Consider the following 113,220-nt stretch of genomic DNA (forward strand, 5'->3'; position numbering starts at 1 on the left):
GCCCGACCTCCTGCGTGGGCCTCTCCAGCACCTGGGCCAGCGTCACCTCGGCCACCGGCTCGTCCACCACCAGCAGGATCGCCTCCAGCGACGCCTTCAACCCAGGCCCCGCCTCCCCAACCCCCGCGACATCCTCGGCACCCGGAACTTCCTCCACCAACGCCGGCACCACGACGACAGGCTCCGCCGCACCACCCCGAGCGCCCTCCACCGAGCCCGGCGCGACCGTGGCCTCCTCAACCCGGACGACCGGCTCCGCCTCACCACCTTGAGCGCCCTCCACCAAGCCCGGCGCGACCAGGTCCTCGCGAGCGGAGACCACCGGCTCCGGGTCCGCCTCGCCGCCCGGAGCGCCCTGCGCCAAGTCCGATGAGACCGAGACCGGAGCATCCGCGGTGTCGGCCGTAAGCTCTGCGCCGGTCTCGGTGTCCGCGGGTTCTCCGGGAGGTTCCGGGGTTTCGGTGGCCGGTTGGGTGTCGTCCTCGTCGGCGGGCAGGCGGGGTGCCGGGGTGGGTGGGGTGGTGGACAGGGCGCCGGGCAGGTTCATCCAGGCGGGCAGGGACGGCTCCGCGGCCCGGCGGGGTGCGGGCGGGGTGTCGTGCTCAGGCATCGGTCTTCTTCTCCGCGGATTCTTCGTAGTCGTCGCCGACCGAGATGTCGCCGTCGTCGGCGCCGGTCCAGGTCACGTGCAGGTCGCCGAGCGGTTCGACCTGGTCGAAGGTCACGGCCGACTCCCGGAACAGCTCCAGCACCGCCAGGAACCTGGCGATCACCTCGAAGGTGCCCTCGCAGTCGGCGACCAGCGCGCGGAAGGTGGCCTTGCGCATCCGCCGCAGGCGCAGCACCAGGATGGCCGCCTGTTCGCGGACGCTGGCGAGCGGCTGGTAGATGTGGCCGACGCTCACGGTCGGCGGCAGCTTGGGGGTGAAGGCCCTGGCCGCGATCCTGGCGAGCTGGTCGGGCCCGATCCCGAGGATCAGCTCGGGCAGCAGGTCGGCGAACTGCGGCTCCATGGGCACGGTCCGCGGGAAGCGCAGCGCCTCCTCCGCCATCTTGCCCGAGAAGATCCTCGCCACCTCCTTGTACGCCTTGTACTGCAGCAGCCGGGCGAACAGGAGGTCACGGGCTTCCAGGAGCGCGAGGTCCTCTTCGTCCTCCACCTCGCCGGTCGGCAGCAGCCGGGCCGCCTTGAGGTCGAGCAGGGTGGCCGCCACGAGGAGGAAGTGGCTGGTCTGGTCGAGGTCCCACTCGGGCCCGCGCGACTTGATGTAGGAGATGAACTCGCCGGTGACCTTCGACAGGGAGACCTCGGTGATGTCCAGCTTGTGCTTGGAGATCAGGCCGAGCAGCAGGTCGAAGGGCCCCTCGAAGACGTCCAGGTGGACCTGGAAGCCGCCTTGCTCCGTGGGGGTCGATGTCACCTGGCCATTGTGGCAGGAGCGGGCCAGCGCGACAGCACTTCGCGGGCGAGCTCCCGGTAGGCGTTGGCGCCGAGCGAGGACGGGTCGAAGGTGGTGATGGGCTCCCCGGCGACGGTGGCGTCGGGGAAGCGGACGGTGCGGTTGATCACCGTGTGGAACACCTTGTCGCCGAACGCCTCCACGACCCGGGCGAGCACCTCGCGGCCGTGCAGGGTACGCGCGTCGTACATGGTGGCGAGCAGGCCCTCTATCTCCAGCTCGTCGTTGAGGCGCTCCTGGACCTTGGCGATGGTGTCCATGAGCAGGGCGACGCCGCGCAGCGCGAAGAACTCGCACTCCAGCGGCACCATGACGCCGTGGGCGCAGGTGAGCGCGTTGACGGTGAGCAGGCCGAGCGACGGCTGGCAGTCGATGAGGCAGACGTCGTAGTGGGGCAGCAGCGGCTTGAGCACGCGGCCGAGCACCTGCTCGCGGGCCACCTCGGTGACGAGCTGGACTTCGGCGGCGGACAGGTCGATGTTGCTGGGCAGCAGGTCGAGGCCCTCGACGCCGGTCTCCAGCAGCACGTCCTCGGCGGAGACGTTGCGGTCCATCAGCAGGTTGTAGACGGTGAGGTCGAGCTGATGGGGGTTGATGCCGAGGCCGACCGAGAGCGCGCCCTGCGGGTCGAAGTCGACGAGCAGGACCTTCAGCCCGTACTCGACAAGCGCGGCGCCCAGGTTGATGGTGGTCGTCGTCTTGCCGACGCCGCCCTTCTGGTTGACCATCGCGACGACGCGGGCGGGCCCGTGGATCTCGCGCGGGGCTGGTTCCGGGAACACGGGGCGCGGCCTTCGGGTGGGGCCCAGGTTCACGCCGGCGGTGGGCGTGGCCGTCTTCGTGTCACCCCAGGGGTTTTCGGGGTTCCCCTGGGTCGATCCGTTGGTCGTCACAGTCACCAGCTCGAACCTCCCTGACGATCCCGAACCGGACCGTCCGGACGGACACTATGGCGTCAGCACTTAACGCGGCAAGGCGGCACGCCGTACTCGCCGCACGTCGCAAAGACTATAGATCACTGGCGGGCACGCGGATGCGCCGCAGCGTAGACCTCGCGGAGCTTGTCGACCGTCACCAGCGTGTAGACCTGGGTGGTGGTCACCGAGGCGTGGCCGAGCAGCTCCTGGACCACCCTAACGTCGGCACCGCCGTCGATGAGGTGGGTTGCGAAGGAATGGCGCAACACGTGGGGGGAAATCCCGGCAAGTCCGGCTCGTTCCGCGGCGGCCTGGAGCACCTCCCAGGCGCCCTGCCGGGTCAGCCGGCCACCCCGGGCGTTCAGGAACAACGCGGGCGTGCCCCGGCCATGGGCCACCAGACCGGGGCGGGCCCGGACGAGGTAGGCGTCGAGGGCTTCGCGGGCATAACGGCCCAGCGGGACCACGCGTGTGCGGCCGCCCTTGCCGCGCAGCCGTACCTGCTCGGCTTCGAGGTCGTCGACGGCCAGGCCGACGGCTTCGGAGATGCGGGCGCCGGTGCCGTACAGGACCTCCAGGAGGGCGCGGTTGCGGAGGGTCAGGGGCGCGCCCTCGGGGCCGGAGGCGGCGAGCAGGCGCTCCACCTCGTCGACGGTGATCGGCTTGGGCAGGCGGCGCAGTTGCCTGGGCGGGCGCACCTGGTGGGCGGGGTCGTGGCCGGTCACGCCCTCGCGCAGGGCGAAGCGGTGCAGGCCGCGCACCGCGGAGACGGCCCGCGCGGCGGAGCTGGCCACGAGGGCGGGGTGCTCGCCGTCGCCCTCGCGCAGCGCGGACAGGAACGCCAGGACGTCGGCCTCGGCCACCTGGTCGAGCTCCAGGCGCCCGCGCGCCTGGAGGTGGTCGACGTAGCGGCGCAGGTCACGCTTGTAGGAGGCGAGCGTGTTGACAGCCAGGCCCCGCTCCACCGCCAGATGGGCGAGGTAGCTGGAGAGCACCGCCTCCACGAAAGCTCACTCCTCAGGTGCGTCGGCGGGCCGCAACAGCCCGAACCCTTCGACCGATGCCGCGTACGCGGCGAGGATACCGGCCACGGCCGGGGAATTGTGGATCATTCCCATGAGCGCTTTCTCGACGGCGTCGGCGAGGGGCACCCATTCGACCGGCATGTCGGTCTCCTCGTGCTTACGCTCGAAGTCGATCTCGGTACGGCGCAGCCCTCTGGCCAGGAAGACCCGGATGCGCTCGTCGGTCATCCCCGGCGAGCTCATCAGGTCGACCAGCGTGTGCCAGGTGTCGGCGGCGTAGCCCGCCTCCTCGGCCAGTTCGCGCGCCGCGGTCGTGACCAGCGGCTCGCCCTCGACGTCGCGGATGCCCGCGGGCAGCTCCCACAGCAGGTGGCGCACCGGATGCCGGTACTGGCGCAGCAGCAGGACCCGGCCCTCCTCGTCGAGCGCGAGGACGGCGACCGAGCCGGGGTGGACGACGTAGTCGCGGTCGGCGACCTCGTCACCGGGCATGCGCACGGAGTCGGTGCGCAGGCCGATCACCCGGCCCTGGAAGTGCTCCTTGGAGGCGACGACGTCCCACTGCTCGGCGGTGTCCCTCACTTGGCGACCCTGGAGGAGACACGGCCGTCGGCGTAGGCCAGCGCGGCGGTGATGAGGCCCTTGAACATCGGGTTGGCGCGGGTCGGGCGGGACTTGAACTCGGGGTGGGCCTGGGTGCCGATGAAGAACGGGTGGGTCTCGACGGGCAGCTCGGTGTACTCGACCAGGCGCCCGTCGGGCGACAGGCCGGAGAAGACCAGGCCGACCTTCTCCAGCCGCTCGCGGTAGGAGTTGTTGACCTCGTAGCGGTGGCGGTGGCGTTCGTCGGCCTTGGCCTTGCCGTAGAGCTGCCTGGCCAGGGTGCCCTCGCCGAGCTTGGCGGTGTAGGCGCCCAGGCGCATGGTGCCGCCCATGTCGCGCTCGCCGGCGACGACGTCCTCCTGGTCGGCCATGGTGGAGATGACCGGGTGCTTGGTGTCGGCGTCGAACTCGGCGGAGTTGGCGTCGTCGACCCCGGCCAGGTTGCGGGCGGCCTCGATGACCATGCCCTGCATGCCGAGACAGATGCCGAGCAGCGGCACCTTGTTCTCGCGGGCGTGCTTGATGGCGCCGATCTTGCCCTCGATGCCGCGTACGCCGAAGCCGCCCGGGATGAGCACGCCGTCCACGCCGTCGAGCTCGCGGGAGGCGCCCTCGTCGGTCTCGCAGTCGTCGGACTTGACCCAGCGGATGTTGACGCGGGCGTCGTTGGCGAAGCCGCCCGCGCGCAGCGCCTCGGTGACCGACAGGTAGGCGTCGGGCAGGTCGATGTACTTGCCGACCAGCGCGATCGTGACCTCCTTGGCCGGGCGGTGCACCCGACGCAGCAGTTGCTCCCACTCCTTCCAGTCCACGTCGCGGAACGGCAGGCCGAGGCGGCGCACGACGTAGGCGTCGAGGCCCTCGGTGTGGAGCACCTTGGGGATGTCGTAGATGGAGGCGGCGTCGACGGCGCTGACGACGGCGTCCTCGTCGACGTCGCACATCAGGCTGATCTTGCGCTTGATGGAGGTCTGCACGGGCCGGTCGGAGCGCAGGACGATCGCGTCGGGCTGGATGCCGATGCTGCGCAGCGCCGCGACGGAGTGCTGGGTCGGCTTGGTCTTCAGCTCGCCCGACGGACCGATGTACGGCAGCAGCGAGACGTGCAGGAAGAAGACGTTGTCGCGGCCGACCTCGTGGCGGATCTGGCGCACCGCCTCCAGGAAGGGCAGCGACTCGATGTCGCCCACGGTGCCGCCGACCTCGGTGATGACCACGTCCACCTCGGGACCGGCCATGCCGCGGATGCGGTCCTTGATCTCGTTGGTGATGTGCGGGATCACCTGGACGGTGTCGCCGAGGTACTCGCCGCGCCGCTCCTTGGCGATGACGTTGGAGTAGACCTGGCCGGTGGTGACGTTGGCGGAGCCGTGCAGGTCGGTGTCGAGGAAGCGCTCGTAGTGGCCGACGTCGAGGTCGGTCTCCGCGCCGTCGTCGGTGACGAAGACCTCGCCGTGCTGGAACGGGTTCATCGTGCCGGGGTCGACGTTGAGGTAGGGGTCGAGCTTCTGCATCGTGACCCGTAGCCCGCGTGCCTTGAGCAGGCGGCCGAGGCTGGAAGCCGTGAGCCCCTTGCCGAGACTGGAGGCGACACCGCCGGTGACGAACAGATGCTTGGTTTGCGATGCGCTGCGCAAAGGGGCTCCCGTGGCTCGAGGTGTGGTCGATGTGTCCACGGGCTCTCAGGATATCAAAGAACGCCCCCGACATGCCCGAACGGCATGACCAAGCGGTAACTTTGGGCCCTATGTCACACGTACGGCGGGCGGCGGGCGCGCTGATTCACCGCGCCTACACGGCCTTGCGCAGAGCCGGGGCGATCAGCCCGTCCAGTCCGGCCGGGTACCGCTTCCGTCACCTGGGCGAAGGCGTGTCGATCGCGTTCCCGCCCGGGGCGATCTTCGGCGAGCAGTGGATCGAGATCGGCGACGGGACGCTCGTCGGCGAGCGGGTCTCGCTGTCGTGCGGCATGGGCCCGGGGGTGGACCTGGGCCCCGGCTCGGTCCTGCGCATCGGCGCGAGCTGCTCGATCGGGCGCGGCAGCCACATCGTGGCGCACCAGTCGATCGACGTCGGCGACCACGTCTTCACCGGCCCGTACGTGTACATCACCGACCAGAACCACGTCTACGACGACCCCGAGGTGCCGATCGGACGGCAGTGGCCGCGCAACAGCCCGGTCTCGATCGGGTCCGGCTCGTGGCTGGGCACCGGCGCGATCATCCTGCCGGGGACCCGGCTGGGGCGGCAGTGCGTGGTGGCGGGCGGCGCGGTGGTGCGGGGCGAGTTCCCCGACCACAGCGTGGTGGCGGGCATCCCGGCCAAGCTGGTGCGCCGCTACGACCCGGCACTGGGCTGGCACGCCCCCGGCACCTCCACGATCACCGCCCTGGACCGCCAGGCCACCGCCTGAACCCCGGCCGAAACCGCCAGACGACCACCTGAAACCCCCGCCGAACCGTCAGGCGCCACGCTGAACCACCGCCGAACCGTCAGGCGCCACGCTGAACCACCGCCGAACCGTCAGGCGCCACGCTGAACCACCGCCGAACCGTCAGGCGACCGCACTTGGACCGCCGCCCCGAACGCCCGTGGGCCGCGCGCCACAGCCATGGAACCCCTTGGACCGGCCATAACCCGGCAAAGGCCGCCTCACGCCCGTCCACGCGGGGGACATACCGGGGCGTGGAGGTCGATCTGCTGCTGCGCCTGGTCGCGGCCGCGGTGCTCGGCGCCGTCATCGGCATCGAGCGGCAGTGGCGGGCCCGGATGGCGGGCCTGCGCACGAACCTGCTCGTCGCCGTGGGCGCGGCCCTGTTCGTGCTGCTCAGCGCGTATGGCTTCGCCGGCGCCACCGCCGACCCCACCAGGGTCGCCGCCCAGATCGTCTCCGGCATCGGCTTCCTCGGCGCGGGCGTGATCCTGCGCGAGGGCTTCAACATCCGCGGCCTCAACACCGCCGCGACCCTGTGGTGCGCGGCGGCGGTCGGCTCGCTGGCCGGCGCGGGCATGTACACGATGGCCACGGCGGGAACGTTCCTGATCGTGGGCGCGAACACGCTCATGCGCCCTCTGGGCCGCTTCCTGGACCGCAGGCGGGCGGCCCGCCGTACCCGCTATCGGTTCGAGGTGCGCTGCTGGGACGACGACCAGGCGCACGTGCGCAAGCTGGTCGTCAACGCGCTGACCCGGCCCGAGCTGCGGCTGCGCAGCCTCCAGGGACAGGAGGCCGACCGGCGCGGGCAGGTGGAGGTGATCGCGATCGTGGACAGCCTGCGCCGCGACGAGAACCTCTTCGAGTCGGCCACCAGCCGCCTGAGCCTGGAGCCCTCGGTGACCTCGGTGTCGTGGACGGTGGAGGACCAGGACGACGACGAGGACGACGACTCCTAGACCGAACAACGTTCTGGGGTTAGCGTCGCGGCATGCGCACCGAACTGGCCGAGCGCTTCGGCGTGGAGTTCCCGTTGTTCGCCTTCAGCCACTGCAGGGACGTCGTGGCCGCGGTCACCAGCGCGGGCGGCTTCGGCGTCCTGGGCGCCATCGCCTACTCCCCCGCCGAGCTGGACACCGAGCTGTCGTGGATCGACGAGCGGGTGGGCGGCCGGCCGTACGGGGTGGACGTGCTCGTCCCCGGCAAGATCGAGGGGCCGCGCATGGACGTCGAGCGGTTCATCCCCGACCGCCACCGCGACTTCGTCGCCCACCTCTTCCGCAAGTACGGCGTGCCCGCCACCTCCGGCAGGGAGATGGGGTCGGCCGACGAGTTCGCGGGCAGGGTGACGGCGGCGGGCGCGACCGGCCTGATCGACGTGGCGCTGAAGCACCCGATCGGACTCATCGCCAGCGCCCTGGGCCCGCCCCCGCCCGAGATGGTGACCAGGGCCCGCGAGCGCGGCGTCCCGGTGGCCGCCCTGGTCGGCACCGTGGAGCACGCGCGCAGGCAGGTGGCGGCGGGCGCGGACGTCATCGTCGCCCAGGGCACCGAGGCCGGCGGGCACACCGGCGAGATCTCCACGATGGTGCTGGTGCCGCAGGTCGTGGACGCGGTGGGCGCGGTCCCGGTGCTGGCGGCGGGCGGCATCGCCGACGGGCGGCAGATGGCCGCCGCGATGGCGCTCGGCGCGCAGGGCGTGTGGTGCGGCTCGGTCTGGCTGACCACCGAGGAGGCCGAGACGGCGCCGGCGGTCAAGCGCAAGATGCTGGCCGCCTCCTCGCTCGACACCGTCCGCTCGCGCTCGCGCACCGGCAAGCCGGCCAGGCAGCTCAAGTCGGCGTGGACCGAGGAGTGGGACGCCGCCCCCGAGAGTCCTGGCCCGCTGGGGATGCCGTTGCAGATGCTGGTGGCCGAGAGCGCGATGGGCAGGATCGGCGCGGCGGCCGAGCGCGGCGATCCGGGCGCGCTGGAGCTGGCCAACTACTTCGTCGGCCAGGTCGTGGGCCAGCTCGACCAGGTCAGGCCGGCCCGCGAGGTCGTCTACGCGATGGTGAGCGAGTTCGCCGACGCCGTGGAGCGGCTGCGCCGCCTGTCAGAGTAGAACGGTGGAGTTCGTCGAGCTGGCCAGGGGCGGCAAGGTGCCCGCACACGTCCAGATCGAGCGCTGGCTGCTGGAGTCGATCGGGCGCGGCGAGGTCGCGCCGGGCGACCGGCTGCCCGGCGAGCGTGAGCTGGCGGCGCGGCTGGGCGTGTCCAGGATGACGTTACGGCAGGCGCTGGCGACGCTGGAGGCACGCGGCGTCCTGGTGCGCACGCAGGGACGCGGCGGCGGGGCGTTCGTGGCCGAGCCCCGGGTCGAGTGCGACCTGACGGGACTGGCCGGGTTCACCGAGCGGATGCGGCGGGCGCACCTCACCGCCGAGGCCAGGCTGCTGCGCGCGCGCACCCGCCGCGCGCCGCCCGAGGTCGCGGCGGCGCTGGAGCTGGAGCCGGGCGCTCCGGTGCACGAGATCGCCCGCGTGCGCTCGGCCGGCGGCTCGCCGGTGGCGCTGGAGCTGTCGTTCTTCCCCGCCGCGATCCTGCCGGGGCTGCTGAAGGAGAACCTCGGCGGCTCCCTGTACGACCTGCTGGCCACCCGCTACGGCCTGGCCCCCGGCCGGGCGGTCGAGCACCTGGACCCGGTCGTGGCCACGCCCGAACAGGCCGCCGAGCTGGAGGTGGCGCCGGGCACGCCGCTCATGCGGATCGAGCGCACCGCGCGCACGGCCGCGGGCGTGCCGGTGGAGCACGCCCGCGACCTGTTCCGTCCCGACCGGGTCCGGCTGACGGTGCGGACCGGCTAGCCGACCGTGCCGGTGACGCGCTCGCCGAACAGCTCGACCTCCACGGCGCTGCCCGGCTCGGCCTCCAGGTAGGCGTAGGCCAGCGAGGCGCCCAGCGTGTAGCCGTACCCGCCGGAGGTGACCCGGCCCTCGATTCGGTCGCCGACCCGCACCGGCTCGTTGCCGAGCACGACCGCGCGCGGGTCGTCCAGCGTGATCCGGCGCAGCCGCCGCGCGGGCGACGGGTCGAGCGCCTCGCGGCCCAGGAACTCCTTGTCCGGCTTGACGCAGAAGCCCAGGCCCGCCTCGTACGGCGTCGTCTCGGGGCCGATGTCGGCGCCCCAGACCCGGTAGCCCTTCTCCAGGCGCAGGCTGTCGATGGCCTTGTAGCCGCAGGCCATCAGGCCGTGGCCCTGGCCGGCGGTCCAGAGGGTGTCCCAGAGCGCCCTGCCGTACTCGGTGGAGCAGTAGAGTTCCCACCCGAACTCGCCCACGAACGTCACCCGCAGCGCCAGCACCGGCACGTCGCCCACGGTCAGCTCGCGCGCGGACATGAACGGCGCGTCCAGCGGGTCCGCGGTGAGCGTCGCCATGATGTCGCGCGCCTTCGGTCCCCACAGGGCGAAGCAGGCGTACTGCCCGGTCACGTCGGCGATGCGCGCCGCCGAGCCGCGCAGCCTGGCCTGTTTGCGCAGCCAGCCGAGGTCGTGGGAGCCGAAGGCGGTGCCGGTGACGATGAGGAAGTCCTCCTCGCCGCGCCGGGTGACGGTGAAGTCGCACTCGACGCCGCCGCGCCGGTTGAGCGCCTGGGTGTAGGTGACCTGGCCGATCTCGCGGGCGACGCGGTTGGCGCACACCCACTCCAGCAGCTCCGCGGCGCCGGGCCCGCTCACCTCGATCTTGGCGAACGAGCTCTCGTCGAACAGCCCGGCCGTGTCGCGGGTGGCGCGGTGCTCGGCCCCGATCGCGGGATGCCAGCCGCGCGCCGCCCATCCCCGCGGCGCGTCGTCCTTCCCGTACGGCTCCGCCGCGTTGGAGGCGTAGTAGTTGACCCGCTCCCACCCCGACTTCTCGCCGAAGACGGCGCCGTGCCCGGCGTGCCAGGCGTAGGCGGGCGAGGTGCGCAGGGGGCGCCCGGCCTGGCGTTCGTGGCCCGGGTAGCGGATGTCGTAGTAGGTCTCGTAGTTCTCCACGACGCGCTTGCGCGTGTAGGAGGGCGAGCGGTACTGCCGGCCGAAGCGGCGCACGTCCATGTGCCACAGGTCCATGGACGGCTCGCCCTCGACGATCCACTCGGCCATGACCATGCCGATGCCGCCGGCCCCGGCGATGCCGTGGGCGCAGAAGCCGGCCGCCACGTAGAAGCCGCCGACCTCCGTCTCGCCCAGGCAGAACTCGTTGTCCGGCGTGAACGCCTCCGGCCCGTTGATCATCTTGCGGATGCCGACGTCGCCCATGGCGGGCACGCGTACGCGGGCGTTGTCGGAGATCTCGGCGAAGCGGTCCCAGTCCTCGGGCAGCAGGCGGCCGTTGAAGTCCTGGGGAACCGGGTCCAGCCAGGGGGCCGAGGTGCGCTCGTAGCCGCCCATGACCAGGCCCTGGACGTCCTGGCGGTAGTAGACGAGCAGGTCGGGGTCGCGCAGCGTGGGCAGTCCCGTGTGCTCGTGGAAGCCCTCCGTCACCACGTACTGGTGCGACATCGGGATGATCGGGACGCGGACCCCGGCCATCCGGCCGATCTCCGGGGCGAACATGCCGCCGCAGTTCACCACGACCTCGCACTCGACGTCGCCCTTGTCGGTGCGGACCCGGCGCACCCGGCCGCGTTCCACGTCGATGCCGAGCACGCGGGTGTGGGTGCGGATCCTGGCGCCGCCCTCGCGGGCCAGGCCGGCCAGGGCGTAGCAGAGCTGGGAGGGGTCGATCTGGCCGTCGGTCGGCAGGTACGCGGCGCCGAGCACGCCCTGCGGGTCCATGAGGGGGAACAGCTCGGCCGCCTCGGCGACCGAGATCTCCTCCAGTGGCAGGCCGTACGTGCGGGCCCAGCCGATCTGGCGGCGGATCTCCTCCATGCGCTCGGGGGTGGTGGCCAGCTTGATGCCGCCGCACTCGGTCCAGACGTCGAGCTTGCGGTAGAGCTCGACCGAGTACTGGTTCATGCGGGTCAGGGTGGGATCGGCGCGGAGCTGGCCGACGAGTCCCGCGGAGTGGAAGGTGGAGCCGCTGGTCAGTTCGTCGCGGTCGAGGAGCAGGACGTCACGTTCGCCGAGTTCGGTCAGGTGGTAGGCCACGCTGGCGCCGCCGACGCCGCCGCCGATGATCACGATCCGGGCCGAGTCGCTCATGCCCGCGACGCTAACCGCGCGAAAGTAAAAGGTCTAGACCGTTTTCTTCTCGATCGGGCGCGTGTCGCGGGCGGGTGAGGCACGATCGAAGCCGGGGGGCACGGTGCTAGCATCGCCGGTCAATCTTGACGAGGAGAGCGCCCATGGATGAGGTTCTCGACCGCATTCCCCTGCTGGCGGGCCTGCCGCGTACCGTCGAGGAACTGCCGGGAGGGCTCACCAACCGCAACTACAAGGTGAGCGTGCCGGGCGCGCAGTACGTGGTCAGGGTGCCGGCCAGCGAGGGCGGGCTGCTGGGCATCGACAGGGACGCCGAGCACGCCAACTCGATCGCGGCCGAGCGGGCGGGGGTCGGGGCGCCGGTCCACGCCTATCTGCGCGAGCTCGGGGTGCTGGTGGTGGGGTACCTGCCGGGGCGCACGTTCACCGAAGCGGACCTGCGGGACTCGGCGAACCTGCCGCGGGTGGCCGAGGCGTGCCGCCTGCTGCACGCGGGGCCGCGCTTCTCCCGGGACTTCGACATGTTCGAGATCCAGCAGGGCTATTTAGCGATCGTCCAATCCCGAAATTTCCGCCTCCCTGCGAAATATCGGGATTTCGAGCCTCAGGTGGCGCGGATCAGGGAGGCGTTGAAGGTCCAGGACGAGGGGACCGTCCCCTGCAACAACGACCTCCTGCCCGGCAACTTCATCGACGACGGCCGGCGCCTGTGGCTGATCGACTACGAGTACTCGGGCAACAACGACGCCTGCTTCGAGCTGGGCAACATCTGGAGCGAGTCCGACCTGTCGCTGGACCATCTTGAGGAGCTCGTCACCGCCTACTACGGCCGCCACCTGCGCAACCGCATCGCGCGGGCGCGCCTGCTCGGCCTCATGTCCAAGTACGGCTGGACGCTCTGGGCAGCCATCCAGGACGGCGCCAACGAGTCCATCGACTTCGACTTCTGGTCCTGGGGCATGGAGAAGTACGAGCGGGCGGTGGCCGAGTTCACCGGCCCCGCCCTTCCCGCGCTGCTCGACGAGGCCACCCGGCCGGACTGACACCGGCCGTCGGCGGGCTAGGTTGGTGACATGTTCGCCACGCTCACCGGCCTGGGTCTGTCGACGGCCGCCGGGCTCAACGCCTACATCCCGCTGCTGGTCGTCGGGGTGCTGGCCAACTTCACCGACGCCGTGAAGCTGCCCGACGGCTACGCGTGGCTGTCGAACTGGGGCGTGCTGGCGGTCCTCGCCGTCCTGCTGCTGGCCGAGGTGGTGCTCGACAAGATCCCGGCCGTGGACAGCGTCAACGACATGATCCAGACCGCGGTGCGACCGGCGTCGGGCGGCGTGGTGTTCAGCGCCACCTCGGCCGCCGCCGAACTCGACAACTCCACCTGGCTCACCGAGAACCCGTGGATCAGCTGGGTGCTCGGCATCCTGGTGGCGCTGGCCGTACACGCGCTGAAGGCCACCGCCCGCCCGGTCGTCAACGTCGGCACCGGCGGGGTCGGCGCGCCCGTCATGAGCACCGTCGAGGACGCCGGCTCGCTCGGCGTCAGCCTCGTGGCGATCTTCATCCCGGTGCTGGTGATCGTCCTGCTGCTCGCGCTGGCCGTGCTCGCGTGGTGGGTGATCAGACGGGTACGGCGGCGCCGCAACCGCTCCTCACCCGGCTAGCCAGCCGAGCACCAGAGCGACGAACTCCTCCGGGCGCTCCTCGTGCAGACGGTGACTGGCGCCCTCCCAGACAACGACCTTCGAGTCCGGGTGCTTGAGCAGCCCCTCCTCCCACGCCGCCTGACCGGGGTCGAACCGCAGCGACAGCACCGGGCAGGTCCTGCGGGCGAGGTAGGCGTCGGAGGCGGGCCGTACGCCGATCGAGTCGGGCAGGACGAACATCGCCTCGAACGCCTGGGCCAGCACGTGCGGCGCCATCCCGTACAGGCGGCGCCGGTGCCAGCGGCGGATCACGGCCGGGGTGCGCCGGTTGGTGCACCAGCGGTCGATCTCGACGGCCGCCTCGTGCGCGTGCTCCGAGCGCAGGGCCGCGATCGTGCCGGGGAACATCCCGGCCACCTCGGGGGCGACGCCGTACCCCGGATCGACCGCGACCAGCCGCTCGACCAGGCCGGGATGCTCAACGGCGAGGATGGAGACGACCTGGCCGCCCATCGAGTGGCCGATCGCGACGACCCTCGGGACGCCGAGCGTGCCCAGCAGCGCGGCGAGGTCCTCGGCCATGCGGCGCGGGGTGTTGTCCTCGGCGGGGACCGAGGAGTAGCCGTGGCCGCGCAGGTCCACGGCGATCACCCGACGTTCGGCGGCCAGGGCGTCGAGGTGCCAGGACCACTGGTGTGAGTCGGCGCCCCACCCGTGGACCAGCAGCAGCGGGGCAGCCTCTCCGCCGCCGTCGTCGGTGTAGAAGAGCCGGACGTCCCCGGTGACCTGCGCGTACGGCATGCCTCTCCCTTACCTCGTCCGCCGACTCAGCCGTGGCGTGCTGGGCTCGTCTTCCGGCTCATCTTCGGGCTCATCTCTGGCCCAGGCCGTCGCGCAGGGCCGCACAGGCCTGCTCGGAGGCGGACTTGGCGGCCGGGAGGAAGGCGTCCAAGCCGAAGAAGCCGTGGAACATGCCCTCGAACCGCAGCGTCCGCGCCGCACCGCCGGCGGCGCGCAGCTTGCCGGCGTACGCCTCGCCCTCGTCGCGCAGTGGGTCGTGCTCGGCGGTGATCACCAGCGCGGGCGGCAGCCCGTGGGTGTCGGCCCTGATGGGCGAGCAGTACGGCTCGCCGCGCCGGGCGGGGTCCGGCTGGTAGTTGTCCCAGTACCACCGCATGTGCGCATTGGTCAGGAAATATCCCTCGCCGTTCTCCTGGTGGGACGGCGTGTCCATCGCCGCGTCGGTCACCGGATACACCAGCAACTGAAAGCTGATCGGCGGCGAGCCTCCCGCGTCCCGCGCCTTGAGGCAGGTGACCGCGGCCAGGTTCCCGCCCGCGCTGTCCCCGGCCACCGCCAGCCGCCCGGCGTCCCCGCCCAGCTCGGCCGCGTGCTCATAGGCCCACATCGTGGCCGCGTAGGCGTCCTCGGCGGCGGCCGGATAGGGATGCTCGGGCGCCAGCCGGTAGTCCACCGACACCACGACCGCGTTCGCGCCCGCGCAGAGCGTGCGGCAGACGCCGTCGTGGGTGTCGAGCGTGCAGAGCGTGAAGCCGCCGCCGTGGAAGTACACGACCACCGGATGCGGCCCCTCCCCCTCGGGCCGGTAGACCCGCACGGGAATCTCGCCCGCCATCCGATCCTCCACCCCGCCCACCGGGTACGGCTCCGCCGCCATGGGCGGCGCCTGCGCCAGGATCCGCCTGGCCTCGGCGGCGTCCAGCACCTCGGTGCCGATCTTCGGAAAGACATCGGTCAGCACGTCGATGACCAACCGCGTGCCCTCGTCAACGGCCACGCCGTACCTCCTCATCCTTCGTCAGACCCACGCGCAACCGCGCCTGAGCTCCATATCGGACCACCCTGTGCCCGTGACGGACGCTCCCTGGCACCGCGACGCCCACGTCAGGCCCCCGGTGGCGCGGCCGGGCCAGGCTCGGGAGCGTTGGCGGCAGGTGGCGGAGGAGACGCGGGAGGGGCGGTGGCGGGGGGCCGGGCCAGCAGGGCGGTCTCGCCCGCGGTCCAGCCGCCGTCCACCGCGAGTTCGGCGCCCGTGATGTAGGAGGCGGCGTCCGAGAGCAGGAACGCCACGGCCTCGGCCACCTCCTCGGGCGCGCCCCACCGCCCGGCCGCCGCCAGCGGGAAGCCGCCTTCCTCCAGCGTTCCCCCGAACGGCTCGGTCATCGGCGTGACGATCATCCCGGGATGTACGGAGTTGACCCGGATCCGGGCCGACGAGAACTCCAATGCCGCGATCTTGGTCAGTCCGCGCACGCCCCACTTGGAAGCGCCGTACCCGGCGGCGCCGGGCAGCGCGAACAGGCCCGCCGCCGACGACAGGTTGACGATCGCGCCGCCGCCCGCGGCCCGCAGGGGCCCGGCCGCCGCGCGCAGGCCGAGGAAGACGCCGGTCAGGTTGACCTTCAGCACCCGCTCGAAGTCGGCCGCGGTCGTCCGCTCGATCGGCTGGGCGGAGACGATCCCGGCGTTGTTCACCAGGCCGTGGAAGGGGCCGACCTCGTCCATGACGCGGGCCCAGTCGTCCTCGCTGGTGACGTCGTGGGGCAAGAAGCGGGCGCCGATCTCCTTGGCGGCAGCCGTACCCTCCTCCAGGAGGACGTCGGTGAGGACGACGCCCGCGCCCGCGGCGGCGCATCGGCGGGCGGCCGCGGCGCCCAGGCCGCGCGCTCCCCCGGTGATGACGACGACCTTCCCGTCGAGCATGCGCGGCTCCTCAGGCTGCCCGGGACAATGGACGCACTGAACCACAGGGCCGCGTACACAATCAAGAGCTTGCTCGGTTACCGGATTCGCGGCGGCTGGAACTACGGTGACACCGTCCCACGTTGGGGAAAGCGACAGAACGCGATCAGGCTGAGCCTCATGCCGGCCGATTCGGCGGACTATGCTCAGTGCACGGGAGGTGCCTCCGATCGAAACGATCTTCGCGATTCTGCTGGTCGTCTTCCTGCTGTTCCTGGTGCTCGGCGGGGTGGCGATCTTTTTCATGGTCAAGCTGGGCAAGAAGGCGGCCAAGTCCGCCAAGAAGGCGACGACCCGGCTCAGCGCCCACGTCAACGCGATGGGCACCGGCGAGGCGGCCGAGATCGAACGCCTCCGCCTCGACCTGCGCCGCGAGGTCGCGCTGACCCGCCAGGCCATCGACCAGGCCCACCAGTCGGGCTGGGGCCTGGGCGACCTGCCCCACCTGATGGCCGAACTGGCCAAGCAGGCCGAGGTCCAGGACCAGCAACTGGGCATCTACGCTCAGCAGTTGCGCATCTCCTCGGTCGTCGACCACGTCACGGCCGACCGGCTGCGCGAGCACCAGGCCAAGCTCACGGCCATGTGCGCCCGCATCCGCGCCGACCTCATGCGCACCCAGGTCCAGCACGCCTCGGGCGGCATCGACGACCTCTCCAGCCGCACCGACCTGGAGATCGAGGCCCGCCGCCCGGCCCCCTTCTCCGACCCGCTGGACGAGATCGACGACCTCTACCGCAAGACCATCCAGAACCGCCAAGAGCCCATCTGAATTAACTCTGTGTGACATCATGAAGTCGTCGCGTAAGGGCCTCAGAGGAGGTGGACTGTGACCACCGCACTCCCCGAGTGGTTCTATCCGGGCCCCCGGGACGGCTGGACCGCCGACATGCTCGATCACCTCCCCCCCGACGCGCCCAAGCACGTCGAGCTGATCGATGGGTCACTCGTCATGATGTCGCCGCAGACCAGATTTCACATGCTTGTCCTCCGCCTGCTGGAGCAGCGGTTCCAGCTCCCCGAGCATTTGGCCGTGGCCCGGGAGATGACCGTCACCCTGGGCATCAGGCAACGCCCGGAGCCCGACATCCTGCTGGTCAGCAGGGCCGCCATGATGAGCGTGACAACCTCCTTCAAGCCGGAGGATGTTCACCTGATCGTGGAGGTCGTCTCCAAGGAGTCCGAGGAGCGGGACCGGACCACCAAGCCGAGCAAGTATGCCGACGCCGGAATCAAGTTCTTCTGGCGCATCGAGGATGAAGACGGCGTCGCGGTCGCTTACACCTTCGAGCTCGAACCGGCCATGAAGGCATATGTCCCCACGGGCATCCATCGCGGCGTGCTGCGTACCAGCATCGGCTTCGACGTCGAGATTGATCTCGACTACGGCAAGCTCATCTGAGACTGCGTGTGATCGTCAACGCGAAACAGGTGCCGGAATGGCCGGACGTCGGAGGTCGATTCTGGCTTGTGCCCCTGCCCGCAGGTTGACGTCCGCGGCGAGGTCGTGGCAGTGGGTGAGTAGTGACAGGGCTTGGTCCGGCGCTGCCGGGCCAGGCTTCGGCGGCGGGCCGCTCGTCGTGACCGATCGCCTCCTCGGTCCGCGCCGTCACGTTTTTGGGCGTTGACGAAACTTCCTTACATGCTATTGATAGATCGAGTCGGAAAGTTTCAATCGCAGCGCTGCACCGCCGGCCCTCACCTCACCCCCCAAGGAGGACGCGCATGGTGCGCAGCACGCCCACTGACCCCATCGACTTACTCGGCCCGGTCCAAGGCGAAGTCTCGTGGTTCTGCTGCGGGAACGCCTGGGGCCCCTGCAGCTCCACCGGCAAGGGTGCCTGCGGCACCTGCAACTCCGGGAGCCTGCAGCACGCCTGGCCCAACACCTCCGACGCCTGCTGGAACATCACCCGCCCCGACCGCTGCGGCGACGCCCTGTCCCGCCGGACCTGCGGGTTCCGCCACCGGACCACGTCCCTGTGCGGCGGCGCCAGCGTCGTCACCTCCATCGCCGACTGCGGCCCGCAGACCGACCTGTTCTGTGGTGAGCGAAGCTGCTGCGGCGCCACCTGCGCCAGCAACCGGCTGATCGACCTCACCCCGGCCGCCTACTCCAGGATCGCCAGCCTGTCCACGGGCCTGCGCCCGTGCGAGATCTCGACGGCCTGAGGGGAGCTGAGGATGACCACGCGCAGGCAGATGCTCAGATCCGCGCTCCTCGGCGGCGGCGCCACGGTCGTGGCCGCCACCGCGATGGGCTCGCTCGGCCCCGAGGCGGCCTTCGCCGCCGCCCCGGACCAGCCGGAACCCGGAATCCCCGACCCCGAGTTCGCCGAAGGCCGCATCCGCGCCATCAAGGACAACACGCTCATGGTCCTCGGCTCGAACATGGTCTTCCACCAGATCAGGATCGTCGACGGCACGAGTCTGTGGAAGCTCGGCCCGGTCGGCTTCGACCAGGCCAAACCCGGCGACGGCCTGTACGCCAGAGGCGTCCGCATGCCCGACGGCATGCTCGCCGCCGAATCGGTGTGGCTCAACATCGTCAACATCAAGGGCCACGTCAGGAACATCACCAACGAGAAGGTCCACCTCGACCACAACGGCAAGGACGTGCTCTGCCACGTCGTGCCCGGAAGGTCCGTGGCCGTCCACTCCGACGCCCCGCCGACGGCCGACCTGTCGCTCCTGCGTGTCGGCCAGCACGTCCAGATCCTGGGCGCCTGGCGGCCCGACACCAACGAAGTCGACATCGCCACCGTCTTCTCCCCGCACTAGGAGCGTGTGATGCAAGGGATCGCCGCGCTGCAGCCCTACGTGATCGCCGCCTTCCTCGCCTGGGCGGCCCTGATGAAACTGCTCAGCCGACGGATGCGGTCGCAGGCCGGCCGGACGGCGCTGGCCCGGCTGTTCGGCCCGGCGCGCGCGGTCCCTCTGCTCCGTCTGGTGGCGGTGGCCGAGCTCGCGGTGGCGGGCGTCCTGCTCGCGCCGCCGTCCTCCCCCTGGGAGGGTACGGCCGCCGCCGCCCTGTCCACCGGCTTCCTCGCCTACCTCGCCTACTCCGCGATCGCCGTGCCCGACTCGTCCTGCGGCTGCCTGGGCGCCCACGGCCGGCGGATCGAGTGGCGCACGTTCGCCCGCGCCGGGCTCCTGCTGGCCATGAGCGCGCTGGCGGTGACGGCCGGGCCGTACCCGATCGAACCGGTCGCGCTCGTGATCGCCGCCGCCGAGGCCCTCGCCCTGCTGGCCCTCTCCCCCGAACTCGACCGCCACTGGCTCACGCCGTCGAAGCAGCTTCTGGTACGGCTGACGCGTCCGCTGGCCGTACGCGAGCCGGGGCTGATCCCGCTGGAGACCTCACTGCGCCTCCTCTACCGCAGCCCCGCCTACTGCACGGCCGCCGCCCAGTTGTCCTCGGACATCCAGGACTTCTGGGATGAGGGCGGGCTGCGGTTCGCGAGTTATGCGGCGCGTGGCCGTACCGCGGTCTTCTCCATCCCCCTGTACGGCGGCGCCCCCGCGGACGTGCGCGTCGCCCTCGTCGAGGAGCCGGCGCTCCACTAACCACAGCCCGGGTGGTGTGATGGACGGGTGGACGTCAAGCACCCGATCTTCGCCCGCCTCTACATCCGGCTGAGCCACGCCATGGAGCGCGGCGGCATGCGCGAGAACCGCCGCGCGCTGCTCGCCCCGCTCCGCGGCCGTGTGCTGGAGATCGGCGCGGGCAACGGCATGAACTTCCGCCACTACCCGCGCGAGGTCACCCACGTCCTCGCCGTCGAACCCGAGCCCCGCCTGCGCGCCGCCGCCCGGCAGGCGGCCGCGCGGGCGCCGGTGCCCGTCGAGGTGGTCGCCGGGCTGGCCGAGCGGCTGCCGGCGGCGGACGGGGAGTTCGACGGGGTGGTGTCCTGCCTGGTTCTGTGCTCGGTGCACGACCAGGCCGCGGCGCTGCGCGAGGTGCGCCGCGTGCTGGCGCCCGGGGGTCAGTTCCGGTTCCTGGAGCACGTACGCGCCGACACCGCCGGCATCCAGCGCGCCCAGCGGGTCATCGACGCGACCGTGGGCCCGCGGCTGCTCGGCGGCTGCCACTGCGGGCGGGACACGGTCGCGGCCGTGGAACGCGCCGGGTTGCGGGTGGGGCGGCTCGACCGGTTCCTGTTCCCCGGCGGGCGCACGCCGTGGGCGTTCCACGTGATGGGCACCGCCGGCGCCTGAGCGGCCCCGGTTCAGCCCACGCGGGCCTCCCTGCGCAGGAGGGCGGCCAGCTCGTCCGGGTCGGCCTGGATCAGGCCCTTTCCGGCGAACCAGGTGGCCACGTTGCGGGCGTCGCGGTCCAGGAACTCGGGGCCGGTCGGGTGGGCGATCACGTCCACGATTTGGGGCAGGTCGATGATGACCAGGCGGCCCTCGTGGACCAGGATGTTGTAGGGCGACAGGTCGCCGTGGGCCAGGCCCTCGTGCGCCAGCCGTACCATCGCCTCGACGAGCTGCTCCCAGAGACCGGGAAGGTCGTCGGAGACGTTGGCCAGCCGCGGCGCCGCATACCCGTCCGGGGTGCCGATGAACTCCTCCAGCACCTCCGTCCCCACGATCTGCACCGGGTACGGCACCGGCAGCCCCAGCTCGAACAACCTGGTCAGCGCGGCGAACTCAGCACCGGCCCACTGCCCGGCGATCACCTGCTTGCCGAACGCCGTCCGCCCCGCCATGGCCCGCGACATGCGGCTGTCGCGCATCCGCCGTCCCTCCAGGTAGCCGGCGTCGCGGTGGAAGAGCCGGTGCTCGCCCGACCGGTAACGCTTGGCCGCCAGCAGGCACCGGCGGTCGGTGCCGGGCACGCCGCGCGCGATGAGGTGCACGTCGGCCTCCTTGCCGGTCTTGAGCACGCCCAGCTCGGTGTCGACCGCGGCCAGCTCGGTGACCAGCCATTCCGGGTACGGCCGGGGCCCGCGCTCGGTCGGCACGCTCTGGTCCCAGGTGGACCAGCGATCGCCCTCGGGCGGCCCGTCGAGCTCGGCGTCGTCACGGTGATTGTTCTCAAGCCACTCGATGTCGTCGGCGTCGAGGGCGTTCTTGCCACGCTTGCGGTACTGCTTCGGCACGGTGAAAGGCTCCAGAGTGAAGGCCCACCGGCGCGGCGATCAGGTCGGCGGCTGACCGGTGGGGAGGTCTGAGGACGCGGAAAAAGGCACGCGGAAGACATTCGCCATGGTCTCGACCTCCCTCTCTCTCGAAGCTCCGACGAGTATGCCCAGCCCCTCCACCACCCGCAACCCGATTAGCCCTGGCTACGCTGGACCGATGCACCGGTGCCCGCGATGCGGCTGTTTCGAGTACGGCGGCGCCCCCTCCTGCGCCCGCTGCCGTGACCTGCTGGACGCTCTCGTGGAGGACGGGTACCAGGAGTTCCTGACCGAACAGGGCCTGCCCGACGACCCGGACCTCGCCGAGATGATCGTCGGCGAGATCAAGCCTTATCTGTGGCGGGTCGTGGACGGCGCCTTCGACCGCCTGACCTGCCCTGCCTGCGGGAACCGGCGGGGCAGGGGGCCTGCGGGGTGTCCGCCTTGTGATCTGGACGAGGGTTTCCGTTATTCGGCTCGGGAGCCCGATCGTCCTGGGGTGCCGCCCTTGAACGAGCATGCGGTCCGGGTGGGCGCGGCGGTGCTGCGGAACGCGCATCGGCACAGTGATCGGGCGTTGCTCAGTTGGCGTCTCGGGTTTCCGCTGGTGCTGGCGGGTGGGATGTTCACGACCCCGCAGGCGCAGAGCTTGCGCGCCCGCATCAACAAGGGCGCCACCTACGACGACCTGGCCCCATGGGTGGCCACCCAGCTCCCCTGACCGCTTCCCCTCACACCCGTGCCACTTCCCCGCTCATTACCGGGCGCCCGCTCCACTACCCCGGGCGCCCGCTCGCCCTCAACCCGCACAGGCGTTGCCCGCTCGGCCGTCTCAACGGGCGCGAGCCCGTTGCCCGCCGCGCCAAGCCCGTTCCTGAACCTGCACTGGCGTTGCGCGCTCCGCCATCTCAGCGGCCCAAGCCCGTTCTTTGTACATCCCGATGGCGGCCTGGCGCTCGCCTACCCTTGGCCTGTTCCGCAGGGGTCAGGCTCTTCCCCTGCCCGGACGCGAGCATCTTCGCGGTAGTACCCGGTGAACACGTCGTCGGAAGTCGAGGCAGTGAGGGCCCGCCGCATCCACTCCCGCACCGTGGCCTGACGCCGGCAGGAGTCGATGACCTCGTCCTGGAACCGGTCCACCTTCAGCCCCCGATGATCCAGCAGCCAGCGCAACGTCTCCCGCCGCCCCTGCCAGCGCCCCGCGTCCCAGAAGGGGCTGGTGACGGCGTTCTCGATCAGCAGGTACCGCTCCCCCATCAGCAGGTTTTCCAGCCTCGCCCGGTCCGGAGCAGGAAGCCGAGAGCTCAAGTACGAGTAATAGTGGGCGCCACGCTCATCCCTCAACACCAGCAGCGCCTTGGCAACACAAGCTCGAACCTCAGAATCGCCACACGCGATCGCCCAGAGCGTGGCAAGCTCCGGCGACTCCGCGATCTTCTCCAACGAGTACCAGCGCCGAAGATCCCGCGGCCCGACCACCACGGTCTCCAGCCCATGCCGGAACCCCTCCGCCACCTCTTCGTCAAAACAGACAACCATCAACAGCCCACCGTCGGCGGCACCCCGCCCGTCACACTCCCGGGGAAACCGCAGACACACCCTGATCCGCTCCCCGTTGGCCGCCGTGACCTCAACCACCGGAGCTTCCGGAACACCCTCACTCTCAGGGACAAGCCGCGCATCCCGATACCCGGTAGGCAGCCCGCCCTGCGCCACGGACATCAGCTCAAGAACGAGACTGGGGTGCCACCTGACCATCTCCAGCGGCATCTCGTACACCTGCTGTCCGGACATGGCTTGACTCCTCTCGAAGGGTGATCGCCAGATTACGCTGTGTTTACCGTGACCGGTGGGACTATTGATTCTCGATATCGCCGAACCGCCGAGTGTCGTACGTCACACCCGACACCCTGAGCCCCAAGCCAGAACCTAGCAGCGGCGCGTTCCCGCAGCTCAAAGCCACGTTCACGCGCAAGCACCCTTCCCGGAACACCTCACCCGGGCAACCTCCTCGCCCAGAATTCCCCGCGATGGGCGCAGCGCAATATGGCCAGTTTCGGCAACCCAAAACACCCCGACCCGCTCCGCCACCCGGCTGACACGCCAGAACCGCCCGTGAAACCCAACCCTCACGGCCCCACGCCACACCCGAGTCAAACCCGTATGGGACACCCTGTCCACCAGCAGCGGCACCTTCGTAGAGGGCATCCCAACGGCGCCGCCTACGTGACGATGCCCGACGAACCGCAATGTCGTGAAGGACGAGCGCCCACGTCACCGTAGAGCCGAGCCCCTGCGGTTCGGCCAGTGCCGAGCCGCGAGCGCCACCAACCGCCCATCGCCAACCGCCCACTGCCATGCGCACGCGCCAACCAGAGGCCACCGAAAGAGCAGCCGCCAAGCCCAGCCGAACCCCAGCGCCATCACCCACCGGCAACCCCGCGGGGAGCGCGAGGGTTCCCCCTCGCCCGGGGTGTGGGGCAGCGCCCCGCTGTCACAGCCCCGAGCGCCAGCGAGGGACCATGCCCTAACCCCGCACCAGCTAGGGACCGCGCCTACTTGATCCCCGCCTCCCGCATGTCACGCAGTTCCCGCTTGAGTTCTTTGATCTCGTCCCGCAGCCGGGCAGCGACCTCGAACTGCAGGTCGGCCGCCGACTGGTGCATCTGTTCGGTCAGCGACTCGATCAACGACTCCATCTGCGCCCGCGGCATCTCCCCCGCGATCGCCTTGGCATGCTGACCGGCCGACTTGGCCGCGAACCCCGGTACGGGCGCCTTGCCGCGCGACTGCTGGCGGCCACTGCCCATGAGCTGCTCGGTGTCGGCGTCCTCGCGCTGCAACGAGTCGAGGATGTCGGCGATCTTCTTGCGCAGCGGCTGCGGGTCGATGCCGTTGGCCTCGTTGTAGGCGATCTGCTTGGCCCGGCGCCGGTTGGTCTCGTCGATCGCCCGTTCCATCGAGGGCGTGATCTTGTCGGCGTACATGTGGACCTGGCCGGAGACGTTTCGGGCGGCGCGGCCGATGGTCTGGATGAGGGAGGTCTCCGAGCGCAGGAAGCCTTCCTTGTCGGCGTCGAGGATGGCCACCAGCGACACCTCGGGCAGGTCGAGGCCCTCGCGCAGCAGGTTGATGCCGACCAGGACGTCGAACTCGCCGCTGCGCAGCTCGCGCAGCAACTCGATCCGGCGCAGCGTGTCAACCTCGCTGTGCAGGTAGCGCACCCGGATGCCCAGCTCCAGCAGGTAGTCGGTGAGGTCCTCCGACATCTTCTTGGTGAGCGTGGTGACCAGGACGCGCTCGTCGCGGTCGGCCCGCTCGCGGATCTCGTGGACCAGGTCGTCGATCTGGCCCTTGGTGGGCTTGACCACGACCTCGGGGTCGACCAGGCCGGTCGGGCGGATGACCTGCTCGACGACGTCGCCCTTGACCCGGCCCAGCTCGTAGGAGCCGGGCGTGGCCGACAGGTAGACGGTCTGGCCGATGCGCTCCAGGAACTCCTCCCACTTCAGGGGGCGGTTGTCCAGCGCGGACGGCAGGCGGAAGCCGTGGTCGACCAGGGTGCGCTTGCGGGAGGCGTCGCCCTCGTACATGGCGCCGATCTGCGGGACGGTCTGGTGGGACTCGTCCAGGACCAGCAGGAAGTCCTCGGGGAAGTAGTCGAGCAGGGTGTTGGGGGCGCTGCCCGCCTCGCGGCCGTCCATGTGGCGCGAGTAGTTCTCGATGCCGGAGCAGGTGCCGATCTGGCGCATCATCTCGATGTCGTAGGTGGTGCGCATGCGCAGGCGCTGCGCCTCCAGCAGCTTGCCCTGGCGCTCCAGCTCCTCCAGCCGGCCCGTGAGCTCGGCCTCGATCCCGGCGACGGCCTTGGCCATGCGCTCCTCGCCGGCGACGTAGTGGGAGGCGGGAAAGATGTAGAGCTCGTCGTCCTCGGTGATGACCTCGCCGGTCAGCGGGTGCATCGTGGCGAGCTTCTCGACCTCGTCGCCGAACATCTCGATGCGTACGGCCAGCTCCTCGTACTTCGGGATGATCTCGATGGTGTCGCCCCTGACCCGGAACGTGCCACGGGTGAAGGCCAGGTCGTTGCGCGTGTACTGCATGTCGACCAGGCGGCGCAGGAGCTGGTCGCGCTCGACCTCCATGCCGACCTTGAGCCTGGCCATGCGGTCGACGTACTCCTGCGGCGTGCCCAGGCCGTAGATGCACGAGACGGAGGCGACCACGACGGTGTCGCGGCGGGTCAGCAGCGAGTTGGTCGCCGAGTGGCGCAGCCGTTCGACCTCGTCGTTGATCGAGGAGTCCTTCTCGATGTAGGTGTCGCTCTGCGGGACGTACGCCTCGGGCTGGTAGTAGTCGTAGTAGGAGACGAAGTACTCCACCGCGTTGTTGGGCAGCATCTCGCGCAGCTCGTTCGCGAACTGCGCGGCCAGGGTCTTGTTGGGCTGCATGACCAGCGTGGGCCGCTGGAGGCGCTCGATGAGCCAGGCGATCGTGGCGGTCTTGCCGGTGCCCGTGGCGCCCAGCAGCACGTTGTCCTTCTCACCGGCCGTGACGCGGCGCTCCAGCTCGGCGATGGCCGTGGGCTGGTCGCCCGAGGGAGTCATCTCGGTGATCACCTCGAAGGGCGCCACCTTGCGCTGCAAATCTGTGACCGGTCGCATGCTGCCACTGTAGGCAACGGGACCGACAGTTCATGCCGTGCGCTCGCCGATGCGCGGGAACGGTGTCGTGGAGAAGACGACCTCGACCGGCACCTCGAAGTAGGCGGCGATGCGCAGCGCCAGGAACAGGCTGGGGCTGTACTCCCCCCGCTCCAGGTAGCCGACCGTCTGGTAGTGGACGCCGAGCGCGTCCGCCAGTTGCCTGCGGGTGACGCCGCGCTCGGCCCGCAGCAGGGCGATGCGGTTGTAGACGATCTCGCTCATCGCCGCCTATCTTCTCAGCTCACGCGCTGCATCGCCCGCTCGCGGCGCTCCTGCACCACCGAGCCGGACTCGCGCTTGGCCATCCGGCGCAGGATGGGCGGCGCCAGCAGCAGCCCGGCGACCGCCCAAAGGACGAGCACGCCGGTGGTCTCGAAGTGCCGCCAGGACTGGCCGATCTCCACGGCGGCGGCCGCGTCGGGCAGGAAGGCCGAGCGCATGCCGAGGCCGAGCCAGTACAGCGGGAAGATCTGGCTGATCACCTGGAGCCACTCGGGCATGGAGGTGATCGGGTAGAAGATGCCCGAGGTCGAGGTGAGGGCGCCGATGGACAGCATCGAGACGCCCGCGGCGGTCTGCGGGTTGGTGGCCAGCGAGCCGATCACGGCGCCCAGGGGCAGCGTGGCCAACAGCCCGAGCGCGATCACCCAGGCGAACATGAGCCAGCCGCCGGGCCCCGCGCCGATCAGCGAGGGCACCAGGATCAGCCCGGCCACCAGCACGATCGCGAGCGTGACCAGCCCGGTCGTCGAGGTGCTGATGATCCTGCCGATGAGGTAGCCGGTCATGCCGTGCGGCACCGCCTTGGCGCGCAGCAGCGTGCCGTCCTCGCGTTCGATCGCCAGCGTGCCGACGGTGCCGACCAGGCCGCCCACGGTGACGAGCAGGGCGAGCATGCTGGGCATCGTGGCTGCGGCCAGCGAGAGGCTGGTGCCGGGCAGCGTGACGTCGCGCTGGAAGTACAGGACGACGACGAACGCCACCGCGACGAAGGCGTTGAAGTACATGTCGGTGGAGCTGGTCAGGCTGTGGCGGAACTCGATCCAGCCCCGGGCGAGGCCGAGCTTGACCGCGTGGGTGGTGGCGTTCACCGTTCCTCCTGCCGCACGATGGCCATGTAGGTGTCCTCCAGGGTGGCCCGCCGTACCTCGAGGTCCTCGATCGCGTCGCCGTACTGCGCGAACAGGCCCTGCACGAAGCGGGTGGCGTCGTCGGTGGCGTGCACGAACAGCTCGCCGTCGCGGCTCCAGCGCACCTGGGCGTCGCGCGAGACGCTCCTGGCGAGCTGGTCGGGGCTGCCGTCGGCGACGATGCGGCCGCCCGACAGGATGAGGATGCGGTCGGCGAGCTTCTCGGCCTCGTCGAGGTCGTGGGTGGTCAGCAGGATCGTGGTGGAGTCCAGGTCGGACAGCCGGTGCACCAGGTCGTGGAAGTCGCGCCTGGCCTGCGGGTCGAAGCCCGCGGTCGGCTCGTCGAGGAAGAGCAGCTCGGGCCGGCCGACGATGCCGATCGCGACGTCGAGCCTGCGCCGCTGCCCGCCGGACAGGCGGTTGACGCGCTTGTCGGCGTGCTCGCCGAGCCCGACCGCGTCGATGAGCTCGTCCGTGGGGTACGGCACGCGAAACGGCTCGTAGTACCGCCCGAGATGCCGCAGCAGTTCCCTGACCCGCCACCGCCCGTGGTCGCGCCACGACTGGAGCACGACGCCGAGCCTGGCCCGCCACGCCTCCCCGCCCTGCGCCGGGTCCTGGCCGAGCACGCTCACCTGCCCGGCCGAGCGCCCGCGGAACCCTTCGAGGATCTCGATCGTGGTCGTCTTTCCAGCCCCGTTGGGGCCGAGCAGGGCGATCACCTCTCCGGCCCGCACGGTGAAGCCGACGTCGTTCAGCACCTCGCGCGGGCCGTAGCTCATCCGCAGGCCGCTGACCTCGATGACGGCGCCGTCGCGGGTGGGCTCCGCGTCCAGCGGGAGCTCGCTCAGAGCCTCCATCATCCCTCCCGATAGTAGGACTACTACATTGATAGCACACCTACTACACGACGCAATACATCTGTGACAACACATTGCAAGCGAACAGTAAGTCTCACCCGATACGGTCAAGAGCGGCCTGAACAGGAAAAGAGAGGTGCGATGTCACGACCCAGAGAGGCCCTGATCCAGGCAGGCCAGGGGATAGCCCAGGCGGTGGTTCAAGGCGGCGACCTACGGCAGGCGGTCGGCCAGGCGGTGGACCAGGCCGGGCAGCAACTCGCCGCCCAAGCTCCTGGGTTCGCGCTCAACCCGCACGACTTCGCGGCCGCCCGTGACGGCGGCGTCTCGACGGGCACCGTCATCGAGGCCAGGAGTGCCTCGCTCAACGAAGCCGGCGAGATCGTCAACCGCAGCTTCAGCGAGAACGGCATGCACGTCATCTCCCCGGTCGTGATCCCCAAGGGGACGACGGCGAAGGTGGTCGTGCCGCTCGGCATCCTCGTGGTGCTCGGCCTCATCGGCGCGCTCGGCGGCATCATCCCGAACACCGAGCTGTTCTTCGGCCCCCACTACTGGCTCGTGCTGGTGCTGGCCGCGGTGTTCCTGTGGTGGCGGCGCAGCGTCGTCATGGTGCCCGAGGGCTGCAAGGCGCTCATCACCAAGTTCGGCAAGCTGGTGCAGATCGCCGACCCCGGCCGGGTGACGCTGTTCAACCCGTGGAAGCGGGTCAGCTACATCGTCAACACCACCCGCGAGTACCCCTTCAACGCCCCGATCAGCGAGGCGCCGACGCAGCAGGGCGTCAAGGCGAGCGTCGACCTGTTCCTGCAGTTCAGGATCGAGAACCCGGCGGAGTTCATCTTCGTGCTCGGCTCGGTCAGCGGCTTCCAGTCCAAGCTGCAGAACTCCGTCAGCGAGGTCACGCGTTCCCTCATCTACGCCCAGCGCGCCGAGGACATCTACGACCTGGTGGGCGAGAGCACCCAGGGCATCCTGGAGAGCCTCAACCAGCAGTTCCTGCCCGCGGTACGGCTGACCGACGTGAACATCACCCACGCCGAGCCCTCCAGCCAGGAGTACCGCATGGACCTCGCGGCTCCCGAGATGGTCCGGGTTGCCAAGGAGGCCTACACCTACGAGTACGAGCTCCAGCTCCGCAAGGAGCAGAACGAGGGCGACCTGATCAAGGAGCTGGCCGGGCTGCAGGAGACGCTCAGCGCCATCCAGGCCGAGATCGCCGCCTACCAGGCCAGGATGGACACCGCCCTGGAGCGGGCCACCCACCAGGCCACCGCGCAGGCCAGGCAGCGCCTGGTCGAGGCGGAGTCCACGGCCAACGCCAACGCCGCCCTCCTGGAGGCCCAGGCGCTCGACATCAGGGCGCTGAGCGCCGCCGAGGCGCCGGAGATCCTCGACTACCGCTTCCAGCAGGACCTGCTGGCCAAGCTGGAGTCCGTGGCCGCGAAGCTGCCCCAGGTGGTGCAGGTCGGCGAGGAGACCGACATCGACTTCCTCGCGCTGGCCCAGCAGCTCGTCGGCGGCAAGGGGGCGGCGCTGTTCTCGCCCGAGGACATGTCCGCCATCCGGGGCAGGCTCGCCGAGATCGGGCAGCGGGTGGCCGGCCGCGAGGCCGAGATCGCCACGCTGCTGAAGAAGGTCGCCCAGCCTGCCGACGGCGGCGACCTGCCGGAGATCGCGCCGGACCCGCCCGTGGACGCGGACAAGACCGTGGAACGGCCGCTGCCTGCCGTACACAAGGAGGGTGAGCTCTGATGGCGCGCGAGTTCTCGAAGATCAAGGAGTCACTGGCCTCCTGGTCGGACATCAGGCAGTTGCTGCGCGGCGGCGAGCAGGGCCAGCTCGTGCCGGTCGTGATCCCCAAGGACCGGCGCGGCTTCGCGTGGATGTCCCTGGTGTTCCTGGCCGTCTACTTCGCCGGGGTGGCGGTCTTCTCCGGCGCGATGTACGCGGCGCTGGCCGCCGTGGCCCTCGTGGTGTTCGCGGCCGTGTGGATGTGGCGCAAGGCGATCATCGAGATCGAGGAGGGCACGACCGGGGTCCGCAGCAGGTGGGGCGCGATCACCGGGACGCTGCCGCCCGGCCGCCACTACCTCTGGCTGCCGTGGGATCGCGTGGACGCCGTCGTCGACACCTCCACCGAGATCCCCTACTCGGCGCCGATCGTGGCCTGCCCGACGGCCGAGAACGTGCCGCTGAAGTCCATCGAGTTCTTCCTGAAGTTCCGCATCGTCGACCCGGTCGCCTTCGTGCGCACCATCGGCGCGGGCAACTTCGACCTCGTGCTGTCCAGCGCCGTCCAGGACGCCATCCGCCAGCGCAGCCGCCGCGTCAACACCGAGCGCGCCTACGACCTGCGCGGCTCCGACGTCGGCGACATGCAGGACGCGCTCAACCGCCAGCTCGGCAGGTACGGCGTGCGCATCACCGGCGCCAACATCCCCGACGTCCAGTTGCCCGACCAGTACCAGCAGCACCTGGCCACGCGGGAGAAGGTCGCCAAGGAGCTGTCGGCCTACGAGCGCGAGTGGGAGCTGACGCGCAAGCGCCGTATCGACACGCTGCTCATGGAGATCGAGCGCTCCAAGAAGACCCGCGACGCCCGCGTCGTCGAGGTCAAGGCCGCCCACAACAAGGCGCGCAAGGACGTCGCCCGCATGCTGGAGGAGCAGGAGACCGAGGCGCAGCGCGTGCGCTGGGAGATCGAGGCGCGCGGCAGGGCCGAGCTCACCGCCGCGGAGAACGAGGCCAAGGCGCTGCGCAGGCTGGCGGAGTCCTACCGCGACAACCGCGCCGTCCTGCAATATGAGCTGGCGCGCCGCCGTCTCGACGTCGGTGCCAAACTGGCCGAGAGCGCACCTCAGCCCCTTGTGGTGCGTACGGCCGGCGGCCAGAACGACCCGATGTCCACCCTGCTGCTCGCCCAGCTACTCCCCCGGCTCTCCGGCTCCCACGGAAACGGGTCAGGCACTACCTCTTAGGAGAACCCCATGGTGTTCCGCAAGTTGAAGGCCGCGTTCGGCGCCGGTGTCGAGGTCGACACGGTCCTGAGCAGCGCCACCGTCCGCCCGGGCGAGATGCTCCGCGGCGACGTGCACTTCAAGAGCAGCGGCTCCGACTACAAGGTCGAGGGCATCCACATCGAGTTCACCGCCGTGGTCGAGATCGAGAGCGGCGACAGCGAGTACCGCTCGACCTACAGCTTCCTGCGCCAGCAGGTGTCGGGGCCGTTCCAGCTCGCGGCGGGGACCTCGCACAGCCACCCGTTCGAGATCCCGGTGCCGTGGGAGACCCCGATCAGCGCGATCGGCGGCCACGCGCTGCCCGGCATGCGGCTGGGCGTGCAGACCGAGCTCGCGCTGGCGGGCGCGCTGGACAAGGGCGACCTCGACCCGCTGTTCGTCACCCCGCTGCCGGCCCAGGAGCACATCATCACGGCCCTGGACCGGCTGGGCTTCGGCTTCAAGAAGGCCGACCTGGAGCGTGGCACGCTGTACGGCTCGACGATGCCGTTCTTCCAGGAGATCGAGTACTACGCCGGCGGCCAGTGGCGCCGGCACTTCAACGAGCTGGAGCTGACCTTCATCGCGGGCCCGTCCCAGATGGACGTCATCCTGGAGGCCGACAACCGGGGCGGCTTCCTCAGCTCGGGCGGCGACACCTACAACCGCTTCACCGTCCGCTACGGCGACCACCCCGGCGCCGCCGAGCAGGCGCTCCAGCAGGGCCTTGAGGCGATGGCCCGCCGCAGGGGCTGGTTCTAGAACGCTCCCGCCGCCTGGCTCACGGCCCGAACACCCCGGGCCGGACGAGGTACATCCTCTTGAGCCAGGCGGCGTAGCGCGGCCCGGACTCGGCACGGTAGTCGTGGCGCCGGTAGACCCGGAACACCGCCGCCTTCAGCCGCCGGACCCGCCAGTCGAGGTTGGAGGGCCAGCCGGTCATCGTGTAGCCGCGGTAGGCCAGCAGCCTGAGCTTCATCCCCCGCGCCGCCTCGGCGGCGAACTTGGCCGAGGTCGTGTGGTCGGTGTGGTCGCCGTGCCGGTCCGGCGGGTTGGGGTCGAGCGTGCGCAGCACCGTCGGGCGGTAGCGCTGGTAGAGCGCGCGCAGCGTGGCGAGCACGTCCTCCCTGCGTACGCACGGGTGCGGGCACGGTCCGGTGAACCTGCGCACGCAGGCTCCCCTGTCCCACATCCTGGCCAGCGCGTCGTGCCCGCCGTCGGCCCGTGGGTCTCCGCCGTCGGGCAGCCCGGCGAAGACGAGCCGGATCCTCGGGCCGGCGACCAGCGTGTCGACCCGCACCGGGAGCCTGCCCAGGTTCAGCACCCGCGAGCGCCAGACGTTGCGCACCCCGGCGAGGTAGGCGTAGGCGGCCCTGATGCCCTCCTGCCGGTCGCGCACGTAGGCGGCGGGGTCGCGGTCGTCCTCCACCCCGGTCGGGCCCTCGCCCGCCGTAAGGAAGATCGTCGTGGTGACCCGGCCGCCGGCCACCGCGCCGAACAGGTCGGGGCTCATGAACAGCAGGTCGTCGTCGGCGTGCGCGACGACCTGGACGAAGCGGTCGGCCCGCTCGGCCGCCACCACCTGACCCATCGTCCACGGCAGCACCGGGCAGACCGTGGACACGGCCAGCACCAGAGCCCCCAGGACGGCCCCCGCCGCCTTGACCCACTTCATCCCCGTTTGTAACCCCCGTAACCAGCGTACGGGCAGGTCAGAGTTGTACCTCCTCACTCGGGCTGATTCCCGTCTCCTCCCCAGGTACGGGATCATGCTCTGGTGGTCGCATGACCGGCTCGTTACCATGCGTGGGGGAACTGACTGATCGTTGCGGATGCGGGGCGAGACGATGAGGCGGGTCGGCGCGGCGCTGAGGCGGATCGCCCCATGGGCGGCGCAGAACGCCGACGGCGCGATCGCGCTCGGCCTGGCGATCACCGTGGGCGTCCTGGGCATCATGCCGGACGAGCTGTTCGGCGAAAACGGCCAGCAGATCCAGGACCAGCTCGTCAGCGCCGCGACGCTGGTCATCCTCGCGCTGGTCGCCACCGCCCTGCTGCGCGACCGGCTGCGCCAGGCCCCCGTCGAGGCGACCATCACTTCCGGCGCCCTGTCCGAGCTGCCCCTGCGCCTGGCCCGTCTTGAGCAGATCGAGACCCTGGTCACCGGCACCCGCCGCGCCCTGGACGAGCTCCAGCTGGTCAGGGTCCTGGCCAGCCCGCTGGAGATCGCCCAGGCCCACGCCGACGCGCGTACCGGAACCACGCGGTGGAGCTTCAAGGGCGGGACCGGAACGTTCCTGCGCGCCGTCACGCTGCCCGAGTGCGTGGCGGCGGCGCGCAAGGACAAGCGCCACCTGACCGTCCGCATCGAGATCATCGACCCGACCGACGGCGAGGTCTGCGAGGCGTACGCCCACTACCGCCGCTCGCTGGCCGACGCCCCGGACGCCACCGGCGAGACGTGGACCACCGACCGGGTCAGGAAGGAGTCCTACGCCACGGTCCTGGCCGCGTTCTGGCACCGCCAGCGCTACGGCCTGCTCGACATCGGCGTGGGCCTGTCCGCCACCATGACCACCTTCCGCTGGGACCTGTCCGCCAGCCGGGTGATCATGACCATCGAGGACCCGAACCGCGCGATGACCGCGCTGGCCGGCACCTTCTACTACGAGAGCTGCGACACCGAGCTCCGGCTGAGCCTGGAGCAGGCGAAGCGGGTCCCGCTGGAGTCCTACAAGCGGGTGCCGCTGAGCGACGAGCCCACGGTCGAGGAGGTCCAGGAACTCTTCCGCGGGATCGATCTGCCCCTGCCCAGGACGTACAACGACCACGACGTCGTCGACATCGCCCGCAAGGCCTTGCGGGCCAAGGATCCGTATGAGCTACCGCAGCGCACATGAGGGACTCACCGCGGCGCGCGCCCGCGCATGGGTGAGCACCGCCCTCCGGGGGGACTTCCACGGTGTGCACCATCCCCTGGGATTCGTCTGCCTGCCGCTCGAACGCGCCGGCGGCGACGGCGTCTGCCTGCACCTGTGGTCGCGCCGCCTGCCCGGCACGGGCAGCACCACCTCCCAGATCCACTGCCACAGCTGGGACCTGGTCAGCCACGTCCTGTACGGCCAGGTGCGCAACGTCCACGCCGTCGTCACCGACGCGCCCGCCGCCGAGGCCACCCACCGGGTGTTCGAGGTGGTCAGCGGCGACGACGGCGACCGCATCTCGCCCACGCCGCGCACCGTGCGCCACTCGACCGGGCTGGTGGAGGTGTTCGGTGCCGGTGACACCTACACGCTGCCCGCCGACAGCTTCCACTCCAGCGTCGTGCCCGAGGGCGGCGAGGCGGCCACGATCGCGCTCGGCACCGGCCGCAGCGGCAGCCGCGACCTGTCGCTGGGCCCGCTCGGCGCGCCGGGCCACCACGTCGCCCGCCGCCCGCTCGACGACGGGGAGCGGGCGCTCGCCCTGCAACTGGTCCTGACTCACCTTGGGGGTCCGTGATGGATCTGGAGCGTGCGCGCGAACTGGCCGTGGAGGCCGCGCGGGCGGCCGGCCGGCTGCTCTCGGCCGGTACGGCGGAGGCGTTCGGCGTGCACGCCAAGGGCCCGGCCGGGGACGTCGTCACCGATCTCGACCTGGCCTCGGAGAAGGTGCTGGTCGAGCGCATCCTGACCGCCTACCCCGGCCACGCGGTGATCGCCGAGGAGTCCGGCCTGCGGGGCGCGGCGGGGGCGGAGTGGACCTGGCTGGTCGACCCGCTCGACGGCACCAACAACGTGGCCATCGGCCTGCCCGCCTACGTGGTGGGGCTGGCGTTGTGCCACGCCGGCCGTCCCGTGCTCGGGGTCGTGCACGACCCCGTGACCCGCCAGACATGGTCGGCCATCCGCGGTCACGGGGCACTGTCCCCCTCAGGTGTACGGCTCTCGCCCCCCGCCCGCCCGCTCCCCCACGGTCCGCTGCTGGCCTGGACCCAGGGATACACGGTGACCCGCGACGACCCGACCGTCCTGGCCCTGAAGGCCACCCTGGACTTGCACGCCAGGCGCGTCCTGCAACTGTGGGCGCCGTTGCTGTCCTGGGTGATGCTGGCCAGGGGGGACATCGACGGCATGGTCGGCTACCGCGCCGAGTCCGTCGATTTGCCGGCGGGGGCACTGATCGCCCAGGAGGCGGGGATGGAGATCCGGACACTGGACGGGTCACCCTTCGACGAGAACGTCAACGGCGCCGCCGAGGACCGCAGCTTCGTGGCCGCCCACCCCGACACCCTCCCCACCCTCCTCCCCCTCCTCACCCCCCACGCAGCCAACCCCACCCGAAGGTAACCCCCGACAGCCCCAACCTCCGACGGGGCCAACCTCCGCACGGAGCCAAGCCCACACGGGGTCACACCCTCGCGGGGTCACGCCCAGACGGAGGTAACCTCCGACGGAGCCAACCCCGGGACGGAGCGAGCCCCACACGGAGGCAACCTCATGCGGAGGCAACCTCACACGGAGTCTGCGCCGCACGGAGGCGACCTCCGACGGAGCCAACCCCGGGACGGTGCGAGCCCCACGCGGGTAGCCGCACGTGGGCACCACCTCACGCACGCGGGCACCACCTCACGCACGCGGGCACCACCTCACGCACGCGGGCACCACCTCACGCACGCGGGCACCACCTCACGCACGCGGGCACCCGCGCCCGGGCGCCCCACTCGGCGGCCCCGCGCACCAGGGCAATCCATGCGGAGCCAGGCTCACACGGAGGCAACCTCACACGGAGGCGACCTCACACGGAGGCGACCTCACACGGGGGTGGCCTCGCACGGGGTTGGGCGGGTTAGCCGGTGATGCTGGGGTGGCCGTTTTCTACGTGGCCCATCAGGCGGCGGCGGTAGGACGGGTCGTCCTCGCAGGTGATCTCCAGGTCGTACCAGCCGTGCGAGCCCTCCAGCGGCCACACCACCTGCCGGTACTGCCCCGGCCGCAGCGGCACCGCCTGCTCCTTACCGCCATACGCCAGCGCCCGTACCCGCAGCTTCACCCGAGCCTCACCCAGGTTGGTGATCTCGACGCGCAGCCGCCGCGGGTCGATGTCGATCACCGCGCGTGCCTCCACCCGTCCGGCCGCACCGGACAACGTTCCGGCGAACTCGCGGCGGAAGCCGTTCGGGCCCGTCACCGCGAGGTGGTAGGCATCGCCCACCGGCACCCGCCGCGTGCTCACGCCCTGCACGTCGAAGTGCTGCGGCAGGTCGAACTCCCCCTTGTAGGGGTAGAGCGTCATGTGCATGCTCGCCGCACCGGTGTTGGCGAGCGTCAGCTCCAGCTCCTTGCCGAGCGCCCGCGCCCAGGCGTTCGGCTGGTACGGCAGCGCCCGCGCCGGCTTGGTCCCCGGCTCCTGCTCCGGCATCGACTGGTCGGCCGGCGGCGCCGGCCGCCACCGGCCGCTGAAGGCCGGGACCGGAGCCGGGTTCGCGGGGGCGGGCGGCTGGGCCGTACCGGAGAAGTCGAAGGCGGAGGTGAGGTCGCCGGCGACCGTGCGGCGCCAGGGGGTGATGTCGGGGAAGCGCACGCCCAGCCAGGTCTCCAGGAAGCGGCAGGTCGAGCTGTGGTCGAAGATCTGGGAGGCGACGTGGCCGCCGGCGGTCCACGGCGAGACGATCGTCATCGGGACGCGGATGCCGAGGCCGATGGGCTTGCCGTCGTACCAGTCGGAGGTCTGGTCGGCGGGCGGCAGCGGCGGCGGGACGTGGTCGAAGAAGCCGTCGTTCTCGTCGTAGGTGATGAACAGCGCGGTCGAGTTCCACGTCTCGGGGTGGGAGGCGATCGCGTCGAGGATGTCGTAGGTGATGCGGGCGCTCTGCAGCGGCGAGGAGGCGCTCGGGTGCTCGGAGTCGGCGGCCGAGGGCACGATGTAGCTGACCTCGGGCAGGGTTCCGGCCTCGACGTCGACGCGGAAGGACGCCGCCAGTTGCTTGGACGGCACGCGGCGCAGGCCCCGCTCGAACAGCTCGCGCTCCTGCGGGTCGAGCTTGGCCACGCCCTCCTCCAGGCGGGCCAGAAGCTGCCGGCGCCTGGGCTCGGCGGCGCCGCGTACCTGGCCGTAGAAGGAGTCCATGCTCTTGAAGTCGCCCTGGAGCGCCTTGCGGGCGATCTGCCGGAAGCGGGCGAAGAACTCCAGGTTGTTGTCCTGGTAGTTGTCCCACTCGTGGTAGACCTTCCAGCTCCGCCCGGCGGTCTGGAGGATCTCGCCGGCGTTGGCCCAGTCGTAGCCCTTGTGGGTGTCCTCGCTGTAGGCGGCGTTGTCGATGGCCCGCTTGGTGGTGCCGGGCTCGTAGCCGGTGTGGCCGGAGACGTGGTAGTTGCGGTTCGGGCTGGTCGAGGAGAGCACGGAGCAGTGGTAGTTGTCGCAGATGGTGAAGGTGTCGGCCAGCTCGTACTGCAGCGGGATGTCCGCGCGGCGGTGGAACGTCATCGTGGCCGGGCTCTTGGCCGGGATCCAGCCGTCGTGCCAGCCCTTGGCGGCGGCGCGCTGGCCGTCGCTCCAGCCGTGGGCCAGCGCGCCGATCCACTGCAGGTCCTTGCCGACCAGGTCGGCGGCCTCGCGTACCGGGAAGGGGAGCACGCTCGCGGCGCCGTTCGGCTGCTCGAAGACGGGCCTGCCGTTCTTGAGCGTGACCGCGTTGCGGTCGGCGAAGCCGCGCACCCCGCGCATGCTGCCGAAGTAGTGGTCGAACGAGCGGTTCTCCTGCATGAGGAAAACCACGTGCTTGATGGCCGACAGGCCGCCCTGCGGGACGGGCATGGCCAGGGCCCGGTGCACGGAGGGAGGAAGCAGCGAGCCGGCCGCGAGGCCGGCGCCGAGGGCGAAAAGGCCCCGGCGGGAGGGTGCTAGAGACATGGCGCAGAGCGTGCCAAAGGTAGAAAACTATCCCATTACCGGCAAATGGCGATCAGACCAACATAATCACACCGCGCCCAGCGCCCAGACCGCCGCCACCAGGGCGGTGACCGCCAGGACCGCGCCGGTGAGCACGAAGCGGCGCATCGGCACCTTCACGCCGTGGCGGCTGCACGACTCGAACCACAGCAGGGTCGCCAGCGACGCCCACGGGGTGATGACGGGGCCGACGTTCGTGCCGATCAGCACGGCCAGCAGCTGGTCGTGGTCCGCGACCTCCTCCAGCGCCTGGTAGGCGGGCAGGTTGTTGATGGCGTTGGACAGGCCCGCGCCCACGGCGGCGGTGCGGTACGGGTCGTCGCCGTCGCCGATCATCCAGGTCATCACGTCGCCCAGGCCGTGCAGGCTCAGCGCGGGGACGACCAGGAACAGCCCGGTGACGAAGATGAGCAACTGCCAGGGGATCAGGCTCCAGGTCAGGCGCTTGCGGTCGCGCAGGAAGAAGGCCACCACGACGACCAGCGCGGCGATCGTGGCGGCGATGTGGACCTCCTGGTCGAGCAGGAGCGCGCCGATGAACAGCACGCAGGCCGCCGACGCCGACCAGAACAGCACGGTGTCGGCGATCGGTTCCAGCGCGGGCGGGACGTAGCGGGCCTCGCCGCGCCGGCCCGCGCGCCAGAAGAACAGCCAAAGGAACGCCATCGTCACCACGATCGCGGCCACCTGCGGCGCCCACATGCGGCCGGCGAACTCCCGGTTGGACATCTGCAGGGCGTTCATGCCCAGCAGATTCGTCAGGTTGGAGACCGGCAGCAGGAGGCTCGCGGTGTTGGCCAGCCAGATCGTGGTCATCGCCAGGGGCAGCGCGGCGATGCCGGCGCGGGCGGCCAGGGCGAGCATGACCGGGGTGAGGAGGACCGCCGTGGTGTCCAAGTTCAGAAATATCGTGACAAAGGAGGCGAAAGCCGTACACAGGAAGAAAAGGGCGAGGTAGCTACCGCGGCCGAGCACCGCCATCCTGGCCGCGATCGCGTCGAAGACCTGCGCCTCCTTGGTCAGCTCCGCCAGCACGATCACGCCGACCAGGAACAGCAGCAACGGGGCGATCTCGTCGAACCGCTCGACCGCGACGTTCAGCGGCAGCCACCCCGTGGCCACGAAGGCCACTCCCAGCGCGAGCAGCCCGATCCTGACCCAGTCGAGCGCGGACAGTCGCCTCCACACCCGACGATGATCGCACACCACCTCCAAATCGCCGATCCCACGCGGGATACTGGGCAGATGGCGCGTGACGGAAGGCCCACGGACATCTTCGTCAGCTACTCCCCCGCCGACACGGCGTGGGCCACCTGGATCGCCTGGCAACTGGAGGCGGCCGGATATCGGACCATGATCCAGGACTGGGACTTCGTGCCCGGCACCAACTTCATCGACTTCATGGACCGGGGCGTCAGCGAGGCCCAGCTCGTCGTGGCGGTGCTCTCGCGCAACTACCTGACCTCGCGCTACGGCCGCATGGAGTGGCAGGCCGCGCTGCGCGCCGACCCGGACAACCCCTCCAACAAGCTCGTCACCATCCGGCTGGAGGACGTCCAGCTCGAAGGGCTGCTGTCCACGATCACCTGGGTGGACCTGCTCGGCGTGACCGATCCGGGGCTGGCCAGGGCACTGCTGCTCGGCCGGGTACGCGCCGCGCTGGCCGGCCGCGCCAAACCGGAACTCGCGCCCGCCTTCCCCGACGGCGCCGGCGAGCCCGCCCCCGCGCCCACGCTTCCGGAACCCGGCGCCCGCTCACGCGCCCGTCGCACGCCCGTGACCGCGCCCGGCTTCCCGCCCCAGGCGGAGGCGGCCCGCTCGCGCGAGTCGGTCAGCGTGCTGCACATCGGCGGACCGCGCTTCGGCCGGGCGCTGCCGGAGCCGGGCGAGCCGTTCACGCCCGAGGACATGCAGGCCAGGATCTGGGCCGACCTGACCGGCCTGTACGACCAGGGCATGCCGCGTCCCGACCTGATGGTCGTCAGCGGCAACCTCACCGAGTCCGGCAGCCTCGGCCAGTTCGGCCAGGCCACCCGCTTCCTCACCGACCTGCGTCACCTCGTCGGGCTCGAACCGCACCGGCTGGCCGTGGTTCCCGGACCGCGCGATGTCACCAAGGCCGCCGCGAGCGCGTACTTCCTGACCTGCGAGGCCGACGACGTCAGCCCGCAGCCGCCGTACTGGCCGAAGTGGCGGCACTTCGCGGGGCTGTTCGCCGAGGTCTTCCAGGGGCTCGACGACCGGGTCTTCGACGGCGGCCAGCCGTGGTCGCTGTTCGAGATCCCCGACCTGAAGGTGGTGCTCGCCGGCTTCAACTCCACGATGGCGATGAGCCACCTGGAGCGCGACGCGTACGCGCTGCTCGGCGAGGGTCAGGCGGCCTGGTTCGCCGAACGGCTGCGCCCCTACGAGGAGCGCGGCTGGCTGCGGCTCGGCGTGATCGGCCATCCGGTGCGGGAGCTCAGCGACGCCGCCACCTACGAACGCCTGCTCGCCCACCGGGTCAACCTCCTCCTGGACGGCCCGGAGCTGCGGCCCGGCCGCCACCGCGTACTGGAGCTGACCCGCGAGGGCCTGCGCGCCTGGACGCCCGACGACGGCCGGCCCGAGCGCGAGAAGCGCCCCTGGCGCTCGGCCCAGGAGACCTTCCGCACCTCCCAGAGCGCCCCGCCCACGCCGGGACCCGTCCCCGACGCCGAACCGGAACCGGCTCCGCCCGCCCCCCGCCCCGTCGACCTGCTGCTCGACCGGCTCACCGAGGTCTGCGAGGCCAGGCACGAGCGGGCCAGGATCCGCCGCTTCCCCGACCATCTGGTCGTCACCTACCCCGAGGACGGGTTCGTGCGCCAGTCCATGGTCGGCGCGCACGCCGGCACGCCCACGGCCGAGGACGCCGAGCGCTTCGCCCGCCAGGCACACGCCTCCGGCCTGCAGGCCGAGCTCGTCTACCAGGGCCCGCCCCCGGAACGTTCCCTGCGCGAGGACCTCATGCGCCGCGGCGTACGCCTGCGCAGCTTCACCGAGTTCCAGGGCCTGCTCGACCTGTCCGGCTACGTCGCCGAGCAGACCGCGAGGCTGGCCGGCGACCGCCGCTACCCGCCCGATCTGTACGTGCCGCAGCGCTACCGTGCCCTCGACCGCCCTGGCAGGGTCGAGCAGGGGCTGACCGACGAGCTGATGCGCCAGCTCTCCGCCGACCACGGCCGTTTCCTGCTGCTGCTCGGCGAGTTCGGGCACGGCAAGACGTTCGCGCTGCGGGAGCTGGCCCGGCGCATCCCGGCCGAGCTGCCCCACCTGACGCCGATCTTCATCGAGCTGCGGGCCCTGGACAAGGCGCACTCGGTCGACGCGCTCGTCGCCGCGCACCTGGCCAACCACCGCGAGGAGGTCATCGACCTCAAGGCGTTCCGCTACCTGCTCGGCCAGGGGCGCATCGTGCTGCTGTTCGACGGGTTCGACGAGCTGGTGACCCGGCTGACCTACGACCGGGCGGCCGACCACCTGTCCACGTTGCTGGCGGCGGCGGTGGACAAGGCGAAGATCGTGGTGGCCAGCCGTACGCAACATTTCAAGTCGCAGAGCCAGGTGCTGACCACGCTCGGCGAGCGCGTGGGGGTGCTGCCGCAGCGCCGGGTGTTCGCCGTGGAGGACTTCACCCACGCCCAGATCCGCGCGTACCTGGAGAACCGGTTCACCGACGGCGACGAGGCCGTGGCCCGCATGTCGCTCATGGAGGGCATCAAGGACCTGATCGACCTCGCGCAGAACCCGCGCATGCTCAGCTTCATCGCCGACCTCGACGCCGACCGGCTGCGTACGGTGGCCACGACCCGCCACACGATCAGCCCGGCGCTGCTGTACGAGGAGATCCTCAGCTCGTGGCTGCGTTTCGAGGAGCAGCGCACCAGCATCCCCGGCTCGGCCGGCATGCTCAGCGTGGACGAGCTGTGGCGGGCCGTCACCGCGCTGGCCCTGCGGCTGTGGGACACCGGCGAGGCCTTCCTCGGCCTGGCCGAGCTGACCGAGCTCGCCGAGACCCTCAGCGACCTGGCCGACGGGCAGCTCACCGGGCCGCAGACCGCGCACGCCGTGGGCACGGGCAGCCTGATGGTCCGCACCGACGAGGGCATGTTCGGCTTCATCCACGCCTCGGTGATGGAGTGGCTGATCGCCCGGCACATCGCCGCCGGGCACTGGGAGGCGCTGTCGCGGCGGCCGCTGTCGGCGCTGACCGTGGAGTTCCTGTGCGACCTGGCCGACTCCGCGGCGCTGCGCGCCTGGCTGGCCGAGCCGCCCGCCGACGACGTGACCACCGCCAACGCCATCAAGATCAGCACCCGGCTGCGCACGCCCGCCCAGGCCGACCTGCGCGGCGCGGACCTGCGCGGCGAGGACCTGTCCGGCCGTGACCTGACCGGCGTCGACCTCACCGGCGCCGACCTGACCGGCGCCACCCTCGCCGGCACGAACCTGTCGCGGGCCAGGCTCACCTCGGCCAAGCTGGCCGGGGCCAAGCTCGACGGCGCCCGGCTGACCGGCGCCGACCTGTCCGGGGCGGACCTGTCCGGGGCCCGCCTGGCCAGGGCCGACCTCAGCGACGTGGCCGCCGAGGGCACCCGCTGGCACCGTGCCGCGCTGATCAACGTGACCGGCACCCTGCCACCGGCGCGGGAGCTCCACGGCGCCGCCGTCGTGCCGGGGCAGCCGGTCGAGGTGCACCTCGCGCCGGCCGGGATCGGCGTGCCGTACGGCTTCCACTTCCAGACCACGCGCCTGCCCGAGCCCGTCGCCTACAGCCCCGACGGCTCCACGCTGGCGATCGGCAACCAGGACGGCGGCGTGCTGCTGTGCGTGGACGGCCGGCCCGTGCGCACGCTCCAGGAGCACACCGGCCGCGTGTACGCCGTCACCTTCGCCGGCGACCTGCTGGCCACGGGCGCCAGCGACGGCCAGGTGCTGCTCTGGGACGCGCTCACCGGCGAACTGCGCCACCGCCTGCCCGGCCACCCCGACGGGGTCTGGCCGCTGCGGCTCAGCCCGGACGGCGGGCTGGTCGTGGCGGGCGACGCCGACGGCATCGTGCACGTGTGGGACACCGCCACCGCCAGCCTCGTCCACGACCTGGCCGGCCATGAGGCGCCGGTGTTCACCGCCGCGTTCGCCGGCGACGCGCTCGTGACCGGCGACGCCGCGGGCGTGGTGCGGGTGTGGGACGTCGCGGCCGGCCGCCTGACCGGCACCCTCGACGGGCACCGCGGCGCCGTCTACCGCGTCGTGGCCGGCGGGCGCTGGGTGGCCACCGGCGACGAGGCCGGCACCGTCCGCGTCTGGAACGCCGCCACCTGGGCCCTGGAGCAGACCCTCACCGGGCACGCCAGGAGCGTCTACTGCGTGGCCTTCTCCCCCGGCGGCAACCTGCTGGCCAGCGGGGACACCGCGGGAGCCGTACGGTTGTGGGACCCGGCCACCGGCACCTCGCACGGCGTCCACACCAGCCACTCCGCCTCCGTCTACCAGGTCGCCTTCTCCCCCGACGGGCACACCGTGGCCACCGGTGACGCCAACGGCGCCGTGCGGCTGCAGGACGTGGGCGGCGGGCGCCGTACCGAGCTGAGCGGCCACCGCAGCTCGGTGTGGCCCTTCGCGTTCCGCCCCGACGGCGAGCAACTGGCCACCAGCAGCAACGACGGCACCGTCCGGCTGTGGGAGCCGGCGAGCGGCCGCTGCCAGCAGGTGCTGCGCGGCCACGGCAGGCGCATCTCCTCGGCCAGGTTCAGCGCCGACGGCTCCATGCTGGCCACCAGCGGCAACGACGGCATCGTCCGCATCTGGGAGCCGCGCACCGGGCGGCGGCTGCGCGAGCTGACCGGCAGCGCCGATCGGCTGATCTCCGCCACGTTCGCCCCGTCGGGGCCGCTGCTGGCCACCTCCAGCAACGACGGCGGCGTGCACTTCTGGAACGGCGCCACCGGCGACTACGAGCGCGAGCTCAACGCCGAGACCGACCACGTGTGGGCCGAGGCGTTCAGCCCCGACGGCTCGCTGCTGGCCACGGCCAACGACGACGACAGCGTCCGCGTCTGGTACCGCCCCACCGCACGCCTGCTCAGCAACCTCGCCGACCACCGCGGCCGGGTCCGCTCGATCGCCTTCAGCCCCGACGGCCGCTACGTGGCCACCGGCTGCGACGACCGGCTGGTGCGCATCTGGCATGTCGAGTCCGGTGGCCGCGTGGCCACCCTCGAAGGCCACACCGACCGCGTCCACTCCGTCGTCTTCTCCCCGAGCGGCCGGCACCTGGCCAGCGCCAGCAACGACGGCAAGGCCATGATGTGGGAGCTGCGGCCAGGCCAGCCCTGGCAGCCGCGCCTGATGCACACCCTCACCAGGAAGACCGGCCGCCTCTGGAGCGTCGCCTTCTCCCACGACGGCTTCCGGCTGGCCACCGGCGGCGACGATCCCGCCGTCCACATCTGGGACACGGCCTCCGGCCGTCTCCTCCACACACTGTACGGCCACGCCCGCCGCGTCTGGTCGGTCGCCTTCAGCCCGTCGGAGGACCTCCTGGCCAGCGCGGGAGACGACGGCATCGTGATCCTGTGGGCCGGAACCGAACGCCGGGCGACACTGCTGGCCCTGCCGGAGGGATGGGCGGCGCTGGCGCCCGACGGCAGGTACAAGCTGGAGGGACAGGTCGGCGGCCAGTTCTGGCACGTGGTGGGCATGTCGAGATTCGACCTCGGCGAGCTGGACGTGCACCTGCCGGGCGTCAGGCAGATCCCGCTGGAGGCCGACATCTGAACCCGCCAGATGGCGCTCGCGGGCCGGCGGGCTCGTCATCGCCGACCACGTCGCGCAGGGCCGGAAGCGCCCCACATCACGCTCCTCGTGGCCCGCCCCTCGGCCGCCGTCGGCGCGGTCCCCGCCCTCTACTTCGTCCACGGCGGCGGCATGATGTTCGGCGACCACCGCCTGGGCCTGCCCCCCTCACCTGCGCCGGCCGCACCGCCATCCGTGACCCAGGGATCATCCGGTGGCAGGTGTGACCGCAGCCGCTCGTCGAACCCGTCCTCCACGTCCCGGTACGACCGGTACTCCGGTCCGATGAGTGGCGCGACTCGGCAGAGATCAGGTCGGAATCCGGGACTCTAAGGATCTGAGCCGGTCCCCCCTGGTCCTCGCCGCCTCCGACTACGCCGATCTCATCCAGCGCATCAAGCGGTCCAGCCTCTGACTACCCACGGCCCGCGCGCCGCCGCAGTTCCTCCCAAGCCTCATCCACCCGCTCACCCAGCTCCTCCAGCGACCCCTCGTTGGGAACCACCAGGTCGGCGATGGCGAGCCGGGCCTCGCGGGAGGACTGCGCGGCGATGCGGGCCTTGGCGTCCCGCTCCGGCATGCCCCGGTGCTCGGCCAGGCGGCGGATACGCGTGTCGTCGGCCGCGTCCACCACGATGACCACGTCGTACATGGGAGCCAGGTTGTTCTCGGCCAGCAACGGCACGTCGTACACGACGATGGCGTCGGCGGCGGCCTGGTTCTGGAGGGTGGCCACGCGTTCGCCCACCAGCGGGTGGACGATGGCGTTGAGGGTGGCGAGCTGGTCGGCGTCGGAGAAGACGACGGCGCCGAGCCTCTCGCGGTCGAGGGTGCCGTCCGGGCGGAGGATCTCGTGGCCGAAGGCGGCCACCACGCGGGCCAGGCCCTCGGTGCCGGGCTCCACCACCTCGCGGGCGATCTTGTCGGCGTCGATCACCACGGCGCCCTTGGCGGCCAGCCGCTTGGACACTTCGCTTTTACCGGAGCCGATCCCGCCGGTGAGTCCCACCTTCAGCACGTGATCAGCGTACCGAGCCCGGACGGCGCAGGTGCACCAGCGTCAGGTGGTCGTCCATCCGCTCGCGGTGCGTCTCCCGGTAGCCGAGCCGGTGGTACAGGCGCAGGCTCATCGACAGGTGCCCCGTGAACAGGTCGAAGGCCGTCGCCTCCGCCACCTGTTCATGCAGGGCGGTCAGCAGCGCGGTGCCCAGCCCCTCGCCCTGGCGGTCGGGGGCGATGACGAGCCGCCCGACCAGGCACGTGGTGCCGGACAGCTGGCCGCGCACGGCGCCGACGATGCGGGCGCCGTCAACGGCCTTGAGGACGGTCGCGCCCTCCACCGCCTTGCGCACCTGCTCGGCCGACTCCACCAGCGGCGCGATGAACGGGTCGCCGTAGAGCTGGGCCTCGGTGACGTAGGCCGCACGCTGAAGCGTGAGGATCTCCCCGGCGTCGGCCGCGACTGCCCGCTCTATCAGCACCCGCTCACTTTACTCATCCCGTGCGGGCGTGTCCCTGCCTCGTTGTGACAGTACGGCTGCCGCCGCCCCCACCCCCAGCGCGAGCGCGGCCAGCCCCCACCCGAGCCCCTTGCGGTCCAGCCCGAACAGCGCGTCCACCGAGAACCTCCCCGGCCCGTGCACGGCCAGCGCCGTGGCCCCGATCCCCAGCAGCATCGGGTACTCGAAGCCCCCGTCCTGCGCCCACAGCCCCTTGGGCAGGTGGACGGAGACGGTGGCGTTCGTCATCACGGAGATGAGCCCGGCGCAGGAGAGCGGGGTGGCCGCGCCGAGCGCGATCCCGGCGCCCGACCCGAACTCCCCGAGCCCGGCGGCCAGCGCCATGAGCCTGCCGTGGGGGTAGCCGAGCGCGGTCATCATCTCGCCGGTCCTGTCGGGCCCGCCGCCGCCGAACCAGCCGAACAGCTTCTGCGCGCCGTGCCCCATGAGCAGAAGCCCCGCGGGCACCCGCAGCAGCAGCACCCCGACATCATCCGCATGATCCTTCATGCAGAGATATATACCCACTTAGTGGCTAATGTCCGATGTCGTCGGCCATCGTGTACGCGCCGTTGCGCAGCCGTTCGATCAGACCCAGCGTCCACTGCGCCCCGCTGTCGGCCGTGTGGACCCACATCCCGAGCACCTCGCCCACGGCGCCCCAATCCTCCGGAGCCGCCCCGGGCGTCCACTCCTTGGTCACCGCGTCCCGCCACTCCTCCAGCCCCTGAACCCGCCGCAGCAGCAGTTCGACCGCCTCGGCCCTGGACAGGTCCTCGATGAAGCCGACGCCCGCGGTGATCACGTCGAGCCGCTGGTCGTGGCGGGTGAGCGCGTCCCGCAGCAACGAAAAGTACTCCTGCTCACCGACCGGCGTGATCTCGTACTCGGTACGCGGCGGCCCGCCCGCGGTGCTCGGCGCGACGTCGTGGGCCAGCATTCGCCCCTGGGCCGCCATCTGCTTGAGCCCGTGGTAGATGGAGCCGGGTTTCATCCCCGCCCACTCATGGGCACCCCAGGACTCAAGGTCGCTACGCACCTGGTAGCCGTGGGCCCGGCCGCGCCGGCGTACCGCACCCAGGATCAGCAGGCGTGTAGCTGACATCGTCCACCCTTCGTCGCCCTCACCCGAGCCTACGCGCGACAGGAGCACAAAAGGGCGGCCACCACCAGCACGTACTTGTCGCGGGCCATCCTTCGGACAGGGTACGGCGGGCCGTAAGCTGGGCGCATGCCCACGACGCAGGTTTCCCGGCTGGTCCGAGCCCCGCGGTCGGCCGTCTACCAGGCACTTCTCGACCCGGGCGCGATCGCGGCGTGGCGGGTGCCCGAGGGGATGAGCAGCCACGTGCACACGTTCGAGGCCCGCGAGGGCGGGTATTTCCGGGTGTCCCTGACGTACCACTCAAGCGATGAGGAGGGGAAGTCCGGCGGCAACACCGACACCTACCACGGGCGCTTCGTCCAGTTGGTGCCGGATGAGCGGGTGGTGGAGGTCGTCGAGTTCGAGTCGGCCGATCCGGCGATGGGCGGCGAGATGACGATGACCACGACGCTGGCCGACGCCGACGGCGGCACCGAGGTCGTCATCCTGCACGAGGGCCTGCCCGAGGCCGTCTCGCCGGCCGCCAACGAGACCGGCACCCGCATGGCGCTCGACAACCTGGCCAGACTTCTCGAAAGCCGCTGAAAGGGCCGTCCTAGAGCGGACGGCCCTGGCGGCGGGTCAGCCGACGGCCTTCTGCAACTGGGCCTTCGTCATCTTGGAACGGCCCTTGATGTTGCGCCGCTTGGCCTCGGCGTAGAGCTGGTCGCGGGTGCGGCCGCCGGCGCCGGAGTGCGAGCGCAGCCCGCCACGCCGCCCGGAGGAGATGTCCTGCGTGGAGGTACGGCTGGCCGTCTTCGCCTCACCCGAGCGCGCCCGCTCCTTGTTCACCGTGCGAGCCGCGATCTCCTTGGCACGCTTGTCGCTCGTGCCGCGCTTCTTGGCGCTGTCCTTGATGTGCTCGTACTGCCGTTCCCGTTTCGGGCTGGATCCCCGAGGCATTTTGTCATCCTTTCGCAAGGGCCGATTCCGGCCCTGCTCCTTGAGTTCTCCCAGGTCACCCCTGCCCGCGTATCCCCCGCAATCACCTCATCGTCCGACAAAAAGCGCCAGACCCCCTGCGACGCAGGCGTTGTACGGCCACGCCGGCCGCCACCCCGCACGCCGCCACCAGGCACACCCGCAGCACCCGGCGCCCCTTCCGGCCACGCTCCCCGCTCGCGGCGCCGGTGAGGCTGCCCGCGATGACGGTGGCGGTCTGGCGGTCGGCCTGCCTGTCCAGGTCGTGGTCGTTCATGGTCCCCTTTTCCCTCGGTCGGGCGGTCCTCATGCCTCGCGGTAGGCGCGCACGAAGGCCTCGTACACCTCGCACGGCAGGGCGGCGCGGCCCTGCGGGTGGACGTTGCGTAAGAACGCGGTCACCTGGGCCCGCGAGAAGTCCAGGCCGCGGCGGCGCAGGTAGTCCAGCAGCGCGCCGGTGTCGATGACCGGGCTGCCGAAGCCGGCGAAGACCAGTTCGCCGCCGTAGAAGGGCGCCGGGGCGCGTTCGCGTAGCTGGGCGAACTCCGCGCGCGAGATGCGGCCGTCGCCGTCGCCGTCGGTCAGCCCGATGAGGAACTCGACGTCCGACCTGGTGACCGGCTGTGCCATGAGGCCGAGCCCGAGCAGGATCTCGTCCGCGGACAGGAGTCCGTCGCGATCGCTGTCGAACAGGTCGAAGACATCCCGGTCCGCCCAGACGGCTGCTGGCGCTCTCTGCGCGCCGTACAACATGGAAGATCGCCTCCTCGTCGGAATGTTCACCAACTACCCGACAAAGAGGGAAAAATCCACAAATTAGGGTCGATGTCCGTTTGACGACACGGCCACCCAGGCCCGTTCGAGGGTGTCGTGGACGTTCAGCCGGTCCAGGACCCCGGTGATCCGCAGCACCCGGACCGGCATCGGCTGGACGGCCGCCAGGTGCACCGGACTGCCTTGGCCCTCACCCAGGAGGTGGGCGCTCAGCAGGACCTTCAGGCCGCTGCTGTCCAGGAACGTCATTCCGGCCAGGTCGAGCACCACCGGCACCCCTGGCCTGCGCGCCTGCTCGATCGCCGTCGCCAGCCCGGCGGAGTTGGTGGCGTCGACCTCGCCGGCGACACGGATCAGCGTGACGCCGCGCGCATGCTCACAACTGACGTCGAGACCGCTCACGGCAGCAGCTTAACCCCGACGACCTTTTCCGGAAAGAGAGTTCCCCAATCGTTGAAGTTACGGTCAGGGGCCGTAAGGATGGGATTATGGGTAGCTCTGATGATCGCTCGTCGTGGACCTTCCTGACCCACCACGCGCGGGTGCTGCTGGAGATCGCCCGTGACCCGGACGCCCGGCTGCGCGAGATCGCGCTCACGATCGGCATCACGGAGCGTGCGGTGCAGGGCATCGTGACCGACCTGGAGCACGCCGGATATCTCACCCGCGACCGGGTCGGACGCCGCAACCGCTACGAGCTCAACCTCGACCGGGGCTTCCGCTACCCGACCGAGGCACACGCGCCGGTGCGCGCCCTGATCGAACTGTTCGTCCGAGAGGCCCCCACCGGCGACTCCTGACCCCTGCTCCCCGCCTGACCCCGCCCTGCCGAGGTTTGAGGACCCCGTTTCTCGGTAGCGAAGGTGGAGTCCGGCGGGGAGGAGCGTAGATGAGACGTCCCGGGTTCGACCCCCCGCCGGACGATCCAGCGTTACCCACGGTCCGCGCCCCCGCGAGGCGCTCCAGCCGCCCCAGCCATGGCGATGGCGCCTTGCTGGTGACTCGGCTTCGGCGCGGCCCGCGCTCTACAGCGATCTTTCGAGACCCGACCGAGCCTGTGGTCATAAGGAGCCGAGCCCATGAGAATCGCCATGATCTCCGAGCACGCCGACCCGCTGGCCGCCATCGGCGGCGTCGACGCCGGCGGCCAGAACGTCCACGTCGCCGCCCTGTCCTCGGCCCTGGCCGCGCGCGGGCACACGGTGGTCGTCCACACCCGTCGCACCTCCCCCGGCCAGCCGGAACAGGCGCCGATGGGGCCCGGAGTCACCGTGGACTACATCCCGGCCGGGCCTGCCGCGCCGGTGCCCAAGGACGGGCTGGTGCCGTACATGCCGGACTTCGCGCGGATCCTGCGCGAACGCTGGCGGCGCGAGCGGCCGGACGTGGTCCACGCCCATTTCTGGATGAGCGGGCAGGCGGCGCTCGCCGCCGCGCGCGACGTCCCCGTCGTGCTCACCTACCACGCGCTCGGCACCGTCAAGCGGCGCTGGCAGGGCGCGGCCGACACCAGCCCGCCGCACCGCGTCGGCACCGAGCGCACGATCGGCCGCCGCGCCGACGCGATCGTGGCCACCTGCGGTGACGAGGTGCGCGAGCTCGCCGCCATGGGCGTGCCGCCGGAGCGGGTTTCGGTCGTGCCGTGCGGCGTGGATCTCGACCGTTTCCGTCCCGCGCCGCCCGATCCCGTCCAGGTCAGCCGCTGGTGGTACGGCCCGCGTACCGGCGGCCGGATCCTCTGCCTGGCCCGGCTGGTGCCGCGCAAGGGCGTTGACACCGTCATCCAGGCGCTCCGCCGGCTGCCCGGCGCGCAGTTGCTCGTCGCGGGCGGCGACCCCGGCGACGGCGAACTGGCCCGGCTGCGCGCGCTGACCGCCATGCACGGCCTGGCCGGACGGGTCCGGCTCGTCGGCAGCGTGGCCAGGCCCGACGTGCCGGCCCTGATGCGCTCGGCCGACGTCGTGGTGACGGTGCCGTGGTACGAGCCGTTCGGGATCGTCGCGATCGAGGCGATGGCCTGCGGCGTGCCCGTGGTGGCCTCGGCCGTCGGCGGGCACCTGGACACGGTCGCGGGCTGGGGCGTGCTGGTGCCGCCACGACGTCCCCGCGCGCTGGCCAGGGCGCTGGGCGAACTGCTGGACTCCCCCGAGCGGCGCGAGGAGCTCGGCCAGGCCGGGGCCCGCCGGGCCCGCCGCCGGTACGGCTGGGCGCGCGTCGCCGAGCGTACCGAGGCCGTCTACACCCAGGTGATCAGCGGGCGGACGGTCCGGCTCGAGGCGTCCGGGTGCTAGCGGCGCCGTTTTTCGGGTAGGCGCGGGAGCGTGCGTCACAGCAGCCCGGAGGAACCGGGCATCACCCGGCGGCGGCGGGGGCGGGGGTTCAGCTATCACCACCCCGACGGCCGCCTCGTGCGCGACCGCCGTACGCTGGCCAGGATCCGCGCCCTGGCCATCCCGCCCGCCTGGCGCGAGGTGTGGATCTGCCGCGACGAGGGACACCTGCAGGCGGTGGGCACCGACGCGGCGGGCCGGCGCCAGTACCGCTACCACGACCGGTGGCGGGAGGAGCAGGACCGGCTCAAGTTCGACCGGGTGACCGAGATGGCCGGGCGGCTGCCCGCCTTCCGCCGCCGCGTACTCCGGCATCTGGGGCAGGACGGGCTGCCCCGCGAGCGGGTGCTGGCCGCCGGCGCGCGCATGCTGGACCTAGGGCTGTTCAGGGCGGGCGGCGCCGAGTACGACTCCTTCGGCCTGACCACGCTCAGGACCGAGCACGTCACCTGCACCGGCGACGGCGTCGTGTGCAGGTTCCCGGCCAAGGGCGGCAAGCCGCAGGAGACCGAGATCCGCGACCCGCACGTGCGCGAGGTGGTCACCGCGCTGCTGCGCACCGGCCACGACGGCGAGCTGCTGCGCTTTCGCAACGGCTCCGGCTGGAAGGACGTGCGCACCGAGGATCTCAACGGCTACCTGCGCGAGCTGCTCGACTGCGAGGTGTCGGCCAAGGACTTCCGCACCTGGCACGCCACCGTCCTGGCCGCCGAGGGGCTGGCCCGTACCCGCCGCCCCCGCGGCAGGCTGGGGCGGCGGCGCGCCGTGAAGCGCGTGGTCGAGCAGGTGGCCGGCCGCCTCGGCAACACCCCGGCGGTCGCCCTGTCCTCCTACATCGACCCGCGCGTCGTCAACGCCTACGAACGCGGCAGGACCGTGCCGCTCGACGGCGACCTGGAGCAGCAGGTCATCGAGCTGGTCCAGCGCACACGGCGTACCGCTCAGGCGGAGTAGGTCATGACGGCCACGCCGCTGTCCAGGATCTGGTGCGCGGTCAGCTTGTAGCGGCGGGCCTGGGCCCCGCTGCGCCCCGCGAACAGCGGCACGCCCGCGCCGGCGGTGACCGGGCTGACCTTGACCACGATCTCGTCGATCTCGTCGTAGAGCACGCCGGCCAGCTCCGCGCCGCCGACCAGCCAGATGCCGCCGCCGTCCGCGGCCTTCAGCTTCCTGACCCGCTCCACGGGGTCGCTCGCGACCACCTCGACGTCCGGGGCGGGCGCCGCGCCGAGCGTGCGGGAGAAGACCAGGTGCCGCAGATGCGGGTAGGCGTCGGTGACGCCCAGGTCAAGACCGATCTGGTACGAGCGCCGCCCCTCCAGCACCGTGTCGAAACGGGTACCCGGGTCCGTGACGCCGAGCGCCTGACGGGCGCCCACCGGCAGCGTCTCCGGGTAGTTCGCGACGACGAACTCGACGTAGTCCTGCCCGATGGCGAACAGCCCGTTCGACGGGTCGGCGTCGGAGGTCTCGGCGATGTAGCCGTCCAGGGTGGCGGCCACGAAATAGGTCAGCTTGCGCATATGGGTCGTTCCTTAGATCTGTTGTGAGCTGCAGACCCTACCGGATGCCCACCCAAAGGGACGAAACGGGCAAACAAGTCAGGCCCCGCACCGTGAGGTGCGGGGCCTGACCGGTTACGTGCTTGCCGAGCTGTTAGCTCTGGCCGCCCGCGAGCTTCTCGCGCAGCGCGGCGAGAGCCTCGTCGGAGGCCAGGGCGCCGCTGGCCGGAGCCGACGAAGAAGAGGACGAGGAGGAGCTGGCCGGAGCCGGCGTCTCACCGCTGTAGGACGAGGGAGCGGCCTCGCCGGCCTCCGCCTCGGCCTTGCGGGCCTCTTCGATCTGCTTCTTGTGGGCCTCGAAGCGGGTCTGGGCCTCGGCGTACTGCCGCTCCCACTCCTCGCGCTGGCGGTCGAAGCCCTCGAGCCACTCACCCGTCTCGGGGTCGAAGCCCTCGGGGTAGATGTAGTTGCCCTGGTCGTCGTAGGTGGCGGCCATGCCGTAGAGGGTCGGGTCGAACTCGACCTCGGTGCCGACACCCTCGTTGGCCTGCTTCAGCGACAGGCTGATGCGACGGCGGTCGAGGTCGATGTCGATGATCTTGACGAAGATCTCGTCGCCGACCTGGACGACCTGCTCCGGGATCTCCACGTGGCGCTCGGCCAGCTCGGAGATGTGGACCAGGCCCTCGATGCCCTCCTCGACCCGGACGAACGCGCCGAACGGCACCAGCTTGGTGACCCGGCCGGGGACGACCTGGCCGATCTGGTGGGTGCGGGCGAACTGCTGCCACGGGTCTTCCTGCGTCGCCTTGAGCGAGAGGCTGACGCGCTCGCGCTCCATGTCGACGTCGAGGACCTCGACCGTGACCTCCTGGCCGACCTCGACAACCTCGGACGGGTGGTCGATGTGCTTCCAGGACAGCTCCGACACGTGGACGAGGCCGTCGACGCCACCCAGGTCCACGAAGGCACCGAAGTTGACGATCGAGGACACGACGCCCTTGCGGACCTGGCCCTTCTGGAGGGTGTTGAGGAACGTCTGGCGGACCTCGGACTGCGTCTGCTCAAGCCAGGCGCGGCGCGACAGAACCACGTTGTTGCGGTTCTTGTCGAGCTCGATGATCTTCGCCTCGAGCTCGCGGCCGACGTAGGGCTGGAGGTCGCGGACCCGGCGCATCTCGACCAGGGAGGCCGGGAGGAAGCCACGGAGGCCGATGTCGAGGATGAGACCACCCTTGACGACCTCGATGACGGTGCCGGTGACGATGCCGTCCTCGTCCTTGATCTTCTCGATCGTGCCCCAGGCGCGCTCGTACTGCGCACGCTTCTTGGACAGGATCAGGCGACCCTCCTTGTCCTCCTTCTGGAGAACCAGGGCCTCTACGTGTTCGCCGACTTCCACGACGTCCGCGGGGTCGACATCGTGCTTGATCGAGAGCTCGCGCGAGGGGATGACACCCTCGGTCTTGTAGCCGATGTCGAGAAGAACCTCGTCTCGATCGACCTTGACGACGGTGCCCTCGACGATGTCGCCGTCGTTGAAGTACTTGATGGTCTCGTCGATCGCTGCGAGGAAGGCTTCCTCGGACCCGATGTCGTTGACCGCTACCTGCGGGGTGCTCGAGGTGGCCTCAGTGCTGGACGTCATGTGTGGAATTGCTCCGAACGCGGACAGATATCGATGTGGCGGCGCGCGGCAGGCCCTCTTCCGCATCAAGCCGAGGATTACGACATCGACGTGACCGAGCGCGAGCCCGCTCCGTCTGAGGCGCGCGCGAGCCCACAGCGCAGCGATCAGCATATGAGACCTAGCCGCGAGGGTCAATCCGAGAGAGCGATGACCTTCAAGGAACTCTCGCCGCTAGTAGGCGTTGACCTGGTCTCTCCGCTTCGGGGCGATATTACCCTGAAGCTTCTTCGGCACGGAGACGCGCTCGGGGTCACCGTCGGAGACGAAGCGCCATCCTGGGTGCTTCTGCAGCCATTCCAGCCAGTACTGCGAGCACCACTTACGGCATTCGCCCCGCTTGCCGTTGCTCTGGATCCGCTGGACGGCCCCGGGATCGTACCCCTTGGCGAAGGGCGACAGCGACGGCTCGGCCCCGGCCAGGAAGACCGCGTCGAAGTCGTAGCGCGTGCCGCCCCACTCCCCCTCGCGGGCGGCCTTCTTCTTGTGCGGCATGCTCCCGAACGGCAGCGCCATCGTCTTGGACGGCGGCACGCCGAGCTTCTTCAGCATCCGCTCCAGGCGGGCGATCTGCTCGCGCACCTTCTTGGTGCCCATGGCCCGCAGGTTGGGGTGCGCCCAGGTGTGGTTGGCCACCTCGAAGCCCTGCCGGTGCAGCCACTGCACCGCCGTGGCCTGCTGTTCGTGCTTCTGCAGTCCGAACGGGTAGTGATTGACCCAGAAGGTCGCGACAGGCCGGAAGGACGGGAACTTGCGGGCGACGTCGTAGATGATCGCGACGGCGGTGTTCCTGGCGGGCCGTCCCTGGTCGTCGAGGGCGAAGTGGCTCGAGTGGCCGTCGTCGAAGGTCAGCACGACGGGGAACTTGCCGGCCGGGACCTGGATCCGCCCGGCGGCGAACTCCGCGGCGGTGATCGGCACGTACCCCTGCTTGGCCAGCTTCTCCAGCTCCTGCCGTAGCTGGTCGGGGGTGCGGTCGATGGAGGCCATCCGCTTCTTGACGATGCGGTGGTACATGATGATCGGCACCAGCCCGGCCTCGTTGGCCTTCACCTGCTTGGCGAACTCGGGGGTGGCGACCACGGGCGGCGGCTGGCTCGCGGTGGGCACCGGGGCGGGCTGCGACGCCTGCGCGGACGGCTGCCCCGAGGAGGGCACAGGTTGCCCAGAGGGTTGCCCAGAGGGTTGCCCGGAGGGTTGCCCGGAGGGCTTCGGCTGGATCTGCCCCACCTTGACCGCCTCCGGCGGCACTTCGGCACCCGGATCGTCGCCCGGCATGATCATCAACGCGACGACCGCGACGAGGATGACCGCGACGTTCGCCGCACCGATGACACGCGTGGATGACAGTGAGGGCCGCACAGAACTCCCGTACCCGGTCGGGGAATGGCAAAGGTCCAGCGTAGTCCAGAAGCCCTTCCCACAAGGCCCACGGCACACCGTGTCCAGGCATGTCACACATCACACTGCAACATCACCCATGTCCGGAAATCACCCCCACAGTCCCCTCTGAACCGAGTCCCAAAACGCCAAGCCACATGCCCGGGACCGCGCCCAGCCCCCCGGGTCCCCCCGACCCCACCCCTGGGCGCGCACCCCGCTAGCGATCGCAGGTTGGCACCCAGCCTTGGGGCTGCGCCCACGCCCGCGCTGGTAGCGACGCCCCCACACGCGACTGCGGCGAGCCGCATGCCCGGGTCGGCGCCCAGCCCCGGTCACCTCGCCCCTGGCTCTGGTTGTGCCCGAAAGCTGCCGGGGTTACGACCCCTCCACCCGAGCGCCAACCGGAAGCCCTGGGGCACTTCCAGGGTTACCGGGGGTCGCGGGTTCTGGCGAGGTGGGTCTCCGGAGGCGGAGCCGTACCCGGAGAAAAGGAGCGACGGCGGGCGCAGGGGCCCGCCGTCGAGGTCGCGCAGGTGGGTCAGTGGCCCGCGTCCTCCCAGGTACGCCCCACGCCGACCGAGACCTCCAGCGGCACCCGGAGCTGGTAGGCGGCGTTCATCTGGTCGGTCACCAGTTGCCTGAGCCGCTCCAGCTCGCCCGGCGCCGCCTCGAACACCAGCTCGTCGTGGACCTGCAGCAGCATGCGCGAGCGCAGCCCCTCCTCGCCCAGCGCCTGCCGCACGTTGAGCATCGCGACCTTGATGATGTCGGCCGCCGAGCCCTGGATGGGCGCGTTGAGCGCCATGCGCTCGGCCATCTCGCGCCGCTGGCGGTTGTCGCTGGTCAGGTCGGGCAGGTAGCGCCGCCTGCCCATGATGGTCTCGGTGTAGCCGTCGGTGCGGGCCTGGGAGACGATGGCCTGCAGGAAGTCGCGCACGCCGCCGAACTCCTGGAAGTACTCCTCCTTCAGCGCCCGTGCCTCGGCCACCGGGATGTTGAGCTGGCCGGCCAGCCCGAAGTCGGACAGACCGTAGGCAAGGCCGTAGTTCATCGCCTTGATGCGCGCCCGCAGCTCGCCGTCGACCTGCTCCGGCGGCAGGTCGAACACCCGCGAGGCGGTGGCGGCGTGGAAGTCGTGGCCCGACTCGAACGCGGCGATCAGCGACTCGTCGCCCGACAGGTGCGCCATGATGCGCAGCTCGATCTGGCTGTAGTCGGCGGTCAGCAGCGTCTCGTAGCCCTCGCCGACCGTGAAGCCCTGCCGGATGCGGCGGCCCTCGGCGGTGCGGATCGGGATGTTCTGCAGGTTGGGCTTCTCCGACGACAGCCGGCCGGTGGCGGCGATGATCTGGTTGAACGTCGTGTGGATGCGGCCGTCGTCGGCGATCTCCTTGATCAGGCCCTCGACGGTCTGGCGGAGCTTCTGCTGGTCGCGGTGGCGCAGCATGATGACCGGCAGCTCGTGCTCGGTCTGGGTGGCCAGCCAGGCGAGCTGGTCGGCGTCGGTGGAGTAGCCGGTCTTGGTGCGCTTGGTCTTGGGCAGGTTGAGCTTGTTGAAGAAGATCTCCTGCAACTGCTTGGGCGAGCCGAGGTTGAACTGCTCGCCCACGACCGCGTGGGCCTCCTCGACGGCCTGCTTGACCGCGGCGGCGAACTGCGCCTCCATGCCGGTGAGGTAGTCGCGGTCGACCGCGATGCCGGCCCGCTCCAGCTCGGCCAGCACCCGCACCAGCGGCAGCTCCACGTCGCCCAGCAACTGGGTGCCGCCGCGCTGGGACAGGAAGGACTCCAGCGAGTCGGCCAGCTCGCGCACCGCGTGGGCGCGCAGCGCCAGGTCCTTGGCCGGGGCGTCCTCGTCGTCGCCGAACAGCGCCGCCTGCCCGCCCGACTCCTCCTCGACCTTGAGGTCGCGGTGGAGGTAGCGGCGGGCGAGGTCTTCGAGGGCGAAGGTGCGCTGGCCGGGCATGGCCAGGTAGGCGGCCAGCGCGGTGTCGGCGCTCAGGCCGCGCAGGTCGAGCCCCAGCGTCCACAGGGCCAGCAGCGGGCCCTTGGCGTCGTGGACGGCCTTGGGCCGCTCGTCGGAGCCCAGCCACGCGCCGAGCGCGGCGTAGTCGGCCTCGGTGAGCTTGGTCGGGTCGATGTGGGCGGCGGTGCCGTCGGGCGAGGCGATCGCGATGCCGTCGATGCGGCCGGTGCCGCTGCCGTAGACGCCCTTGAACGCCAGGCCCGCGCGGCCCTCGGGCATGGACTGCAGCCAGCCGGCCACGCGGTCGGGGCCGAGGATGATCGTCTCGACCTCGAAGCCCTGCTCGGGCTCCTCCTCGCCGCTGCCGAGCACCTTGAAGACGCGCTCGCGCAGCTCGCCGCGGATCTGCAGGGTGTCGAAGAGCTTGTTGATCTCCTCGCGGTCCCAGGCGCCCTGGACGAGGCCCTCGATCTCGACGTCCATCGGCACGTCGCGCAGCAGCTCGGTGAGCCTGCGGTTCATCAGCACCTGGGCGACGTGCTCGCGCAGCTTGTCGCCGACCTTGCCCTTGACCTCGTCGACCCGGTCGACCAGCTCGGTCAGCGAGCCGAACTCGCGCACCCACTTGGCGGCGGTCTTCTCGCCCACGCCGGGGATGCTCAGCAGGTTGTCGCTCGGGTCGCCGCGCAGCGCGGCGAAGTCGGGATACTGCTGCGGCGTCAGCTCGTACTTCTCGAAGACGGCCTCGGGCGTGAAGCGGGTCATGTCGCTGATGCCGCGGCGGGTCATGAGGACGGTCACCTGCTCGTTGACGAGCTGCAGCGCGTCGCGGTCGCCGGTGACGATCAGCACGTTCATGCCCTCGCCCGAGGCGCGGACGGCCAGGGTGGCGATGAGGTCGTCGGCCTCGAAGCCGGCCTTGGACAGCCGGGGCACGCGCAGGGTGTCGAGCAGCTCGAAGATGAGCTGCATCTGGCCCCTGAAGTCCTCCGGTGTCTCACTGCGGTTGGCCTTGTACTCGGAGTACTCCTCGTGCCGGAACGTGGGCTCCGACCGGTCGAAGGCCACCGCCACGTGGGTCGGCTGCTCGTCGCGCAGGATGTTGGTCAGCATCGAGGTGAACCCGTAGACCGCCTCGGTGTGCTGACCGTCGGTGGTCATGAGGTTGGCGTCCTTGAGCGCGTAGAACGCGCGATAGGCCAGCGAATGCCCGTCGAGCAGCAACAGGCATGGGCGGTTGGGGGTCACTTCACTGTTCGGCACACCAGAAGCCTAGTCTCCAAGTGCGACAGAAAACCTGAGCTCGGAAGACTGGAGGCCCCTCCTTGACGCAGATAGACCGGGTGACCATCGACTCCCTTCACCAGGGCACGCTGGCCGAGCGAATGGGGATAGAGATCCTGGAGGCCGGCGCGGAGCGCGTGGTGGGCCGCATGCCGGTGGAGGGCAACACGCAGCCGTACGGGCTGCTGCACGGCGGCGCGTCGGTCATGCTCGCCGAGACGCTGGGCTCGATCGGCTCGGCGATCCACGCGGGCGAGGGCCGGATCGCGGTCGGCATCGAGATCAACGCCACGCACCACAGGTCGGCCACGTCCGGGCACGTCACAGGCGTGGCGAGGCGTATTCACGGCGGCCGCTCGCTGGCCACGTTCGAGATCGAGATCGCCGACGAGGAGGGCAGGCGCGTGTGCACCTCCCGCCTCACGTGCATGCTGCGCGACGCCTGAGACGGCGAAGGCAGTTCGGCTCACCCTTTGCACACGGCCCCCGTGGGTCGCTACGGTTGACCGGACAGAGCCCGCGGGGAGGCCGAGTAGATAACGTGTCGGGCCGGGGAAGCCCGGACACGGTCCCAAAGGTCACCCCCGGGCTCGCTCTTTTTTGCCCGCGCATTACGCGGGTCATCCCATCTTTACGGGCTCGATACATACATCGCCCTCCTGTGCAGCGCTTTTCCCTCGATCGTTATGGTCTCGTTTTAGTACGGCTCCGCGCCCGCGCCAGGGGTATACCTCGATTTAGCCCCTGACCTGCCGTCTTATTTGCTCACATCACTGACACACCCGCATCACTAATTGGTGACGAACGGTTCGGAACCGGACGTCGCCGGAATAGGCTCCCGCCACAGCATCCCAGTTGTGCCTGCGATGCCCGCGTGTCGAGATGGAGGGGTACAACCCAAGCCCCGCCTTGACCTAATAGAGGGAGCACCATTGCGCAGAGCCGTGATCGCGTTCACGGCCTTCCTGGGTGGACTGATCTTCCTGCTCGCCAGCCCCGCCTCCGCGGGGCCTGCCGACTGCCAGGGAGTGAAGGGAACACTCAAACTCCAAGGCCAGCCAGTGAACGGCGCGAAAATCGTCGTGACCACCGAGGACGGAAAACCCGTCAAGGAGGTCACCAGTAACGCCCAAGGCACATGGGACGTCCAGGTCGACAAACCAGGGAAGTTCAAGGTCACCCTGGATGTCAGCTCGCTCCCTCAGAACGCCGAGGTCCGCGGCGGCAACAACGTCCGCACCCCGACGGTCTACAAGGACAACTGCTCCACCGTCCTGTTCGCCCTGGTTCCCAAGGGCGGCGGCGAGCAGACGCCCGGAGCCCCGGCTCCCACCGACACCTCGACCGACAGCAACTTCTGGCCGCGGGCGGCACAGCTCACCTTCGAGGGCTTCAACCTCGGCCTGATCATCGCCCTGGCCGCGATGGGCCTGTCGCTCATCTTCGGCACCACCAAGCTCACCAACTTCGCCCACGGTGAGCTGGTGACGCTCGGCGCGCTGATCGCCTACCTCTTCAACGTGGGCTTCGGACTCGGCGTCATCCCCTCCGCGGTGATCGCGGTCGTGGCCGGCGGCGCGTTCGGATACCTCCAGGACCGCTTCTTCTGGGGGCAACTGCGCAGGCGGGGCACCGGCGTCATCGCCATGATGATCATCTCCATCGGCGTGGCGATGTTCCTGCGCTTCCTCTTCCTGTTCCTGTACGGCGGGGACAGCGAGCCGTACACGGAGTTCAACGCCCAGGCCGGCGTGACGGTCGGCCCGATCACCGCAGCGCCCAAGAACTTCATCATGATGGGCATCGAACTGGTCGTCCTCATCATCGTCGGCATCGCGCTGCTCAAGACCCGCACCGGCAAGGCCGCGCGCGCCGTCGCCGACAACCCGGCGCTGGCCGCCTCCTCCGGCATCAACGTCGACCGGGTCATCCGCGTCATCTGGACCTCCGGCGGCGCCATCGCCGCGCTGGCCGGCATCCTGCTCGGCCTGTCGCAGACCGTGAAGTACACGATGGGCCAGGACATCCTGCTGCTCATCTTCGCCGGAGTCACGCTCGGCGGCCTCGGCACCGCGTTCGGCGCGCTGGTCGGCTCCCTCATCGTGGGCCTGTTCATCCAGCTGTCCACCCTCTGGATCTCCCCTGAGCTCAAGAGCGTGGGCGCGCTGGCCGTACTCATCATCGTCCTGCTCTTCCGGCCGCAGGGCATCCTCGGCCGCCGCGAGCGGATCGGCTGACGGGGGGAAACATGGACTGGTTCAACATCATGGTGACCACCGTCGAGGCTGCGGTGGGCGTCGAGACGGTCTTCTACATGCTGGCCGCGATCGGCATCAACCTGCACTTCGGGTACACCGGCCTGCTCAACTTCGGCCAGGCGGCCTTCCTGGGCGTCGCGGCGTACGGCCTGGCCGTCACCGTCGTCACGATCGGCCTGCCGTTCTGGGTGGGCATCGGCGTCGGGATCGCCTCGGTCATCCTGCTCGCCCTGCTGCTCGGCATCCCGACGCTGCGGCTGCGCGCCGACTACCTGGCGATCGTCACGATCGCGGCGGCCGAGATCGTCCGCCTGATCTTCCGCTCGGTCACCTTCAAGGACTACTTCGGCGGGTCGGACGGCCGTTACGGCTTCTCCGAGGGCTTCTTCGCCATGAACCCCTTCTCCAAGGGCGAGTACGGCATCGGCCCCTTCACCTTCAACGAGCGCGTCACCTGGGTCCTGCTCATCGGCTGGATCCTCGTCGCCCTGTCGTGCCTGGTGATCTACATGCTCATGAAGAGCCCGTGGGGCCGCGTGCTCAAGGCCATCCGCGAGGACGAGGAGGCCGTGCGGGCGCTGGGCAAGAACGTGTTCTCGTACAAGATGCAGTCGCTGATCCTCGGCGGCCTCATCGGCAGCTTCGGCGGCTACATCTACGCGCTGGGCTACGCCTCGGTGCAGCCGGACGCGTTCTCGACGGAGCTGACCTTCTACGCCTACACGATCGTCATCCTCGGCGGCGCGGCCCGCGTCTTCGGCCCGGTCGTGGGCTCGATGATCTTCTGGGTTCTCCTGGTCTTCGTCGGCAACCTGCTCAACGAGCTGATCGAGGCGCAGTACATCACCTGGATGTCGGTCAACCAGATCGGCGCCTTCCGCTTCATGCTCGTCGGACTCGGCCTGGTCCTGCTGCTGGTCTTCCGTCCACAGGGTATCTTCGGCGACAAGAGGGAGATCGCACTCGATGCACGCTGAAACCACGCCCAGTGACATCAAGGCCGCGGCGCTGGCCGCCTTCAAGAACCTCCAGCGCGAGCCCGGTGTCGCCAAACCCGACCCGATCCTGGTCGTCGACAACGTCGTACGCCGCTTCGGCGGCCTCACCGCGGTCGACGTCAAGCACGTGGAGGTCCAGCGCGGCTCCATCACCGCGCTGATCGGCCCGAACGGCGCCGGCAAGACCACGTTCTTCAACCAGCTCACCGGCTTCGACACCGCCGACGCCGGCGAGTGGACGTTCAAGGGCGCCAAGATGAACGGCGTCGCGGCCCACAAGGTCGCGCGCTCCGGCATGGTCCGCACGTTCCAGCTGACCAAGGCGCTGTCGAAGCTGACGGTGATCGAGAACATGCGCCTGGGCGCCCAGAACCAGAAGGGCGAGAGCTTCTTCCGCGCGCTGCTGCCCCGCTCCTGGCGGGCCCAGGAGGACGAGATCACCGCGCGCGCCGACGAGCTGCTCGCGCGCTTCAAGCTGGACGCCAAGCGCGAGGACTTCGCCGGCTCCCTGTCCGGCGGCCAGCGCAAGCTGCTGGAGATGGCCCGCGCGCTCATGGTCAGCCCCGAGCTGGTCATGCTCGACGAGCCGATGGCCGGCGTCAACCCGGCGCTCACGCAGTCGCTGCTGGGCCACGTCAAGGACCTGCGCGAGCAGGGCATGACCGTGCTGTTCGTCGAGCACGACATGGACATGGTCCGCGACATCAGCGACTGGGTGATCGTGATGGCCCAGGGCACGGTCATCGCCGAGGGCCCGCCGGACACGATCATGTCCGACGCCCGGGTGATCGACGCCTACCTGGGCGCCCACCACGACGCGCCGCTGTCGGAGGAGGAGCTGGAAGAGCAGCTCCACGAGGCCGAGGCCGCGCTCGAGGCCGAGGTCGAGGAGGAGGCAGGCAAGTGAGCAGCATCCCGGAATCCAAGGCGGCCGTCACCGACCGCAGCGCCCACGTGGCCGGGGCCGAGAACGCCGTGCTCCGGTGCGACGAGCTCATCGCGGGCTACCTGCCCGGTGTCAACATCCTCAACGGCTCCGACCTGTACGTCGGCGAGGGCGAGCTGATCGGCATCATCGGCCCCAACGGCGCCGGCAAGTCGACGCTGCTCAAGGCCATGTTCGGACTGGTCAACATCCGCAGCGGCTCGGTCGTGCTCAAGGGTGAGGACATCACGAACATGAAGGCGCACCAGTTGGTCGCCCGCGGGGTCGGCTACGTCCCGCAGACCAACAACGTCTTCCCGAGCCTGACGATCGAGGAGAACCTCGAAATGGGCGCCTACCAGGTGCCCACGAAGTTCAAGGAGCGCTTCGAGTTCGTCGCCGAGCTGTTCCCGGCCCTCAAGGAGCGGCGCAAGCAGCGCGCCGGCTCCCTGTCAGGCGGCGAGCGGCAGATGGTGGCGATGGCCAGGGCGCTCATGACCGAGCCGTCGGTGCTCCTGCTGGACGAGCCGTCGGCGGGCCTGTCGCCGAAGCTGCAGGACCTGGTCTTCATCCAGGCCCAGCAGATCAACAAGGCGGGCGTGACCGTGATCATGGTGGAGCAGAACGCGCGGCGCTGCCTGCAGATCTGCCACCGCGGCTACGTGCTCGACCAGGGCCGCAACGCCTACACCGGCACCGGCCGCCAGCTCGCCAACGACCCGAAGGTCATCGAGCTCTACCTGGGCACGCTGGCACGGGCGTAACCACGCTGCCTTGCGCGAAGGGGTCCCCTTGGGGCCCCTTCTCCGCGTTTAATGAGCAATGTGCGACGCATTACGGCTATAGCCCTGTTAATGCCCATGCTCGTGGCGTGCCAGAACAGCCCACCCGCGCAGAAGACGCAGGCGGCCGCCACGGAGACCAGCAAGTACAGCACCGGCGGCGACGCCGACGACGACCCCTGCACGCGGATCGTCTCCTCCATCGGCTACGCCGGGCTGCTGCTCCTTCCCGCGGGTGAGGAGGACCGGCAGAACTTCGAGAACGCCGTCCTGGGCCGCCTGGCGGAGCTGCGCGGAATCGTCCAGGAGTTCGGCCCCCGGCTGCCCCAGACGCTCCGGGGCGAGGCGGAGAAGGTCGAGAAGGCCACGCAGGGGCTCTCCAGCGCCCAGACCCCCAGGAAGCGCCAGGTGGCGCTCCTGAAGGACTACCGGGCCGCCGCCGACAGGATCGTGGCGGGCTGCAAGGGCGGGTGAACGCGAAGAAGCCCCGGGACCGCGGTCCCGGGGCTTCTTCCTGGCTACTTACTCGGCGATGTTGCCGGTGCGGTAGTCGATGGCCTTGGCCGGGTACTTGTTGTCGTCCCCGTACTGGTAGATGCCGATGGTGGCCGTCGCCGGGTCACCGGCGTCGTTGAACTCGACCGGACCGCTGATGCCGTCGTAGTCGATGTCCTTGCCGGCCTTCAGCAGGTCCACGCAGGTCTTGAAGTCGTTGCACTTCTCGCCGCCCTTGCTGACCTCGCCCAGCTTCGTGGCGATGTCGGTGCCCGCGTCGCTCTTGGCGGCCTCGGCGGCCAGGGCGATCAGGTTGGCGGCGTCGTAGGACTCGGGCGCGTAGCTGAAGTCCTCGAGCTTCGGGTTGACCTCGAGGAGCTTCTTCTGGAACGCGTCCGGGGCGGCCGCGCCGGGCAGCGTGCCCTTGACGCCCTTCAGGGTGCCCTTCGGGAACTTCAGGAAGTTCGTGTTGGACAGGTTGCCGTCGACCATGTACCAGTGGTGCTTGTCGGCCGTCAGGCCCTGCTTGACGAGCTCCTGGACGACCTTGTTGGTCTCGGCGAAGCCGATGAGCACGATGCCCTTCGGGTTCTTGGCCTTGACCTTGGCGACGTCGGCCGAGAAGTCCGCGGCCTTGGGGTCGTAGATGATCTTCTCGACGACCTCGCCGCCGCCGGCGATGACGGCCTTCTCCGTGGAGTCGGCCAGGCCGGTGCCGTAGGAGTCCTGCAGCGCGAGGATGGCGACCGTGTCGTCGCCGTCGGCCACCGCGAGGTCACCCAGGACGCGGCCCTGCAGGATGTCCGGCGGAGCCGTACGCCAGAACAGGCCGTTGTCCTTGTAGGTGGTGAGCTCGATGGAGGTGTTGGCGGGCGAGAAGTGCACCACGCCGGCGCCCGTGATCTTGTCGATCACGGACAGCGACACCGAGGACGAGGCGGCGCCGATGATGGCGTCCACCTTCTTGGCCAGCAGGCTGTCCACGGACTGCGAGGCGATCTGCGTCGTGGTGTCGCCGGAGTCGGTGTGCGAGACCGAGACCTGCTTGCCGAGGACGCCGCCCGCGTCGTTGATCTCCTTGACCGCCAGGTCCACGCCCGCGAACTCGGGCGGGCCGAGGTAGGCGAGCGAGCCGGTCTGCGGGAGGAGGGTGCCGAGGTTGAGCGTGCCGTCGCCCTTGCCGGCAGCGGCCGAGGTCGCCGGCGCAGCCGAGTCGGTGGCCGTGGTGCCGGCGGTGTCAGCGCCGCCGCCACAGGCCGTCAGAGCGAGGCTCGCCGCAGCCGCGACGGCGAGCACGCGCCCGAGTGGGGCAATGCGGGTCATGAAGTGTCTCCTTCATCCAGGCCGGGAGGCTGTCAGCACCGCCGACGTTCCCGATCGAATGAGCGAAACGTACAAAAAGCAGCAGGCTTCCAGCTAGATGCCTGGAAGAACTGTCGGCACTTGGATGCGGAGTCGTAATCACTCCTCAACTTATGGAGAAAACCCCCAGGTAGCGGCCGGTTATCTGGGAAACCGGCCGCTGACGCCCTGTTACCCCGCGATGTTCCCCGTCCGATACTCCAGCGCCTTCGCGGCGTTGAAGGTGTTGTTCTGGCCGAATTGGTAGATGCCAATCGTGGCGGTGGCCGGATCGCCGGCGTCGTTGAACTCCACGGGGCCGCTCACGCCGTCGTAGTCGATGTCCTTGCCCGCCTTGAGTAGATCGGCGCAGGCCTTGAAGGCGTTGCACTTCTCGCCGCCCTTGCTGACCTCGCCCAGCTTCGCGGCCATGTCGGCGCCCACGTCGCTCTTGGCCGCCTCGGCGGCGAGCGCGATCAGGTTCACGGCGTCGTAGGACTCGGGGCCGTACCCGAAGACGTCGAGCTGGGGATTGACCTCCAGCAGCCGCTTCTGGAACGCCTCGGGAGCCTCCGAGCCGGGCAGGGTGCCCTTGACACCCTTCATCGTGCCCTTGGGGAACTTCAGGTAGTTGGTGTTGGACAGGTTGCCGTCGACCATGTACCAGTGGTGCTTGTCGCTGCTCAGGCCCTGCTTGACGAGCTCCTGGACGACCTTGCTGGTCTCGGCGAAGCCGATGAGCACGATGCCCTTCGGGTTCTTCGCCTTCACCTTGGCCACGTCCGCCGAGAAGTCGGCCGCCTTGGGGTCGTAGAGGATCTTCTCCACGACCTCGCCCCCGCCGGCGAGAACGGCTTTCTCCGTCGAGTCGGCCAGGCCGGAGCCGTAGGCGTCCTGCATGGCCACGATCGCGACCGTGTCGTCGCCTTCCGAGACCGCCAGGTCGCCCAGGACCCGGCCCTGGAGCAGGTCGGGCGGGGCCGTACGCCAGAACAGGCCGTTGTCCTTGGCGTTGGTGAGCTCGATGCCCGTCGCCGACGGCGAGAACATCAGCACGCCCGAGCCCGTGATCTTGTCGAGGATGGACAGCGAGACCGAGGAGGAGGCCGAGCCGACGATGGCGTCGACCTTCTTGGCCAGCAGGCTGTCGGTGGATTGCGCGGCGATCTGGGTCGTGGTGTCGCCGGAGTCGGTGTGCGAGACCGAGATCTGCTTGCCCAGGACGCCGCCCGCGTCGTTGATCTCCTTGACCGCCAGGTCCACGCCCGCGAACATCGGCGGACCCAGGTAGGACAGGTTCCCCGTCTGGGGGAGCACGGAGCCGAGGACCAGCGTGCCGTCGCCCTTGGCGGCGGTGGTGCCCGGCGCGGAGGCCGTGTCGCTCGCCGGGGTGCCGGCCCGGTCGGGACCGGAGGATCCGCAGGCCGCGAGTGCGAGGGCCGAGACCGCCGCGGTCGCGACGGCCAACGCTCGCCGAATCATCGATATCTCCTTCTTGCAGAGATGCAGGGGGGACATGGAGTTCGCGAAATCCACGATCAGCATGACTCCGGAAATATCCGGCGCGAGCGGCCGGGACCTTACGATGCGCAGTCGTGACTCCTCCTTAACCTGGCGCCGCCGGAAGCCGCCCCTACTGTGGCGATGTGAAGCGCACCGCCGCCCTCCTCGCCCTCGTCCTCGGCCTTTCCGCCTGCGCGGGCAGCCCGCCCGTGCCCTCCGCCACCCCGCCCGAGGGGCTCACCGTGACCCTCACGCAGGGGCGATCCGACATGCCCAAGCACATGCTCAGCGTGGTGATGGCCAACAGCGCCGCCACGCCCGTGTGGGTGTCCGACGTGCGGTTGAGCGGGCCGTCCTTCCAGGAGACGGGGTTCTCGCGCATGGACACCGCCGTCAAGAGCGTTCCGGTCGCCCTGCGCGTCTCGTACGGCGCCGCCAACTGCGCGCCGGGAGCCGTCCCGGAACTGCGGCCGGCGCGGGTGATCGCGCACGTCAAGGCGGGTGAGGAACCCTCCCGCGAGGTCACCTGGGCGCTGCCCCACCCGGAGCCCCTGCTGGCCAAGCTCTTCCGTGAGGAGTGCGAGCAGTTCCTGGTACGGCAGGCGGTGGAGATCGGGTTCGGACCGGACTGGACCGAGAAGGACAAGGTTCTCCACGGCACCGTTATCGTGACGCGACGTGATGGCAACGAAGATGTGACCGTGGCCGAGTTGTCAGGCAACGTGCACTATGAACTGAAATTTCGCGAGATGACGCTTAAGGCGGGTGTGGGGCGGTTGGAGATGCCCGTGGAGATCACCCCGGGGCGCTGCGACCCGCACTCGTTCGCGGAGGCCAAGATCGCGATGCTGTTCAACGCCCGGGTGGCGCTGGGGGCGGGCGAGCCCCGGTTCCTCGTCTTCCGCTCCGACACGGTCCAGACGCCGTCGACGCGGCTGGACCAGCTCTTTCTCGGCTACGCCCGCAAAACCTGCGGCCTCTAGCCGACCGCAAGAGAGCCTCACTCCTTGGCCGTCCTCACACCGCTCCCCACGGCCGCCTCGCTCCCCGGCCAACCCCAGAGCCGCCCAAGGGGCCCAGAAGCCCATGACCCGTGGCCTATGGGCCGTGGGCGGCGAAGCGGCGTACCCCCGACAGGCGTGCACGGACCGCCACAAGACGCACGGCCGCCCGAGGCCGCTCGGGACGGAGGCTACGGCGAGCGAGGCGCCGAACCTCGGGGGGCTATTCGGTCTTGGTGGCGTCGGCCACGACGATCTGGGCCACTTCGCGCATGCTGAGGCGGCGGTCCATGGAGGCCTTCTGGATCCAGCGGAACGCCTGCGGCTCGCTCCATCCGTGGGCGGCCATCAGCAGCCCCTTGGCCCGTTCGACCAGCTTGCGGGTCTCCAGCCGCTCGGACAGGCTCGAGACCTCGGTGGCCAGCGCCACCATCTCCTCGTGCCGGCTGACCGCCATCTCGATCGCCGGCACCAGGTCCGCCTTCGTGAACGGCTTGACCAGATAGGCCATCGCCCCCGCGTCCCTGGCCCGTTCGACCAGGTCCCGCTGGGAGAAGGCGGTGAGGATGAGGCAGGGGGCCACCCGTTCGGCGACGATGCGCTCGGCCGCCGAGATGCCGTCGAGCACGGGCATCTTGACGTCGAGAATCACGAGGTCGGGCTTGAGCTCGGTGGCCAGCAGTATCGCCTGCTCACCGTCACCCGCCTCACCCACGACGACGTAGCCGTCCTCCTCAAGCATCTCCTTGAGGTCGAGGCGGATCAGCGCCTCGTCTTCCGCGATCACTACTCGCCGCTGCGTACTCACGAGCAGAAGAGTACCGAGGTCCGCTACATTAGATCCACGCCGGTGTCCGGGCGCGTATGCGTGGAGTGTCGGCTCTCTTTCCAGACATGTCTGGAAATTTGCCCCGATAGCCCAACGGCAGAGGCGATGGTCTCAAACACCATTCAGTGTGGGTTCGAATCCCACTCGGGGCACTCTTGTCGTACCCGGCTGCGAAGCTGCCCGCGTGTACTCCCCCGCGGTCCGCGCTCGCGCGCTTCTCCTGCTTGACCAAGGGCTGAGCCTCAGCGAGGTGAGCCGCCGGACCGGCGTCAACCGGTCGACCCTGCGTACCTGGCGACAGGATCCCGATCGCACCTCCCCCATGACTGGCGTCTGCGCCCGCTGCGTGGAGCCACCACGCCTGCCGGAGCCTTGCGACGCCTACGCCTACCTTCTCGGCCTCTACCTCGGTGACGGCTGCCTCAGCCCCGTCGGGGACCTGGCCAAGGGCGTGTGGGCCATGCGCATCATCTGCGCCGACGCCTGGCCAGGACTCATGCGTGAATGCGAGCGAGCGCTGCGCGCCGTCCGGCCGACCAACCGCGTCCGGGCCTCCCGCCGGCCCGGCTCCCATGAGATCAGTTCCTATTCCAAGCACTGGCCGCACATGTTCCCCCAGCACGGTCCTGGCAAGAAGCACCATCGCGCGATCATGCTCCAGCCGTGGCAGGAGGAGGTCGCCCGCATGCATCCGGGGCCGCTGGTGCGCGGGCTCATGCACTCGGACGGCTACCGCGGCCTCAACCGCGTGCGGCGCGAACTTCCTGGCGGGGTGCGCTGGTACGAGTATCCGCGTTACCTGTTCAAGAACGAGTCGGCCGACATCCTGCGGATCTGCGGGGAGGCGCTCGATCGGCTGGGGGTGGCCTGGCGGTACAGCAAGCGCAACGAGATCTCCGTGGCCCGGCGGGAGGCGGTGGCGCTGCTCGACTGCCACGTGGGCCCGAAGGCATGAGGTCCTCGGGCCGAGGGCGGTGACCAGGGCCGCTGGGCATGGGATCGACCGCGGCCAGGCGGCCTCGCCTGCGCGCGGGCAGTCTGAGGGCTGCGCAGGGCGGTTGAGGCTGTGCCCGGGCAGTTTGAAGGCTGCGGCAGGTTGAAGGCTGCAGCAGCGGCAGTTTGAGGGGTACGGCAGCGGCAGTTTGAGGCTGTGCGGGGCACGAGGGGCGGACGGGTCGGTCGGTGGGCAGGCTTGGCGACGGGCTGTCGGCGGACGTGGGCGAGCGCGCACGGCGCGGTGCCCTAATGGGGTGGTGTGGGGGCTGTGGTGGGGAGGTTTCGGGCGGCTCCGTTCCGGTCGCTGCGTCCTCGCCAGCACATGCCTGGCGAGGGCGCGGGGTTCGGGTTGTCGATTGTGGCGGCTGTCGCCGGCGCGAACGGGGCGGGCGGGGCGGGCGGGGCGGGCGGGGCGGCGGGCGTCTGCGCCTACGGTGACGGTGTGGCGGCTGGGCGAAGCTGGAGGGTGGAGTGGCGGGGTGCGTCGCGTTTGGGGAGGTGGCGGTGGGTTAGGGTCGGCGGCAGGAGTACGACGATCTTCGGGGGGTTGCCGTGGCACTGAGCGCTGCTGATCGGGAGGCGTTCCTGGCGGAGCCGTATGTCGGGGCGGTCGCGGTGGAGGCGGGTGCGGGGCGGGCGCCGCTGAGCGTGCCGATCTGGTACGCCTACGAGCCGGGCGGCACGGTGTCGTTCCTCACCGACGGCGATTCGGTCAAGGCACAGCTCATCGGCAAGGCGGGCAGGGTGACGATGCTCGCCCAGCGGACCCACCCGACCTACAGGTACGTGTCCGTCGAGGGGCCGGTGGTCGGGAGGAATCCCACCACGCTGGAGGAGATGACCAGGATCGTCGCCCGCTACCTGCCCGACGAGGCGGTGGCCGGCTACGTCGAGCAGTCGAACCTCGCCGTCCTCGTGACCTTCCACATGCGGCCCGAGCGGTGGCTGTCGGCCGACCTCGGCACCATCTGACCCGGTATTTTGGGCCCGTGACTGCTATCGATCCCACCAGCACCGGCGCCCACGGCACCGGCCTGGCCACCATCGCCGCCGACGGCACCGTGCTCGACACCTGGTTCCCCGCGCCCGAGCTGGGCGAGCCCGGCTTCACCGGCACCGAACGGCTCTCCGCCGAGGAGGCGGGTGAGCTGGCCGAGCTGACCGGCCCCGACCCGGCGCGCGGCGTCGAGGTCGTCGCCGTGCGCACCGGCATCGCCAAGCTGTCGGAGCCCCCGGCCGACGCGCACGACGCGTACCTGCGTCTTCATCTGCTGTCGTCGCGCCTGGTACGGCCGCACGGGCTGAGCCTGGACGGGTTGTTCGGGCTGCTGGCCAACGTCGTGTGGACCGACAGGGGGCCGTGCGCGGTGGACGGGTTCGAGCGGACCCGGCTGCGGTTGCGTGCCGCGGGCGCGGTCACCGTCTACGGCGTGGACAAGTTCCCGCGGATGGTGGACTACGTGATGCCCTCCGGCGTCCGGGTGGCCGACGCCGACCGGGTGCGTCTCGGCGCCCACCTGGCGGCCGGCACGACCGTGATGCACGAGGGCTTCGTCAACTTCAACGCCGGCACGCTGGGCGCGTCGATGGTCGAGGGCCGGATCTCGGCCGGCGTCGTGGTCGGTGACGGGTCCGACGTGGGTGGCGGCGCCTCGATCATGGGCACGCTGTCGGGCGGCGGCAAGGAGGTCATCGCGATCGGCGAGCGCTGCCTGCTGGGGGCCAACGCCGGCGTGGGGATCTCGCTGGGTGACGACTGCGTGGTGGAGGCGGGCCTGTACGTGACGTCCGGCACCAAGATCGCGCTGCCGGACGGCCGCGTGGTCAAGGGCCGCGAGCTGTCGGGCTCCAGCGGGCTGCTGTTCCGCCGCAACTCCCAGTCGGGCGCGGTGGAGGCGGTCGCCCGCACGGGCCAGCGCATCGAGCTGAACGCCGCCCTGCACGCCAACTGAGGCCGGGCAAGGGGAAACCCCGCGAGACCGGGTAGGCGGTGCTCGCGGGGTTTCGGCGGTAAAGCCTCAGGCGAAGGGCCTTCGGTGGAAGGGCCTCTCGCGACGAAGGGCCGCTCGCCACGAAGGGCCTCTCGCGACAAACGGCCGCTCGCCACGAAGGGCCCTCACCTAGAAGGGCCCTCGCCGGGAAGGGTGTCCGGCGAGAAGGGTGTCCGGCGGGAAGGGCCCTCGGCGAGAAGAGCGTCGGGGTGTCCGGCGAAGACCGGCTCAGTGGGCGTGGGAGACGGCGGAGCCGATGGTGTGGACGCGCAGCGCGTTCGTGGAGCCCGGGGTGCCGGGAGGGGAACCGGCCACGATGACGACCTTGTCGCCCTTCTCCAGCCGGCCCAGCGACAGCAGGGACGCCTCCACCTGGCGGACCATGTCGTCGGTGTGGTGGACGAACGGCACGTGGAAGGTCTCCACGCCCCAGGTCAGCGACAACTGCCCGCGTACGTGCGGAGCCGAGGTGAAGGCCAGCAGCGGGATCGGCGAGCGGTAGCGGGCCAGGCGGCGCGCGGTCTCACCGGACATGGTGAAGGCGACCAGCGCCTTGGCGCCGACGATCGCGCCGACCTCGGCGGCGGCACGCGCGATGGCGCCGCCGGTGGTCTCGGGCAGCCGGTCGAGGCTGTGGGTGGCCTGCAGCGAGGACTTCTCCGCGGCGCAGGCGATGCGGTCCATCGTGGAGACGGCCTCGATGGGGTAGTTGCCGACCGAGGTCTCGCCGGACAGCATGACCGCGTCGGCGCCGTCCATGACGGCGTAGGCCACGTCGGAGGTCTCGGCCCTGGTGGGGCGCGGGGCGTTCATCATCGAGTCGAGCATCTGGGTGGCGACGATGACCGGCCTGGCCTTCTCGCGGCACAGCTCGATGATGCGCTTCTGGACGATCGGCACCTCTTCGAGGGGCAGTTCGACGCCCAGGTCGCCGCGGGCCACCATGATGCCGTCGAAGGCCTCGACGATCTCCGGCAGGCGCTCGACGGCCTGCGGCTTCTCGATCTTGGCGAGCAGCGGCAGCCGTACGGCCTCCTGCTCCATGATGTTGCGGACCACGTCGGCGTCGGAGGGGCGGCGCACGAACGACAGCGCGATCATGTCGAAGCCGGTGCGCAGCGCCCAGCGCAGGTCCGCCTCGTCCTTGTCGGTGAGGGCGGGGGCGCTGACGTTGACGCCCGGCAGGTTGAGGCCCTTGTTGTCGGAGATCATCCCGCCGATGACGACGCGGGTGGTCACGCGCTGGCCGTCGACGCGGGTCACCTCCAGCACCAGGCGGCCGTCGTCGACCAGGATCGTGTCGCCGGAGCGCACGTCGCCGGGCAGGCCCTTGTAGGTGGTGGAGACCTGCTCGCGGTCGCCGGGCACGTCCTCGGTGGTGATAGTGAAGACGTCGCCGAAGCCGAGCCGGACCGGGCCCTCCTCGAAGGTGCCCACGCGGATCTTGGGGCCTTGCAGGTCGGCCAGCACGCCTACGCCGCGGCCGAGGTCGGCCGCCACCTCCCTCACCCGGTCGAATACCTCTTTGTGCAGCTCATGGTTGCCATGAGAGAGGTTGAATCGGGCGACATCCATCCCGGCGGCGATCAGCTCGCGCAGTCGCTCGGGGGAGGATGTGGCAGGGCCAAGTGTGCAGACGATTTTCGCGCGACGAGTCACGAGTCCCACCTTAATTGGTACAGACCACTTGATGGAGCGAAGCGAGCATCCTCGGTCGCGCCATCACCCGTGAGGACCCCGTCATCGACGTCGGAGAACGTAGCCGATATAGGAGAACAGCACGAGAACGGCCACACCCCAGCGCGCCAAGAGTGTGTATTCCTCCGGGTAGATCACGCCCTCGATGTAGTGGTCGATGAACCCGGACGCCGGCAGCCCCGCCTGCCCGGCCCGCTCGCGGCCCCAGTCCTCGACCAGGGTCAGCGGGCACTCCATGCCGGTCGTGACCGACAGCACGCCCCAGGCGGCGACGCCCAGGTGGATCCAGATGGTACGCGGCCACCGCCAGGCCAGGAACCCGCCGACGGCCATGTAGACGAGGAAGGCGAAGTGCACCAGCATCGCGCCCTCGGCGATGAGGCGGTACCCCATGCCCCGACCCTACATTCAGCGCCCGACCGTCGTGGCGTTCAGCGCGTTGACGATGCCGCGGCCGTAGAAGCCGTTCTTGGCCGCCTCGCCCTCGCAGGTGTGCGTGGTCTGCTCGTCGTAGATCCGGTAGACGTACGCGCGCGGCGTCGGGCAGGGCTTGCGCGTGGCGCTCTTGTACAGCAGTTCCTCGACCGTGGCCGGGGACAGCGCGAGGCCGCCCTTGCCGGGCTTGCCGAACCGGCTGATCAGCAGGGCGGCGACGCCGGTGGCGTGCGGGGCGGCCATGGAGGTGCCGTCCAGGTACTGGTAGTACGCGCAGGAGCCCTTGGAGCAGTCGCGGACCACCTCGTTCGTCTTCGGCCTGCCGTTCTTGTCGATCTTGTCGCTGGCGCGCAGCGCCTGCTCGGGCGCGGCGGCGAGGATGGAGCGGGTGGGTGAGGCGCCCTTGCCATCGAGCGCGTCGCCGCCGGGCGCGGACAGGTCGGTCTGCTCGACGCCGTAGTCGCTGTAGATCGCCTTGCGGCCGGACGGGCCGACCGCCGAGATCGAGATGACGCCCTTCGACTCGGCGGGCACGTTGAGGCAGGAGTTGTCGACGTGGCGCACGCGCTCATCGCCGCGCGGGTAGCCGGGGCTGTCCTTGTCGAGCTTGGGCCGGCCCAGGTCGGTGGCGCCGTTGCCGAGGGCGGAGATGAGCGTGACGCCCTTCTTCCTGGCGTAGTCGAGCGCGCGCTGCATGCCGGTGATGATGGCCCGCTGCTCGGAGCGCTCGCGGGCGCTGTCGTCCTTGTTGGCGGTGCAGTTGAACAGCCACGGGTCCACGTAGTAGCTCATGTTGACCACGTCGACGCCGATGTCGGCGGCGTAGGTGAGGGCGTCGAGGCTGGGCTTGAGGAAGAAGAAGCCGGAGTCCTGGCCGGCGCGGATGTTGACCAGCCGCACGCCGGGCGCGACGCCGGCGACGCCGATGCCGTTCAGCGGGGAAGCGATCGTGCTGGCCACGTGGGTGCCGTGGCCGTCGTCGTCGCGGTCGACCGGGTCCTTGCAGCCGGCGGCTTCGCACGGACCGTCGAGCGTCTCGCCGTGCTTGTCCTTGGGCCGGTCGGTGACGAAGTTGCGCGACAGGGCGCGCTCGAAGTTCGGCGCGATGTCGGGGTGGTTGCCGTCGATGCCGGTGTCGATGACGCCGACCAGCACCTTCTTGCTGCCGGGCAGCGTGGCGTTGGCCTTGTCGGCGCCGATCATCCGCATGTCCCATTGGCGGCCGGCCAGCGGCTCCCTGCCCTTGACCGCGCCTTCGCGGGCCGAGGCGTCAGGGACGGCGGCCGCCGTACCGCCGCGTCCCGGGCTCGCGGCGGCGTGGCCGATCTCGCGGTCGGAGGAGACGCCCACGATGGCCGGGTCGTCGTCGAGGACGGCGGTGAAGCGCTCCCCCGCGCCCGTGGCCAGCACGTATCCAAGCCGTTCCTCGGTCCGTACGGCGGAGCCCCCCGCCCGCCCGATCGCGCCCAGCGCTTCGAGCCGCTTGCCGTCGGCGTAGAAGACGAGGTAGTCGGCGTTCGCCTCGGAGGCGCGCTGCGTGGCCGGTGCGCAGGCGGCGAGGGAGGTGACGAGGGCCAACCCCGTCAAGACTGAGGCGATCCGCCGCATTGCTCCCCCTTTGTCACGGCCAAGGAAACGCATCTTTCCGACACTCACCCAATAGGTCAACTTCATGCCGATATTTCGGTATCTAGTGGTAACTGCGGTGGCTTTCAGGTGAGCGGCAACCGGCTTTCAAGAGGCACCGGCCACCGTGAGGGGCATGAGACTCACCGCCGTCGCCGCCACCGCGCTCACCGCCGCGGTCCTGACCGGCCTCGCGCCGAGCCCGGCGATGGCCGGCTCGTACCCGATCAAGGACCGCAGGCTCACCCACAACGCCCTGTACGGCACCGGCCAGTTCCCGGCCTCCGCCTGCCGGGTCGCGCCGCCCGCCGACCGTGGGCACGCGGCCGTGCGCGCGTACCTGACCACGACCTACACCTGCCTGAACACCGCCTGGGGCAGGCACCTGAGGACGCACGGCCTGCCCGGCGCGAAGCCGTCGTTCGCCTACCTGACCCGTCCGGACGCGCCCTTCTGCCAGGGCAAGGCCGCCGACATCATGCCCGGCGCCTACTGCAACCCGACCGGCGCCATCGGCGTCTACCTGCCGGGACCGGTGAGGGAGTACGCGCCGGAGGTGGGCTTCCTGCTGGTCATGGCGCACGAGTACGGTCACCACGTCCAGCGGCTGACCGGCGTGCTCCAGGGCGCCGCCCAGGAGAGGTACACCTCCAAGGCCCACGTCCTGGAGGCCCAGCGGCGCTACGAGCTGCAGGCCGACTGCCTGGCCGGCGTCTACATCGGCAGCGTGTGGGACGCCCAGAAGCGTTCGGTGCCCGAGTGGGGCACGCTGATCGCCATCGCGTGGTCGCTCGGGGGCGAGAAGGGCAGCAAGGCCAACGACCACGGCAGCCGCGCCAACCGGGCGCGCTGGTTCAACAGGGGCTTCGCCGCCGAGAGCCCGGCCGCCTGCAACACCTGGACCGCCGCCCCGGACAGGGTCGCCTGACGACGCCGCGAGCCTCGCGAACGGGAGCCGGCCCCGGGAAACCCGGAGTCTCGGAAAGGGAGCCCTGGGAAAGGCGACGGCGGGGCGGTTGGGACCGCCCCGCCGTACCGTGTGCTGGGTCAGACGAGCGAGCGGGCCGTCGGGAGGATCGGGTACGGCAGCGCCGTCTCCCCCGTCAGGAACGCGTCCACCCGGGAGGCGGCGGCGCGCCCCTCGGCGATGGCCCAGACGATGAGCGACTGCCCGCGCCCGATGTCACCCGCGGAGAACACGCCCTCGACCGAGGTCATGTACGAGGAGTCCCTGGCGACGTTGCCGCGCTTGTCATAGGCGACGCCGAGTTCCTCCAGCAGCACGCTCTTCTCCGGCCCGGTGAAGCCCATGGACAGCGTGACCAGCTCGGCCGGGATCTCCCGTTCCGTGCCCGGGATGGGCTTGAAGCCGGTCTGCGGCCCTTCGACCTCGACCAGCCGCAGCGCCCTGACGTTGCCGTCGGCGTCTCCGGCGAAGCCCATGGTGGAGACGGCGTAGACGCGGTCGCCGCCGCCGTCGGCCAGTTCCTCGTGGGCGCTCTCCATCTTGAACAGCGTCGGGTAGGTGGGCCACGGCTGCGAGCCCGCGCGGGACGCCGGCGGGCGCGGCATGATCTCCAACTGGGTCACCGAGGCGGCGCCCTGGCGGATGGCGGTGCCGATGCAGTCCGCGCCGGTGTCGCCGCCGCCGATGACCACGACGTGCTTGCCGCGGGCGTTGATCGGCGAGTCGGCCAGGTCCCGGTTGGCCGGCGGCAGGTACTCCATCGCCTGGTAGACGCCGCGTAGCTCGCGTCCCTCGACCGGCAGGTCGCGCCACTGGGTGGCGCCGCCGGCGAGCACGACCGCGTCGAACTCGGCGCGCAACCGCGCGGCGGTGACGTCGACGCCGACGTTGACCGAGGTGCGGAACTCGGTGCCCTCGGCCCGCATCTGCTCCAGGCGCCGGTCGATGTGCCGCTTCTCCATCTTGAACTCGGGGATGCCGTAGCGCAGCAGCCCGCCGATGGCGTCGGCCCGCTCGAACACGACGACGTCGTGCCCGGCGCGGGTGAGCTGCTGGGCGGCGGCCAGCCCGGCGGGGCCGGAGCCGACCACGGCCACGCGCCTGCCGGTTCTGACCGGCGCGGGCTCGGGACGGACCCAGCCCTCGGCGAAGGCCCTGTCGATGATCTCGACCTCGACGCGCTTGATCGCCACGGGGTCGGAGTTGATGCCGAGCACGCAGGCGGCCTCGCACGGGGCGGGGCACAGGCGGCCGGTGAACTCCGGGAAGTTGTTCGTGGCGTGCAGGCGTTCGATCGCCTCCTGGAAGTCCTCGCGGTAGACGAGGTCGTTCCACTCGGGGATCAGGTTGCCCAGCGGGCAGCCGTTGTGGCAGAACGGGATGCCGCAGTCCATGCACCGGGCGGCCTGCTGGTTCAGCTTGGCCGGAGGGAAGTCGGTGTAGACCTCCTTCCAGTCCTGGATGCGCACGTCCACGGGACGGCGCGCGGGCAGCTCCCTGTCGTGCGTGAGGAAACCCTTCGGGTCAGCCATTGGAAGCCCCCCATCCCTGAACACTCTTGGTCGACACCGCCGGCCGATCACGGCCCGGCTCATGACGGCGGGTCATGACTGGACCGCGGCGGCCATGACCGCCTCGTCGATGTCCCGGCCTTCGATGCGGGCGGCCTCGGCGGCCTGCAGGACCCGCTTGTAGTCGGTCGGCATGATCTTGCTGAACCGGCCCGGATCCCAGGTGGCCAGCAGCGCGGCGGCCACTGAGGAGCCGGTCTCGGCGAAGTGCCGCTCGACCGTCTCGCGCAGGAACTCCACGTCCTCCGCGGTGAGCTCCTCGATCGCGACCATCTCCCGGTTGACCCGGCTGTCGTCGAGGTCGAGCAGGTACGCGATGCCGCCGGACATCCCGGCCGCGAAGTTGCGCCCGGTGGGGCCGAGGATGACGGCACGGCCGCCGGTCATGTACTCGCAGCCGTGGTCGCCGACGCCCTCGACGACCGCGGTGGCGCCGGAGTTGCGGACGCAGAAGCGCTCGCCGACGACACCCCGGATGAACGCCTCACCCGACGTAGCGCCGTAAAGGGCGACATTTCCGGAAATGATGTGGCCGTCCAGCGGCGCCGCGTCGTGCGGCCGCACCGTGATGCGCCCGCCCGATAGACCCTTGCCCAGGTAGTCGTTGGCGTCGCCGGTCAGGCGCAGCGTGACGCCGCGCGGGACGAACGCGCCGAACGAGTTCCCCGCCGAGCCGGTGAACGACACGTCGATCGTGTCGTCCGGCAGTCCGTCGCCGCCCCACTTCTTGGTGACGTGATGGCCGAGCATGGTGCCGACGGTCCGGTTGACGTTGCGGATCGGGAGATCGAGCTTGACCGGCTCGCCGTACTGGATGGCGCCCTCGGCGAGCTGGATGAGGGTGTTGTCCAGCGCGTGCTCCAGACCGTGGTCCTGGGACTTGGTCCGGCGCAGGTCCGCGCCCGCGGGCACGTCGACCTGGTGCAGGATCGGCGCGAGGTCGAGCCCGCCGGCCTTCCAGTGGTTCTCCGCGGCGGTGACGTCGAGCATCTCGACGTGCCCGATCGCCTCGTCGAGCGAGCGGAAGCCCAGCTCGGCCAGGTATTCGCGGATCTCCTGGGCGATGAACTCGAAGAAGCTGACCACGAACTCGGGCTTGCCGGTGAAGCGCTTGCGCAGCTCGGGGTTCTGCGTGGCCACGCCCACCGGGCAGGTGTCGAGGTGGCAGACCCGCATCATCACGCAGCCGGACACGACCAGCGGCGCGGTGGCGAAGCCGTACTCCTCGGCGCCGAGCAGCGCGGCGATGACCACGTCGCGGCCGGTCTTGAGCTGGCCGTCGACCTGCACCACGATCCGGTCGCGCAGGCCGTTGAGCAGCAGGGTCTGCTGGGTCTCGGCGAGGCCGAGCTCCCAGGGCGCGCCCGCGTGCTTCAGCGAGGTGAGCGGCGAGGCGCCGGTGCCGCCGTCGTGGCCGGAGATCAGCACGACGTCGGCGTGCGCCTTGGACACGCCCGCGGCGACGGTGCCGACGCCGACCTCCGCGACCAGCTTCACGTGCACCCGGGAGACCGGGTTGGCGTTCTTCAGGTCGTGGATGAGCTGGGCCAGGTCCTCGATGGAGTAGATGTCGTGGTGCGGCGGCGGCGAGATGAGGCCGACGCCCGGGGTGGAGTGCCGGGTCTTGGCGATCCACGGGTAGACCTTGTGGCCGGGCAACTGGCCGCCCTCGCCGGGCTTGGCGCCCTGGGCCATCTTGATCTGCAGGTCGTCGGCGTTGACCAGGTACTCGGAGGTGACGCCGAAGCGGCCGGAGGCCACCTGCTTGATCGCCGAGCGGCGGGAGATGTCGTAAAGCCGGTCCGGCTCCTCGCCGCCCTCGCCGGTGTTGGACTTGCCGCCGAGCTGGTTCATCGCGATCGCGAGCGTCTCGTGGGCCTCGCGCGAGATGGAGCCGTAGGACATCGCGCCGGTGGAGAACCGCTTGACGATCTCGCTGACCGGCTCGACCTCCTCGATCGGGATCGGGTTGCCCTCGCGCAGCCGGAACAGGCCGCGCAGCGTCATCAGCTTCTCGGCCTGCGAGTCGACGAGGCCGGTGTACTCCTTGAAGATCTCGTACTGCCGCGTGCGGGTGGCGTGCTGCAGCTTGAAGACCGTCTCGGGGTTGAACAGGTGCGGCTCGCCCTCGCGCCGCCACTGGTACTCGCCGCCGACCTCCAGGCGCCGGTGCGCGTTCTCGGCGCGCGGGTAGGCCCGCTTGTGCCGCTGCGCGACCTCTTCCGCCAGTACGGCGAAGCCGACGCCGCCGAGCCGCGAGGTGGTCCCGGTGAAGCAGGCGTCGATGACCTCGGAGCCCAGGCCGAGCGCCTCGAAGATCTGCGCGCCGGTGTAGGAGGCCACCGTGGACACGCCCATCTTGGACATGACCTTGATGACGCCCTTGCCGTACGCCTTGATCAGGTTGCGCACGGCCTTGTGCTTGTCGAGCGCGAGCACGCCGGTGTCGACCAGGTCCTCGACGGTCTCGATGGCCAGGTAGGGGTTGATGACCCCGGCGCCGTAGCCGACGAGCAGCGCCATGTGGTGGCACTCGCGGGCCTCGCCGGTCTCGACCACCAGGCCGATCTTGGTGCGGGTCTTCTCCTGGATGAGGTGGTGGTGGACCGCGCCGGTCAGTATGAGCGACGGGATCGGCGCCATCTCGGCGGAGGAGCCGCGGTCGGACAGCACGAGGATGCGCGCGCCCTGCTCGATGGCCCTGCTGGCCTCGGCGCGGATCTCCGCCAGCCGCTCCAGCAGCGCCTCGCCGCCGCCCGCCACCGGGTACAGGCCCGAGATGGTGTGCGGGTGGAAGCCGGGCAGGTCGCCCTCGTCGTTGATGTGGATGATCTTCGCGAGCTCGTCGTTGTCGATCACCGGGTAGGGCAGCACGAGCTGGCGGCAGCTCGTCGGCCCGGGGTCGAGGAGGTTGCCCTCGGGGCCGAGCACGCTGGCCATCGAGGTGACGACCTCTTCCCTGATGGCGTCCAGCGGCGGGTTGGTGACCTGCGCGAAGAGCTGCGTGAAGTAGTCGAACAGCAGCCGGGGCTTCTCGCTCAGGACCGCCACGGGCGTGTCGGTGCCCATCGACCCGATCGGCTCGGCGCCGCTCCTGGCCATCGGCGACAGGATGATGCGCAGCTCTTCCTCGGTGTAGCCGAAGGTCTGCTGCCGCTTGACCAGCGCCTCGTGCGTGGGGATCTCGCGCTGGCGGGCGCGCAGCTCCTCGAAGCGGACGAGCCCGGCGTGCAGCCACTCCTCGTACGGCAGCGCCGCCGCGAGCTCCGCCTTGATCTCGTCATCCTCGATGATCTTGCCCTGGGCGGTGTCGATGAGGAACATCCGGCCCGGCTGCAGGCGGCCCTTGCGGACGACCTCCTCGGGCTTGAAGTCCAGCACGCCCGCCTCGGAGGCGAGCACGACGAGCCCGTCGGCGGTCACCCAGAACCGGCCGGGGCGCAGGCCGTTGCGGTCGAGGACCGCCCCGGCCAGGGTGCCGTCGGTGAAGGTGATCGAGGCGGGACCGTCCCAGGCCTCCATCATCGAGGAGTGGAACTCGTAGAAGGCGCGGCGGGCGGGGTCCATCCCGGTGTGGTTCTCCCACGCCTCCGGGATCATCATGAGCACCGCGTGCGGCAGCGAGCGTCCGCCGATGTGGAGCAGCTCCAGGCACTCGTCGAAGGAGGCGGTGTCGGAGCCGTCCGGGTCACAGATCGGGAAAAGTCGCGAAATATCGCCCGGGATGAGCGACGACTCCAGCAGCGCCTCGCGCGCCCGCATCCAGTTGCGGTTGCCCTTGACCGTGTTGATCTCGCCGTTGTGCGCCACGTACCGGTACGGGTGGGCCAGCGGCCAGCTCGGGAAGGTGTTGGTCGAGAAGCGCGAGTGCACCAGCGCGATCGCGCTCTCGAAGCGCTCGTCGGTCAGGTCGGGGAAGAACGGCTCGACCTGGTCCGGGGTGAGCATGCCCTTGTAGACGATCGTGCGGGCGCTCAGCGAGGGGAAGTAGACGTCCACCTCGTGCTCGGCCCGCTTGCGCAGGCAGTACGCCAGCCGGTCCAGCTCCAGCCCGGACTCCCCGTCGGGCCCGGCCACGAAGAGCTGCTTGAAGAACGGCATGACGGCCCGGGCGCTCGGCCCGGGAAGGGCCCGGTCGACCGGCACGTCCCGCCAGCCGAGTACGGTCAGGCCCTCCTCGGCCGCGATCTCCTCGATCATGCGCACGCCGATCTCGCGCGCCTCGGGGTCGCTGGCCAGGAAGGCCGTGCCCACGGCGTACTCGCCGGCCGCGGGCAGCGCGAACTCCACGTTCGCGCGCAGGAATGCATCGGGGATCTGCGTCAGGATCCCGGCTCCGTCGCCGGTGTCCGGCTCGCTACCCTTGGCCCCCCGGTGGTCAAGGTTGCACAACGCCTCCAAGGCCTTCTCCACGATGCCGTGGCCGCGTCGCCCGGCGACGTCGGCCACCATGGCCACTCCGCAGGCGTCATGCTCGTTGGCGGGGTGGTAGAGGCCCTGGGGCTCGGGGAACCCGAGGTGGGCAGCAGGCATTGAATCCCTCCCGTCGTCTCTTCGTCTTGCTCTTGGTGCTTCAAAGGCGAGGGACGACGTTGGCCCTGCTGCAGTTGTGCGTTAGAGGTTACAACACGTTGCCCGAATGGTGCCCACCAGGTCCACATCGCGAACATCCGCCGTGTTCCGATATTCGGACTCCTGTGTCCCAAACCCCGGAATTCCAGGACCGATAAGCTTCCTCCATGGAGCGTGAAGGGGTCGAACGCCTGCTCGACGAGGCCGGGGCGGACAGCAGACGCTACCGGCACGCGCTGGCGCTGCTGAGCGAGGGCCGGTGGCTCACGCAGGCCGAACTGGTGCGCGAGAGCGCCACCTCCCGCCGGGGCGTCGAGGCCCTGCTCAGGGAGTTGCCCACCCTGGAACGCTCCGGCGAGCGCTACCGGCTGCCCCTCGAACACGCGGGCGACTACCAGGACCTGCTCGCGCTGGCCCCGCCGCCCGCCGACCCGGTCGCTCACCTGCTGCCCCACTACCACCACGTGCTGGCGCGGCTGGAGGAGCTGGTCGCCAAGGCGCCGCGGGGCCGCCACACGCTCGACCACGTCGCCGCCACCCCCGAGACCGTGCTGCGCAGGGCGCTGCTGCTCGGCGCCCGCTTCTGGCTGCCCGGCGCCAGGCTGTTGTGCGTCGGCGACCACGACCTCACCTCGCTGGCCGTCAAGCTGGTCCATCCGGCCACCGAGGTCACGGTCGCCGACATCGACGAGCGCATCCTGGCCTACATCGACGAGCAGGACCTCGGGGTCCACACCCGCTGGGCCGACCTGCGGCTGGGGTTGCCGCAGTCCGCGCGTGGCCACGATCTGGCGATCACCGACCCGCCGTACACGCCGGAGGGGGTCGGGCTGTTCGTCGCGCGGGCGCTGGAAGGGCTCAAGGACGACGGCCGGGTGCTGCTGGCCTACGGCGCCGGTGAGCGCACGCCCATGCTCGCCCTCAAGGTGCAGAACGCCCTGTCCTCCCTCAACCTGCTCAACGAGGCGATCTACCCCGACTTCAACCGCTACCTGGGCGCCGAGGCCATCGGCTCGGCCGCCGACCTGTACATCCTGCGGCCCACCTCCAAGACCGCGCCCTCCGTCGCCGCCCGCCTCGACCGGGTCGCCACCGCCATCTACACGCAGGGGCCGCAGTCGGTGGAGTCCACGCCCGAGCGGGCCCACGACCTCGGGGACTTCGCGCCCGACCTGCTCGTGGGCGAATGGCCCAAGACGCTGGGACAGCCGAGGGTGAAGCTGTCCACCTGGCTGGCCAAGCCGTACGCCGCCGCCGTGGGGCGGGTGGCGGTAGCCGTACCGGCTGGGCTGGAGGGGGCGCTGCCGCGCCTTCTGCTGGCCACCAAGGCCCGCCACGTGCGGGCCTACCTCGCCGCGCCGCTCGCGGCGCGGCCCGACGGGCTGGGCGCCGTCTACGAGCTGAGCGACGGCGGCACGGTCCTCGACGCGGTACGGCTGCCGCCCCCCGCCGACCCCGCGGCCAGGGTGCTGCGCAGGATCCTCGACAACGCCCACGCCAAGCTCGCCAACACCTGGCGGGAGGCGCTCATCACGGCCAGGGACGGGGCGCTCACCAAGAACGCGGCCCGCGCGCTCATCCGCGCCGCCGCTCCCTGGGCGGAGGGCATCACGCCGCTGGAGGCCCCGCTGCACCACCTGCGGGCCCTGCCGGGCGCGGTGGCGGCGACGCTCGCCGGTTCAGACGGCCTTCAGGATCCTGGACTGCACGACGCGGGCGAGGGTGTCCAGAGCCACCTGTGACCGGGTGAGGTCCACCTTGCCGCCCTCGGCGGCGGGGCCCACCCAGCTCACGGTCACGTAGTGGCCGAGCGCCCGCGCCTGCGCCCAGCTCCGGGCGGTGTCGAAGGCGACCGCCTGCTCCAGGAAGCCGTCCTTGCCCAGCGCCGTCACCAGGGCGTCGGCGGCGCGCCCGTCGGGCAGGTTGAAGATCACGAACTGGCCGTTGACCTTCTGGCCCGTGTAGGTGGCGCGCAGGGCCTGGGTGCATCCGGGGGCGTCGGGGCCGTCCAGGGCGTCGGCGCAGTCGCCGAGCTGCTCGGCCGCGCCCCTGGTCAGCTCGCCCAGCTTCGCCGTGGCGGGGGTGAAGACCTCGCCGGTGGTCAGCGGGGCGGCGTCGCTCTGGCGGGAGTCGATGGCGGCGTACATGGCCGAGGTGGCCTCGCCGCGGAACGTCGCGGGACGCACGGGCCCGCCGCGGGTGAGGAACCAGGCGGCCAGGGCTGCGGCCAGCACGATCAGCACGGCGGCGGGCACCGCCACGCGGCCCGGGATCATCGGGAGCCTCCGGAGCGGCAGGTCACGAGGGCTGTCCGGTGATCGCGACCACGCGACGGTAGACGGCCTTCTCGGCGCCGCGCAGCGTGAGGGTGGCGGAGACGAAGTCGTCCTTGGGCGTCGGCTCCGCGCCGTCGGCACGGCCGATCCAGACCAGGCCGAGGTAGTGGCCGAGCGCGTAGGCGCCGCCCTCGGTGTGGCCGCCGGGCGGGAAGGACGCCTTCTCGCTCTGCAGGGCGTGGGTCCAGCCGCCCCGGTAGCCCGACTTGAGCTCGGTGACCAGCTCGTTGGCGGCCGTGGCGTCGCGCAGGTTGAGCAGGGTGTACTGGGCCACGTAGCGGCCGTCGGAGCTGGTGTAGAGGGCGCGGGCGGCCTGCGTGCACTCGCTGTCGGCGACCTTCTCCAGCAGCGCGGGGCCCCACAGCACGGCCGCGCAGTCGGCGCCCAGCTCCTGGCCGACGAGTTTGAGCGTGAGCTTCTTCTCCCCCGTCAGCGTCTTGCCCGCGAACAGCTCCTTCTCGGTCAGCGGCTTGGCGTCCTTGGCCCGCTCGCCGATCGGCTCGAACAGCTTGGGCGAGCTCCAGCCGTGGAAGGAGCTGGGCCGGGCGGCGCCGGGCCCGCCCGCGGCGGCGGTGGCCGCACGGTCGGGCAGGTAGCCGGTGCCCATCGAGCCGACGAGCGCCACCAGGCCCACGGCCAGGACCAGGACGCCCAGCACCGAGCCGATGACCACGAGCAGTCGCTGCTGTTCAGGCCGCAGGCCCATGTCGGTGAGCAGCGGCAACTGCCAGTCGGACTTCGGGGTGCGCCGCCGTTTCCTGCTGCTCGTCACAGCCCCGTTCCTCCGATCAGGTTGCCGAGCGCGAAGGTCAGCCCCGCCGCCACCGCGCCCACGACGAGCTGGCGCAGGCCCGAGTACCACCAGCTCCGCGCGGTCACGGCCGACACGAGCGCGCCCGCGCCGAACAGCGCCAGGCACGACAGCACCGCCGACACCGTCAGGCTGGTCACCCCGAGCAGGTACGGCAGCAGCGGCAGCACCGCCCCCACCGAGAAGGAGCCGAACGACGACAGCGCCGCCAGCTTGGGCGAGGGCAGGTCCTTGGGCCCGATGCCCAGCTCGTTCTGGGCGTGGACCTCCAGGGCGCGCTCGGGGTTGGCGGAGATCTGCCTGGCCACCTCGGCGGCCAGGTCGGGCGCGACGCCCTTGGCGACGAAGTCGTCGGCCAGCTCCTGCTGCTCGGCGACGGGGTGGCGGTCCAGCTCGCGCCGCTCGACCGCGATCTCGGCCAGGGCCAGCTCGCGCTGGCTGGCCACCGAGACGTACTCGCCTCCGGCCATCGAGAACGCCCCGGCCGCGAGGCCGGCGACCCCGGCCAGGGCGATCACCTTGGTGTCGTCGGTGCCGCCCGCGACACCGGCGATGAGCGCGAAGTTCGACACCAGTCCGTCCATCGCCCCGAACACCGACGGCCGCAACCAGCCGCCGGTGACGTCACGATGCCGGTGGTGCCGCTCCGCGCCGTCGTTCATCGCGGGTTCTTTTCCTCTTCCCGTACGGCTCCCGCCCCATCCTGAGCGGCCTCATCCTTGACGACATCGTCCTTGACCGTGTCGTTCTTGGCCGCGTCGTTCTCGGCGTCCGTGCTCGCCTCGGCCTTCGCCGGTTCGTCGGCCTTGACCGGTTCGCCGGCATCCGCCTTTACGGGTTCGCCCTCGTCCTCGGCCTTTCCGGCGTCATCCGGTGACCGGTCCGAGTCCGCCGCGTCCCGGACCGTGTCGGCCTCGTCCGCCTGGTCCGCCGAGTGCGCCGGGTCGGCCGACGCATCCTCCTCCGGTGGCCCGGAGCCATCGCGCGGCAGCACGTACTCCACGGTGTCCTTGCCGCGGGTCGCGAAGAAGAAGATCAGCGCCCCCACGAACAGCACGATCGAGGTCCACTGGTTGATGCGCAGGCTCAGGAACGTCACCGCGTGGTCCACGCCGCCGACGGGGTCGATGCGCAGCCCCTCGATCCAGAAGCGCCCGAGCGTGTATCCGGCCACGTAGAGCGCGAACAGCCGCCCGTGCCGCAGCGTGAAGCGTTTGCCCGCCCAGATGAGGACGAACGCGAGCACGAGGTTCCAGATGGACTCGTACAGGAAGGTCGGGTGGTAGAGCCCGTCGACCACGCCGTCCTTGTTGACGTCGATCTCCAGCCCCCACGGGAGATCGGTCGGCCCGCCGTAGAGCTCCTGGTTGAACCAGTTGCCCCAGCGGCCGATCGCCTGGCCGATCGCGATGCCGGGCGCGACGGTGTCGGCGACGGCCGACAGCGACAGGCCGCGTTTGCGGCAGGTGAGCCAGACGCCCACGGCGCCCAGCGCGACCGCGCCCCAGATTCCCAGCCCCCCGTTCCAGATGAACAGGGCCTCGTAGGGCTCGTTGGGGGCTTCGGGGCCGAAGTAGAGCTGCCAGTCGGTGATGACGTGGTAGAGCCGGCCACCGATGAGACCGAAGATCACCGCGGGCACGGCGATGTCGATCATGGTGCCGGGCGCGCCGCCACGGGCGCGCCAGCGGCGCTCGCTCATCCATACGGCGACGATGACGCCGAGCACGATGCAGAGTGCGTAGGCCCGGATCGGAATCGGGCCGAGATACCAGACCCCTTCGGAAGGGCTGGGAATCGAGGCAACAACAAGGGGCATGTCAGGTGAGGGTAGCGGACCGGCGGGCTACTTGGCTGCGTTGAGGACGGCCGCACGCAGCTCCGACGGGCGGAAGAGGACTTCGTTGTCCATCTCGACGCCGTTGAGCTTGACCGTGGGCGTGCCGGTCAGGTTCTGCTCCTTGTTGACCTTGTCGCTGTAGCTCTGCTGGACGGCGGCGTGCTGCTGCTTGGTCACGCACGGCTCGAAGTCGGGCGAGGTGATGCCGACGTCCTTGCCCCACGCCACGAGTTGGTCGATCTTGAAGCCTTCGACGGTCTCGCTCGGTTGCTTCTCGAAGAGGGTGTCGTGGTAGGCCATCCACTGCTTGCCGTCCTTCACGCAGCGGGCCGCGGCGCCGGCGCGGATGGAGTTGCCGCGCGTCGGCTCCTCGCTGAAGATCGTGATGGGGTGGTAGACCACCTTGGCCTTGCCCTCGGCGGCGAGGTTCTTGAACGTGCTGCCGCTGACCCGCTCCAGCTCCTTGCAGGCCGGGCACTGGAAGTCCTCGTAGATGTCGATGACCGGCTGGTCGACCCCGGCGTTGCCCATCGTGACGCCCGCGTCGGGCTGGACGGTGACCGTCGCGAGGTTGGCGCCGGCCTCCTCCGACTTGGAGCGGTTCATGTTCCAGAGCACCCCCGCGCCCAGCGCGGCCACCGCCACGACCCCCGCCGTGGTGTAGGTGATGACCCGCCGGCGCTGGTCCCGCTTGCGATCGGCGGCCTGCTGCTCCTTGATCCTGTCGCGCGCCGACTTCTCGCGGTCGCCCTTGCCCATCAGTCGTTCTCCTTGTCGTCCACCGTGTGCAAACCGAGGGCCCCATCCAGGGCGAAGCGCCCCGGCGGGAAACGCGCGGCCCAGGCGCCGAGCACCACCAGCCCGAAGTCCCTGAGGATGTCGAGCAGGTACGTCGGCTCCTGGCCCTTCTTGAGCTCGCCACCGCCCCCGAAGCAGCCGCAGTCGATCTTGTAGCCCTTCGCCCACGCCCAGGCGATGCCGAAGACGAAGGCGAGCATGAGCAACGCCCCGACCACCGCCGCCACCCTGGTCATCAGGCCGATCACGAGCAGGATGCCGATGATGATCTCCACGATCGGCAGCGCGTAGCCCACGATGGTGGCCAGCGACTCGGGCAGCAGCTGGTACGCCTTGACCGCCACCACCGAGTCGGACGGGTTGCCGATCTTCAGCCCCCCGGCCACGATCAGCACCCCGCCCAGGACCAGCCGGGCCACGGTCGTTACCCAGGGTATCGCCGATCTGACGTTGCGTGACGGTGACGACGCGGCCACGGTGATCTCCTTCATGTCTTCGCCTGCGACAGCGCACAGTACTCGCAGGACATCCGATCACGGGCTGGATAAGCGTCGGCTAAGGCAAAATCCTTCCTCATCTGCAGCGGAACAGGGCCTCGCCCCAGTCCGCGTGGTCGTTGCCGATCCCGTCTCCGCCGTCGCCCACGACCAGGTCGGCGAAGCGCGCGCCGCGCACGTCGGCGCTCAGCTCGTGGGCGGGGTCGGGCCCGCGCAGGACCGGCGTGCGCGCCCTGACCGCCCCGTCGGCCAGCACGGTGAAGGTCACCGAGCCGCGCGGCGCGGCCTGCGAGTCGTCCACTCCGACGGCGGCGGTGAAGGCGGTGCAGCGTCCGCCCAGGTAGTAGCGGACCTTCGCGGGGGCGTGCGTCCCGAGGCCCTTGGCGAAGACCCGGCCGCCGACGGTGAGCGGCGTGCCGTCGCCCTGGGCCCGGTCGCCGTTGGACATGTCGCGCTCGACCGGGCCCCAGCCGTTGTCGGCGGCCACCCACTCCAGGTCGCCGGCGTGGGCGTCGGCCGAGGGCGGCGGCGGGAGCGTCCTGACGAGCGCCGCGGCGGCCACGCTCCTGCCCTGGTAGGCGGCGACCGCCTTCAGCTCGTAGGTGTCATGCGGGGCGTCGGCGGGCGGTGTGACCTTCCACACGGTGGTGAGCGCCGCGCCCGGCTCGACGTCGCCGCGTCCCTGCCCCTCGACGCTCCAGCCGGGCGGCGCGGTGAGCGCGACCTCGACGCCGCGGACCGTCTCGTCCTCCAGATTGGTGAAGACGGTCGTGACCTCGTTGGCGACGCCCTGCTCCACGCTCGGCGCGGCCGGCCTGACCTCCAGCGTGGCACAGGCGGCGGGCTCGGCGACGGGTCCGAGGTCCTTGACGGCGAGGTCGTCGAGGATGAAGTCGGCGCCGGGCTGCTCGGCGCGCAGCGAGCGCAGGCCCACCCAGGCGTCGCCGCACCCGGCCACGACGCGTTCGGTGAAGCGCGTGGTGGAGCGCCGCTCGGGGATCGGGGTGCCGCGGGTCTCGACGCTCCTGCCGCCCTTGTCGTAGCCGGTCACCCAGGTGTAGGCGTCGGCCTGGGCGTTCTGGTAGGCGAAGGAGACCTCGTAGGCGTGGCCGTTCCGGAAGCGGACGGTCTGCGGGACGGTCCGGTAGACCAGGCCCTGCCGTTCCTCGTGGACCTTCAGCGACCACTGCCCTGCCAGCACGTCGTCGACCGCCTTGCCGTTCCACCCCTTCTGCGTGTACGGCTCGCGCCGCTCCGAAAGGTGGGTGCGGGCGTCGAAGGAGCCGCCCGCGTCGCCCTTGACGAACGGGCCCCAGCCCGCCTCGGGCGCCTCGAAGCCGTCCTGCCCGGTCGTGGCGTCCGTGGCCGGCGTCGCGGTCGTGGGGACCACGCGGGCGTCGTCGACCCGCACGGCGCCCTCCCCGTCCGCCGCCGCGATCCTCAGCGTGACCGGGCCCGCTGGGGCGGTGAAGCGGACCCTGACCCGCTGGAAGTAGGTGTCGTGCTTCTCGTCGGAGGCGATGTGGTTCTTGGCCGTGGACCTGTCGAGCCTGACCTTCTGCCCGCCGATCTCCAGGGTCACGGCGCGGCTGTGGCCGGGTTCGATCTCCACGAACGCCTCGGCCGCGTACCGGTGGCCGGGCCGCAGGCCGGTGACGCGCTGCTCCAGCGCGGCGGGCGCGCCGGCGGCGAGGTGGGCGTGGCGCTGGCCGAGGTCGTTGACGCGCAGGCTCACCGGGCCGGTCGTGGTCCAGGCGCGCTCGCCGTTGAAGCCCGGGTCACGCAGAGGGCCGCCCTCGCCCCACTCCGGGTCCGGCTGCCGGGGCGGGGTGCCGGGATGGAGCACGTACGGCACGCCGGGCTCGGCGTCGATCGTGATCCTGCCGCCGGACGGGGTGAGCATGCCCGCGGCGACCCGGCCCTGCGGGGTGAGCCGGTAGAGCCGCATGGGCCGGTCGGCCTCCCAGGTGGTCGGCCCGCCCGCCGGGTTGTAGTGGTAGGACCTGCCCTCCCACGGCAGCAGGTAGGCGGTCCCGTCCAGGACCTTGCGGCCGCCGGCGAACACCTCGCGCCTGCCGTCCTTGAAGCTCGCCCGGACGCCGTCGGCGAAGAGGATCTCCTCGGCGCCCCACTTCATGATCGGCTGCCGCTGCAGGAACTTCACCGGCAGGTTGTGCTCCCAGATGTTGCGGTAGAAGGCGTTCCAGTCGTTCTCGGCCGTCCAGCCCTCGAACTCGACGATGCGGGCGCTGCCGAGGATGGGGTGGGCGTTCCAGACGTCCTTCTCGTGGTTGCGGATGAAGCGGATGATCTGGGAGTTCAGTCCTTTGTTGGTGACGCCGCCGTAGTTGAGGTCGTTGGCCCAGTGGGCCCACAGGGTCGAGCGTTCCAGCTTGTCCGACCACTCGGTGGTCACCTGCCAGCCCTGGCGGCGCAGTTCGGCCAGCGTACGGTCGGCGACCCAGCCGAACGGCCGGAAGACGTCCACGTACAGCACCGACAGGTTGCGGTCGGTCTCGGCCCTGAGCCGGGCGAAGCGCTCGGCGAGGGTTCCGGCGGCCAGGTCGCGGCGCTGGTCGATGCGGTAGGACTGGTCGAGCCAGTTCCAGCCCTTGAGGTCCTTGTTCACCAGCGTCTCGCTGAACGTCTTCGCCTCGGGGTAGGACTCGGTGGCGTTGACGTGGACGCCGAAGCCGGCGTTCCACTTCCTGCCGGTCTTCAGCAGGGTGTTGAGGTCCTTGAGGCCGCCCGCGCGGGTGTTGTGGTTGCCGCCGTAGTCGGGATGGGCCGAGTCGTGGCCCTCGGACTGGTAGCCCTTCAGGATGGCGAGCTGGCCCAGCCCGTCGGTGGCCAGCGCGATCCGCTTGACGTCGTCCAGCGTGCGCAGGAACGGATGCGTGGCCTGGCTGCTGAAGTTGAACGGGATGTGCGTGACCACGCGGCGGCTCGTCCGGTCCGCGCCGAGCGGGGTGACGGCGATGTCGCGGAAGGCGATCGCGCCGTCCTGCCAGTCCACCGTCCCGTCGGCGTTGGCGTCGGGGGTGACGACGACCTTCGCCCACGGCAGCTCCTCCGTGAACGGCGCGCCCGCCGCCCGATACGTCCACTGGCCGCTCCACACCCCGACCCTGACCACGCCGTCGGCGCCCTCGCGCGCCTGGTGCCACAGGCGGGCGGCGTCCTTGTCGGTGGCGCCCGCGGGCTGGTCGTGGACCGAGTTGGTCTCGACGGCCGCCGCCAGGCTCCCGGTGTTGACGATGCCGTAGGTCGCGCCCACCGGCTCCGGCTCGGCCCGCGTGACCCCGGCGAACACGTCGGCGGTCCGCGTGGAGTTCGGGTCCAGCCGCGTGAACGCCGTCGCCGCGCCCGGCTGGTCGCTCGCGATCGACACCAGGTCGTGGCCGGGCAGGTCGATCGTCCCCACCCGGAAGGCCGCGGTGTCGCGCACGGCCTCGACGGCGAAGGTCAGCACGCGCCCGCGCACACTGATCGCCGCGTCCAGCTCGACGCCGCCCAGGTCGGGGAAGGCCAGCCGGTAGCGGGCGGACCTGGCGTCGGTGCGGGTGAGGGTCACGGTCACCGGGTACGGCCGGCCGTTCAGGACGACGGCGGGCACCGCCGTACCGCCGCCCAGACTTGCCCCGCTCGCACGGTCGGTGTAGCCGAGCACCCTCGGGAAGGCCGGATCGACCTCGACGGCGAGCTCGGCGGAACGCAGCGTCAGGGGTCGCGCCACCCGCGCGGGGGCGGGCTGGATGCGCTGGACGTCCGGCCGGGGCGTGCCGGACGCGGGCTCCTCCGGCGAGGGCAGCTCATAACTCGGCTCCGGCCCGCTCGGCTCCGGCCCGCTCGGGTCCGGTGCGCTCTTCGACGGCGGCACGGTCGGGGGCGACGGTGGCGCGGTCGTGGGCAGGGGCGGCGCGGTCGAGGGTGGGTCGGGGGGAGTGGCGTGGGCCGGGGCGGCCATGGCGAGGGACAGCACGGCGGCGAGCGGCCCTGATAACCAGCGACGCAAGGGATCTCCTCCTCCTGGGACCCCCATTGTCCTCTGATTTGACAAAAAGTCCTGACTTAACTTAAACGTTGCGCACGAAATTCGCCCGGCGGCAATCCCGTCCTGCGGGTGAACAACCGGGTGAAGTACGCCGGATCGTCATAACCCACCCGCCGCGCCACCGCCGCCACCGGCAGGTCGGTCCCGGCCAGCAGGTCCTTGGCCTGGTTGAGCCGGACCGTCAGCACGTAGTCCTTGGGGCTGCACCCGGTCAGCCGCCGTACCCGCCGCCGCAGGTCGGCCAGCGGCAGCCCGAGCCGCCTGGCGTGCTCGGACACCGGGATCGGCAGGCAGGCGTCCCTGGCCAGCGCCTCCAGCACGCCGTCCGGCCCCTCCTCCACGCGGGCGTGCCGCAGCGCCACCAGGACCTCGTGCACCACCGCCGACGTCTCCACCTCCAGGTACGGGCTGCCGCGCCGGCACGCCCCCGCGATGCGGCCGATGGCGCGGGCGGCCGGCTCGGCCGTGGTCAAGGGCGTCACCGGCCGCCCGTCGCCCAGGAAACCCAGTTCGGTGTAGGCGGCCACCGCCGAACCGGTGAAGTCGACGAACCACTCGGTCCAGCCGGGCGCGTGCGGCGCGTAGTGGTGCCGGACGCCGGGCCGCAGCCACAGCACGGCGGGCGCGGACACCTCCACCGGCGCGCCGCCCGCCTCGGCGAACCAGCCGCCGCCCTCGGTGACCACGACCGCCACGTGGTTCTGCATGGTGCGCGGGCCCACGGTCGGCAGCGCGCCGTCCTGGTGACCGACTCCGAGGCAGACCAGTCCGAGCCGGGTGTGGGCGGGGCCGGGCGTGAGGTAGTGCATCCACTGCCGGTACGGCTGCGCCATCCTCACGCCCTCCTCCACGCCGGGAGGGGATCCTAGCGGTTCACCCGCAGGTGAACTGAGCCCCTCCCCAGTCGCCGTGGTCGTTGCCGTTGCCGTCGCCGCCGTCGTCCACGACCAGGTCCACGTACCGTGCCCCGGTCAGGTCGGCGCGTACCTCGTGCGGGGCGTCGGCGGCGCGCAGGACCGGGCTCCGCGCCTTCACCGCCCCGTCGGCCAGCACGCTGAACCGCACCGACCCCCTGGTGGGCTGGGCGTCGTCCACGCCGACGGCGGCGGTGAAGGCGGTGCAGCGTCCGCCCAGGTAGTAGCGGATCCGGCTGGGCGCGTGGACGCCCAGGCCCTTGGCGTAGGCGACGCCGCCGACGGTCAGCGGCCGGCCGTCGCCCTCGCCCTGCTCGCCGTTGGACTGGTCGCGCTCGGCCGGGCCCCAGCCGTTGTCCGCGCTGACCCAGTCGTGGCCGCTGGCCCAGACGGTGCCCGAGGGCGGCGGCGGCAGCGTCCTGACGCTGATCGCCGCCTCGACCCGCCTGCCACCGTAGGCGGCGCTCGCCTTGAGGTCGTAGGCGCGGTAGGGGGCGTCGAGCGGCGGGGTCACCTTCCACACGGTGGTGAGCGCCGCGCCGGGCTGGACGGTCCCGCTCCCCTGCCCGCCGACCTGCCACCCCTCCGGTACGGCCAGCGTCACCTCCACCTCGGCCGGGGCGTCCTCAAGGTTGGTGAACACGGTCGTCACGTCGTTGGCCGCCCCGGGCTCCAGCGTGGGGGCGGCGGGCCGTACCTCCAGCGCGGCGCAGGCCGGCGGCTCCTGGGCGGGACCGAGGTCCTTGACCGCGAAGTCGTCGAGGATGAAGTCGGCCCCGGCCTGTTCCGGCCGCAGGGAGCGCAGGCCGACCCAGACCTCGCCGCACCCGGCCACGACGCGTTCGGTGAAGCGGGCGGTGGAGCGCTGCTCCGGCATCGGGGTGCGCCGGGTCTCGACGCTCCTGCCGCCCTTGTCGTAGCCGGTCACCCAGGCGTACGTGCCCTGCTGGGCGTTCTGGTAGGCGAAGGAGACCTCGTAGGCGTGGCCGTTCACGAAGCGGGCGGTGTGCGGGAGCGTCCGGTAGACCAGGCCCTGCCGTTCCTCGTGGACCTTCAGCGACTCCTCGCCGCCGATCACGTCGTCCACGGTCTTGCCGTTCCATCCGGCCTGGGTGAACGGCGCGTGCTTCTGGGCGATGTGGGTGCGCGGGTCGGTCGTCCCGCCCGCGTCGCCCTTCACGAACGGTCCCCAGCCCTGGTCGACGTGCTCGAAGTCCTCGACCGGGCCCGGTCTGGCGGTCTCGACGAGGCGCAGGTCGTCCACGCGGACCGCTCCCTCGCCCGTCCCCGCGGCGACGCGGAGCCTGGCGTGGCCTGCCGTGGCGGTGAAGACGGCCCTGACGCGCTGGAAGTAGGTGCCGTGCTTCTCGTCGGCCGCGACGTTGTTCCTGGCCGTGGAGGCGTTCAGGCGCGTGGACCGGCCGCCGATCTCCAGGGTGGTCTCGCGGGTCTTGCCGGGCTCGACCTCGATCCACGCCGAGGCGCTGTAGGCGCGGCCGGGGGTCAGGCCCCTGACGGTCTGCTCGATCGCGGCGGGCTGCCCCGCGGCCAGCAGCGCGACCCGCTGCCCCTTGGCGTTCTTCTCCACGGAGACCTGGCCGGTGCGCTCCCACGCGCGCAGGGCGTCGTCGTTGAAGCCGGGGTCGGCCAGGCCGGAGCGCTCGCCCCACTCGGGCGCGTCCTGCTTGGGGGCCTTGCGGGGATAGAGCACGTACGGCACGCCGGGCTCGGCCTCGATCGTGATCCTGCCGCCCGACGGGGTGAGTGTGCCCACCGGGACGCGGCCCTGGTCGGTCAGCCTGTAGACGTGCATGGGCCGGTCGGCGTCCCAGGTGGTCGGGCCGCCGGCCGGGTTGTAGTGGTAGGACCTGCCCTGCCACGGCAGCAGGTAGGCGGAGCCGTCCAGGATCTTGCGGCCGTTCTGGAACAGTTCGCGCCTGCCGTTCTCGAAGCTTCCGCGCACGCCGTCGGCGAAGAGGATCTCCTCGGCGCCCCACTTCATGATCGGGTGGTGCTGCAGGAACTTGGCGGGCAGGTTGTGCTCCCAGATGTTGCGGGTGAAGGCGTTCCAGTCGACCTCGCCGGTCCAGCCCTCGAACTCCTCGATCCTGGCGTTACCGAGGATCGGGTGGGCGTTCCACACGTCCTTCTCGTGGTTGCGGATGAAGCGGATGATCTGGGAGTTGAGCCCCTTGTTGGTGGCGCCGCCGTAGCTCATGTCCGTGGCCCAGTGCGACCACAGCGAGGCGCGCTCCAGCTTGTCCGACCACTCCGTGGAGACCTGCCAGCCCTGGCGGCGCAGCTCGGCCAGCGTGCGGTCGGCGGTCCAGCCGTGGCTGTAGTAGACGTCGACGTAGAGCAGGGCGAGGTCGCCGCGGGTCTCCGCACGCAGCCGCCCGAACCGTTCGGCGAGGTCTCCCGAGGTCAGGTCGGTGCGCTGGTCGATGTAGTACGACTGGTCGAGCCAGTTCCAGCCCTTGGCGTCCTTGTTCACCAGCGTCTCGCTGAACGTCTTCGCCACCGGATACGCCTCCGTGGCGTTGACGTGCACGCCGAAGTCGGCGTTCCACTCCTTGCCGAGCTTCAGCAGCGTGCCGAGGTCCTTGAGACCGCCCGCGCGCTTGTTGTAGTTGCCGCCGTAGTCCGGGTGGGCCGAGTCGTGACCCTCGGACTGGTAGCCCTTCAGGATCGCGAGCTGGCCCAGCCCGTCGGTGGCCAGCGCGATCCGCTTGACGTCGTCCAGACTGCGCAGGAACGGATGCGTGGCCTGGCTGGCGAAGTTGAACGGGATGTGGATGGCCACCCGGTCCTTGGTCTCCTCGGCGCCCTTCGCCCTGACGGCGATGTCGCGGAAGGCGATCGCGCCGTCCTGCCAGTCCACCGTCCCGTCACCGTTGGCGTCCGGGGTCACCACCACCTTGGCCCACGGCAGTTCCTCCGTGAACGGCGCGCCCGCCGCCCGATACGTCCACTGGCCGCTCCACACGCCCACCCTGACCACGCCGTCCGTGCCCTTGCGGGCCTGGTGCCAGAAGCGGGCGCGGTCCACGTCGGTGGAGCCCGAGGGGCGGTCGTAGGTGGAGTTCGACTCGATCGCGGCGGCGAGCCGGTCGGTGCCGACGATCCCGTACGTCGCCCCGACCGGCTGCGCCTCGGCCGCCGTCGCCGCCGTGACCTTGGCGAACACGTCCGCCGTCCGGGTGGAGTCGGGATCCAGCCGGGTGAACGCCGTCGCCGCGCCCGGCTGGTCACTGGCGACCGACACCAGGTCGTGGCCGGGCAGGTCGATCGTCCCGACCCGGAAGGCCGCGGTGTCGCGCACCCGGTCGATCCTGAACGTGGCCGTCCTGCCCCGCACCCCGACCGACGCCTCCAGCGCCACGCCGTCGAGCGCGGCGAAGGTCAGCCGGTAGCGCGCGGTCCTCCCGTCCGTGCCGGTGAGCGTCCCGGTCACGGGGTACGGCGTGCCGTTCAGGACCACGGCAGGGGCGGTGGTGCTGCCGCCCAGCCTTGCCCCGCTCGCGCGGTCGGTGTAGCCGAGCACCCTCGGGAAGGCCGGGTCCAGGGAGACGGACAGCTCCCTGGAGGAGATCGTGACCGGCACGGCGGGAGGCGGCACCGGGGTGGACGGCGTCTCGGGGGCGGCGTGCGGCCGGCCCGTGGAGGCGGGCGGCGCGGCGGGCGGCAGGCGAACGTCCGGTGGAGCGTCGGTGGGCTCGGACAGAGGTGCTGGGGGTGTGGGGGTGGCTTGGGCGGGGGTGGTGGTGAGGGTGGCCAGCGTGAGTAATCCGGCTAAGGCGGCGGCGGATCGTCTGCGCATGGGCGGCCTTTCGTGCGAAGGGTTTGCCGCCACCCTGGCGCGATCACCGCACCGCTTCCATGGACAAACCCTGCGCCTTGTTGCACTTTTGTGCCGCCGACGCGCTGAAAGCAGGCGCAAACGAAAAGCGCGGCCCCCGGGAAACCCTGGGTGACCGCGCTTCGCCGTACCGGAGATCAGGCGTGGGAGCGGACCCCCGCGGCCATGTCGCGCGCCAGCTCGGCGCAGGCGGCGCGGCCCGCGGCCTCGTCGGGCGCGTCGAGCAGGCGGCGGATGAAGGCCGAGCCGACGATGACGCCGTCGGCGTAGGCGGCCACCTCGGCCGCCTGCGCGCCGGTGCCGACGCCCAGGCCCACGCAGACGGGCAGGTCGGTGTGCGCGCGGGTGCGCTCGACCAGGCCCTCGGCGGCCACGTTCACGCTCTCGCGGGCGCCCGTGACGCCCATGAGCGAGGCGGCGTAGACGAACCCGGTGCAGCACTCGACCACGGCCTTGATGCGCTCCTCCGTGGAACTGGGCGCCACCAGGAACACGGTGTCGATGCCGGCCTCCGCGGACGCCTCGCGCCACGGGCCCGACTCCTCGGGCGTGAGGTCGGGCGTGATCGTGCCCACGCCACCGGCGCTGGCCAGGTCGCGGGCGAAGCGCTCGGCGCCGTAGCGGTCGATCGGGTTCCAGTAGGTCATGACGAGCGTGGCGGCGCCGGTGGCGGCCACCCCCTCGACCGTGCGGAACACGTCGGCGATGCGGGTGCCGTTAATCAGCGAGCGGTGCACCGCGTCCTGGATGGTGGGACCGTCCATGAGCGGGTCGGAGTACGGCAGGCCGATCTCGATGACGTCGCAGCCCGCCTCGACCAGGGCCGCGGCGGCGGCGATGGCGCCGTCCTTGGACGGGAACCCCGCGGGCAGATAGCCGACGAGCGCCGCCCGGTTGTCCGCCTTGGCCTTGGCGAACACCGTCTGAAGAGTGGTCATGATCGTGAACCCTAGAGGTTGAAGTACTTCATGGCGGTGCCCATGTCCTTGTCGCCGCGCCCGGAGAGGTTGACCAGGATGGTCGCCTCCGGGCCCAGCTCGCGGCCGAGCTTGAGCGCTCCGGCGAGCGCGTGGGAGGACTCGATGGCCGGGATGATGCCCTCGGTCCTGGCCAGCAGCGAGAACGCCTCCATGGCCTCGGCGTCGGTGACGCCGTGGTAGGTGGCGCGGCCGCTGTCCTTGAGCCAGGCGTGCTCGGGGCCGACGCCCGGGTAGTCGAGGCCGGCGGAGATCGAGTGGGACTCGATCGTCTGGCCCTCGTCGTCCTGCAGCACGTAGGTGCGCGAGCCGTGCAGGACGCCGACCGAGCCCGCGGTCAGCGTGAGCGCGTGCTCGCCGCTCTCCAGGCCGTGGCCGCCCGCCTCGTAGCCGTGCAGCGCGACGTCCTTGTCGCCGATGAAGGCGTGGAAGATGCCGATGGCGTTGCTGCCGCCGCCGACGGCCGCGCAGACCGCGTCGGGCAGGGCGCCGGTCAGCTCCAGCATCTGGCGGCGCGCCTCGACGCCGATGATGCGGGCGAAGTCGCGCACGATCTCCGGGAACGGGTGCGGGCCCGCGACGGTGCCGAACAGGTAGTGGGTGGTGTCGACGTTGGTCACCCAGTCGCGGAAGGCCTCGTTGATGGCGTCCTTCAGCGTCTGCGAGCCGTTGGTCACCGGGATCACGGTGGCGCCCAGCAGCTTCATCCTGGCCACGTTGAGCGCCTGGCGCTCGCAGTCGACGGCGCCCATGTAGATGACGCACTCCAGGCCGAGCAGGGCCGCGGCGGTGGCGGTGGCCACGCCGTGCTGGCCCGCGCCGGTCTCGGCGATGACCCGCTTCTTGCCCAGGCGCTTGGTGAGCAGCGCCTGGCCCAGCACGTTGTTGATCTTGTGGGCGCCGGTGTGGGTCAGGTCCTCGCGCTTGAGGATGATCCGGGCGCCGCCGGCCTGCTCGCCGAAGCGCGGGACCTCGGTCAGCGTGGTGGGCCGGCCCGCGTACGTGCGCAGCAGGTGGTCGAACTCGCGCAGGAACCCCACGTCGTTCTTGGCCGTCTCGTAGACCGAGGCCACCTCGTCGAGCGCCGGGATGAGCGCCTCGGGCACGTAGCGGCCGCCGAAGATGCCGAACTTGCCGTGCACGTCGGGGTCGTCGCCGTAGGCGCCGTTGCCCGCCAGGTCGGCGGCCGTGAGGATGGAGCCGTCTTGTGCCACTGCTATCCCTCTGATCCGTGGTCGGGGCGCGTCGCGGGGTGGGCGCCTGCGGTGACGAGCGCCTCCACGGCCTTGCGCGGGTCCTTGCCGGTGACCAGGCTCTCACCCACGAGGACCGCGTCGGCGCCGCCGCGCGCGTAGGCGAGCAGGTCGTGCGGGCCGCGCACCCCGGACTCGGCGATCTTGATGATGTCGTCGGGGATCATCGGCGCGATCTTGCTGAAGACCTCGCGGTCGACCTCCAGCGTCTTCAGGTCGCGGGCGTTGATCCCGATGATCCTGGCCCCCGCGGCGATCGCGCGTTCGGTCTCCTCCACGGTGTGGACCTCGACCAGCGGCGCGAGCCCGATCGACTCCGCGCGCTCGATCAGCGACACGAGCGCCTCCTGCTCCAGGGAGACGACCATGAGCAGGGCCAGGTCGGCGCCGTAGGCCCTGGCCTCCCAGAGCTGGTAGGCGGTGAGGATGAAGTCCTTGCGCAGGATCGGGATGTCGACCCGGGCGCGTACGGCGGCCAGGTCGTCGAGGCTGCCGCCGAAGCGGCGCTGTTCGGTCAGCACGCTGATCACGTGCGCGCCGCCCGCCTCGTAGTCGGCGGCCAGTGCGGCGGGGTCGGCGATCGCGGCCAGCGCGCCCTTGGACGGGCTGGAGCGCTTGACCTCGGCGATCACCGACACCCTGTCGCCGCCCAGTGCCGCGTAGGCGTCTCTGGGGGTTGGAGCCCGCCCTGCCCGTTCCTTGAGCTCGTCAAGCGACACGGCCTGCTGTCGTGTGGCCAGGTCCGCTCGCACCCCGTCGAGGATGTCGTCGAGCACACTCACGCGCTGGGGTCCCTCCGGTCGGCAGTGTTGGGGGCGGCTGAGAGTTCGCTTCGCGTACGCTCCCGGCCTGCTCTTGCGATGGTATCGGCCCGGTCGCGCTCACCTCACCATCGGGGCCCGCCTACGGAGCCAAAAAAGCCCCAAAGGGAAGATTTCGCACGACCCAGTAGACGATCACCACCGCCAGGAAGGCCCAGATGTAGGCGGGGTGGGCGAGCGTCGTCCGTCTGGGCGACCCCTTCCACGACCGCACCAGCCATCGGCCCCACCAGAACAGCAGAAACGGCACGACCGCGACCGCGAGCGGGTTCAGCCCCAGCGCCGCCACCGGGTCGAGGTGGGCCAGCGCGTGGATGGTCCGCAGGGTCCCGCAGCCGGGGCAGTACAGCCCCGTGCCGAACGCCTGCTCGGTCAGCCACAGGAACGGGCAGGTCGGATAGTGCCCCGGCTCGTTGGGATCGACCGCTCCGACGAAGGCGAAGACCGCCGCCGTGCCCGCGGCGACACCGAGCGGCGGGAGCACGGCCTTCCACCGGTCCGCGGCCCGCCGCTCGAGGTTCGCAACGCTCATGAGGTCAAGTATCGCTCTTAGTACGACGAGTAGCTGCTGGACACGGCGGCCGCGATGATCACGAAGTAGATGATCAGGCCGATGATGAGCAGCACGTAGTAGATGATGCCGCCGATCAGCGAGCGCTTCCACCACGTCTTGGCCTCCTCGGAGGCCAGCATCGCGCCCTGGTAGTCGCCAGCCTGCCACTTGGAGTTGACCTGTGAAGACTTCACGATCGACACGATGCCAAGGGGGAGGCAGCAGAAGATCGTGGTCAGGATCGCGGCCACCAGGTGGTTGTCAGGCGGCGTCTGCGGGGCGCCGTAGCCGCCGGGCTGGCCGTAGCCGCCGCCGCTCGGGGGCTGCTGGCCGTACCCGCCACCACCGGGCGGCTGCTCGCCGTAGCCCCCGCCGCTCGGAGGCTGCGCGCCGTAGCCTCCGCCGGGAGGCTGCTGGCCGTAGCCGCCGCCGCTCGGCGGCTGCTGGCCGTATCCCCCACCGGGGGGCTGGGCACCGTAACCGCCGCTGCCGCCCTGGTTTCCGTAGCTCATGACTGGAGACTCCTCGTGTGGTGCTTGTGGCGAGTTGCCCGCCGCAGCATAGCGACCTACCACGCCCCACATGGGGAATTATCCGCCATAAGGATGATTTGTGACCTGACCGCAAGGAGGTCGTCAGTAGCTCATACTGGCCAGCCCGAACATCGCCAGGAAGAACCCGCCGAACAGTAGCCAGCCGATGATCCAGGCCACGATCGTCAGGTAGGAGGTGATCAGACCGGCCACCGCCAGCCCGTGCCCCTCGCCGCCCCTGCGCTTCACCTGGGCCAGCGCGACGTGGCCGCAGATCGCGCCCGGGATGCTGGTCAGGCCGCACAGGAACAGGCCGACGATGCCGAGGACCAGCGAGGTGATGGCCATGCCGTTGGTCTGGACCGGGGGCTTTGCGTAGGCGGGCTGGCCGTAGCCGGGGGCGTTGTAGACGGGCGGCTGGGCGTAGGCCTCCTGGGCCTGGCCGTACGCCTGGCCGTAGTCGCCGCTGGGCTGGCCGTAGCCGTAGCCGGGCTGTTGCTGACCGTAGGGATCCGGCTGGCCGTAACCGCCGCTGCCGGGCTGGGGCTGCCCGTATCCCCCGCCACTGCCCGGCTGCTGGCCATAACCGGGCTGCTGGCCATAGCCGCCGTCGCTGCCGGGCTGCTGGCCGTAACCGCCCCCGCTGCCGGGCTGCTGGCCATAGCCGCCGCCGGATCCGGGCTGCTGGCCGTATCCCCCGCCGCTGCCGGGCTGCTGGCCGTAACCGCCGCCGCTTCCCGGCTGCTGGCCGTAGCCTCCCCCGCTGCCTGGCTGCTGGCCGTACCCCCCGCCGGGCGGCTGCGCGCCGTAACCGCCGCTGCCGTCCTGGTTGCCGTAGGTCATGCTGCCGCGCCCTTCGTCATCGTGGCCCCTTGCACGGAAGCGTAGGTCAGGTACCTCGATCGACACCGGAAGACTCAACTGGTGGGATCGTCGCCTCTGTCCAGAGCGTCCCACATCGAGCGGTCGTCCGCAGGTCGCTCGCCCGCCGGGCGTCGTTCGTAGCGGGCGGACATGGCCGTCCAGCGCCCGCCGCGTACCACCGCCATCACACCCCCCACCAGCACGAGCGCCGCGCCGACGCCCGCCACCACCGGCCAGAGGACCTCGATCGTGTACGCCGGATCCGTCACCCCGTGCAGCGCCGGAACGTTCCTGGCCCACCCGGCGACCGACCCCTGCGACAGCGCCGCCAGCGTGATCCATCCCAGCCCCGCGGCGCACAGTGCCAGCAGCGCGCCCACCACGCGGCGCCCGGCGCCCCTGGTCGCCAGCACCGCCACCACACCGGCCAGTGCCGCCAGCCCCACCGCGGTGAGGCCGCCGCTCAGGTCACCGCCCGTCCCCGTGGCCGCGGCCCCGCCGGTCCCGGCCGCGCTCACCCAGACGCGGCCCGCCGCCAGCAGCACCAGCAGGCAGCCCGCAGCGGTGCCCGCCGCCCAGATCCACGTCTCCCTGTTCACGGCAGCAGCGCGTCCGCGTCGAAGCAGGTACGGTCGCCCGTGTGGCAGGCGGCGCCCACCTGGTCCACCTTGAGCAGGACCGTGTCACCGTCGCAGTCGAGCGCCACCGCCTTCACGTGCTGGACGTGGCCGGAGGTGTCGCCCTTCACCCAGTACTCCCGGCGGCTGCGCGACCAGTAGGTGGCGCGGCCGGTGGTGAGGGTGCGGTGCAGCGCCTCGTCGTCCATCCAGGCGAGCATGAGGACCTCGCCGGAGTCGTACTGCTGGACGATGGCGGGCACCAGCCCGTCGGGGCCGCGCTTGAGCCGCGCGGCGATGTCGGGATCCAGGGACATGCCGCCATTCAACCAGCCCCACCGCCTGCCCCTTCCCACCCCCCACTACCCCGGCCCCAGGCCAACCCCCGAGGCCGGCCCGGCCTCGGGGCAGAACGCGGGTGTCCTGGCCCTTAGGCACCGGGGCCTCGACGTGCGGGTCGAGCGTGGCGTGCTCAGAGCCCGGGGCCATGTGGGGCACGCCGTGCTCGGTGAGGCGGTGCGGTGTTGAGGCTCGGGCTCAGGGGGCGTGCGGGTGGGTGTGGCGTGTTCGGTGGCGTTTGTCGGCCTTTGAGGGTGTGGGCGGGACGGGAAGGGTGGGCAGGTGGGGTCAGGAGTGGGCGGCGGAGATCCAGGAGGCGTGGAGGCCGGCGTAGACGCCTTCCTCGCGGACCAGGTCCGCGTGCGCCCCCCGCTGCACCAGCCGCCCCCCGTCGAACACCAGCACCTCGTCCGCGTTCTCCGCCGTCGACAGCCGGTGGGCGATCGAAATGGCCGTGCGGCCCCGGGTGACGCCCTCCAGGGCGCGCGCCAGCCGTACCTCGGTGGCGGGGTCGACGGCGGAGGTGGCCTCGTCGAGCAGGAGGAGGTCGGGGTCGGCCAGGTAGGCGCGGGCCAGGGCGACGAGCTGGCGCTCACCGGCCGACAGCGACTCGCCGCGCTGGCCGACGGGGGTGTCGAGGCCGGCGGGCAGGCCGTCCAGCCAGTCGGCCAGGCCGAGCTCGGTCAGCGCGAGGGTGATCTCGGCGTCGGTCGCGGACGGCCGGCCGTACCGGATGTTGTCGGCGAGTGTGCCGTCGAACAGGAAGCCGTCCTGCGGCACCATCACGATGCGCTCGCGCAGCGACGAGAAGCGGATGTCGCGCAGGTCGTGGCCATCGATGGTGACGCGGCCCGAGGCGGGGTCCATGAGGCGGGTCAGGAGCTTGGCGAACGTCGTCTTGCCCGACCCCGTCTCGCCCACGATCGCCACGCGCGAGCGCGGCGGGATCTCGACGGTGACCTCGCGCAGCACGGGCTCGCCGCCGGGGTAGGCGAAGTGCACGTCCTCGAAGCGTACGGAGATGGGGCCGCGGGGCAGTTCGGCGCCCTGCTCGCCGGGGTCGGCCACGTCGGGCGGGGTGTCGAGGACGCCGAGGATGCGCCGCCAGCCGGCGACGGCGTTCTGGGCCTCGTTGAGCACTTCGGTGGCGATCTGCAGCGGCGAGACGAACAGCGTCACCAGGAACAGGAACGCGACCAGCTTGCCGGCCGTGATGCCCCCGGCCAGGCCGAGCTGGACGCCGAGCAGGACGATCCCGGCGATGGCCAGCGCGGCGACGATCTCCGTCAGCGGGAAGACGAAGCCGACGATCGTCTGGGCCCTGATCTGGGCGGAGCGGTTGGCGTCCACGGTGGTGTCGACCCGGTCGGCGGTGCGGCGCTCGGCGGCGTAGGCGCGGATGACGGCGGCGCCGACGACCGACTCGCTGACGGCGGCGAGCATGTCGCCGGTGCGCTCACGCACGATGGTGTACGCCCGCGACAGCAGCCGCTGGAACCGGGGCAGAGCGATCATCAGCGGGATGAAGCAGGCCCAGACCAGGAGCGTGAGCTGCCAGGAGTAGACGAACATGAGCACCGTGGCCACGAGCAACTGCCCGAGCGCCACGATGATCATCAGGCCGCCCCACTGCATGAAGTTGCTGATCTGGTCGACGTCGTTGGTGACGCGGGAGACCAGGGCGCCGCGGCGTTCGCTGTTCTGGGTCAGGACCGAAAGGTCGTGAACGTGACGGAAGCCGCGCACGCGCAGCGTCGCCAGGGAGGACTCGGTGGACTTGTAGAGGCGGACGTTCATGAGGTATCCGGCCAGCGCCGTCAGGATGACCGCGACGGCGCAGATCGCCACCGCCCCGAAGATGTAGGAAAGATCGGGCTTGCCGCCCTTGAGGCCGGTGTCGATCGTCTGCTGGACCGCGATCGGCACGATGATCTTGCCGACGGTGGCGACGACGGCCAGGGCCAGCGTGCCGACCAGGCCGTCGCGGAACTCGGGCGTCAGGGACAGGCCCCGCCGTACCGTGGCCAGCGCCGTGCGCTCCACTCCCTGCAGAGCCATCAGGCGCTCACCCCTTCTGCTTCGTCGGCCTCGATCGCGGCCCGCTCGGCTTCCTCGCGTTCGTAGGCGGTCACGAGGTTGCGGTAGCCCTCGCAGCGGGCCAGGAGCTCCTCGTGGGTGCCCCGGTCCTCGACCCTGCCGCGGTCCAGGAAGACCACCTCGTCGGCCAGGGCGATCGTGGCCATCCGGTAGGCCACCACGACCGTGGTGGAGGATTCGGCGGAGTCGCGCAGGCCGTACAGGATCTTGGCCTCGACCTGCGGGTCCACGCTGGAGGTGGCGTCGTCGAGGATCAGCAGGCGCGGGGCGCGCACGATCGCGCGGGCCAGCGCGACGCGCTGGCGCTGGCCGCCGGACAGCGTGGTGCCGCGCTCGCCGACGCGGGTGTCGAGGCCGTCGGCCAGCCGCGCGACGAAGCCGTCCGCCTGCGCCAGCCGCAGCGCCGCCCACACCTCCTCGTCGGTGACGTCCAGGCCGAGCGCGACGTTGCCGCGCACGGTGTCGTCGAACAGGAATGTCTGCTGCGGCACCAGCGCCACCGAGCGGGCGATCGCGCCGTAGGCGAGCTCGCGCAGGTCCTCGCCGTCGAGCCTGACCTCGCCCGCGCCCGGGTCCACCAGCCGCACCAGCAACTGCGTGAGCGTGGACTTGCCCGACCCGGTGGGTCCCACCAGCGCCACGGTACGGCCGGCCGCCACGTCGAAGCTCACCCCGTGCAGCACCTGGCTGTCGCCGTAGGCGTAGGAGACGCCGGAGACCTCGATCGAGGCGGGGCGGGTGCCGGTGGGTTCGGCGGTGCCGTACTCCATGGAGCCGCTCGCGTCGAGAACGGCCTGCACCCGCGTCCAGCCGACCACGCTGCGGGGCAGTTCCGCCAGCACCCAGCCGAGCGCCCTGATCGGGAAGGCCAGCAACGTGAACAGGTAGGCCACCTGCACCAGCTCGCCGGAGTTGATCGAGCCGCTGGACAGTCGCACCGCGCCGACCGCGAGCACGATGAGCACGCCGAGCGTGGGCAGCGCCTCCAGCATGGGGTCGAACAGGCCGCGCACCCGTCCGACGGCGATGTTGGCGTCGCGCAGCTCGTGGGCGCGCCGCTGGAAGCGCTCGGTCTCCAGCGCCTCGCGGCCGAGGGTCTTGACGACGAGCGCGCCGTCGAAGCTCTCGTGCGCGATCTCGCTGACCTCGGCGCGCAGTTGCTGGGCGCGGGTGGCCAGCGGGCTGAGCTTGCGCTGATAAATCAGATTCAGTACGGCTATCGCCGGAAAAATCAGGAAACCGACCAGCGCCAGGACCGGGTCGGTGATCAGCATGGCGATCGCGGCCGTGAACAGCATCACGATCACGCCCACCGCCATCGGCAGCGGGGCCAGCGGCGCCCAGGCCGCCTCGGCGTCGGCGCTGGCGTTGGACAGGAGCTGGCCCGTGGGGTGCTGGTGGTGCCAGGCCAGCGGCAGGCGCAGGTACTGCTTGGTGACGTCGCGGCGCGAGCGCGCCTGCATGCGGTACTGGACGACGCCGGCGAAGATGCGCCGCCCCGCCACGCCGATCGCCTTGAGCAGCGCGGTGCCCATGATCAGCAGGGTGGCCGACCAGAGCACCCCTGAGGTGATGTCGCCCTGCTCGAAGGCGGGCAGCACGGCGTTCTCCGTCGCCCAGCCCAGGGCCCACGCCGAGGCGACGGTCATGCCGCCGTACAGGCCGCTGGCCAGGACGGCGATCGCGAACATCGCTTTCTCCGTGCGGATGGCCACCCCAAGGACGCCCAGTCCTTGACGCATCACGGCCGAGGTGACCTTGCTCGCCACTCGGGGGGATTCCTTCCCAACGGGGATATTTCTACATAGTGCCTATCACGGCTGATCACCTCGTTATTCCCACAGGTAGGCTGGGTCTCGTGACTCACGCCCGTGCCGAACGCTCCGCGCTGTGCGATCTGTTCGACCAGACCGGCCCTGACGCGCCCACCCTGTGCACCGGGTGGACGACCTACGACCTGGCCGCGCACCTGGTGCTCAGAGAGCGCAGACCCGACGCGGCGGCCGGCATCGCGCTGCGCCCGCTGGCCGGGCACACCGCCTCGGTGCAGAACGCCCTGAAGGCCAGGCACCCCTTCCCCGAACTGGTCGGGATGGTCCGCAGGCCGGGCGGCTTCTACGGGCTGCTGCCGTTCCTGGACGAGGCGGTCAACACGCTGGAGTTCTTCGTCCACCACGAGGACGTACGGCGGGCCCAGCCCGGCTGGGAGCCCCGCGAACTGCCCGACGACCTGGAGCGCCTCATCTGGAAGCGGCTGAGCATGGGCGCCCGTCTCATGCTGCGCAGGTCGCCCGTGGGGGTGGTGCTGCACCGGCTGGGCGGCGGGGTCGCGCTGGGCGGGGCGCAGGAGGGGCCCAAGGTCGAGGTGACCGGGAGGGCGGGCGAGTTGCTGCTGTTCTGCTTCGGCCGCCAGCAGCATGCCCGCGTGGACCTCACCGGGGACGAGGACGCCGTCGCCCGCCTCCTCAACGCCTCCCTCGGCGTCTAACCCCGGACGCGCCCCTTTCCCTCGGCACCCCGGCCTCCAACCCCGACGCGCCCCTTCCCCTCGGCACCCCAGCCTCCACACCCCCGACGCGCCCCTTCCCACGGCACCCCAGCCTCCACACCCCCGACGCGCCCCTTCCCACGGCACCCCAGCCTCCGCTCCACCTCACGGGCATCCCAGCTCCACGCCCCTCCGACGCGTGGTTGGCGTCTGTCCGGCACCGTCGCCATCCCAAGGCCGCCGAGCGCGCCACAGGGGTGGGGGTTCAGGGGTTGAGGGTTCGGGTGGTCAGGTGTTCCTGGGCCACCCGGCGCCAGGAGACCACGATCGCGTCCCCCAGCCGGGTGCCGAGGGCGACGATCTCGACCGCGCGCTCCCGGTCGCCCGCCGTCCCCACAACCCCGAGGTCCACCCGGGCGATCCCCTCGGCCGCGTCCGCGTAGTCGCCGAGCACGGCCGAGATCTCCCGCAGCCCGAGTTCCTCCAGCACCGCCACCACCCCCACGAGCGTGCCGACGGCCGGGTTGGCGGCGGAGTCCTGCCAGCCCTTGCGCTCCATCACCTCCGCCACGATCCGCCGCGCCCGCTCGCGATGGGGGCCCGGACGGGCCTCCTCCCGCTCGGTGACGCTCTTCTGCGCCAGCCCCGCCAGGCCGTACAGGCCGACGCCCGGATCGTCGAGGCGCGCGATCAGGTCCCGGATGTCGGCGATGCCGAGGCCGCCGTAGTCGATGAGCGCGCGGACCAGGCGCAGCCGCCGCACGTGTTCCGGCCCGTACTCGGCCTGGTTGCGGCCGATCGGCCGCCCCGGGGAGAGCAGCCCCTCCCGCAGGTAGTACTTGATCGTCGCCACCGCGAGCCCGGTCGTCGCGCTCAGTTCGGCCATGCGCACGTCGCGGAACCTCCCCACCCCAGAGCCGGATAGCTTAGCTATCCAAATAGGCCGGGACAACCTGGGACTCCATCTCATGGGTCGGAATTACGGCGCGGCAGGCGCGCTCCGGGCCCCTAAAGCCCGTACCATGACGTAGGAAAGACGCCCCCCGGTTATGATCAAGAACATCTTCACAGAAGATGCCAGTGATCGCCCAGATCCGGGTATATACGGCTGGGAATGGACTGCAGGAGGCCCCCCATGCAGGTCAAGAAGGTGGTCACATACGTCGCGGTGGCGTTCGTGATCTTCTACTTGTTCACCCGGCCGGCCCAAGCCGCAGCCGCCGTGAACGGCGTGTTCGACGGAATCGTCAATGGAGCGAACCAACTGGCGGTGTTCTTCACCAACGTTCTCAACTGAGGAACGTCTTCGTCTGCGGAAGTCGCTTCCTTGAGCTGCCGGTTCGTGCTACGCAGACAGGATGGGAGATCGTCAGAGCGTCACCAGGGTCCGTCAGCCTGATCCCGCCGTCAACCGCATTCTGGAGCGCGCGGAGATCGATGGGATCGAGCTGATCCGGTTCCTCTACGCCGACCACGGCGGCGTCATCCGCGGCAAGGCGGCGTCACGCTCGCGGCTGGCCGAGCGGCTGGAGTCGGGAATCGGGCACACGGTGGCCATGATGGCGATGAACATGCTCGACCAGCTCCAGGAGGTCGAGCAGCTCGGACCCGTCGGCGAGGTCAGGCTCGTGCCTGACCCCGCGACCTTCGTGCCGCTCCCTTACGCGCCCGGCGCCGCCGCGATGATGGCCGACCAGCGCCAGGCCGACGGCAGCCCGTGGGGCGCCTGCCCGCGCACTTTCCTCAAGGACGCCATCACTACCCTCGAAACCGAGGGCTACACACTGGTGGCCGCCTTCGAGCCGGAGTTCACGCTCGGCCGCCGCCTGCCCGACCCCGACGGCGGACCCGACCGGCTCCTCCCCCTCGACGACACGCTGTGCTACGCCGCCACCGGCTTCGACACCGCCCACGACTACACCATGCGCCTGATCCACGCCCTGGAGAAGCAGGGGCTCCAGGTCGAGCACTACCATCCGGAACTCGGCCCCGGCCAACAGGAGCTGTCCGTCCACCACGCTCCCGCCCTGCGCGCGGCCGACAACCACGTCCTCTACCGCGAGACGGTACGCGGCGTCGCCGTCCGCATGGCCATGTGGGCCTCCCTGGCCCCGAAACCCCTGGCCGACCAGGCGGGCAACGGCGCCCATCTCCACCTGTCGCTGTGGCGCGAAGGCCGCAACGTGTTCGCCGACGACGACGTGCGCGGCTGGTTCATCGGCGGCCTGCTCGCCCACCTGCCCGCCCTGACCGCGCTGACCTGCGGCAGCGTCAACAGCTTCCGCCGCCTGGGCCCGCGCATGTGGTCCAGCGGCTACGCCGTCCACGGGCCCGACAACCGCGAGGCCGCCGTCCGCGTGTGCTCACCGCTGGGCGCCACCGGCGAGACGAACCTGGAGCTGAAGCCCTCGGACTCCTCGGCCAACCCCTACCTGTCGCTGGGCGCCGTCATCCACGCCGGGCTGGACGGCCTGCGCCGCAAGCTCGACCCGGGCGAGGCGGTCACCGTGGACCCCGACACCGAGCCCGGCCGCCACCCCCGCCTCCCGGCCACCCTGACCGAGGCCCTGGACGCGCTGGAGGCCGACGAAGTGCTGATGGCGGCCCTGGGCGACCTGCGCGCCCGCGCGTACCTGACGGTCAAACGCTCGGAGGCGGCGGCCTTCGGCGAACGCGACGCCGCCTTCGAGCTCTACAACCACGTGCGCGCCTTCTGACACCACTCCAAACGCCGGGCCGGAGCGAAACACCAGGTCCGGAGCGAAACATCGGGTCCGGCGCGAAACGCCGGGCCCGCCTCGGAGCGCCCGCCGACGCCAGGACCGGCCCGAAGCGCTGGATCTTCGGGCCGGTCCGGCGCGCGGCGGCGTCCCGGGGCCGGAAGTGCCTCGGGACGCCGCCGGTCAGCCTCTGACCGGGTATCCGGCCGTGCGCAGGGTGTCCTTGACCTCGGAGATCTTCAGGGTGCCGAAGTGGAAGACCGAGGCCGCCAGCACCGCGTCGGCCCCCTCCGCGACCGCCGGAGGGAAGTCCTCCAGCCGTCCCGCCCCGCCGCTGGCGATCACCGGGACCCGGACCGCGGCTCGCACCGCCCGGATCATCTCCAGGTCGTAGCCGTCGAGGGTGCCGTCGCCGTCCATCGAATTGAGCAGGATCTCGCCCACGCCGAGCTCCTCGCCCCGGGCCGCCCACTCGACGGCGTCGATCCCGGTGCCGCGGCGGCCGCCGTGGGTGGTGACCTCGAAGCCGCTGGCCGTACCTGGGGCACGGCGCGCGTCCACCGACAGCACCACGCACTGCGCGCCGAAGCGGCGCGAGCACTCCGTCAGCAGCTCGGGACGGGCGATCGCGGCGGTGTTCAGCGACACCTTGTCCGCGCCCGCCCGCAGCAGCCGGTTGACGTCCTCGACCGCGCGGATGCCGCCGCCGACGGTCAGCGGGATGAAGACCTGCTCGGCGGTCCGCCGGACCACGTCGAGCATCGTCTCCCGCTCCCCGGAGGAGGCGGTGATGTCGAGGAAGGTGAGCTCGTCGGCGCCCTCGGCGTCGTAGCGGCGCGCCAGCTCGACCGGGTCGCCCGCGTCGCGCAGGTTCTCGAAGTTGACGCCCTTGACCACGCGTCCCGCGTCGACGTCCAGACACGGGATGACTCGTACCGCGACCGTCATGCTCTCTGCGCCTCGATCTCGATCTCGACCAGCATCCGCGGGTCGACCAGGCCGGCCACGCGCACGCCGGTGCAGGCCGGCCGCACCCGGCCGAACACCTCGGCGATCGCGGCGCCGACCTGGTCGAAGTGGCGGTGCTCGACGACGTAGTACCTGACCATGACGACGTCGTCGCGGGTCAGCCCACCCGCTTCGACCGCCTCCAGGGCGATGCCCATCGCCGTCATGCTCTGCCAGTAGGGATCGCCGACGTGCTGGACCTCGCCGTCGACGGTGGCCGTGCAGCCGGAGACGACCACCCGGTCGCCGACGACGACGGCTCTCGCGTAGCCGTAGCGCTCCTCCCAGACTCCGCCCGAGAACACCCTCGTCCCGGTTCTTTCCATGCTCACGCTGCCCATCACGCCCCCTCCCAACGAACTAAACGCGGACCGCATCCAGCGCGTTCTCCAGCGTGAACGCCCGAGCGTAGAGAGCCTTGCCCACGATGGCGCCCTCCAGACCCTGCGGCACCAGGCCGGACAACGCCACCAGGTCATCGAGGCTGGAGACGCCGCCGCTGGCCACGACCGGCCGCTCGGTGCGCGAGCAGAACTCGCGCAGCAGGTCCAGGTTCGGGCCGCGCAGCGTGCCGTCCTTGGTCACATCGGTCACCACGTAGCGCGGGCAGCCGTCGGCCTCCAGCCGCTCCAGCGTCTGCCACAGGTCGCCGGCCTCCTGGGTCCAGCCTCGGGTGGCGACCGTGGTGCCGCGTACGTCGAGGCCGACCGCGATCCTGTCGCCGTGCTCGGCGATGATCTTCCGGCACCAGTCCGGGTTCTCCAGCGCCGCGGTG

101 protein-coding genes and 1 tRNA gene (2 of these 102 cut by a window edge) are annotated in these 113,220 nt (G+C 70.9%); 40 read left to right on the forward strand and 62 right to left on the reverse strand.

The genetic code is table 11. From position 1 onward, the window contains the following. From scpB to ACIBEJ_RS26100, 6 genes are all read right to left on the reverse strand, one after another. Window positions 1-157, reverse strand: partial view of an SMC-Scp complex subunit ScpB gene (gene scpB, locus ACIBEJ_RS26075; protein ID WP_397186088.1) — the beginning only. 434 nt of this gene lie to the left of the window's left edge; the window shows 157 of its 591 coding nt (coding positions 1-157); its start codon is at window positions 155-157; the stop codon falls past the left edge of the window. 445 nt (window positions 158-602) lie between these two features. Next, a complete protein-coding gene (locus ACIBEJ_RS26080) occupies window positions 603-1,421 on the reverse strand; it encodes a segregation and condensation protein A (RefSeq protein WP_397185438.1) in 819 nt (272 codons plus the stop codon). After that, window positions 1,418-2,359, reverse strand: a complete 942-nt coding sequence (locus ACIBEJ_RS26085; protein WP_397185439.1) for a ParA family protein — start codon at window positions 2,357-2,359, stop codon at window positions 1,418-1,420. Before ACIBEJ_RS26085 ends, ACIBEJ_RS26080 begins: the two co-directional genes overlap by 4 nt. A gap of 116 nt (window positions 2,360-2,475) precedes the next feature. Beyond that, on the reverse strand, window positions 2,476-3,381 hold the full coding sequence (locus ACIBEJ_RS26090; RefSeq protein WP_397185440.1) for a site-specific tyrosine recombinase XerD: 906 nt from the start codon (window positions 3,379-3,381) through the stop codon (window positions 2,476-2,478). 6 nt (window positions 3,382-3,387) lie between these two features. Continuing rightward, window positions 3,388-3,984 carry an NUDIX domain-containing protein gene (locus ACIBEJ_RS26095; protein ID WP_397185441.1) on the reverse strand — a complete coding sequence of 199 codons (597 nt, stop codon included), beginning with the start codon at window positions 3,982-3,984 and terminating at the stop codon, window positions 3,388-3,390. Then, window positions 3,981-5,642 carry a CTP synthase gene (locus ACIBEJ_RS26100; protein WP_397185442.1) on the reverse strand — a complete coding sequence of 554 codons (1,662 nt, stop codon included), beginning with the start codon at window positions 5,640-5,642 and terminating at the stop codon, window positions 3,981-3,983. Before ACIBEJ_RS26100 ends, ACIBEJ_RS26095 begins: the two co-directional genes overlap by 4 nt. 110 nt (window positions 5,643-5,752) lie before the next feature. Here ACIBEJ_RS26100 and ACIBEJ_RS26105 point away from each other — a divergent pair, with 110 nt between their 5' ends. The 4 genes from ACIBEJ_RS26105 (at window position 5,753) to ACIBEJ_RS26120 (ending at window position 9,285) form a co-directional block, all read left to right on the forward strand. Further along, window positions 5,753-6,418: an acyltransferase gene (locus ACIBEJ_RS26105; RefSeq protein ID WP_397185443.1), complete on the forward strand. Its 666-nt coding sequence runs from the start codon at window positions 5,753-5,755 to the stop codon at window positions 6,416-6,418. A gap of 272 nt (window positions 6,419-6,690) precedes the next feature. Then, on the forward strand, window positions 6,691-7,398 hold the full coding sequence (locus ACIBEJ_RS26110; protein ID WP_397185444.1) for an MgtC/SapB family protein: 708 nt from the start codon (window positions 6,691-6,693) through the stop codon (window positions 7,396-7,398). Window positions 7,399-7,430: 32 nt separating this feature from the next. Next, the gene (locus ACIBEJ_RS26115) at window positions 7,431-8,543 is read left to right on the forward strand and encodes an NAD(P)H-dependent flavin oxidoreductase (protein ID WP_397185445.1); all 1,113 of its coding nucleotides are present in this window, start codon (window positions 7,431-7,433) and stop codon (window positions 8,541-8,543) included. A gap of 4 nt (window positions 8,544-8,547) precedes the next feature. After that, complete coding sequence (locus tag ACIBEJ_RS26120) at window positions 8,548-9,285, forward strand: GntR family transcriptional regulator (protein ID WP_397185446.1); 738 nt, start codon at window positions 8,548-8,550, stop codon at window positions 9,283-9,285. On the opposite strand, the gene ACIBEJ_RS26125 is transcribed toward ACIBEJ_RS26120, so the two are convergent. Next, on the reverse strand, window positions 9,282-11,609 hold the full coding sequence (locus tag ACIBEJ_RS26125; protein ID WP_397185447.1) for an FAD-dependent oxidoreductase: 2,328 nt from the start codon (window positions 11,607-11,609) through the stop codon (window positions 9,282-9,284). The two genes, ACIBEJ_RS26120 and ACIBEJ_RS26125, sit on opposite strands and share 4 nt — an antisense overlap. Before the next feature lie 143 nt (window positions 11,610-11,752). Here ACIBEJ_RS26125 and ACIBEJ_RS26130 point away from each other — a divergent pair, with 143 nt between their 5' ends. After that, window positions 11,753-12,652, forward strand: a complete 900-nt coding sequence (locus ACIBEJ_RS26130; RefSeq protein WP_397185448.1) for a phosphotransferase — start codon at window positions 11,753-11,755, stop codon at window positions 12,650-12,652. A 30-nt stretch (window positions 12,653-12,682) separates the two neighbouring features. After that, window positions 12,683-13,270 carry a DUF4126 domain-containing protein gene (locus tag ACIBEJ_RS26135; RefSeq protein WP_397185449.1) on the forward strand — a complete coding sequence of 196 codons (588 nt, stop codon included), beginning with the start codon at window positions 12,683-12,685 and terminating at the stop codon, window positions 13,268-13,270. Here the strand turns inward: ACIBEJ_RS26135 and ACIBEJ_RS26140 are convergent. The 3 genes from ACIBEJ_RS26140 to ACIBEJ_RS26150 all read right to left on the reverse strand — a co-directional run bounded on the left by ACIBEJ_RS26140 (window position 13,259) and on the right by ACIBEJ_RS26150 (window position 15,976). Beyond that, the gene (locus tag ACIBEJ_RS26140) at window positions 13,259-14,053 is read right to left on the reverse strand and encodes an alpha/beta fold hydrolase (protein ID WP_397185450.1); all 795 of its coding nucleotides are present in this window, start codon (window positions 14,051-14,053) and stop codon (window positions 13,259-13,261) included. The two genes, ACIBEJ_RS26135 and ACIBEJ_RS26140, sit on opposite strands and share 12 nt — an antisense overlap. Window positions 14,054-14,123: 70 nt before the next feature. Next, window positions 14,124-15,050: an alpha/beta hydrolase gene (locus ACIBEJ_RS26145; RefSeq protein ID WP_397185451.1), complete on the reverse strand. Its 927-nt coding sequence runs from the start codon at window positions 15,048-15,050 to the stop codon at window positions 14,124-14,126. Between the two features lie 107 nt (window positions 15,051-15,157). Next, complete coding sequence (locus ACIBEJ_RS26150) at window positions 15,158-15,976, reverse strand: SDR family oxidoreductase (RefSeq protein WP_397185452.1); 819 nt, start codon at window positions 15,974-15,976, stop codon at window positions 15,158-15,160. A gap of 199 nt (window positions 15,977-16,175) precedes the next feature. On the opposite strand from ACIBEJ_RS26150, the gene ACIBEJ_RS26155 reads away from it, so the two are divergent. From ACIBEJ_RS26155 to ACIBEJ_RS26180, 6 genes are all read left to right on the forward strand, one after another. Next, window positions 16,176-16,787 (forward strand): hypothetical protein, encoded by a 612-nt coding sequence (locus ACIBEJ_RS26155; protein ID WP_397185453.1) that lies wholly within the window; start codon window positions 16,176-16,178, stop codon window positions 16,785-16,787. Between the two features lie 57 nt (window positions 16,788-16,844). Next, window positions 16,845-17,417, forward strand: a complete 573-nt coding sequence (locus ACIBEJ_RS26160) for a Uma2 family endonuclease (protein ID WP_397185454.1) — start codon at window positions 16,845-16,847, stop codon at window positions 17,415-17,417. A gap of 323 nt (window positions 17,418-17,740) precedes the next feature. Beyond that, window positions 17,741-18,187 carry a hypothetical protein gene (locus tag ACIBEJ_RS26165; protein ID WP_397185455.1) on the forward strand — a complete coding sequence of 149 codons (447 nt, stop codon included), beginning with the start codon at window positions 17,741-17,743 and terminating at the stop codon, window positions 18,185-18,187. A 12-nt stretch (window positions 18,188-18,199) separates the two neighbouring features. Further along, on the forward strand, window positions 18,200-18,796 hold the full coding sequence (locus ACIBEJ_RS26170) for a cell wall protein (protein WP_397185456.1): 597 nt from the start codon (window positions 18,200-18,202) through the stop codon (window positions 18,794-18,796). Between the two features lie 9 nt (window positions 18,797-18,805). Next, a complete protein-coding gene (locus ACIBEJ_RS26175) occupies window positions 18,806-19,582 on the forward strand; it encodes a MauE/DoxX family redox-associated membrane protein (protein WP_397185457.1) in 777 nt (258 codons plus the stop codon). Between the two features lie 27 nt (window positions 19,583-19,609). Beyond that, complete coding sequence (locus ACIBEJ_RS26180; protein ID WP_397185458.1) at window positions 19,610-20,233, forward strand: class I SAM-dependent methyltransferase; 624 nt, start codon at window positions 19,610-19,612, stop codon at window positions 20,231-20,233. Between the two features lie 11 nt (window positions 20,234-20,244). Here ACIBEJ_RS26180 and ACIBEJ_RS26185 read toward each other — a convergent pair whose 3' ends face one another. Further along, the gene (locus ACIBEJ_RS26185) at window positions 20,245-21,120 is read right to left on the reverse strand and encodes a serine protein kinase RIO (protein WP_397185459.1); all 876 of its coding nucleotides are present in this window, start codon (window positions 21,118-21,120) and stop codon (window positions 20,245-20,247) included. Between the two features lie 199 nt (window positions 21,121-21,319). Between ACIBEJ_RS26185 and ACIBEJ_RS26190 the strand changes: the two genes are divergently transcribed. After that, window positions 21,320-21,862 carry a hypothetical protein gene (locus ACIBEJ_RS26190; RefSeq protein WP_397185460.1) on the forward strand — a complete coding sequence of 181 codons (543 nt, stop codon included), beginning with the start codon at window positions 21,320-21,322 and terminating at the stop codon, window positions 21,860-21,862. Window positions 21,863-22,101: 239 nt separating this feature from the next. On the opposite strand, the gene ACIBEJ_RS26195 is transcribed toward ACIBEJ_RS26190, so the two are convergent. The 5 genes from ACIBEJ_RS26195 to ACIBEJ_RS26215 all read right to left on the reverse strand — a co-directional run bounded on the left by ACIBEJ_RS26195 (window position 22,102) and on the right by ACIBEJ_RS26215 (window position 27,840). After that, complete coding sequence (locus tag ACIBEJ_RS26195) at window positions 22,102-22,935, reverse strand: hypothetical protein (RefSeq protein WP_397185461.1); 834 nt, start codon at window positions 22,933-22,935, stop codon at window positions 22,102-22,104. A gap of 761 nt (window positions 22,936-23,696) precedes the next feature. Continuing rightward, complete coding sequence (uvrB, locus tag ACIBEJ_RS26200; protein WP_397185462.1) at window positions 23,697-25,805, reverse strand: excinuclease ABC subunit UvrB; 2,109 nt, start codon at window positions 25,803-25,805, stop codon at window positions 23,697-23,699. A gap of 30 nt (window positions 25,806-25,835) precedes the next feature. Beyond that, on the reverse strand, window positions 25,836-26,069 hold the full coding sequence (locus tag ACIBEJ_RS26205) for a helix-turn-helix transcriptional regulator (RefSeq protein ID WP_397185463.1): 234 nt from the start codon (window positions 26,067-26,069) through the stop codon (window positions 25,836-25,838). A gap of 14 nt (window positions 26,070-26,083) precedes the next feature. Further along, a complete protein-coding gene (locus ACIBEJ_RS26210; RefSeq protein ID WP_397185464.1) occupies window positions 26,084-26,938 on the reverse strand; it encodes an ABC transporter permease in 855 nt (284 codons plus the stop codon). Further along, complete coding sequence (locus ACIBEJ_RS26215; RefSeq protein ID WP_397185465.1) at window positions 26,935-27,840, reverse strand: ABC transporter ATP-binding protein; 906 nt, start codon at window positions 27,838-27,840, stop codon at window positions 26,935-26,937. Before ACIBEJ_RS26215 ends, ACIBEJ_RS26210 begins: the two co-directional genes overlap by 4 nt. A 138-nt stretch (window positions 27,841-27,978) precedes the next feature. On the opposite strand from ACIBEJ_RS26215, the gene ACIBEJ_RS26220 reads away from it, so the two are divergent. From ACIBEJ_RS26220 to ACIBEJ_RS26230, 3 genes are read left to right on the forward strand one after another with little or no spacing between them, the layout of a single operon-like run. Further along, a complete protein-coding gene (locus tag ACIBEJ_RS26220; protein WP_397185466.1) occupies window positions 27,979-29,592 on the forward strand; it encodes an SPFH domain-containing protein in 1,614 nt (537 codons plus the stop codon). Next, on the forward strand, window positions 29,592-30,818 hold the full coding sequence (locus ACIBEJ_RS26225; RefSeq protein ID WP_397185467.1) for an SPFH domain-containing protein: 1,227 nt from the start codon (window positions 29,592-29,594) through the stop codon (window positions 30,816-30,818). The genes ACIBEJ_RS26220 and ACIBEJ_RS26225 overlap by 1 nt, the downstream gene beginning before the upstream one ends. A gap of 9 nt (window positions 30,819-30,827) precedes the next feature. Continuing rightward, window positions 30,828-31,601 (forward strand): sporulation protein, encoded by a 774-nt coding sequence (locus tag ACIBEJ_RS26230; RefSeq protein WP_397185468.1) that lies wholly within the window; start codon window positions 30,828-30,830, stop codon window positions 31,599-31,601. 19 nt (window positions 31,602-31,620) lie between these two features. Here ACIBEJ_RS26230 and ACIBEJ_RS26235 read toward each other — a convergent pair whose 3' ends face one another. Next, the gene (locus ACIBEJ_RS26235; RefSeq protein ID WP_397185469.1) at window positions 31,621-32,514 is read right to left on the reverse strand and encodes a PIG-L family deacetylase; all 894 of its coding nucleotides are present in this window, start codon (window positions 32,512-32,514) and stop codon (window positions 31,621-31,623) included. A gap of 172 nt (window positions 32,515-32,686) precedes the next feature. Between ACIBEJ_RS26235 and ACIBEJ_RS26240 the strand changes: the two genes are divergently transcribed. Genes ACIBEJ_RS26240 through ACIBEJ_RS26250 form a run of 3 tightly spaced genes read left to right on the forward strand, consistent with a single transcriptional unit; the run spans window position 32,687 to window position 35,167 of the window. After that, window positions 32,687-33,739, forward strand: coding sequence for a hypothetical protein (locus ACIBEJ_RS26240; protein WP_397185470.1), 1,053 nt, complete (start codon window positions 32,687-32,689; stop codon window positions 33,737-33,739). Then, window positions 33,717-34,340 carry a hypothetical protein gene (locus ACIBEJ_RS26245; protein WP_397185471.1) on the forward strand — a complete coding sequence of 208 codons (624 nt, stop codon included), beginning with the start codon at window positions 33,717-33,719 and terminating at the stop codon, window positions 34,338-34,340. The genes ACIBEJ_RS26240 and ACIBEJ_RS26245 overlap by 23 nt, the downstream gene beginning before the upstream one ends. Continuing rightward, a complete protein-coding gene (locus tag ACIBEJ_RS26250; protein ID WP_397185472.1) occupies window positions 34,340-35,167 on the forward strand; it encodes an inositol monophosphatase family protein in 828 nt (275 codons plus the stop codon). Before ACIBEJ_RS26245 ends, ACIBEJ_RS26250 begins: the two co-directional genes overlap by 1 nt. 499 nt (window positions 35,168-35,666) lie before the next feature. Here the strand turns inward: ACIBEJ_RS26250 and ACIBEJ_RS26255 are convergent, their stop codons facing one another. Both ACIBEJ_RS26255 and ACIBEJ_RS26260 read right to left on the reverse strand, forming a co-directional pair. Then, on the reverse strand, window positions 35,667-37,730 hold the full coding sequence (locus tag ACIBEJ_RS26255; RefSeq protein WP_397185473.1) for a phosphocholine-specific phospholipase C: 2,064 nt from the start codon (window positions 37,728-37,730) through the stop codon (window positions 35,667-35,669). A 66-nt stretch (window positions 37,731-37,796) separates the two neighbouring features. Further along, entirely contained in the window at window positions 37,797-38,957 is a 1,161-nt protein-coding gene (locus ACIBEJ_RS26260; protein ID WP_397185474.1) for an SLC13 family permease, read from the reverse strand. A 57-nt stretch (window positions 38,958-39,014) separates the two neighbouring features. Between ACIBEJ_RS26260 and ACIBEJ_RS26265 the strand changes: the two genes are divergently transcribed. Next, window positions 39,015-44,570: a TIR domain-containing protein gene (locus ACIBEJ_RS26265; protein ID WP_397185475.1), complete on the forward strand. Its 5,556-nt coding sequence runs from the start codon at window positions 39,015-39,017 to the stop codon at window positions 44,568-44,570. A 433-nt stretch (window positions 44,571-45,003) separates the two neighbouring features. Here the strand turns inward: ACIBEJ_RS26265 and coaE are convergent, their stop codons facing one another. The 4 genes from coaE to ACIBEJ_RS26285 are packed head-to-tail and all read right to left on the reverse strand — an operon-like array spanning window position 45,004 to window position 47,192. Then, complete coding sequence (coaE, locus tag ACIBEJ_RS26270) at window positions 45,004-45,606, reverse strand: dephospho-CoA kinase (protein WP_397185476.1); 603 nt, start codon at window positions 45,604-45,606, stop codon at window positions 45,004-45,006. A 4-nt stretch (window positions 45,607-45,610) separates the two neighbouring features. Continuing rightward, window positions 45,611-46,066 (reverse strand): GNAT family N-acetyltransferase, encoded by a 456-nt coding sequence (locus tag ACIBEJ_RS26275; protein ID WP_397186089.1) that lies wholly within the window; start codon window positions 46,064-46,066, stop codon window positions 45,611-45,613. Between the two features lie 12 nt (window positions 46,067-46,078). Beyond that, entirely contained in the window at window positions 46,079-46,597 is a 519-nt protein-coding gene (locus tag ACIBEJ_RS26280) for a DoxX family protein (RefSeq protein ID WP_397185477.1), read from the reverse strand. Between the two features lie 25 nt (window positions 46,598-46,622). Next, complete coding sequence (locus ACIBEJ_RS26285) at window positions 46,623-47,192, reverse strand: PadR family transcriptional regulator (protein WP_397185478.1); 570 nt, start codon at window positions 47,190-47,192, stop codon at window positions 46,623-46,625. A 126-nt stretch (window positions 47,193-47,318) separates the two neighbouring features. Between ACIBEJ_RS26285 and ACIBEJ_RS26290 the strand changes: the two genes are divergently transcribed. Beyond that, on the forward strand, window positions 47,319-47,777 hold the full coding sequence (locus ACIBEJ_RS26290) for an SRPBCC domain-containing protein (protein ID WP_397185479.1): 459 nt from the start codon (window positions 47,319-47,321) through the stop codon (window positions 47,775-47,777). Window positions 47,778-47,813: 36 nt separating this feature from the next. Here ACIBEJ_RS26290 and ACIBEJ_RS26295 read toward each other — a convergent pair whose 3' ends face one another. From ACIBEJ_RS26295 to ACIBEJ_RS26310, 4 genes are all read right to left on the reverse strand, one after another. Further along, on the reverse strand, window positions 47,814-48,134 hold the full coding sequence (locus ACIBEJ_RS26295) for a plasmid stabilization protein (protein WP_397185480.1): 321 nt from the start codon (window positions 48,132-48,134) through the stop codon (window positions 47,814-47,816). An 82-nt stretch (window positions 48,135-48,216) separates the two neighbouring features. Further along, window positions 48,217-48,429 (reverse strand): hypothetical protein, encoded by a 213-nt coding sequence (locus ACIBEJ_RS26300; protein ID WP_397185481.1) that lies wholly within the window; start codon window positions 48,427-48,429, stop codon window positions 48,217-48,219. Window positions 48,430-48,458: 29 nt separating this feature from the next. Further along, window positions 48,459-48,905 carry an EF-hand domain-containing protein gene (locus tag ACIBEJ_RS26305; protein ID WP_397185482.1) on the reverse strand — a complete coding sequence of 149 codons (447 nt, stop codon included), beginning with the start codon at window positions 48,903-48,905 and terminating at the stop codon, window positions 48,459-48,461. Window positions 48,906-48,968: 63 nt separating this feature from the next. After that, on the reverse strand, window positions 48,969-49,328 hold the full coding sequence (locus ACIBEJ_RS26310) for an STAS domain-containing protein (RefSeq protein WP_397185483.1): 360 nt from the start codon (window positions 49,326-49,328) through the stop codon (window positions 48,969-48,971). Window positions 49,329-49,414: 86 nt separating this feature from the next. Between ACIBEJ_RS26310 and ACIBEJ_RS26315 the strand changes: the two genes are divergently transcribed. The 3 genes from ACIBEJ_RS26315 to ACIBEJ_RS26325 all read left to right on the forward strand — a co-directional run bounded on the left by ACIBEJ_RS26315 (window position 49,415) and on the right by ACIBEJ_RS26325 (window position 52,210). Further along, window positions 49,415-49,726: a helix-turn-helix transcriptional regulator gene (locus tag ACIBEJ_RS26315; protein ID WP_397185484.1), complete on the forward strand. Its 312-nt coding sequence runs from the start codon at window positions 49,415-49,417 to the stop codon at window positions 49,724-49,726. A gap of 279 nt (window positions 49,727-50,005) precedes the next feature. After that, window positions 50,006-51,217, forward strand: coding sequence for a glycosyltransferase (locus ACIBEJ_RS26320; protein ID WP_397185485.1), 1,212 nt, complete (start codon window positions 50,006-50,008; stop codon window positions 51,215-51,217). 30 nt (window positions 51,218-51,247) lie between these two features. Continuing rightward, on the forward strand, window positions 51,248-52,210 hold the full coding sequence (locus tag ACIBEJ_RS26325) for a DNA topoisomerase IB (protein WP_397185486.1): 963 nt from the start codon (window positions 51,248-51,250) through the stop codon (window positions 52,208-52,210). On the opposite strand, the gene ACIBEJ_RS26330 is transcribed toward ACIBEJ_RS26325, so the two are convergent. From ACIBEJ_RS26330 to polA, 4 genes are all read right to left on the reverse strand, one after another. Then, on the reverse strand, window positions 52,198-52,779 hold the full coding sequence (locus tag ACIBEJ_RS26330; protein ID WP_397185487.1) for a dihydrofolate reductase family protein: 582 nt from the start codon (window positions 52,777-52,779) through the stop codon (window positions 52,198-52,200). The genes ACIBEJ_RS26325 and ACIBEJ_RS26330 overlap by 13 nt on opposite strands. 133 nt (window positions 52,780-52,912) lie before the next feature. Then, window positions 52,913-54,406, reverse strand: a complete 1,494-nt coding sequence (rpsA, locus tag ACIBEJ_RS26335; RefSeq protein ID WP_397185488.1) for a 30S ribosomal protein S1 — start codon at window positions 54,404-54,406, stop codon at window positions 52,913-52,915. Window positions 54,407-54,619: 213 nt separating this feature from the next. Continuing rightward, on the reverse strand, window positions 54,620-55,807 hold the full coding sequence (locus tag ACIBEJ_RS26340) for a polysaccharide deacetylase family protein (RefSeq protein WP_397185489.1): 1,188 nt from the start codon (window positions 55,805-55,807) through the stop codon (window positions 54,620-54,622). 559 nt (window positions 55,808-56,366) lie between these two features. Beyond that, entirely contained in the window at window positions 56,367-59,057 is a 2,691-nt protein-coding gene (gene polA, locus ACIBEJ_RS26345) for a DNA polymerase I (protein WP_397185490.1), read from the reverse strand. A gap of 122 nt (window positions 59,058-59,179) precedes the next feature. On the opposite strand from polA, the gene ACIBEJ_RS26350 reads away from it, so the two are divergent. From ACIBEJ_RS26350 to ACIBEJ_RS26375, 6 genes are all read left to right on the forward strand, one after another. Beyond that, complete coding sequence (locus tag ACIBEJ_RS26350; protein WP_397186090.1) at window positions 59,180-59,524, forward strand: PaaI family thioesterase; 345 nt, start codon at window positions 59,180-59,182, stop codon at window positions 59,522-59,524. Between the two features lie 486 nt (window positions 59,525-60,010). Continuing rightward, on the forward strand, window positions 60,011-61,315 hold the full coding sequence (locus ACIBEJ_RS26355; RefSeq protein WP_397185491.1) for a branched-chain amino acid ABC transporter permease: 1,305 nt from the start codon (window positions 60,011-60,013) through the stop codon (window positions 61,313-61,315). 11 nt (window positions 61,316-61,326) lie between these two features. Further along, window positions 61,327-62,313 carry a branched-chain amino acid ABC transporter permease gene (locus ACIBEJ_RS26360; protein WP_397185492.1) on the forward strand — a complete coding sequence of 329 codons (987 nt, stop codon included), beginning with the start codon at window positions 61,327-61,329 and terminating at the stop codon, window positions 62,311-62,313. After that, complete coding sequence (locus ACIBEJ_RS26365) at window positions 62,303-63,241, forward strand: ABC transporter ATP-binding protein (protein ID WP_397185493.1); 939 nt, start codon at window positions 62,303-62,305, stop codon at window positions 63,239-63,241. Before ACIBEJ_RS26360 ends, ACIBEJ_RS26365 begins: the two co-directional genes overlap by 11 nt. Next, window positions 63,238-64,023: an ABC transporter ATP-binding protein gene (locus tag ACIBEJ_RS26370; protein WP_397185494.1), complete on the forward strand. Its 786-nt coding sequence runs from the start codon at window positions 63,238-63,240 to the stop codon at window positions 64,021-64,023. The genes ACIBEJ_RS26365 and ACIBEJ_RS26370 overlap by 4 nt, the downstream gene beginning before the upstream one ends. Window positions 64,024-64,113: 90 nt before the next feature. Beyond that, window positions 64,114-64,515 (forward strand): hypothetical protein, encoded by a 402-nt coding sequence (locus ACIBEJ_RS26375; RefSeq protein ID WP_397185495.1) that lies wholly within the window; start codon window positions 64,114-64,116, stop codon window positions 64,513-64,515. Window positions 64,516-64,563: 48 nt separating this feature from the next. Here ACIBEJ_RS26375 and ACIBEJ_RS26380 read toward each other — a convergent pair whose 3' ends face one another. Both ACIBEJ_RS26380 and ACIBEJ_RS26385 read right to left on the reverse strand, forming a co-directional pair. Next, a complete protein-coding gene (locus ACIBEJ_RS26380; RefSeq protein WP_397185496.1) occupies window positions 64,564-65,859 on the reverse strand; it encodes an ABC transporter substrate-binding protein in 1,296 nt (431 codons plus the stop codon). A 210-nt stretch (window positions 65,860-66,069) separates the two neighbouring features. Beyond that, window positions 66,070-67,359 (reverse strand): ABC transporter substrate-binding protein, encoded by a 1,290-nt coding sequence (locus ACIBEJ_RS26385; protein WP_397185497.1) that lies wholly within the window; start codon window positions 67,357-67,359, stop codon window positions 66,070-66,072. A 164-nt stretch (window positions 67,360-67,523) separates the two neighbouring features. On the opposite strand from ACIBEJ_RS26385, the gene ACIBEJ_RS26390 reads away from it, so the two are divergent. Beyond that, window positions 67,524-68,363 (forward strand): hypothetical protein, encoded by an 840-nt coding sequence (locus tag ACIBEJ_RS26390; protein WP_397185498.1) that lies wholly within the window; start codon window positions 67,524-67,526, stop codon window positions 68,361-68,363. A gap of 241 nt (window positions 68,364-68,604) precedes the next feature. On the opposite strand, the gene ACIBEJ_RS26395 is transcribed toward ACIBEJ_RS26390, so the two are convergent. Next, on the reverse strand, window positions 68,605-69,189 hold the full coding sequence (locus ACIBEJ_RS26395) for an ANTAR domain-containing response regulator (protein WP_397185499.1): 585 nt from the start codon (window positions 69,187-69,189) through the stop codon (window positions 68,605-68,607). A 100-nt stretch (window positions 69,190-69,289) separates the two neighbouring features. Between ACIBEJ_RS26395 and ACIBEJ_RS26400 the strand changes: the two genes are divergently transcribed. The 4 genes from ACIBEJ_RS26400 (at window position 69,290) to dapD (ending at window position 72,158) form a co-directional block, all read left to right on the forward strand. Further along, window positions 69,290-69,362 (forward strand) — tRNA-Leu (locus ACIBEJ_RS26400). 32 nt (window positions 69,363-69,394) lie between these two features. Then, the gene (locus tag ACIBEJ_RS26405; RefSeq protein WP_397185500.1) at window positions 69,395-70,165 is read left to right on the forward strand and encodes a helix-turn-helix domain-containing protein; all 771 of its coding nucleotides are present in this window, start codon (window positions 69,395-69,397) and stop codon (window positions 70,163-70,165) included. Between the two features lie 593 nt (window positions 70,166-70,758). After that, the gene (locus ACIBEJ_RS26410; protein WP_397185501.1) at window positions 70,759-71,178 is read left to right on the forward strand and encodes a pyridoxamine 5'-phosphate oxidase family protein; all 420 of its coding nucleotides are present in this window, start codon (window positions 70,759-70,761) and stop codon (window positions 71,176-71,178) included. A gap of 17 nt (window positions 71,179-71,195) precedes the next feature. Continuing rightward, complete coding sequence (gene dapD / locus ACIBEJ_RS26415; RefSeq protein ID WP_397185502.1) at window positions 71,196-72,158, forward strand: 2,3,4,5-tetrahydropyridine-2,6-dicarboxylate N-succinyltransferase; 963 nt, start codon at window positions 71,196-71,198, stop codon at window positions 72,156-72,158. 267 nt (window positions 72,159-72,425) lie between these two features. On the opposite strand, the gene pyk is transcribed toward dapD, so the two are convergent. From pyk to ACIBEJ_RS26430, 3 genes are all read right to left on the reverse strand, one after another. Continuing rightward, entirely contained in the window at window positions 72,426-73,856 is a 1,431-nt protein-coding gene (pyk, locus tag ACIBEJ_RS26420) for a pyruvate kinase (protein ID WP_397185503.1), read from the reverse strand. Window positions 73,857-73,937: 81 nt separating this feature from the next. Further along, the gene (locus ACIBEJ_RS26425) at window positions 73,938-74,288 is read right to left on the reverse strand and encodes a DUF2784 domain-containing protein (protein WP_397185504.1); all 351 of its coding nucleotides are present in this window, start codon (window positions 74,286-74,288) and stop codon (window positions 73,938-73,940) included. Between the two features lie 15 nt (window positions 74,289-74,303). Next, window positions 74,304-75,917 (reverse strand): S8 family peptidase, encoded by a 1,614-nt coding sequence (locus ACIBEJ_RS26430; RefSeq protein ID WP_397185505.1) that lies wholly within the window; start codon window positions 75,915-75,917, stop codon window positions 74,304-74,306. 175 nt (window positions 75,918-76,092) lie between these two features. Here ACIBEJ_RS26430 and ACIBEJ_RS26435 point away from each other — a divergent pair, with 175 nt between their 5' ends. Then, window positions 76,093-76,884 (forward strand): neutral zinc metallopeptidase, encoded by a 792-nt coding sequence (locus tag ACIBEJ_RS26435; RefSeq protein WP_397185506.1) that lies wholly within the window; start codon window positions 76,093-76,095, stop codon window positions 76,882-76,884. A 119-nt stretch (window positions 76,885-77,003) separates the two neighbouring features. Here the strand turns inward: ACIBEJ_RS26435 and ACIBEJ_RS26440 are convergent, their stop codons facing one another. Next, a complete protein-coding gene (locus ACIBEJ_RS26440) occupies window positions 77,004-78,455 on the reverse strand; it encodes a glutamate synthase subunit beta (RefSeq protein ID WP_397185507.1) in 1,452 nt (483 codons plus the stop codon). A 72-nt stretch (window positions 78,456-78,527) separates the two neighbouring features. Further along, entirely contained in the window at window positions 78,528-83,027 is a 4,500-nt protein-coding gene (gene gltB, locus ACIBEJ_RS26445; RefSeq protein ID WP_397185508.1) for a glutamate synthase large subunit, read from the reverse strand. Window positions 83,028-83,233: 206 nt separating this feature from the next. Between gltB and ACIBEJ_RS26450 the strand changes: the two genes are divergently transcribed. Beyond that, window positions 83,234-84,808, forward strand: a complete 1,575-nt coding sequence (locus tag ACIBEJ_RS26450) for a bis-aminopropyl spermidine synthase family protein (RefSeq protein ID WP_397185509.1) — start codon at window positions 83,234-83,236, stop codon at window positions 84,806-84,808. On the opposite strand, the gene ACIBEJ_RS26455 is transcribed toward ACIBEJ_RS26450, so the two are convergent. The 19 genes from ACIBEJ_RS26455 to ACIBEJ_RS26545 all read right to left on the reverse strand — a co-directional run bounded on the left by ACIBEJ_RS26455 (window position 84,746) and on the right by ACIBEJ_RS26545 (window position 107,971). Then, window positions 84,746-85,342, reverse strand: a complete 597-nt coding sequence (locus ACIBEJ_RS26455) for a hypothetical protein (RefSeq protein WP_397185510.1) — start codon at window positions 85,340-85,342, stop codon at window positions 84,746-84,748. The genes ACIBEJ_RS26450 and ACIBEJ_RS26455 overlap by 63 nt on opposite strands. Before the next feature lie 22 nt (window positions 85,343-85,364). Beyond that, a complete protein-coding gene (locus ACIBEJ_RS26460; protein ID WP_397185511.1) occupies window positions 85,365-86,174 on the reverse strand; it encodes a hypothetical protein in 810 nt (269 codons plus the stop codon). Then, on the reverse strand, window positions 86,171-86,875 hold the full coding sequence (locus ACIBEJ_RS26465) for a VIT1/CCC1 transporter family protein (RefSeq protein ID WP_397185512.1): 705 nt from the start codon (window positions 86,873-86,875) through the stop codon (window positions 86,171-86,173). Before ACIBEJ_RS26465 ends, ACIBEJ_RS26460 begins: the two co-directional genes overlap by 4 nt. After that, window positions 86,872-88,032, reverse strand: coding sequence for a prolipoprotein diacylglyceryl transferase (gene lgt / locus ACIBEJ_RS26470; RefSeq protein WP_397185513.1), 1,161 nt, complete (start codon window positions 88,030-88,032; stop codon window positions 86,872-86,874). Before lgt ends, ACIBEJ_RS26465 begins: the two co-directional genes overlap by 4 nt. A gap of 27 nt (window positions 88,033-88,059) precedes the next feature. After that, the gene (locus ACIBEJ_RS26475) at window positions 88,060-88,812 is read right to left on the reverse strand and encodes a thioredoxin domain-containing protein (protein ID WP_397185514.1); all 753 of its coding nucleotides are present in this window, start codon (window positions 88,810-88,812) and stop codon (window positions 88,060-88,062) included. Beyond that, the gene (locus ACIBEJ_RS26480) at window positions 88,812-89,342 is read right to left on the reverse strand and encodes a MauE/DoxX family redox-associated membrane protein (RefSeq protein ID WP_397185515.1); all 531 of its coding nucleotides are present in this window, start codon (window positions 89,340-89,342) and stop codon (window positions 88,812-88,814) included. Before ACIBEJ_RS26480 ends, ACIBEJ_RS26475 begins: the two co-directional genes overlap by 1 nt. 82 nt (window positions 89,343-89,424) lie before the next feature. Beyond that, entirely contained in the window at window positions 89,425-93,363 is a 3,939-nt protein-coding gene (locus tag ACIBEJ_RS26485) for an endo-alpha-N-acetylgalactosaminidase family protein (RefSeq protein WP_397185516.1), read from the reverse strand. A 56-nt stretch (window positions 93,364-93,419) separates the two neighbouring features. Beyond that, the gene (locus ACIBEJ_RS26490) at window positions 93,420-94,235 is read right to left on the reverse strand and encodes an AraC family transcriptional regulator (protein ID WP_397186091.1); all 816 of its coding nucleotides are present in this window, start codon (window positions 94,233-94,235) and stop codon (window positions 93,420-93,422) included. Window positions 94,236-94,275: 40 nt separating this feature from the next. Next, window positions 94,276-98,136 carry an endo-alpha-N-acetylgalactosaminidase family protein gene (locus ACIBEJ_RS26495; protein ID WP_397185517.1) on the reverse strand — a complete coding sequence of 1,287 codons (3,861 nt, stop codon included), beginning with the start codon at window positions 98,134-98,136 and terminating at the stop codon, window positions 94,276-94,278. Window positions 98,137-98,312: 176 nt separating this feature from the next. Beyond that, window positions 98,313-99,113: a tryptophan synthase subunit alpha gene (trpA, locus tag ACIBEJ_RS26500; RefSeq protein WP_397185518.1), complete on the reverse strand. Its 801-nt coding sequence runs from the start codon at window positions 99,111-99,113 to the stop codon at window positions 98,313-98,315. An 11-nt stretch (window positions 99,114-99,124) separates the two neighbouring features. Beyond that, on the reverse strand, window positions 99,125-100,330 hold the full coding sequence (gene trpB, locus ACIBEJ_RS26505; RefSeq protein WP_397186092.1) for a tryptophan synthase subunit beta: 1,206 nt from the start codon (window positions 100,328-100,330) through the stop codon (window positions 99,125-99,127). Window positions 100,331-100,368: 38 nt separating this feature from the next. Further along, window positions 100,369-101,187 carry an indole-3-glycerol phosphate synthase TrpC gene (gene trpC / locus ACIBEJ_RS26510; protein WP_397185519.1) on the reverse strand — a complete coding sequence of 273 codons (819 nt, stop codon included), beginning with the start codon at window positions 101,185-101,187 and terminating at the stop codon, window positions 100,369-100,371. Between the two features lie 121 nt (window positions 101,188-101,308). After that, window positions 101,309-101,758 (reverse strand): DUF2752 domain-containing protein, encoded by a 450-nt coding sequence (locus ACIBEJ_RS26515; protein ID WP_397185520.1) that lies wholly within the window; start codon window positions 101,756-101,758, stop codon window positions 101,309-101,311. Window positions 101,759-101,775: 17 nt separating this feature from the next. Next, the gene (locus ACIBEJ_RS26520) at window positions 101,776-102,291 is read right to left on the reverse strand and encodes a CD225/dispanin family protein (RefSeq protein WP_397185521.1); all 516 of its coding nucleotides are present in this window, start codon (window positions 102,289-102,291) and stop codon (window positions 101,776-101,778) included. 123 nt (window positions 102,292-102,414) lie between these two features. After that, window positions 102,415-103,155 carry a DUF4190 domain-containing protein gene (locus ACIBEJ_RS26525; protein ID WP_397185522.1) on the reverse strand — a complete coding sequence of 247 codons (741 nt, stop codon included), beginning with the start codon at window positions 103,153-103,155 and terminating at the stop codon, window positions 102,415-102,417. A 74-nt stretch (window positions 103,156-103,229) separates the two neighbouring features. Further along, a complete protein-coding gene (locus ACIBEJ_RS26530) occupies window positions 103,230-103,775 on the reverse strand; it encodes a Trp biosynthesis-associated membrane protein (protein ID WP_397185523.1) in 546 nt (181 codons plus the stop codon). Then, entirely contained in the window at window positions 103,772-104,110 is a 339-nt protein-coding gene (gene hisI, locus ACIBEJ_RS26535) for a phosphoribosyl-AMP cyclohydrolase (RefSeq protein ID WP_397185524.1), read from the reverse strand. The genes ACIBEJ_RS26530 and hisI overlap by 4 nt, the downstream gene beginning before the upstream one ends. A 310-nt stretch (window positions 104,111-104,420) precedes the next feature. Next, complete coding sequence (locus ACIBEJ_RS26540; RefSeq protein ID WP_397185525.1) at window positions 104,421-106,190, reverse strand: ABC transporter ATP-binding protein; 1,770 nt, start codon at window positions 106,188-106,190, stop codon at window positions 104,421-104,423. Further along, window positions 106,190-107,971 carry an ABC transporter ATP-binding protein gene (locus ACIBEJ_RS26545; RefSeq protein WP_397186093.1) on the reverse strand — a complete coding sequence of 594 codons (1,782 nt, stop codon included), beginning with the start codon at window positions 107,969-107,971 and terminating at the stop codon, window positions 106,190-106,192. The genes ACIBEJ_RS26540 and ACIBEJ_RS26545 overlap by 1 nt, the downstream gene beginning before the upstream one ends. A gap of 116 nt (window positions 107,972-108,087) precedes the next feature. On the opposite strand from ACIBEJ_RS26545, the gene ACIBEJ_RS26550 reads away from it, so the two are divergent. Beyond that, on the forward strand, window positions 108,088-108,717 hold the full coding sequence (locus ACIBEJ_RS26550) for a TIGR03085 family metal-binding protein (protein ID WP_397185526.1): 630 nt from the start codon (window positions 108,088-108,090) through the stop codon (window positions 108,715-108,717). Between the two features lie 265 nt (window positions 108,718-108,982). Here the strand turns inward: ACIBEJ_RS26550 and ACIBEJ_RS26555 are convergent, their stop codons facing one another. After that, complete coding sequence (locus ACIBEJ_RS26555) at window positions 108,983-109,603, reverse strand: MerR family transcriptional regulator (protein ID WP_397186094.1); 621 nt, start codon at window positions 109,601-109,603, stop codon at window positions 108,983-108,985. Window positions 109,604-109,852: 249 nt separating this feature from the next. Here ACIBEJ_RS26555 and ACIBEJ_RS26560 point away from each other — a divergent pair, with 249 nt between their 5' ends. Together ACIBEJ_RS26560 and ACIBEJ_RS26565 are read left to right on the forward strand one after the other, a co-directional pair. Beyond that, on the forward strand, window positions 109,853-110,014 hold the full coding sequence (locus ACIBEJ_RS26560; protein WP_184960810.1) for a hypothetical protein: 162 nt from the start codon (window positions 109,853-109,855) through the stop codon (window positions 110,012-110,014). A gap of 61 nt (window positions 110,015-110,075) precedes the next feature. Continuing rightward, the gene (locus ACIBEJ_RS26565) at window positions 110,076-111,434 is read left to right on the forward strand and encodes a glutamine synthetase family protein (RefSeq protein WP_397185527.1); all 1,359 of its coding nucleotides are present in this window, start codon (window positions 110,076-110,078) and stop codon (window positions 111,432-111,434) included. Window positions 111,435-111,620: 186 nt separating this feature from the next. Here ACIBEJ_RS26565 and hisF read toward each other — a convergent pair whose 3' ends face one another. The 3 genes in view from hisF to priA are tightly spaced (at most 34 nt apart) and all read right to left on the reverse strand, a layout consistent with a single transcriptional unit that may run on beyond the window. Further along, window positions 111,621-112,385: an imidazole glycerol phosphate synthase subunit HisF gene (hisF, locus tag ACIBEJ_RS26570; protein ID WP_184960805.1), complete on the reverse strand. Its 765-nt coding sequence runs from the start codon at window positions 112,383-112,385 to the stop codon at window positions 111,621-111,623. After that, on the reverse strand, window positions 112,382-112,771 hold the full coding sequence (locus ACIBEJ_RS26575; RefSeq protein ID WP_397186095.1) for a Rid family hydrolase: 390 nt from the start codon (window positions 112,769-112,771) through the stop codon (window positions 112,382-112,384). The genes hisF and ACIBEJ_RS26575 overlap by 4 nt, the downstream gene beginning before the upstream one ends. A gap of 34 nt (window positions 112,772-112,805) precedes the next feature. Beyond that, a protein-coding gene (gene priA / locus ACIBEJ_RS26580; protein ID WP_397185528.1) for a bifunctional 1-(5-phosphoribosyl)-5-((5-phosphoribosylamino)methylideneamino)imidazole-4-carboxamide isomerase/phosphoribosylanthranilate isomerase PriA crosses the window boundary here: on the reverse strand, window positions 112,806-113,220 show its 3' portion. Its footprint extends 308 nt past the window's final position; only the last 415 of its 723 coding nucleotides appear in the window; its start codon lies beyond the right edge, outside the window — the gene reads right to left on this strand; it ends in the stop codon at window positions 112,806-112,808.

The organism is Nonomuraea sp. NPDC050790 (assembly GCF_044456745.1).
Lineage (GTDB): Bacteria > Actinomycetota > Actinomycetes > Streptosporangiales > Streptosporangiaceae > Nonomuraea.

Bases quoted from the DNA above. Each gene is read 5' to 3' on its own strand.
- ACIBEJ_RS26105 (WP_397185443.1), top strand. From the start codon at position 5,753: ATGTCACACGTACGGCGGGCGGCGGGCGCGCTGATTCACCGCGCCTAC.
- ACIBEJ_RS26115 (WP_397185445.1), top strand. From the start codon at position 7,431: ATGCGCACCGAACTGGCCGAGCGCTTCGGCGTGGAGTTCCCGTTGTTC.
- ACIBEJ_RS26125 (WP_397185447.1), bottom strand. From the start codon at position 11,609: ATGAGCGACTCGGCCCGGATCGTGATCATCGGCGGCGGCGTCGGCGGC.
- ACIBEJ_RS26130 (WP_397185448.1), top strand. From the start codon at position 11,753: ATGGATGAGGTTCTCGACCGCATTCCCCTGCTGGCGGGCCTGCCGCGT.
- ACIBEJ_RS26135 (WP_397185449.1), top strand. From the start codon at position 12,683: ATGTTCGCCACGCTCACCGGCCTGGGTCTGTCGACGGCCGCCGGGCTC.
- ACIBEJ_RS26140 (WP_397185450.1), bottom strand. From the start codon at position 14,053: ATGCCGTACGCGCAGGTCACCGGGGACGTCCGGCTCTTCTACACCGAC.
- ACIBEJ_RS26150 (WP_397185452.1), bottom strand. From the start codon at position 15,976: ATGCTCGACGGGAAGGTCGTCGTCATCACCGGGGGAGCGCGCGGCCTG.
- ACIBEJ_RS26165 (WP_397185455.1), top strand. From the start codon at position 17,741: ATGGTGCGCAGCACGCCCACTGACCCCATCGACTTACTCGGCCCGGTC.
- ACIBEJ_RS26170 (WP_397185456.1), top strand. From the start codon at position 18,200: ATGACCACGCGCAGGCAGATGCTCAGATCCGCGCTCCTCGGCGGCGGC.
- ACIBEJ_RS26175 (WP_397185457.1), top strand. From the start codon at position 18,806: ATGCAAGGGATCGCCGCGCTGCAGCCCTACGTGATCGCCGCCTTCCTC.
- ACIBEJ_RS26190 (WP_397185460.1), top strand. From the start codon at position 21,320: ATGCACCGGTGCCCGCGATGCGGCTGTTTCGAGTACGGCGGCGCCCCC.
- ACIBEJ_RS26195 (WP_397185461.1), bottom strand. From the start codon at position 22,935: ATGTCCGGACAGCAGGTGTACGAGATGCCGCTGGAGATGGTCAGGTGG.
- uvrB (WP_397185462.1), bottom strand. From the start codon at position 25,805: ATGCGACCGGTCACAGATTTGCAGCGCAAGGTGGCGCCCTTCGAGGTG.
- ACIBEJ_RS26205 (WP_397185463.1), bottom strand. From the start codon at position 26,069: ATGAGCGAGATCGTCTACAACCGCATCGCCCTGCTGCGGGCCGAGCGC.
- ACIBEJ_RS26215 (WP_397185465.1), bottom strand. From the start codon at position 27,840: ATGATGGAGGCTCTGAGCGAGCTCCCGCTGGACGCGGAGCCCACCCGC.
- ACIBEJ_RS26220 (WP_397185466.1), top strand. From the start codon at position 27,979: ATGTCACGACCCAGAGAGGCCCTGATCCAGGCAGGCCAGGGGATAGCC.
- ACIBEJ_RS26225 (WP_397185467.1), top strand. From the start codon at position 29,592: ATGGCGCGCGAGTTCTCGAAGATCAAGGAGTCACTGGCCTCCTGGTCG.
- ACIBEJ_RS26230 (WP_397185468.1), top strand. From the start codon at position 30,828: ATGGTGTTCCGCAAGTTGAAGGCCGCGTTCGGCGCCGGTGTCGAGGTC.
- ACIBEJ_RS26235 (WP_397185469.1), bottom strand. From the start codon at position 32,514: ATGAAGTGGGTCAAGGCGGCGGGGGCCGTCCTGGGGGCTCTGGTGCTG.
- ACIBEJ_RS26240 (WP_397185470.1), top strand. From the start codon at position 32,687: ATGAGGCGGGTCGGCGCGGCGCTGAGGCGGATCGCCCCATGGGCGGCG.
- ACIBEJ_RS26245 (WP_397185471.1), top strand. From the start codon at position 33,717: ATGAGCTACCGCAGCGCACATGAGGGACTCACCGCGGCGCGCGCCCGC.
- ACIBEJ_RS26250 (WP_397185472.1), top strand. From the start codon at position 34,340: ATGGATCTGGAGCGTGCGCGCGAACTGGCCGTGGAGGCCGCGCGGGCG.
- ACIBEJ_RS26255 (WP_397185473.1), bottom strand. From the start codon at position 37,730: ATGTCTCTAGCACCCTCCCGCCGGGGCCTTTTCGCCCTCGGCGCCGGC.
- ACIBEJ_RS26265 (WP_397185475.1), top strand. From the start codon at position 39,015: ATGGCGCGTGACGGAAGGCCCACGGACATCTTCGTCAGCTACTCCCCC.
- ACIBEJ_RS26280 (WP_397185477.1), bottom strand. From the start codon at position 46,597: ATGAAGGATCATGCGGATGATGTCGGGGTGCTGCTGCTGCGGGTGCCC.
- ACIBEJ_RS26285 (WP_397185478.1), bottom strand. From the start codon at position 47,192: ATGTCAGCTACACGCCTGCTGATCCTGGGTGCGGTACGCCGGCGCGGC.
- ACIBEJ_RS26290 (WP_397185479.1), top strand. From the start codon at position 47,319: ATGCCCACGACGCAGGTTTCCCGGCTGGTCCGAGCCCCGCGGTCGGCC.
- ACIBEJ_RS26295 (WP_397185480.1), bottom strand. From the start codon at position 48,134: ATGCCTCGGGGATCCAGCCCGAAACGGGAACGGCAGTACGAGCACATC.
- ACIBEJ_RS26300 (WP_397185481.1), bottom strand. From the start codon at position 48,429: ATGAACGACCACGACCTGGACAGGCAGGCCGACCGCCAGACCGCCACC.
- ACIBEJ_RS26305 (WP_397185482.1), bottom strand. From the start codon at position 48,905: ATGTTGTACGGCGCGCAGAGAGCGCCAGCAGCCGTCTGGGCGGACCGG.
- ACIBEJ_RS26315 (WP_397185484.1), top strand. From the start codon at position 49,415: ATGGGTAGCTCTGATGATCGCTCGTCGTGGACCTTCCTGACCCACCAC.
- ACIBEJ_RS26320 (WP_397185485.1), top strand. From the start codon at position 50,006: ATGAGAATCGCCATGATCTCCGAGCACGCCGACCCGCTGGCCGCCATC.
- ACIBEJ_RS26330 (WP_397185487.1), bottom strand. From the start codon at position 52,779: ATGCGCAAGCTGACCTATTTCGTGGCCGCCACCCTGGACGGCTACATC.
- rpsA (WP_397185488.1), bottom strand. From the start codon at position 54,406: ATGACGTCCAGCACTGAGGCCACCTCGAGCACCCCGCAGGTAGCGGTC.
- ACIBEJ_RS26350 (WP_397186090.1), top strand. From the start codon at position 59,180: ATGGGGATAGAGATCCTGGAGGCCGGCGCGGAGCGCGTGGTGGGCCGC.
- ACIBEJ_RS26360 (WP_397185492.1), top strand. From the start codon at position 61,327: ATGGACTGGTTCAACATCATGGTGACCACCGTCGAGGCTGCGGTGGGC.
- ACIBEJ_RS26365 (WP_397185493.1), top strand. From the start codon at position 62,303: ATGCACGCTGAAACCACGCCCAGTGACATCAAGGCCGCGGCGCTGGCC.
- ACIBEJ_RS26375 (WP_397185495.1), top strand. From the start codon at position 64,114: ATGCCCATGCTCGTGGCGTGCCAGAACAGCCCACCCGCGCAGAAGACG.
- ACIBEJ_RS26380 (WP_397185496.1), bottom strand. From the start codon at position 65,859: ATGACCCGCATTGCCCCACTCGGGCGCGTGCTCGCCGTCGCGGCTGCG.
- ACIBEJ_RS26385 (WP_397185497.1), bottom strand. From the start codon at position 67,359: ATGATTCGGCGAGCGTTGGCCGTCGCGACCGCGGCGGTCTCGGCCCTC.
- ACIBEJ_RS26425 (WP_397185504.1), bottom strand. From the start codon at position 74,288: ATGGGGTACCGCCTCATCGCCGAGGGCGCGATGCTGGTGCACTTCGCC.
- ACIBEJ_RS26435 (WP_397185506.1), top strand. From the start codon at position 76,093: ATGAGACTCACCGCCGTCGCCGCCACCGCGCTCACCGCCGCGGTCCTG.
- ACIBEJ_RS26440 (WP_397185507.1), bottom strand. From the start codon at position 78,455: ATGGCTGACCCGAAGGGTTTCCTCACGCACGACAGGGAGCTGCCCGCG.
- gltB (WP_397185508.1), bottom strand. From the start codon at position 83,027: ATGCCTGCTGCCCACCTCGGGTTCCCCGAGCCCCAGGGCCTCTACCAC.
- ACIBEJ_RS26450 (WP_397185509.1), top strand. From the start codon at position 83,234: ATGGAGCGTGAAGGGGTCGAACGCCTGCTCGACGAGGCCGGGGCGGAC.
- ACIBEJ_RS26455 (WP_397185510.1), bottom strand. From the start codon at position 85,342: ATGATCCCGGGCCGCGTGGCGGTGCCCGCCGCCGTGCTGATCGTGCTG.
- ACIBEJ_RS26465 (WP_397185512.1), bottom strand. From the start codon at position 86,875: ATGAACGACGGCGCGGAGCGGCACCACCGGCATCGTGACGTCACCGGC.
- lgt (WP_397185513.1), bottom strand. From the start codon at position 88,032: ATGCCCCTTGTTGTTGCCTCGATTCCCAGCCCTTCCGAAGGGGTCTGG.
- ACIBEJ_RS26475 (WP_397185514.1), bottom strand. From the start codon at position 88,812: ATGGGCAAGGGCGACCGCGAGAAGTCGGCGCGCGACAGGATCAAGGAG.
- ACIBEJ_RS26480 (WP_397185515.1), bottom strand. From the start codon at position 89,342: ATGAAGGAGATCACCGTGGCCGCGTCGTCACCGTCACGCAACGTCAGA.
- ACIBEJ_RS26490 (WP_397186091.1), bottom strand. From the start codon at position 94,235: ATGGCGCAGCCGTACCGGCAGTGGATGCACTACCTCACGCCCGGCCCC.
- ACIBEJ_RS26495 (WP_397185517.1), bottom strand. From the start codon at position 98,136: ATGCGCAGACGATCCGCCGCCGCCTTAGCCGGATTACTCACGCTGGCC.
- trpA (WP_397185518.1), bottom strand. From the start codon at position 99,113: ATGACCACTCTTCAGACGGTGTTCGCCAAGGCCAAGGCGGACAACCGG.
- ACIBEJ_RS26515 (WP_397185520.1), bottom strand. From the start codon at position 101,758: ATGAGCGTTGCGAACCTCGAGCGGCGGGCCGCGGACCGGTGGAAGGCC.
- ACIBEJ_RS26520 (WP_397185521.1), bottom strand. From the start codon at position 102,291: ATGAGCTACGGAAACCAGGGCGGCAGCGGCGGTTACGGTGCCCAGCCC.
- ACIBEJ_RS26525 (WP_397185522.1), bottom strand. From the start codon at position 103,155: ATGACCTACGGCAACCAGGACGGCAGCGGCGGTTACGGCGCGCAGCCG.
- hisI (WP_397185524.1), bottom strand. From the start codon at position 104,110: ATGTCCCTGGATCCCGACATCGCCGCGCGGCTCAAGCGCGGCCCCGAC.
- ACIBEJ_RS26540 (WP_397185525.1), bottom strand. From the start codon at position 106,190: ATGGCTCTGCAGGGAGTGGAGCGCACGGCGCTGGCCACGGTACGGCGG.
- ACIBEJ_RS26545 (WP_397186093.1), bottom strand. From the start codon at position 107,971: ATGCGTCAAGGACTGGGCGTCCTTGGGGTGGCCATCCGCACGGAGAAA.
- ACIBEJ_RS26555 (WP_397186094.1), bottom strand. From the start codon at position 109,603: ATGGCCGAACTGAGCGCGACGACCGGGCTCGCGGTGGCGACGATCAAG.
- ACIBEJ_RS26560 (WP_184960810.1), top strand. From the start codon at position 109,853: ATGCAGGTCAAGAAGGTGGTCACATACGTCGCGGTGGCGTTCGTGATC.
- ACIBEJ_RS26565 (WP_397185527.1), top strand. From the start codon at position 110,076: ATGGGAGATCGTCAGAGCGTCACCAGGGTCCGTCAGCCTGATCCCGCC.
- hisF (WP_184960805.1), bottom strand. From the start codon at position 112,385: ATGACGGTCGCGGTACGAGTCATCCCGTGTCTGGACGTCGACGCGGGA.
- ACIBEJ_RS26575 (WP_397186095.1), bottom strand. From the start codon at position 112,771: ATGGAAAGAACCGGGACGAGGGTGTTCTCGGGCGGAGTCTGGGAGGAG.